The 94,430-nt window shown below is 64.9% G+C and carries 78 protein-coding genes, 1 tRNA gene and 1 pseudogene (1 of these 80 running past the window's edge); 49 read left to right on the forward strand and 31 right to left on the reverse strand.

The window, feature by feature from the left end; translation table 11 throughout:
- Positions 1-831, forward strand: partial view of an NAD(P)-dependent methylenetetrahydromethanopterin dehydrogenase gene (locus tag G5C50_RS04300; protein ID WP_165065447.1) — the 3' portion only. The gene continues 45 nt to the left of window position 1, outside the view; 831 of the gene's 876 nt are visible here — the last part of the coding sequence; the start codon falls outside the window, past its left edge; the stop codon is at positions 829-831.
- Positions 832-987: 156 nt separating this feature from the next.
- Here the strand turns inward: G5C50_RS04300 and G5C50_RS04305 are convergent, their stop codons facing one another.
- Both G5C50_RS04305 and G5C50_RS04310 read right to left on the reverse strand, forming a co-directional pair.
- Positions 988-2,043 carry an SMP-30/gluconolactonase/LRE family protein gene (locus tag G5C50_RS04305; protein ID WP_165065450.1) on the reverse strand — a complete coding sequence of 352 codons (1,056 nt, stop codon included), beginning with the start codon at positions 2,041-2,043 and terminating at the stop codon, positions 988-990.
- Between the two features lie 190 nt (positions 2,044-2,233).
- The gene (locus G5C50_RS04310) at positions 2,234-2,533 is read right to left on the reverse strand and encodes a hypothetical protein (protein ID WP_165065453.1); all 300 of its coding nucleotides are present in this window, start codon (positions 2,531-2,533) and stop codon (positions 2,234-2,236) included.
- A 165-nt stretch (positions 2,534-2,698) separates the two neighbouring features.
- Between G5C50_RS04310 and G5C50_RS04315 the strand changes: the two genes are divergently transcribed.
- The 4 genes from G5C50_RS04315 (at position 2,699) to G5C50_RS04330 (ending at position 7,591) form a co-directional block, all read left to right on the forward strand.
- Complete coding sequence (locus G5C50_RS04315; protein ID WP_165065456.1) at positions 2,699-3,103, forward strand: GatB/YqeY domain-containing protein; 405 nt, start codon at positions 2,699-2,701, stop codon at positions 3,101-3,103.
- 85 nt (positions 3,104-3,188) lie between these two features.
- Positions 3,189-5,369, forward strand: coding sequence for a PSD1 and planctomycete cytochrome C domain-containing protein (locus G5C50_RS04320; RefSeq protein ID WP_165065458.1), 2,181 nt, complete (start codon positions 3,189-3,191; stop codon positions 5,367-5,369).
- 11 nt (positions 5,370-5,380) lie between these two features.
- Complete coding sequence (locus G5C50_RS04325; protein WP_165065461.1) at positions 5,381-6,841, forward strand: DUF1501 domain-containing protein; 1,461 nt, start codon at positions 5,381-5,383, stop codon at positions 6,839-6,841.
- 21 nt (positions 6,842-6,862) lie between these two features.
- The gene (locus tag G5C50_RS04330; protein ID WP_165065464.1) at positions 6,863-7,591 is read left to right on the forward strand and encodes a carbohydrate-binding family 9-like protein; all 729 of its coding nucleotides are present in this window, start codon (positions 6,863-6,865) and stop codon (positions 7,589-7,591) included.
- A 9-nt stretch (positions 7,592-7,600) separates the two neighbouring features.
- Here G5C50_RS04330 and G5C50_RS04335 read toward each other — a convergent pair whose 3' ends face one another.
- From G5C50_RS04335 to G5C50_RS04345, 3 genes are all read right to left on the reverse strand, one after another.
- Positions 7,601-9,319 carry a DEAD/DEAH box helicase gene (locus G5C50_RS04335; protein ID WP_165065467.1) on the reverse strand — a complete coding sequence of 573 codons (1,719 nt, stop codon included), beginning with the start codon at positions 9,317-9,319 and terminating at the stop codon, positions 7,601-7,603.
- Between the two features lie 105 nt (positions 9,320-9,424).
- Positions 9,425-9,577: a hypothetical protein gene (locus G5C50_RS04340; protein ID WP_165065470.1), complete on the reverse strand. Its 153-nt coding sequence runs from the start codon at positions 9,575-9,577 to the stop codon at positions 9,425-9,427.
- Between the two features lie 262 nt (positions 9,578-9,839).
- Entirely contained in the window at positions 9,840-10,646 is an 807-nt protein-coding gene (locus G5C50_RS04345) for a TIM barrel protein (protein ID WP_165065472.1), read from the reverse strand.
- 328 nt (positions 10,647-10,974) lie between these two features.
- Here G5C50_RS04345 and G5C50_RS04350 point away from each other — a divergent pair, with 328 nt between their 5' ends.
- The 4 genes from G5C50_RS04350 to G5C50_RS04365 are packed head-to-tail and all read left to right on the forward strand — an operon-like array spanning position 10,975 to position 15,544.
- Positions 10,975-12,018, forward strand: a complete 1,044-nt coding sequence (locus tag G5C50_RS04350) for a nucleoside hydrolase (protein WP_165065475.1) — start codon at positions 10,975-10,977, stop codon at positions 12,016-12,018.
- The gene (locus G5C50_RS04355) at positions 12,015-12,983 is read left to right on the forward strand and encodes a sugar ABC transporter substrate-binding protein (RefSeq protein WP_165065478.1); all 969 of its coding nucleotides are present in this window, start codon (positions 12,015-12,017) and stop codon (positions 12,981-12,983) included. Before G5C50_RS04350 ends, G5C50_RS04355 begins: the two co-directional genes overlap by 4 nt.
- A gap of 1 nt (position 12,984) precedes the next feature.
- On the forward strand, positions 12,985-14,502 hold the full coding sequence (locus tag G5C50_RS04360; RefSeq protein WP_165065481.1) for a sugar ABC transporter ATP-binding protein: 1,518 nt from the start codon (positions 12,985-12,987) through the stop codon (positions 14,500-14,502).
- Position 14,503: 1 nt separating this feature from the next.
- A complete protein-coding gene (locus G5C50_RS04365; protein WP_165065484.1) occupies positions 14,504-15,544 on the forward strand; it encodes an ABC transporter permease in 1,041 nt (346 codons plus the stop codon).
- Here G5C50_RS04365 and G5C50_RS04370 read toward each other — a convergent pair.
- Entirely contained in the window at positions 15,516-16,682 is a 1,167-nt protein-coding gene (locus tag G5C50_RS04370; protein WP_206107577.1) for an MFS transporter, read from the reverse strand. The two genes, G5C50_RS04365 and G5C50_RS04370, sit on opposite strands and share 29 nt — an antisense overlap.
- Before the next feature lie 155 nt (positions 16,683-16,837).
- Between G5C50_RS04370 and G5C50_RS04375 the strand changes: the two genes are divergently transcribed.
- Positions 16,838-17,980 carry a sialidase family protein gene (locus tag G5C50_RS04375; RefSeq protein ID WP_165065488.1) on the forward strand — a complete coding sequence of 381 codons (1,143 nt, stop codon included), beginning with the start codon at positions 16,838-16,840 and terminating at the stop codon, positions 17,978-17,980.
- Between the two features lie 56 nt (positions 17,981-18,036).
- Here G5C50_RS04375 and G5C50_RS04380 read toward each other — a convergent pair whose 3' ends face one another.
- Both G5C50_RS04380 and der read right to left on the reverse strand, forming a co-directional pair.
- A complete protein-coding gene (locus G5C50_RS04380; RefSeq protein ID WP_165065491.1) occupies positions 18,037-18,939 on the reverse strand; it encodes a sugar phosphate isomerase/epimerase family protein in 903 nt (300 codons plus the stop codon).
- Positions 18,940-19,099: 160 nt separating this feature from the next.
- Positions 19,100-20,593, reverse strand: a complete 1,494-nt coding sequence (gene der / locus G5C50_RS04385) for a ribosome biogenesis GTPase Der (protein ID WP_165065494.1) — start codon at positions 20,591-20,593, stop codon at positions 19,100-19,102.
- Between the two features lie 235 nt (positions 20,594-20,828).
- Here der and G5C50_RS04390 point away from each other — a divergent pair, with 235 nt between their 5' ends.
- On the forward strand, positions 20,829-21,329 hold the full coding sequence (locus G5C50_RS04390; RefSeq protein WP_165065497.1) for a hypothetical protein: 501 nt from the start codon (positions 20,829-20,831) through the stop codon (positions 21,327-21,329).
- Positions 21,330-21,332: 3 nt separating this feature from the next.
- On the opposite strand, the gene G5C50_RS04395 is transcribed toward G5C50_RS04390, so the two are convergent.
- From G5C50_RS04395 to G5C50_RS04405, 3 genes are all read right to left on the reverse strand, one after another.
- On the reverse strand, positions 21,333-22,691 hold the full coding sequence (locus tag G5C50_RS04395; protein ID WP_165065499.1) for a glycoside hydrolase family 57 protein: 1,359 nt from the start codon (positions 22,689-22,691) through the stop codon (positions 21,333-21,335).
- A 42-nt stretch (positions 22,692-22,733) separates the two neighbouring features.
- On the reverse strand, positions 22,734-24,230 hold the full coding sequence (locus tag G5C50_RS04400) for a DUF4912 domain-containing protein (protein WP_165065502.1): 1,497 nt from the start codon (positions 24,228-24,230) through the stop codon (positions 22,734-22,736).
- Positions 24,231-25,025: 795 nt separating this feature from the next.
- Positions 25,026-26,909 (reverse strand): SurA N-terminal domain-containing protein, encoded by a 1,884-nt coding sequence (locus tag G5C50_RS04405; RefSeq protein ID WP_165065505.1) that lies wholly within the window; start codon positions 26,907-26,909, stop codon positions 25,026-25,028.
- 247 nt (positions 26,910-27,156) lie between these two features.
- On the opposite strand from G5C50_RS04405, the gene topA reads away from it, so the two are divergent.
- A complete protein-coding gene (topA, locus tag G5C50_RS04410; RefSeq protein WP_240906954.1) occupies positions 27,157-29,919 on the forward strand; it encodes a type I DNA topoisomerase in 2,763 nt (920 codons plus the stop codon).
- A gap of 13 nt (positions 29,920-29,932) precedes the next feature.
- Here topA and acpS read toward each other — a convergent pair whose 3' ends face one another.
- On the reverse strand, positions 29,933-30,340 hold the full coding sequence (gene acpS / locus G5C50_RS04415; RefSeq protein ID WP_165065508.1) for a holo-ACP synthase: 408 nt from the start codon (positions 30,338-30,340) through the stop codon (positions 29,933-29,935).
- 200 nt (positions 30,341-30,540) lie between these two features.
- Between acpS and G5C50_RS04420 the strand changes: the two genes are divergently transcribed.
- The 9 genes from G5C50_RS04420 to G5C50_RS04460 all read left to right on the forward strand — a co-directional run bounded on the left by G5C50_RS04420 (position 30,541) and on the right by G5C50_RS04460 (position 40,579).
- A complete protein-coding gene (locus G5C50_RS04420) occupies positions 30,541-32,835 on the forward strand; it encodes an ATP-dependent helicase (RefSeq protein WP_165065511.1) in 2,295 nt (764 codons plus the stop codon).
- A gap of 13 nt (positions 32,836-32,848) precedes the next feature.
- On the forward strand, positions 32,849-33,607 hold the full coding sequence (locus tag G5C50_RS04425; protein ID WP_165065514.1) for a pyridoxine 5'-phosphate synthase: 759 nt from the start codon (positions 32,849-32,851) through the stop codon (positions 33,605-33,607).
- A gap of 196 nt (positions 33,608-33,803) precedes the next feature.
- The gene (gene dapA / locus G5C50_RS04430; RefSeq protein ID WP_165065516.1) at positions 33,804-34,697 is read left to right on the forward strand and encodes a 4-hydroxy-tetrahydrodipicolinate synthase; all 894 of its coding nucleotides are present in this window, start codon (positions 33,804-33,806) and stop codon (positions 34,695-34,697) included.
- 347 nt (positions 34,698-35,044) lie between these two features.
- Entirely contained in the window at positions 35,045-35,458 is a 414-nt protein-coding gene (locus G5C50_RS04435) for an ArsR/SmtB family transcription factor (RefSeq protein ID WP_165065519.1), read from the forward strand.
- Positions 35,459-35,745: 287 nt separating this feature from the next.
- Complete coding sequence (locus tag G5C50_RS04440; RefSeq protein WP_165065522.1) at positions 35,746-36,507, forward strand: OmpH family outer membrane protein; 762 nt, start codon at positions 35,746-35,748, stop codon at positions 36,505-36,507.
- A gap of 168 nt (positions 36,508-36,675) precedes the next feature.
- Positions 36,676-38,022, forward strand: a complete 1,347-nt coding sequence (gene lpxC, locus G5C50_RS04445; protein ID WP_165065525.1) for a UDP-3-O-acyl-N-acetylglucosamine deacetylase — start codon at positions 36,676-36,678, stop codon at positions 38,020-38,022.
- Positions 38,023-38,094: 72 nt separating this feature from the next.
- Complete coding sequence (gene lpxA / locus G5C50_RS04450; protein ID WP_165065528.1) at positions 38,095-38,904, forward strand: acyl-ACP--UDP-N-acetylglucosamine O-acyltransferase; 810 nt, start codon at positions 38,095-38,097, stop codon at positions 38,902-38,904.
- 46 nt (positions 38,905-38,950) lie between these two features.
- A complete protein-coding gene (locus G5C50_RS04455; RefSeq protein WP_165065531.1) occupies positions 38,951-40,057 on the forward strand; it encodes a Gfo/Idh/MocA family protein in 1,107 nt (368 codons plus the stop codon).
- Positions 40,058-40,231: 174 nt separating this feature from the next.
- Positions 40,232-40,579, forward strand: a complete 348-nt coding sequence (locus G5C50_RS04460) for a hypothetical protein (protein ID WP_165065533.1) — start codon at positions 40,232-40,234, stop codon at positions 40,577-40,579.
- 86 nt (positions 40,580-40,665) lie between these two features.
- Here the strand turns inward: G5C50_RS04460 and G5C50_RS04465 are convergent, their stop codons facing one another.
- From G5C50_RS04465 to G5C50_RS04485, 5 genes are all read right to left on the reverse strand, one after another.
- Entirely contained in the window at positions 40,666-43,494 is a 2,829-nt protein-coding gene (locus tag G5C50_RS04465) for a tetratricopeptide repeat protein (protein WP_240906955.1), read from the reverse strand.
- Between the two features lie 128 nt (positions 43,495-43,622).
- Positions 43,623-44,087, reverse strand: a complete 465-nt coding sequence (locus tag G5C50_RS04470; RefSeq protein ID WP_165065536.1) for a hypothetical protein — start codon at positions 44,085-44,087, stop codon at positions 43,623-43,625.
- Between the two features lie 132 nt (positions 44,088-44,219).
- Positions 44,220-44,750: a helix-turn-helix domain-containing protein gene (locus tag G5C50_RS04475; protein WP_165065726.1), complete on the reverse strand. Its 531-nt coding sequence runs from the start codon at positions 44,748-44,750 to the stop codon at positions 44,220-44,222.
- 495 nt (positions 44,751-45,245) lie between these two features.
- Positions 45,246-45,506 carry a hypothetical protein gene (locus tag G5C50_RS04480; RefSeq protein ID WP_165065539.1) on the reverse strand — a complete coding sequence of 87 codons (261 nt, stop codon included), beginning with the start codon at positions 45,504-45,506 and terminating at the stop codon, positions 45,246-45,248.
- A 135-nt stretch (positions 45,507-45,641) separates the two neighbouring features.
- The gene (locus G5C50_RS04485; protein ID WP_165065542.1) at positions 45,642-47,255 is read right to left on the reverse strand and encodes a relaxase family protein; all 1,614 of its coding nucleotides are present in this window, start codon (positions 47,253-47,255) and stop codon (positions 45,642-45,644) included.
- A gap of 275 nt (positions 47,256-47,530) precedes the next feature.
- Here G5C50_RS04485 and G5C50_RS04490 point away from each other — a divergent pair, with 275 nt between their 5' ends.
- Complete coding sequence (locus G5C50_RS04490; RefSeq protein WP_165065545.1) at positions 47,531-48,460, forward strand: hypothetical protein; 930 nt, start codon at positions 47,531-47,533, stop codon at positions 48,458-48,460.
- Between the two features lie 318 nt (positions 48,461-48,778).
- On the opposite strand, the gene G5C50_RS04495 is transcribed toward G5C50_RS04490, so the two are convergent.
- Entirely contained in the window at positions 48,779-49,027 is a 249-nt protein-coding gene (locus G5C50_RS04495) for a BON domain-containing protein (protein WP_165065548.1), read from the reverse strand.
- Positions 49,028-49,254: 227 nt separating this feature from the next.
- Positions 49,255-50,265 carry a DNA polymerase III subunit delta gene (gene holA / locus G5C50_RS04500; RefSeq protein WP_165065551.1) on the reverse strand — a complete coding sequence of 337 codons (1,011 nt, stop codon included), beginning with the start codon at positions 50,263-50,265 and terminating at the stop codon, positions 49,255-49,257.
- Between the two features lie 195 nt (positions 50,266-50,460).
- Here holA and G5C50_RS04505 point away from each other — a divergent pair, with 195 nt between their 5' ends.
- From G5C50_RS04505 to G5C50_RS04520, 4 genes are read left to right on the forward strand one after another with little or no spacing between them, the layout of a single operon-like run.
- Positions 50,461-51,093, forward strand: coding sequence for a CerR family C-terminal domain-containing protein (locus tag G5C50_RS04505; protein ID WP_165065554.1), 633 nt, complete (start codon positions 50,461-50,463; stop codon positions 51,091-51,093).
- 10 nt (positions 51,094-51,103) lie between these two features.
- A complete protein-coding gene (locus G5C50_RS04510) occupies positions 51,104-52,543 on the forward strand; it encodes an ABC transporter permease (protein ID WP_240906956.1) in 1,440 nt (479 codons plus the stop codon).
- A 4-nt stretch (positions 52,544-52,547) separates the two neighbouring features.
- The gene (locus G5C50_RS04515; RefSeq protein ID WP_165065557.1) at positions 52,548-53,315 is read left to right on the forward strand and encodes an ABC transporter ATP-binding protein; all 768 of its coding nucleotides are present in this window, start codon (positions 52,548-52,550) and stop codon (positions 53,313-53,315) included.
- 13 nt (positions 53,316-53,328) lie between these two features.
- Positions 53,329-54,456 carry an HlyD family secretion protein gene (locus G5C50_RS04520; RefSeq protein WP_165065560.1) on the forward strand — a complete coding sequence of 376 codons (1,128 nt, stop codon included), beginning with the start codon at positions 53,329-53,331 and terminating at the stop codon, positions 54,454-54,456.
- A gap of 2 nt (positions 54,457-54,458) precedes the next feature.
- Here the strand turns inward: G5C50_RS04520 and G5C50_RS04525 are convergent, their stop codons facing one another.
- From G5C50_RS04525 to G5C50_RS04545, 5 genes are all read right to left on the reverse strand, one after another.
- Positions 54,459-54,992 (reverse strand): hypothetical protein, encoded by a 534-nt coding sequence (locus G5C50_RS04525; RefSeq protein ID WP_165065563.1) that lies wholly within the window; start codon positions 54,990-54,992, stop codon positions 54,459-54,461.
- Positions 54,993-55,078: 86 nt separating this feature from the next.
- Positions 55,079-57,082: a M13 family metallopeptidase gene (locus G5C50_RS04530; protein WP_407673485.1), complete on the reverse strand. Its 2,004-nt coding sequence runs from the start codon at positions 57,080-57,082 to the stop codon at positions 55,079-55,081.
- Positions 57,083-57,244: 162 nt separating this feature from the next.
- Positions 57,245-58,129 carry a ThuA domain-containing protein gene (locus G5C50_RS04535; RefSeq protein WP_165065569.1) on the reverse strand — a complete coding sequence of 295 codons (885 nt, stop codon included), beginning with the start codon at positions 58,127-58,129 and terminating at the stop codon, positions 57,245-57,247.
- A gap of 131 nt (positions 58,130-58,260) precedes the next feature.
- Entirely contained in the window at positions 58,261-59,526 is a 1,266-nt protein-coding gene (locus G5C50_RS04540) for a Gfo/Idh/MocA family protein (protein WP_165065572.1), read from the reverse strand.
- Positions 59,527-59,662: 136 nt separating this feature from the next.
- On the reverse strand, positions 59,663-60,718 hold the full coding sequence (locus tag G5C50_RS04545) for a formylglycine-generating enzyme family protein (RefSeq protein ID WP_240906958.1): 1,056 nt from the start codon (positions 60,716-60,718) through the stop codon (positions 59,663-59,665).
- Positions 60,719-60,796: 78 nt separating this feature from the next.
- Between G5C50_RS04545 and G5C50_RS04550 the strand changes: the two genes are divergently transcribed.
- Positions 60,797-61,837, forward strand: coding sequence for an FAD:protein FMN transferase (locus G5C50_RS04550; RefSeq protein ID WP_206107578.1), 1,041 nt, complete (start codon positions 60,797-60,799; stop codon positions 61,835-61,837).
- Here the strand turns inward: G5C50_RS04550 and mscL are convergent.
- A complete protein-coding gene (mscL, locus tag G5C50_RS04555; RefSeq protein ID WP_165065578.1) occupies positions 61,797-62,249 on the reverse strand; it encodes a large conductance mechanosensitive channel protein MscL in 453 nt (150 codons plus the stop codon). The genes G5C50_RS04550 and mscL overlap by 41 nt on opposite strands.
- A 141-nt stretch (positions 62,250-62,390) precedes the next feature.
- The gene (locus G5C50_RS04560; RefSeq protein ID WP_165065581.1) at positions 62,391-63,683 is read right to left on the reverse strand and encodes a citrate synthase; all 1,293 of its coding nucleotides are present in this window, start codon (positions 63,681-63,683) and stop codon (positions 62,391-62,393) included.
- A 258-nt stretch (positions 63,684-63,941) separates the two neighbouring features.
- Between G5C50_RS04560 and argB the strand changes: the two genes are divergently transcribed.
- The 7 genes from argB (at position 63,942) to G5C50_RS04595 (ending at position 70,596) form a co-directional block, all read left to right on the forward strand.
- The gene (gene argB, locus G5C50_RS04565; RefSeq protein WP_165065735.1) at positions 63,942-64,913 is read left to right on the forward strand and encodes an acetylglutamate kinase; all 972 of its coding nucleotides are present in this window, start codon (positions 63,942-63,944) and stop codon (positions 64,911-64,913) included.
- 108 nt (positions 64,914-65,021) lie between these two features.
- Positions 65,022-66,236, forward strand: a complete 1,215-nt coding sequence (locus G5C50_RS04570; protein ID WP_165065584.1) for an aspartate aminotransferase family protein — start codon at positions 65,022-65,024, stop codon at positions 66,234-66,236.
- Between the two features lie 38 nt (positions 66,237-66,274).
- Entirely contained in the window at positions 66,275-67,264 is a 990-nt protein-coding gene (gene argF, locus G5C50_RS04575) for an ornithine carbamoyltransferase (protein WP_165065587.1), read from the forward strand.
- A gap of 17 nt (positions 67,265-67,281) precedes the next feature.
- Positions 67,282-67,986, forward strand: coding sequence for a ribonuclease PH (gene rph, locus G5C50_RS04580; protein ID WP_165065590.1), 705 nt, complete (start codon positions 67,282-67,284; stop codon positions 67,984-67,986).
- 211 nt (positions 67,987-68,197) lie between these two features.
- On the forward strand, positions 68,198-69,247 hold the full coding sequence (locus tag G5C50_RS04585; protein ID WP_165065593.1) for a hypothetical protein: 1,050 nt from the start codon (positions 68,198-68,200) through the stop codon (positions 69,245-69,247).
- A 126-nt stretch (positions 69,248-69,373) separates the two neighbouring features.
- Entirely contained in the window at positions 69,374-70,018 is a 645-nt protein-coding gene (gene rdgB / locus G5C50_RS04590) for an RdgB/HAM1 family non-canonical purine NTP pyrophosphatase (RefSeq protein WP_165065596.1), read from the forward strand.
- 26 nt (positions 70,019-70,044) lie between these two features.
- A complete protein-coding gene (locus G5C50_RS04595; protein WP_165065599.1) occupies positions 70,045-70,596 on the forward strand; it encodes a GNAT family N-acetyltransferase in 552 nt (183 codons plus the stop codon).
- Positions 70,597-70,722: 126 nt separating this feature from the next.
- On the opposite strand, the gene G5C50_RS04600 is transcribed toward G5C50_RS04595, so the two are convergent.
- Complete coding sequence (locus G5C50_RS04600) at positions 70,723-72,993, reverse strand: hypothetical protein (RefSeq protein ID WP_165065602.1); 2,271 nt, start codon at positions 72,991-72,993, stop codon at positions 70,723-70,725.
- Positions 72,994-73,406: 413 nt separating this feature from the next.
- Here G5C50_RS04600 and argJ point away from each other — a divergent pair, with 413 nt between their 5' ends.
- Complete coding sequence (gene argJ, locus G5C50_RS04605) at positions 73,407-74,597, forward strand: bifunctional glutamate N-acetyltransferase/amino-acid acetyltransferase ArgJ (RefSeq protein WP_165065605.1); 1,191 nt, start codon at positions 73,407-73,409, stop codon at positions 74,595-74,597.
- Between the two features lie 16 nt (positions 74,598-74,613).
- Here argJ and G5C50_RS04610 read toward each other — a convergent pair whose 3' ends face one another.
- Positions 74,614-76,644, reverse strand: coding sequence for a CRTAC1 family protein (locus G5C50_RS04610; protein WP_240906960.1), 2,031 nt, complete (start codon positions 76,642-76,644; stop codon positions 74,614-74,616).
- A gap of 425 nt (positions 76,645-77,069) precedes the next feature.
- On the opposite strand from G5C50_RS04610, the gene G5C50_RS04615 reads away from it, so the two are divergent.
- Positions 77,070-79,301: a hypothetical protein gene (locus tag G5C50_RS04615; protein ID WP_165065610.1), complete on the forward strand. Its 2,232-nt coding sequence runs from the start codon at positions 77,070-77,072 to the stop codon at positions 79,299-79,301.
- Positions 79,302-79,384: 83 nt separating this feature from the next.
- On the opposite strand, the gene ltaE is transcribed toward G5C50_RS04615, so the two are convergent.
- Positions 79,385-80,449 carry a low-specificity L-threonine aldolase gene (gene ltaE / locus G5C50_RS04620; protein ID WP_165065613.1) on the reverse strand — a complete coding sequence of 355 codons (1,065 nt, stop codon included), beginning with the start codon at positions 80,447-80,449 and terminating at the stop codon, positions 79,385-79,387.
- Between the two features lie 234 nt (positions 80,450-80,683).
- Between ltaE and G5C50_RS04625 the strand changes: the two genes are divergently transcribed.
- The 9 genes from G5C50_RS04625 (at position 80,684) to G5C50_RS04665 (ending at position 89,574) form a co-directional block, all read left to right on the forward strand.
- Positions 80,684-82,513, forward strand: a complete 1,830-nt coding sequence (locus G5C50_RS04625) for a UbiD family decarboxylase (RefSeq protein WP_165065616.1) — start codon at positions 80,684-80,686, stop codon at positions 82,511-82,513.
- 912 nt (positions 82,514-83,425) lie between these two features.
- Positions 83,426-84,397 carry a 30S ribosomal protein S2 gene (gene rpsB, locus G5C50_RS04630; RefSeq protein ID WP_165065619.1) on the forward strand — a complete coding sequence of 324 codons (972 nt, stop codon included), beginning with the start codon at positions 83,426-83,428 and terminating at the stop codon, positions 84,395-84,397.
- 127 nt (positions 84,398-84,524) lie between these two features.
- Complete coding sequence (locus G5C50_RS04635; protein WP_165065622.1) at positions 84,525-85,121, forward strand: translation elongation factor Ts; 597 nt, start codon at positions 84,525-84,527, stop codon at positions 85,119-85,121.
- Between the two features lie 91 nt (positions 85,122-85,212).
- On the forward strand, positions 85,213-85,980 hold the full coding sequence (gene pyrH, locus G5C50_RS04640) for a UMP kinase (protein WP_165065625.1): 768 nt from the start codon (positions 85,213-85,215) through the stop codon (positions 85,978-85,980).
- A 126-nt stretch (positions 85,981-86,106) separates the two neighbouring features.
- Positions 86,107-86,667 carry a ribosome recycling factor gene (gene frr / locus G5C50_RS04645; protein WP_165065628.1) on the forward strand — a complete coding sequence of 187 codons (561 nt, stop codon included), beginning with the start codon at positions 86,107-86,109 and terminating at the stop codon, positions 86,665-86,667.
- Between the two features lie 114 nt (positions 86,668-86,781).
- Positions 86,782-86,855, forward strand: a tRNA-Val gene (locus G5C50_RS04650).
- Between the two features lie 98 nt (positions 86,856-86,953).
- Positions 86,954-88,141: a tyrosine-type recombinase/integrase gene (locus tag G5C50_RS04655; RefSeq protein ID WP_165065631.1), complete on the forward strand. Its 1,188-nt coding sequence runs from the start codon at positions 86,954-86,956 to the stop codon at positions 88,139-88,141.
- 141 nt (positions 88,142-88,282) lie between these two features.
- On the forward strand, positions 88,283-89,137 hold the full coding sequence (locus G5C50_RS04660) for a hypothetical protein (protein ID WP_165065634.1): 855 nt from the start codon (positions 88,283-88,285) through the stop codon (positions 89,135-89,137).
- A complete protein-coding gene (locus G5C50_RS04665) occupies positions 89,134-89,574 on the forward strand; it encodes a hypothetical protein (RefSeq protein WP_165065637.1) in 441 nt (146 codons plus the stop codon). Before G5C50_RS04660 ends, G5C50_RS04665 begins: the two co-directional genes overlap by 4 nt.
- 876 nt (positions 89,575-90,450) lie before the next feature.
- Here the strand turns inward: G5C50_RS04665 and G5C50_RS04670 are convergent.
- Together G5C50_RS04670 and G5C50_RS32500 are read right to left on the reverse strand one after the other, a co-directional pair.
- Complete coding sequence (locus tag G5C50_RS04670; protein ID WP_165065640.1) at positions 90,451-90,801, reverse strand: hypothetical protein; 351 nt, start codon at positions 90,799-90,801, stop codon at positions 90,451-90,453.
- 525 nt (positions 90,802-91,326) lie between these two features.
- A complete protein-coding gene (locus G5C50_RS32500) occupies positions 91,327-91,635 on the reverse strand; it encodes a hypothetical protein (RefSeq protein ID WP_240906961.1) in 309 nt (102 codons plus the stop codon).
- A gap of 96 nt (positions 91,636-91,731) precedes the next feature.
- Here G5C50_RS32500 and G5C50_RS32505 point away from each other — a divergent pair, with 96 nt between their 5' ends.
- The 4 genes and pseudogenes from G5C50_RS32505 to G5C50_RS04690 form a co-directional block, all read left to right on the forward strand.
- On the forward strand, positions 91,732-91,983 hold the full coding sequence (locus tag G5C50_RS32505; protein WP_240906962.1) for a helix-turn-helix domain-containing protein: 252 nt from the start codon (positions 91,732-91,734) through the stop codon (positions 91,981-91,983).
- 83 nt (positions 91,984-92,066) lie between these two features.
- On the forward strand, positions 92,067-92,759 hold the full coding sequence (locus G5C50_RS04680; RefSeq protein WP_165065646.1) for a hypothetical protein: 693 nt from the start codon (positions 92,067-92,069) through the stop codon (positions 92,757-92,759).
- 244 nt (positions 92,760-93,003) lie between these two features.
- Positions 93,004-93,333: a hypothetical protein gene (locus G5C50_RS04685; RefSeq protein ID WP_165065649.1), complete on the forward strand. Its 330-nt coding sequence runs from the start codon at positions 93,004-93,006 to the stop codon at positions 93,331-93,333.
- Between the two features lie 421 nt (positions 93,334-93,754).
- Positions 93,755-94,430 (forward strand): annotated as a pseudogene (locus tag G5C50_RS04690) (hypothetical protein); the annotation flags it as partial.

Below are 94,430 nucleotides of genomic sequence, written 5' to 3' on the forward strand. Positions count from 1 at the left end.
CCCCAACCCAGCGTGTTCGACGCCGTCGTCGCTGTGGATGCGAAGGTCGATCATCTCTTCCGGCACGGCGACGTCACGCCCGAGAACGTCAAGGATCTGGTCTACGGCGCTCTCTTCACGCGAGGCCCGGCCGACCTCCACCGCACGGCCCTCTTCGTCGGCGGCTCGGACGTCTCCAAGGCCGAGGCCGTGCTGGAATCGATCCGGAGCACCTTCTTCGGCCCCTTCCGCGTCTCCGTCCTTCTGGACGCCAACGGCGCGAACACGACGGCCGCCGCCGCCGTCCTTTCGGCCGAGAAGGGAATGGGCGGATCGCTCGAAGGCGTGAACGCGGCGGTCCTGGCCGCGACCGGGCCTGTCGGCCAGCGCGTCGCCCGGCTACTGGGGAGACTCGGCGCCAAGGTCGCCGTGGGCTCCCGCGACGAAAACCGCGCTGCGAAGCTCGCCGATCAGCTTCGCGAAGCCACCGGCTCGACGTACGTACCCTTCAGCAACGCCTCGCGAGACGCGATGCAACCAGCCCTGGAACAGGCCTCGTTGATCGTCTCCGCCGGCCCTGAAGGGGCGCGGCTGCTGCCGGCCTCCCAATGGCAGGGGCTGAAGGCGCTGAAGGTCGTCGTCGACCTCAACGCCGTCCCCCCTACCGGGATCGAAGGAATCGAGCCCAACGACAAGGGCGCCGACCGCAACGGCGTCCGCGCCTGGGGCGCGCTCGGAGTCGGCGGCCTCAAGATGAAGATCCACAAGCGGGCGATCCAGGAACTGTTCCGCTCCAACGATAAGATCCTGAACGCGGAAGAAGCGCTGGAGTTGGGTCGCGACCTCGGCTGAAGCCGCGCCCCTCGAATCGCCTTAGAGCGCTGATCGCTTGGGTTGCACACGGAGCGGAGGGGTAAACGGGGACTGGCTCCGCAGCGCAGCGGAGGTGCCTGTCCCCCTTTGCTCCCCCATTCTCCTCCGCTGGACGCAATCCAAACCGACGGCGCTCTACGGCAGAGGGATTCCGGGAATCCGGCCGACAGTCGTGGTCTGAATTCGGCCGATGTACATATCTGAGGCGATATAGAGGACGCTGCCGTTCTCGCCCCAGGCGCAATTGCCGCAGGCTTCGCCGGTCGCCAGCGTGCCCAGATGCTTGCCTTCGGGCGAGAAGACCAAGACGCCGCCCGGCCCGGTCGCGAAGACGTTCCCCGCAACGTCGACCTTCATCCCATCCGGCAGTCCCTTTCGCTTGCCGGCCAGCGGCGTGACGTCGGCGAAGACCTTGCCGGCGCCGAGGGTCCCGTCGGCCGCGACCGGGAAGGCCATCCAGATCGCGTGTTTCGGGTCGGAGTTCGCGACGTAGAGCGTCTTCTCGTCGGGAGAGAATGCGATGCCGTTGGGGAAGTCCAGCTCGCGCGTCAACAGCGTCATCGTTCCGTCGGTGGACAGCCGGTAGACGCCGCAGAAGGCCAGTTCCTTCCCCTGGTCGTGATGCTCGCCGAGCAGGCCGTAGGGCGGGTCGGTGAAGTAGTAATCGCCGTTCGATTTGAAGACGCCGTCGTTGGGGCTGTTGAAACGCTTCCCCTCGAAGCGATCGGCGAGCGTCTCGAAGCCCCCGTCGGCCTTGAGCCTACCGATGCGGCGGTCCCCGTGCTGGCAGAGTACCAGACGCCCCTGGGGGTCGAAGGTCAACCCGTTCGATCCCGGCTCGCCGCCCCGCGCGACCGTCCCCGTGTATCCGCTCGGCTTGAGGAAGTCGCCGGTCCCGCCGTCCTTCGTCCACTGGTGGACCACGTTCAAGGGAACGTCCGAGAACAAAAGCCGACGCCCAGCGGAATCCCAGACGGTCCCTTCTGACCAGTCGAAGCCCTCGGCGATCCGCTCCACTCGCGCGTTCGGGGCGATGAGCCGGTCGAAGGCTGGGTCATTCCGCTCGATGGTCCCAAGTGTCGGAGGCGACTGAGCGAAGGCGGCCCCCGTCGCCTGGAGGGTCGCGGTGACGAGCCATGCGGCGACGAACCGCTGGTGTTTTGAGATTTTCAAGCCTCGAAGCGAAGTCATCGTTCAGCGTCTCCCTGGGTCGGATCATTGGCGTCGCGGGAGGTCCCACGAACCGAGGCTATCCGACCACCTGGGCCGCCGCAACGATCGGCCAGCACCACGGGAACGCACCCTCCGCGCGCGCCGCCGCCCGGCCGCGAGAACTCGCGAGCCGGGCGGTGTCAATCCAATCGTCGAGCCGGAACTTAGCTCAGGCGACGGCCTTCACTTCGTCGTCGGCTTCGGCCTCGTAGACGAACAGGTTGGCGCGGTGGAACTCTTCGTGGGTGACCTCGAAGTTGGCGCCGGCGATGGCCCACATCCCCTCGATCACCTCACTGGGGTCGCCTTCGGGCTCGTCCCAGGTGGCGACCATCGTCTCCTCGCCGCGAACCAGAACCTCAAGCCCCTGGTCCACCAGGTAGCTTTCGATCTCCGCGCGGTGGGCGGGGTCGACGTTGAAGGTCCAGCGGATCAACTCGATGCTCAGGGTGGTTTCTTCGGCGCTCATGGCTCATCTCCCTCCGTGGATTGCATGATCCCGACGTCTCTTCTCCCATCGACCCCTTCACGACACGGCTTGAACCAACGCCCATCCACGTGACAAGATCAAGTAAGCGTTGATCCACTGGGCGAACCCCGTGGGGTCGCGCCGAGTGTCAGGAGCATGCAGGCTATGACGATTGTTCAGAAAATGCGGAGCGAACTCACCCCAGCGATGAAGGCTCGCGACAAGGCCAAGACCGATTTTCTTCGGTACTGGATCGCCCAACTTACACTGGGCACCGGCGAGGAAATGGCCGACGCCGACGCGATCAAGAAGATGCGCAGCGTCCTGAAGGAGGCGAGATCGGGCGTCACGACGTTCACCGCCGAGGAAGTGGCCCAACTCAGCCAGTGGGTTCCCGCCAGCCTGAGCCCTGAACAGATCCGGGAGGCGCTCGCGCCGGCGGCCGAACAGATTCGTTCGGCCCCCAAGGATGGAATGGCGCTGGGAATCGCCATGAAAACGCTGGCGGGAAAGCAGGTCGAGACGGAAGACGTCAAGGCGGCGGTGTCGGCCATTCGCAGCGAAGCTTGACCCTCCGGGAGCCGATTGTTTAACGTAAATGCCAGTCGGCTCCCGAGTCCGGCCCACGCCCCGCTGACCCTTGAGGCGGAACCGCATGCTCGTCCGTCCTACCCTCCGACTGGCTGGGGGCTTCGCGATGGCCCTGGCAGCCGTCGCGCCCGTCGGTGCGCAAGAGCCGAAGGACGTGGCCGCCAGGGCCCAGAACATCCTCACTTCGCGCTGTCTTAAATGCCACGGCGGCGAGAAAACCCGCGGCGGCCTGCGCGTGGATGGTCGCGAATCCCTGCTCAAGGGAGGCGAGCTCGGCCCGGCCGTCGACCCCGCGACCCCGGCCGAGAGCCTTCTCCTCAAGGCGGTTCGCTACGAGGACGGTCTGGAGATGCCCCCCTCGGGCAAGCTTCCGGAGGCCGAGGTCAAGACGCTGGCTGAGTGGGTCGCCGCCGGCGCTCCCTGGTCGGGAGAGACGACGCCCGCCCCCACATCCGCCGAACCGGCGAAGCCGGCCGTCGCCACGACCGCCTCCTGGCCCTACCGCCAGGTCGTCCGCCCGGTCGTCCCGACAGTCAACGGCCGCGACTGGTCTCGGAACCCGATCGACGCCTTCATTCTGGCCCAACTCGAGCCCGCCAAGCTCGCCCCTGCCCCCGAGGCCGATCGCCGGACGCTGATCCGTCGCGCCACCTTCGACCTGATCGGCCTGCCGCCGACTCCCGCCGAGGTCGAGGCCTTTGAGGCTGATCCCGCCCCGGACGCCTACGATCGGCTGGTCGACCGCCTACTCTCCTCGCCCCAGTACGGCGAGGCCTGGGGACGGCACTGGCTGGACCTGGTCCGCTACGCCGAGACCAACGGCTACGAGCGTGACGCCGGCAAGCCGTACATCTGGCGGTACCGCGATTACGTCATCAACGCCTTCAACAATGACAAGTCGTTCGACCGGTTCATCCTCGAACAGCTCGCTGGTGACGAGATCGCCCCGGACTCGGTCGAGGAGCAGGTCGCCACGGGCTTCTATCGGCTCGGCCTCTGGGACGACGAACCGGCCGACAAACCCCAGGCGCGTTACGACACGTTGGACGGCATCGTCTCGACGGTCGGCCAGGTCTTCCTGGGAATGACCGTCAACTGCGCCCGCTGCCACGACCACAAAAAAGACCCGATCCCTCAGTCCGACTACTACCGGTTGCTCGCCTTTTTCATCGACATGGGCGGGCAAGACGGGCTGGCGACCTCGAAAGTCGGACCGGAGGCCGTGGAGGTGATGGCGGCTCGCGAACGGGGACGCGCTGAGGCCCACGTCCTCCTGCGAGGCAACCCCAACCTCACGGGCCCCAAGGTCGAGCCGGGCGTCCCCGGCGTACTCGACAACGGCCAGGCGACTTTCGGGACGGGCTCCGGCAAGCGTCGGGCGCTCGCCGAATGGCTTGCCGACCGGCGAAACCCGATGACGGCCCGGGTGCTGGCCAATCGGCTCTGGCAGTACCACTTCGGCCGGGGCCTGGTCCCCTCCCCCAACGACTTCGGCAGTCTCGGCGAGCCTTCCACGCATCCGGAACTGCTCGACTGGCTGGCCTCGGAACTGGTCGACGGCGGTTGGAAGATCAAGCGCATGCATCGTTTGATCATGCTGTCGAGCGCCTACCGGATGTCGTCGCGGCCGTCGAAAGAGGCTCTCGCGAAAGATCCAGGCAATCAGAAGTTTCAGCACTTCCCCATGCGGCGGATGACGGCCGAGGAAGTCCGCGACTCCATGCTGGCCGTCGCCGGCGTGCTCAACCCCAAGGCCGCCGGCCCGGCCGTCTGCCCGCCGATCCCCGCCGAAGTGCTTGCGGGGCAGTCGCAACCCGGCAAGGGGTGGAAGGTCGCGTCCCCCGAGGAGTCGGCTCGCCGGAGCGTTTACGTCCACATCAAGCGTTCTCTCGCGCTGCCGATCCTGGCCACCCACGACGCGGCCGACACCGACTCCAGTTGCCCCGTCCGATACACGACGACCGTTCCCACCCAGGCGCTCGGCCTCCTGAACGGGTCGTTCTCCAACGAACAGGCGGAGAAGCTGGCCGACCGGCTGGCCGCCGGAAATCCGGGCGACCTTGCCGGGCAGGTTCGTCGTGCCGTCCTGCTGACGACGGGCCGCGAACCGACGGCCGACGAGACGAAGAGGGACGTCGCCTTCATCCTCTCGCTCCGGGAAGAGGCGGGTCTTTCCGAGCGAGCGGCGCTCGTTCAATACGCGTTGCTTTCGCTCAACGCCAACGCATTCCTTTATATCGACTGAGGACGACGCCCATGCAACGCCAAGGCGACTTCTGCGGCCGAACCCGCCGCGAGTTCCTCTGGGAAGCCGGCGGCGGCTTCACGGCCGCGGCGCTGGCCGGATTGCTCTCGCAGGACGGCTTCCTCGGTCGCCAGGCTCGCGCGGCCGACGGCGTGACGCCGTTCGTCAACCCGCTCGCCCCCAAGGCCCCGCCCAAGCTGGGGAAGGCCAAGAGCGTCATCTTCCTGTTCATGTACGGCGGCCCCAGCCACGTCGACACCTTTGACTACAAGCCCCAGCTTTACGGGCTCGACGGCAAGACGATCGAGGTGAAGACGTTCGGCCGCAGCGGCAAGAAGAACGAGGGCCGCGTCGTTGGGCCCAAGTGGCAGTTCCGCCCTTACGGCGAATCTGGCAAGATGATCTCCGACCTCTTCCCCAACCTGGGGACGTGCGTCGACGACATGGCCTTCATCCACTCCATGTACGCCGAGTCGCCGATCCACGGTTCGGCCATGCTCATGATGAACTCGGGCCGGATCCTCAGCGGCCATCCCTGCCTGGGCTCGTGGGTCACCTACGGTCTCGGGAGCGAGAACCAGGACCTCCCGGGCTTCGTCGTGATGCTCGACAAGACCGGCGGCCCGATCAGCGGCGCCAAGAACTGGTCGAGCGGCTACATGCCGGCCGTTTATCAGGGGACTGTCATCCGTGCGGATGGCATCCCGATCCACGACCTCGCCCCGCCCCCGGGCGTCGAGCGTTCACTCCAGCGCCGAGTTCTGGACCGACTCCGCGAGAAGAACGAGGAGCACCGAGCGCCCCGGACCGACAATTCCGAGCTGGCCGCGCGCATCGCTAGCTACGAGCTGGCCTTCCAGATGCAGCAGCATGCCCCCGAGGCCGTTGATTATGGCCAGGAGAGCGAGGAGACGAAGGCTCTTTACGGCATCGACCGCCCCGAGACGGCCGACTTCGGCCGCAAGTGCCTGCTGGCCCGCCGGCTCGTGGAGCGTGGCGTCCGGTTCATCCAGGTCTATTCGGGCGGCGCCCACAACGACGACAACTGGGACGCCCACGGCGACCTGGTCGCCAACCACACCCGCCACGCCGGCCGGACCGACAAGCCGATCGCAGGGCTCATCAAGGACCTCAAGCGCCGCGGGCTTCTCGACGAAACCCTGATCGTCTGGGGCGGCGAGTTCGGCCGTCAGCCAACCGCTGAATACGAGAAGGGGACCGGCCGCGACCATAACTCCTACGGCTTCACCGTCTGGATGGCCGGCGGCGGCATCAAGGGGGGCGTGAGCGTCGGCACGACCGACGAGATCGGCAGCCGCGCCGTCGACGACCGCTTCCACGTCAAGAACCTGCACGCGACGATCCTGAACCAGCTCGGCTTCAACCCGGACGCCCTTTCGTACTTCTACGGCGGGCTCGACCAGAAGCTGGTCGGCGTCGAGGGTGCGGAGCCGATCCACCAGCTCGTTTGAACCCAGCCGGAGTCTCTCTCCATGAAACGGCTGTCGACGCTCCCTGCGCTTTTCCTATTCCTCGTCGGCTCCGCCTTTGCGGAGCCTCCGACGACCAAAAACGCCGAGTGCCGACGAGCCGTCGAGCCGCCTAAGCTCGACGGCAAGCTCGACGACCGCTGCTGGCGCGACGCCAAACCGATCACGGAGTTCGCCGCCTTCTGGATCGGCGAATCTCGACCCGGCACAAAAGCCATGCTCGCCTGGGACGACGAGTTTCTCTACTACGCGGGCGAGATGTCCGACGCCGAGCTTCGCGCCTCGGGCCGGAATCGCAACGACCACCTCTGGGAGGGGGACGTCTTCGAGATGTTCTTCAAACCGCGCGACGATCAGCCCGCCTACTACGAGTTCCAGGCCAATCCGCTTGCCAGTGTCTTTGAGGTGGCTTTCCCGAAGCGTGGGCCGCTCGGGCACGCGTTCAACCAGGAGCCGGTGCTGGGGAACGAGGCGGTCGTGGCCCTGCAGGGGACGCTCGACCGACCGGGCGACATCGACGAAGGGTGGACGGTCGAGGGGCGAATCCCCTGGAAGGCCTTCACCCCCACGGGCGGGCGACCGAAGTCCGGCGACGCCTGGAAGTTCGCCATCTGTCGATACGATTACGGAGCGGAAGGGACCAAACCCACCACGATGAGTTCGGCCCCGCTCACCCTCCAGAGCTTCCACCGCTTCGAGGACTACGGCGTCCTGAAGTTCGTCGGACCCTGACCTGGGTCGTCAGTCTTTGCCACGCTCGCGTTCGCGGCGGACGGTGACGCTGCGGCCCTTGATCCGGGCCCCTCGGAGGGCGTCGATCACGGTGTCGGCGAGTTCGCTGGGGACCTCGACGAGCGAGAAGCGGTCGGCGATGTCGATATCGCCCACCTGGCGGCCAGTGAGGCCCGCCTCACCCGTGATGGCGCCAACGAGATCCTGCGGCCGGACGCCGGCCGCGCGGCCGGCCCCGACGAACAGCCGGGTCATATCGGCCCCCCGGCTCTCCCCACCCCCCGGTCGACGACGCTCGCGAGGGCCGCCCCGGCCAGCGCCGCCGCCTCGGCCGTCGCGGAACGGACGCTCGCGGAAGGGCTCGACGTCTGGAATCTCCTCCTCGTCTCCGTCTTCCGAGCCGATCGACTGATGGAGCAGCTTGGCGGCGGCCATTGCGACGTCCATGACGTCGAACTCGCCGGCTAGCGACTCGACGATGACCCGGTAGCGTTCCAGTTCGCCGTCGACGATCGCCTCGCGGATCGAGGCGCGGGTCAGCTCAAGCCGACGCGCCCGCAGGTCGGCGACGGTCGGGATCTTCTCGATGGCGATCTTCTGGCCGGTCGCCTGCTCGATCATCCGAAGCTGGCGATGCTCGCGAGGCTCCGCCAGCGTGATGGCGACCCCCTCACGGCCCGCCCGGCCGACGCGGCCGATCCGGTGGACGTAAGACTCGATCTCGACGGGGACGTCGAAGTTGATGACGTGCGAAAGGTGCTGGATGTCCAGCCCGCGAGCGGCGACGTCGGTGGCGATCAGCAGGTCGGCCGTCTCGCCCCGGAACTTCTTCATCACGCGGTTGCGCTGTTCTTGCGTCATCCCGCCGTGCAGACCTTCGACCCGGCAGCCACGGGCGCCGAGGGTCTCGACGAGTTCGTCGACCTCGTTGCGGCGGCGGCAGAAGACGATGGCCGCGCTGGGGTTCTCGATGTCGAGCACCCGGCCGAGGGTCGCCAGCTTGTGGCCGCGCGGGACGATGTAGGCGGTCTGCTTGACCAGCGGGACGGTCCCCGGCGCCGAAGGCTCGCGCTGGATCTGGACCTTCTGCGGCTCGGTCAGGTGCTTGCGGGCGATGGCGGCGATCCGCGGCGGCAGCGTCGCGGAGAAGAGGACGGTCTGACGCTCCTTGGGCGTGTCGGAGAGGATCGATTCGATGTCCTCGGCGAAGCCCATGTCGAGCATCTCGTCGGCCTCGTCCAGCACCACGATCCGGATGCCGTCGAGCCGGAGGCTCTTGCGCTTGATGAGGTCGAGGGCTCGTCCCGGCGTGGCGATGACGACGTCCGACCCACGCTCCAACGCCCGGATCTGAGGGCCGTAGGCCTGGCCGCCGTAGACGGGCAGGACGCTCGCTCCCAAAGGACGACCGTAGCGGTGAACGGCCTCGGCGACCTGCATCGCCAACTCGCGGGTGGGGACAAGAACCAGGGCGTAGGGGCGGATCCGCTTCTTGTCTTCCAGCGAGAGCCGGTGAAGCAGCGGCAAGGCGAAGGCCGCCGTCTTGCCCGTCCCCGTGGCCGCCTGGCCGATGAGGTCCTTCCCCGTCAGCAAGATGGGGATGGCCTCGCGCTGGATGGGCGAAGGCTCCTCATAGCCGAGGCCCGTCAGCGCCTCCTGCAGTCGCGGGTCCAGCCCCAACGCCGAGAACCCCGTATCCACCGCTTTCTTCGAGCCCTTCTCACCCATCCGCGATGACCTTCCCTTCCCACGCCGCCGCCTTCCGAAACAAACCAAGAGGGTAACAAATTCTCAATCCATCGTCCATCGTCCACTGATCTGGCATTGACGTTCTCAGCCTTCGCTCCCTTCAGCGGGAACGGGGGGCACAACTCCCAGCGAGGTAATGAGCGCCACGTCGATGAAATCCCAGGTTCCGTCAGGCGTCATGCAAACGACCGTGCGACGGGCGTCGACGTCCCAGGCGACCACATCCGGGTGCTTCACGACCAACTCGCGCCCGTCGGCGGTTCAAATCGTGAAAGGGAGGAAGGGGCGACGATCCTTGGCCTTCTTGAGATCCTCGATTCTCACGGGCGAACCTCTGGCTTCACGATAGGGCACGTCTTATCGGAAAGAAGCGCAGCGCCTCCTCGCAAACTATCGTAACGGTTCGCGACACCCTCGACGATGTGAGCGACGCCGCCGCGCCCTTGCATCGCGCGGCCGACGTCCAGCCGGCCGCACGATGCAAGGAGCCGCGAGTCGATCAAACGTCACACTGAGTCACAGCCTGCTTGAGCCCTTCCAGCGGGTCGCGGGTCGGGATGAACTCGTGGCCGACGTATCCCTGGTAGCCGATGTCCAGCAGCGCGTGCATGAGCGGCGGGAAGTAGATTTCCTGCTTCTCATCCATCTCGCCGCGCCCGGGGTTGCCGGCTGTGTGGATGTGGCCGATGTAGTCCTTGTGCTGGTGCAGCCGGCGGATGAGATCGCCGTCCTGGATCTGCACGTGGTAAAAGTCGAACAGAAGCTTGAGCCGAGGGGAACCGACCCGCTTGAGGATATCGATGCAATACTCGGTGTGATTCCCCTGGTAGCCGGGATGCCCCTTCATCGGGTGGTCGTCGGCGCGGGTGTTGAGCATCTCCAGGCACATCGTCACGCCCTTCTGCTCGGCGTAACCGACGACCTTCTTGAAGCCCTCCACGCAGTTGTCGGCCCCCTGCTCGGCTGTGAGCCCGTCCTCGTAGCCCGTGAAGCAGATGACGCTGGGGAAGCCGAACTCGGCGCACTCGTCGATCGACTTCTTCGTGGCGGCGATCACCTGGTCCCAGTGCTTGGGATTGTTGAAGCCGATCATGAACGGCGGGGTCTCGCCCAGGTCGATCTGGGCGATCGCGTTGGTGAGGCCGGCCGCCTTGAGCTTGGGATACATCGACGGCGGGGCCAGTTCGACGCTCTGGCAGCCGAGATCCTTCGTCATCCCGATGAACGCGTCATGGTCCTTCCAGTAGGGCTCGTAGCACCAGTGGACGAGCGACTGCTTGATCCGGCCGTTCTTGATCAGGGACATGGGCTTGGCCTTCGCGGTTCAGACGCGCCCGTCGGACCGATCGCCGTCGCGCCGGCTGAGGCCGGCGTCGGCTTCGTCGCGGGTGCGGTCGATGGGATCCAGAGGTTCGGGGAGGTCCCCCCAGGTACGCCCCGGCCGTTGAGCTCGCAAGAACGCGGGGCAGTGCCCGCCACGATACGTCAGCGGTCGCGCGTTTGCGAGGCTCGACCACGAAATCGCTCGCCTGAGCCGGGGCGTTGCCCGGCCCTCCCGGCTCCGTTAGAGTAGCCCCCGATCCGTCATGCACCATCGCCGCCTGGGTCGGGCCGGCTGTCACGAGGACCAATCGATGCGAGGCGTCTGTACGCGTCTGATCGCCGGGGCGATGTTGTTCGCCGCTTCAGTCACCCCGAGGGTTTCGGCCGCCGCCGACGCCCCCGTGGGCCTGATCTTCGATACCGACATTTGCGGCGACGTCGACGACGTCCTGGCCCTGGGCATGATCCACGCGATGGAATCCCGGGGCGCCTGCAAACTGCTGGCTGTCACGGTGAGCGTCGACAATCCCAAGACGGCCCCGTTCGTCGACCTGGTCAACACCTTCTACGGCCGTGGCGAGGTCCCCATCGGCGACGTCGGCGACGGCGGCGTGAAGCTGGAGGGGAAGTACCTGAAGATGGTCGACGCCGTCGACGACGGCAAGCCGCGATACCCCCACGACCTCTTGACCGCCCCACCCGCAACGGCCGTCCTCCGGAAGGCGCTCGCGTCCCAGCCCGACAAGTCGGTCGTCATCGCGCAGGTCGGCTTCTCGACCAACCTCGACCGTCTGCTCGAAACGAAGGGGGATGAGTACTCGCCCCTCTCGGGCGTCGAACTCGTGAAGGCGAAGGTGAAGTTCCTCTCGCTGATGGCCGGGTCGTTCACTCCGATCAACGGCAACAAGCATTACCTTGAATACAACGTGGTGAAGGACGTCCCGAGCTGCGCCCGGATGGTCGAGAAGTGGCCGACCGAACTGGTCTGGAGCGGCTTTGAGATCGGCATCGCACTCCCCTACCCCGCGACGAGCATCGAGCGCGACTACGGCTACGTGAAGCATCACCCGCTCGCCGAAGCCTACTACCTCTACAACCCCCCGCCGCACAACCGGCCGACCTGGGACCTGACGAGCGTCCTCTACGCCGTTCACCCCGACCGGGGGTATTTCGACCTCTCGCAGCCCGGCGACGTTACCGTCGAGAAAGACGGCTTCACGCGTTTCGACGCCGCGCCGAAGGGACGCAGCCGCTACCTGATTCTGCCGGACGAGGCCCGCAAGGCCCGCGTCCTGGAGGCCCTGGTCCAGCTTTCCAGCGAGCCGCCTCACAACCACGAAGGAGGCCGGCCGTGAGGATCTTCCGATCCATCGCCGCGACGATCCTGCTGGGAACGCTGGCCGGCTGCGGAGGCGAGCCCGCGGCTCCCTCCTCAGCGCCGGGGGCTGCTCCCACGCCGGCGACCCTGGGCAAGCCTCGCATCGCGCTCATCATGAAGTCGCTGGCCAACGAGTTCTTCGCCCAGATGGCGAAGGGGGCCGAGGCCTACCAGAAAGAGCACGCCGATCAGTTCGACCTGATCGTCAACGGCATCAAGGACGAGCGTGACATCGCCCGTCAGGTCGCCCTGATGGATGAGATGGTCGGCCAGAAGGTTTCCGCAATCGTCATCGCCCCGGCCGATTCCAAGGCCCTCGTCTCCGCCTGCCGCCAGGCGCAGGAGGCGGGTATCGTCGTGGTCAACATCGACAACAAGCTCGATGACGGCGTCCTCGCCGAGCAAGGAATCAAGGTCCCCTTCGTCGGCCCCGACAACCGCGCGGGAGCGAAGCTGGTGGGCGACTACCTGGCCGGCAAACTGAAGCCCGGCGACCCGGTCGGGATCGTCGAAGGGCTCCGCACGGCGTTCAACGGACAGCAACGCTTGCTCGGATTCCAGGACGCCGCCAAGGCCGCGAACCTCAAGGTCGTCGACTCGCAGAGCGCCCAGTGGGAGATCGCCCCGGCGAATCGTGTGGCCTCGGCGATGCTCAGCGAGCATCCCGAGATCAAGGCTCTGATGTGCGCCAACGACAGCATGGCGCTGGGCGCGTTCGCAGCCGTGAAGGCGGCGGGCCGCGGCGGCCAGGTCTTGATCGTCGGCTACGACGGCATCACGGCGGTCCGCTCGGCCATTGAGGCCGGCGACATCCTGGCGACCGTCGACCAGCACGCCGACCAACTGGCGGTCTTCGGGCTGCAATTCGCTCTCGACCAGGTCGCCAAGAAGGAAACGCCCGCCGACCGGACCACGCCCGTCGACCTTGTGACCAAGAAGTGACGTGATCGCGCCCCGACTGACGATCCGAAACCTGAGCAAGAGCTACGCCGCACCAGTCCTTCGCGCCGTTGACCTGGACCTGTTCTCGGGTGAGGTCGTGGCTCTGATGGGCGCCAACGGCGCGGGCAAGTCGACGCTCGCGCGGATCGTCGCGGGGCTCGGTCAACCCGACGCCGGCTCGATGCACCTCGACGGAGAACCCTACCGGCCCACGTCGCGACGCCGGGCCGAGGACTTCGGCGTCCAGATCGTCCAGCAAGAGTTAACGCTCATCCCCACGCTGACCGTGGCGGAGAACCTCTTCCTGGACCGGCTCCCAAGGCGCCTGGGATTGGTCCGCTTCGGCTCATTGCGGAAGGAAGCCGTCAAGGCCCTGGCGCTCGTGGGTCTGTCCTCGATCGACCCGGAGACACCCGTCTCGCGGCTGGGGGTCGGCGAACAGCAACTCGTCGAGATCGCCCGCAGCCTGGCGCGCGACTGCCGGATCCTGATCCTCGACGAGCCGACCGCCGCCCTGACCAGCCCACAGGTGGACGTTCTCTTCGAGAACATCGCGCGCCTCAAGCGGCAGGGAGCGTCGGTCGTCTACGTCAGCCACCGGCTGGACGAGGTGCGACGGATCGCCGACCGGATCAGCGTCCTCCGCGACGGCAAGCTCGTCGCCACGCGGCCGGCATCGGAAATGAGCCTTGATGAGGCCGTCCGCCTGATGGTCGGATCGAACCCGTCGCGCGACGAGGTCCGTCACGCGCGAACGCCCGGCGAGGTCGTGTTGAGCGTACGCAACCTCTCGCGCGGGGACCGAGTCAAGGACGTGAGCCTGGACGTTCGAGCGGGCGAAGTGGTGGGCGTTTCGGGGCTCGTCGGGTCGGGTCGTTCGGAACTCCTGCGGGCGATCTTCGGGGCTGATGAGGCCGAATCGGGGGGCGTCTCCATCGCGGGAGGACCGCCCAGACGGTTCCGCTCGCCCCGACAGGCGGTAGTCGCCGGACTCGGGATGGTGCCGGAAGATCGAAAGACCGAGGGCCTGCTCCTTCCACGTTCAATCCGCCTGAACCTGACCCTGGGCGATCTGAGGCGGCTCCGCAATCGAGTGGGCTTCGTTGACACGCGCCGGGAACGGGCCGACGCGGTCGCCATGACGGAGCGCGTTCACCTGGCCTACGCCTCCACCGAGCAGGCCGCCGAGCAGCTCAGCGGCGGCAACCAGCAGAAGGTGCTCGTCGGCCGCTGGCTCGCCCGCGAGCCGAAGGTGATGCTTTACGACGAGCCGACGCGGGGCGTCGACGTCGCGGCCAAGTTCGCGCTCTATCGCCTCATCGACGAGACGGCCGCGAAGGGAACGGGCGTACTCGTCGTGTCGAGCGAGGTTGAGGAGCTGATGTTGATCTGCGATCGGATCGTCGTGATCTCCGACGGTCGGCTGGTCGCGAATTTCAACCGCGGCGAATGGACCGAGGAAAAGCTCCTCGCCGCGGCCTTCCAGGAATACACGGACCGACCGGGGGCGCGCGGGTGACATGAACGATCCGGGCCAAGAATCGCGAACCGACCTCCGTGCTTCCTCGCTCGCCGCCTGGAGGAGCACCGGTGATGTCCTCGGCATGCTCGTCGTGCTGGCCGCGCTCTCGGCGGCCTTCGGTTTCTTCAGCGACCATTTCTGGTCGCCGCAGACGGTAAAGACGATCGTCAACCAGTCAACCGATCTCACGGCGCTCGCGGTGGGGATGACGCTCGTCCTGGTCATCGGCGGGATCGACCTCTCGGTCGGCTCCGTCGTCGCCCATTGCGGGGCGGTGCTGGCGATCGCGCTCGTCGACTGGAACGCGCCCTTCCCGGTCGCGCTGATCGCCTGCCTGGGGGCTGGGGCGCTCATCGGTCTCATCAACGGGCTCATCACCGTCCATCTGACGATCCCCTCGTTCATCGTCACGCTCGGGATGCTCGAATCGGCCCGAGGCGCGACCTACCTGCTGACGAACTCGGAAACGAAGTACGTCGGCCCCCGGATCGAGTGGCTGGCGCGGCCGATTCCTGGCCTCGGAGCCTCGACGAGCTTCCTGATCGCCCTTGGGCTGGTCGTGGCCGGCCAGATCCTACTCACCCGGACGGTCTTCGGCCGCTACGCGGTCGCGATCGGAACGAACCGCGAGGCGGTGCGGCTCTCGGGGATCGACCCTCGGCCGACCGAGTTGCTGACGTTCGTGCTCTCCGGCCTGTGCGCAGCGATCGCGTCAGTCTTTCAAGTGGCCCGAGTCTCTTCGGCTGATCCCAACGGCGGCGTGGGGATGGAGCTTGGAGCGATCGCCGCGGTGGTGATCGGCGGCACAAGCCTGATGGGCGGCCGGGGTTCCGTGCTCCGGAGCTTCCTCGGCGTCCTCATCATCGCCGTGCTCCAGACGGGCCTGGACCACGTCGGGGCCAGCGAACCGGCCAAACGACTCATCAGCGGCCTGGTGATCGTGCTGGCGGTCGTCGCCGACGTCCACCGCCGAAGGTGGACGGCGTTCGTCGCCCGCAGCTTCGGTCGCCTCAGACGGACTCCTCGACCTTCGACGTGACGAAGACCGGCCGGTCCCATTTCGTCGTTGCGAAGACAGTCAGCGCGGCGAGAAGAAAGACGATCCCGACCGCGCAGGCGCCGATCCATCCGTGACGCGGCCAGACCGCCGCCCCCACGGCGGAGCCCATCGACCCGCCCAGGAAGAACGCGACCATGTAGACGGTGTTCAACCGGCTCCGCGCCTCGGGTCTCAAGCCGTAAATCCGCGTCTGGTTCGAGATGTGGTTGCACTGAGCCCCCACGTCCAGCAGCAGCACCCCGACGACCAATCCGGTCATCGTCCATCCGAGGACGCCAAGAACCAGGTAAGCCGCCAGCATCATCAACAACCCAAGGCCGATCGACCAGCGCGAGCCTCGGCGATCGGCGAAGCTGCCCACCAATGGCGCAGCCGCCGCGCCGCCGGCTCCGACCAGCCCGAACAGGCCCACGACGTCACTGCCGTAATGAAACGGCGGCGTCGCCAGATGGAAGGCCAGCACCGTCCAGAAGACGCTGAAGGACGCGAAGGCCAGGCCACCGAAGAGGGCCGAAGTCCGAAGCGCGGGAAGCTCTCGAACCAGGCCGACGATCGAGCGCATCAAGGCCCCGTACGAGGTCCCGACCAGCGTCGGCGAGGATTTCGGCAGCCCACTGGCCATCACCCCCGCCAGTACGATCATCAGCCCGGAAGCCAGCCAGTAGACCGCCCGCCAGCCCAGATGCGAGCCGATGAAACCGCTCGCGGTCCGCGCCAGCAGGATGCCGATCAGAAGCCCGCTCATTACCGTCCCCACGACCTTCCCACGCTCGTTGGGCTCGGCGATCGCCGCGGCGAAAGGGACGATGATCTGAGGAGTCACCGTTGAGGCCCCGAGGATCAGGCTCGCGACCGCCAGCCAGGCGAAGCTCGGCGAGACGGCCACCGCCGCAAGCGCCAGCGCCGTCGCCAGCAGCAGGACCACGATCAGCCGCCGCCGCTCCAGCAGGTCGCCGAGCGGGGCCAGCAACAGCATCCCCGACGCATAACCGACCTGCGTGGCGGTCGAGACGATTCCCATTCGAGAGGCAGACGCGGAGAAGTGATCCCCCATGCGTTCCAGCAGCGGTTGGCTATAGTAGAGGTTCGCCACCGACAGCCCGCTGCCGATCGCCATGATCCAGACCGTCCTACGTTCAATCATCGTCTCGGCGGGAAGCTCGTTCGAGAGGTGGAAGCCCCGCAACGGCCGGGATCGGCGTCGCGAGAGGGCTTCGCGGGGTTTGAAGACATCTTAACCGTCGGGTCAACCGTCCGACACAGGAGTTCACGTTGAAGCGGGCTTTCCCACGCGTCATCCTCGCCCTGGCCGCCCTGTTCCTCGCCGTCGCGCCGCCGGCGGAAGCGCAACAGGCCTCGATCAAGTCGCTGGACCTCGCCGGCCAGACCGAACGTCAGGTGATCGTGGACCAGGAGTCGGGCCAGTATCTCGGGCATCCAACCACGGTCCTGCTCGAAGACGGCAAGACGATCGTGATCGTCTACCCCAAGGGACACGGCAAGGGTGCCATCGTCCTGAAGCGCAGCACCGACGGCGGCCTGACCTGGTCGGACCGGATGCCGACGCCTGAGAACTGGTCGACCTCGTTGGAGACGCCGACGATCCACCGCGTGATTGACAAGGACGGCAAGAAGCGACTGATCGTCTTCTCGGGGATGATGCCGATTCGATCGTCGCTCAGCGAAGACGACGGGATCACCTGGTCGCCGCTGAAGCCCATCGGCGACTTCGGCGGGATCGTGGCGATGGCGAGCGTCGACCGCCTGAAGGACGGGACTTACATGGCCCTCTTCCACGGCGACGGATCTCCGGCCGTCGCGGGGAAGTCGGAACCCCGGCGCTTTCGCGTCAAGAAGACTCTCTCGCATGACGGCGGACTGACCTGGAGCGAGCCGATCGTGATCGCCGAGTCAGACACGCTTCGCCTCTGCGAGCCCGGACTCGTTCGCTCACCCGACGGCCGTCAAATCGCGGTGATCCTTCGTGAGAACAGCCGCAAACACAACTCGTACCTCATCACGTCCGACGACGAGGGCGAGACGTGGACCAAACCCCGCGAGCTTCCACTCTCCCTCACCGGCGACCGCCACACCGCCAGGTACGCTCCCGACGGCCGCCTCTTCATCGCGTTTCGCGACATGGCCAAGGACAGCCCGACCCAGGGCGACTGGGTCGCCTGGGTCGGAACGTATGACGACATCGTCCAAGGTCGCGACGGCCAGTATCGCATCCGTCTGATGGACAACCACGCCAAATGGGACTGCGCGTATCCCGGCGTGGAAGTCCTCCCGGACGGCACGATCGTGACCACGACTTACGGCCACTGGAACCCGGACGAGAAGGTGAAGCCTTACATCGTCTCCGTCCGTCTGAAGCTGGGCGAACTCGACGTCATGGCCGCCCCGTCGCGCTGATCGCAGATCCCCGGCCGCGCTCGACTCGCGCGGCCGGGGCTGGCGGTCGTCTCGGATCAGAGCATGTCGCGGAGCTTCCTCGAATAGCGCGGCATGGCGAAACGGACGTCCTCGGCCGCTTCGTACTCGATCACGACATACCCCGCGTAAAGGGCCGCGACGAGGATGTCGACGATCCGCTGCAGGTCGGCCTCCTCGGTCGGCTTGCCCTTGGGGTGGATCTCGGTCTTCACCTGGACGTTCACCGCGTAGGGAGCCAGCCGGGCGAGGTCGCCGTAGGGGTCCTCGGTCCGGAAGTTCCCGGTGTCCAGGTTCACGCCGAAGTTCGGATGGTTGATCGCGTTCACGAACTTCAGGAGTTGATCGGCCGACGCCGTGATCCCGCCGTGGTTCTCCAGCGCCAGGACGATTCCCTTGGCCTCGGCGTAGGGGAGAACCTCGTTGAAGCACTCGATCACCCAGCCGAAGGCGACGTCCTCGGTCGAGTCCTTGGGGATCTGCCCGGCGAAGACGCGGATCACCGGCGCGCCCATCCAGGCGGCTCGATCGATCCATTTCTTGGCCAGGGCGATCTGCTCGACCCGCTTCTCGCCCGACGGAACGCAGAAATTGTTGCCGATCGAGGTTCCCGAAACGTCGAGCCCCTCCAGGAACGCCTGCCGCTTGAACCTGGAGAAATAAGCCTCGTCGGCGTCGGGCGGGAAGTAGTAAGAGGTCGGCTCAACGGCGTCGAAACCGAGGCTCGCCGCCAGATCGAGAAATCCGAACATGTCCATCTTCGGCGGTTTCGCTTGCAGCAACTGCCGATACGAATACGCGGCCACACTCAGCTTCAGGTGGCTGGGCCGCTTGCGAAGGATCGGAGGAATGGCGCGGACCGTCGCCTGACCTAGCAGCGAGGGAGCGGCGGCCGCCGCCAACAGCGAGCGGCGCAGGAAAGCGCGACGATTGTCGTTCATGGCGTGAGAACCTCAGTTTGACGGCGGTGAGCCGCGAGTGAGAAGTCGACGCGGCCAGCAGGCTGAGCCGCTTCATACCCTGAATTTACAGGGCGCGTCTGGTCGCTTCCACCGTCGACCGCCGTTCTGAAAAGTTCTCCGCCGCCCGAACGGCTCCCCTTTACGAATCGAGATCGGCGAGCAGTTCGTTGACCTCGCGATTGAGGAAGCGCACGTCCTCGGCCGGCTTCTCCTCGTGAGGCAGCGAGAATTCGTCGACCTCCGGCCACTCCTCGCCGCCGTCCTCGCGGGGGGGCTTGTCGCCAGGCTCGGCCTGCTTCCGCGACCTCATGTAGAGCTTGATGGGAACGTCGTGGAACGGGAGCTTCTCGCGGAAGACGTTCAACAGGTAGCGGAGGTAGGTCGCGTCGAACAGCCGGGGGCTGTTGACGAACAGGACGACGGTCGGCGGGGCCGAGCCGACCTGAGTGGCGTAGTAGATCTTCGCCGGACGATTCTCACGAACCGCCGGCGGGTGCGCGGCGACGGCTTCGCGAAGAACGCGGTTGAGCGTCCCGGTCCCCACGCGGCGGTTGGCCTGCTTGAAGAGCGACTGCGACAGGTTCAACAGAGCCTTCACGTTCTTCCCGGTCTTGGCCGTGATGAACGCCATCGGCATGTAGCTCATGTTGCGGAAGGAGTGCTGAACCGCGTGGGCGAAGCGGCTCATGCCCTTGGCGCCCTCGTTCTCGTCGCTGTTCAGCATGAGGTCCCACTTGTTCACGACGAACACGCAGGGCTTGTATTCCTTGGAGATGTAGTCGGCCAGTTGCTTGTCCAGCCGGGTGATCCCCTGCGTCGGGTCCATAAACAGGTAGACGACGTCCGCCCGGCGGATTGAGCGCTCGGCTCGGTGGATCGAGTAAAAGTCCAGGTCGTCGCGGATCTTCGCCTTGCGCTTCACGCCGGCGGTGTCGATCGCCATGAACGGCAGGCCGTCCAGCTCGAAGTGGACGTCGACCGAATCGCGGGTGGTTCCCGGCCGTTCCGAGACGATCATCCGCTCAGCCTGGGCGAGCGTGTTGATGAACGTGCTCTTGCCGGTGTTCGGCCGGCCGACGACGGCGATTTTCATCACGGCGTCGGCGGGGCGTTCGGTCTGCTCCCAGGGGAGGAGCTTCTCGATCAGCCGAAGAAGCTGCGCCTTGTTGCGATTCTGGTGCGTGGAGACGGCGATCGGCTTGCCGCGGCCAAGCTTGTAGAACTCGCCGCCGCGATCGTCGAAGATCGCGTCGTCAGCCTTGTTCATCACCAGGATGACGGGCGTCTTCATGTAGCGAAGACGCTGGGCGACCACCTCGTCGAGGGGCATCAGCTCCTCGCGGATGTCGACGACGAAGAGGATCAGGTCGGCCTCGTTCATGGCCGTGTCGATCTGGCGCTCGACGTCCTGGTCGAGGTCGTCGCGGTCGACGATGCCGACGCCGCCGGTGTCGATCAGCTCGAAGAACCGGGGATCGTCGTCGTCCCCGATCTGCACGAGCGTCCCAACCCGGTCCCGGGTGACGCCGGCCACGTCGTCGACGATCGCGATTTTCCGACCCGCCAGCCAGTTGAACAGCGACGACTTGCCGACGTTGGGCCGACCCACGATGACGACTTTGGGCAGAGCCATGACACGAACTCCCCGCAGAACCACGGTTCCGGAAACGGTCCGACGTGCGTGATGGCGGGGAGACCGACGTAGGAAGGCAGGTGCGAGGAAGGAAACCGACCCCGGATGCGCGCGCCGTCCGAATTCACCCGATGCTTGACGCGACCCGAACCACACTGAATCGCGATTATTATACGATCGCACGTACGGTTTCGGCAAATCGTACTCAAACAAGTCTTCCGAGTCCTCGCCCAGCATGACCGCAGGCACGCACGATTCGCGACTGACGACGGCCGATTTCATGGCGTTCACAATCGGGGCCGCCTTCGCCCTGCTGCACCTGAAACGAGCGTTGGGACCGGACGTCTCCACGCCGGGTCTGATCGTGGGTTCTCTGGCTTTCCTCTGGTTGACCGCCACCACCGCCGGGCCCTTCGTCGTGCTCTTCCGACGGATGGCCGGCGTTGAATCCGAGGGTCCAACGGTCGGCGACCGCCTGTGGCTGGTGCTTGGCGCGCCCTGGATCCTCAGTTCGCTGTTCGCCTGGTTGCAATCGGGATTCCCCGCGATCGTCCTGGCCGTGGGGGTGGCCGAAGCCTGCCTGCTGGCGATGATCGAAGTCTGGCGACGCTGGATCTCCGTCTCGGCGGAGGAGGCGAAGGTCGCCTTCAGCGGCGCCTGGACGAACCGCTTCGGAATGATCCTGGCGATCGCCTGGCCCGTCCAGATTGCGTTGTTGCTGATCGCGTCGACGTAGCGATCACGCTCGCGCGGCGGCATTCAGATCGACGTCCGGAAGGAACTCGGGCCCCTTCGGCGTCACAACTCGGTCGGGTCGACCCGACATCAGCGCGGCGGCCAGTTCATAGAACCGTGAGAGATGGGCCGAAGCCCGTCGCAGCCCCTCGTCGGGATCAATCGCTCCGTGCAGAGGGTACGACCAGTCGAGTTGCTGGGCGCGGAGAAGGCAACGGAGCATCTCGGCAGCGGTCTGCTTCTCCCTCTCCGACATGGAGCCGCGACGATCGAGGGCGAATGCGAGCAGGTCCGAAGCTGCGCGGCAACGGTCGAAGAGGTCGGAGCCAGCCGGACGGGCCGCGAGGAATCCGCCGGCCGTTGCGCCGGGGCGGCCCATCACGCCGACCGGGTTGCGGGCCAGATAGCGGTCGAGCGACGCTCCGCAGGCGGTATCGAGTCGCGACAGTTGATTCAGCAGGGTCGCCAGCCACAGGGCGCCCCCTCCGGCAGGCCAGGCCCTCGCCAGGTCGACGGCCGAGAAGGCGACGGCCGTCAGACGTTCGTCGGCGAACTCGGCGTCGTCCGGAACGGCGTAGCACTGCTCGATCCAGCGGTTCAGGAAGTGTTCCGCATGATCGCTGGCGGCTCGCGGGGCTAGCTTCGGATCGGCGTAGCGTGCGTCGAGCCCGTACCCGACGCCGGCGTCGAAGGCGTGAGCGGTAGGCTCGGTCGAGACGGCGAACGCCGCCACGCCGACCGGCGTGATCATGGGCGCGGCCGTCCGCAAGGGCGGCAGGACGGTCCCCCTGAGGAAAGCGTCGGCGGGAACCCCGAAGTATCGCAGGCCGTTCGCAGCCAGCGTTCCTTCGATTCCGGCCGCATAACTCAGCGAGGGGAGCCAGATCCCCGAGGGGCGCGTTTCCAAACGGCGGGCGTGATCCTCAACCGCCAGGCCGACCTGGGATTGAATCAGAATCCGCTCGGAGGCGAGGCTGGGAATCCACGTGTGAGTGGCCGTCGTCGGGATCACCTCGATCGCGCCCGAGCCGCTCCAACGACGGAGCAGGCTCAGCGCGTCGCCGCCTCCTGTGGAGGCGAAGAACCGATGGAGATCACGGTCGAGCCGACCGTCGCCGGCTCGTCGCGCCATCTCGCGCCTGACCATTTCACGAGCGGTCGCGTCGGCGGCCTGGGCCGTCCAGCTCGGGCTGACCGCCAGGGTGATCGAGGCGCCTCCGGAATGTTCGACGAAGTCGTTGACGGCGTGGAGAACCGGCCAGAAGACGCCCACGGCGGAGTCAGCCCAGTCCCGGCCGACGCCTCGGCCGGGAGCGGGGAGCGGGTGGTGGAGTTCCAGGACCAGGGCCAGGCAGGGCGTCACCGTTCTTGTTCCTCGGAGGCGTCGCGAGAGTCTTGAGGTCGTTCAGACGACGGGACGTCTGGGGGCGACCCTGAGCCGCCGCGGATGGATTGCGGGGGCATGCCCCTCGCGCGGGAGATGGCAGATCCGGGCGTGGGTCAGCGGATGGAAGTAGCCCCATCGCGACCGTACGCCCAGACAGGCTGCGATCGACCTTCCGTCGAACGGCAATGCGATCGTGCGATGCGTTTCGGACAGGCTCACGTCCACGTCCGACGTGTTGTGGGCGTTCAGCCCGTCGAAGGCCGTGTCGGTCACGTCGAAGAGCCGAATCGTCAATACGGCTCGCGGCGCCTCCGGTCCCAGCCACTCCAGCGCCGACCGCCAGTCGTCGGGGCGAACCGTCCAGGAGGCTTCCGCCTCACGGCTGGAAATCGGAGTCAGGGCCAACCGGGATCGAAGTTCCGGAAACGCGATCGGCGTTGAACCTGTCCCAGCCCGCCGAATCCGGCCGTCGCCGGCTTCGGGCCCGTTCCGCCGGGCGTCGATCAGCCGCATGTACGACCGGAGCCATTGCAGGGCGACGCCCTCGGGATCGCTCGAGCGAGCCTCCACGGCCGATGCGAGTCGGACGTCCTCCTCGCGACGGTCCCTATCGAAGAGGGCGTCGAGAATGTCGCGGGCCAGGGATTCGGGGGTCCGTCCCGCGACGCGAATTACAGGCGCGCCCAAAAGGCACGCCGCCCGAGCGACGGGGTCGTCGATCGCGTTCGTGGAGCCGACGCCGACGACGGCCGCCTCCGAGACGGCCGCGTTCCAACGTCCGATCGCCGGCAGTCGAGTTCCTCCCCATTCCGTCGAGAGGAGTCCCTCGCCCTTGAGCCGACGCCGCAGTCGATCCCAGCGCGGATCCGCACCGAAAACCGCTGCCACGAGCCCGGGGGACTTCTCCCGCGCCGACTTCACTCCATCCAGGATCGTTCGAGAGCAGCGCCGCGCGTCGTGAGACATGACGAAGACGGCGCAAGAGCCTTCCTCGGGAGCGTCTCGCGGACCTTCACGGTCGAGCCAATGTGCAAGGCCCTCCTGGGAGAGAACCGTGACGATGCGGCCTGCGTTCGGGCCGATTCGCGTCCGGAGCCGTTCGGCCCCCCAGGGGTGATCGCAGAACCAGGCGTCGGGCGCCGACAGCGGTCCGAATCCAGGGTTCTCCGCCTCCTCGCCCTCGGCCCGGTCCGAGGCGATGACGACCGCTCGGCCGCCGCCGCGCGTGGCCAGTTCGCCGGCCGCCGGCCTGGCCTTCGGGTCCAGGGCGTGGATCACGTCGAAGTCGTAGCTCAGGCCCGCGTTGCTCGCCGCCCGAACCACGCCGACGCCGAACGAGGTCGGCTCGTCGCCGCCGATCTCATGGGGGCAGCGCACTTCCAGCCAGCCGGGATGCGCCTCGCGCTCGGCCTCGTCTGGGAACCATCGGGTCAGGGCGACGAGGTCGACCCCCGGCCGGGCGATCGCGGAGACCGCCGCGCGGTCGAGGTCCCACCCGATCAGGGCGATCCGCATCAGCGACCTTCCTCCCCACGTGCTCATTCCCAGGTGCGCAAGGCCATCCCTCGATGACGCTCCATTTCACTGCGAACTATATCACGCGCGGGGGTCTGGCGAGCCTTTTCCCAAGCCGCACTCCATCCCGATCACGGAGAACGCGCCGGTTGAAACGATTGTGCGGGCTCTGAAATTCGACCTCGGAATTGGTCGTAAAATCTTGAATGAGAGGCTGTGCATTCTTTCTCAATTCGACGCGCATCGAAGTCAGGCGGACGTCGGAATCGACATCGACGTTCCGCGAAACCGACATTCCTCGCTCGTGTCCGGCATCCGCCTGAAGCCAGATCTGGCCTAACGGTTGGAATCAGGGACCAGGGACGCGCCTGCGGAGCCATACGATGGGCGACGGTTGCTCGGGCTCCCACACCGGTTCATGGCACTTAAGCGTGGCCATGGCACCCGGATGAGGCATCCTTCGCAAAGTATGGCGGAAATGCGGACGAACGAAGCCAAAGCCGGCGTCGTTAAAGCCAGCATGGATTGGGCTTTGCGCCGCCCGATGGCTCTGGCTTCCGTCGCAAACGAAGCCGCCGCGGCGGTTAACGCCCTGCTCGACCAGGTCTGTCTTCGGATCGCCCTGGCGGTCGGTGACCGGTGCGGTTCGATCCTGGCAGCCGAGGGGGATTCTCGCCGATCGAAGCCAAATCGCTGGCGTTCCCAAGTCGAACGCCCGCAGGACTTTAAAAACGAAACGGCGGGTTCGCTTCGATTGAAAACGAACCCGCCGTCGGTTGGTTTTGAGCCTCGGGATCAACCGTGGGCTTCTTCGTCCTTGCTCGCCTCATCGGGAGGCGTCCAGTCGGCGGGGAGGCCGGCTTCGCGACGGAGGCGATCCATCCAGTCCTGGTTCTGGCGGATCGAGGTCTGGATTCGGGTGAGAGCCTTGTAGCTCATCTCCTCGCCGACCGGGCCGTACAGGTTGTTGAAGTCGACGGGCTCGCGACGGTCCAGGGCGACGACGTAATACATCGTCCCAGGCTGGTTGGACGCGACGAGCGGCTCGCCTTCCTGGACGCTGAAGTACGCGTTGCGGAGGGCCTCACCGGGGTAGCTGATCCCCGGGATGGGGGTCTCGGTCGGCGGGGCGTAACCGAACGGGTTGTCGGCGAAGCCCGACTGCATGCTGGTGATCGGCGGAACCGAGGCGACGGTGTAGCCGTCGACCTGATCGGCCTCGATCTTCCCCTTCTTCTCCGCCTTCAGCTTGGACGCGATATCCTGAGCGGCCTTTTCAGCCAGGGGGCGGGCCTTTGCCAGTTTCCAGGCCCGGACGACATCGGCGCGGACTTCGTCCAGACTCGGGACGCGCGGGGCCTCGTCCTTCATCTTGCGGGCGAGATAGCGGTTGCCGATCAGGTCGATCAGTTCAACGGGCTCATAGAGGCCGACCTTGGGATCGAAGAACTCATCGACGAACCGCCGGCCGCCGCTGAGCCGGACGGATCCGACCTGGGCGTTGGCGATCATCCCGTAGCGTTCCGCCTGCTCTCGGGAAAGAAGCGGAGAGATCTCATAGGCCAGGCCGTCCTTCGCGGCGATCGCCTTGAGGTCGACGTCGACGGGGGCCTTCACGCTTGCGTTCGGGTCGGCGGCCTTTTCGTCGAGCATCGTCAAGTAGTCGTCCGCGAAGGGGATCAGTTCCTTGTCGCGGATCTCGCCGAAGACGTTGCCGACCTGCTCCTGGGCTTTCTCATCGGCGAGCCGTTCGGCCAGCAGAGCCTTGACCTGCGCGAACGGTTGGATCACCGGCGGCGTAAGTTCAGGAGCATCGGCGAAGAGGTCGTCGGGGAAATCGGAGGGAATCTTGTACTCGTTCTTGTGGTTCTCGTAGAAGGTCTGCAGCTCAGCCTCGGGGAGCTTGTCGCGGAGGGCGCGAGCCTTGCCTTCGGCGTCGATCGAGACGAACTCGACCTGAACCTTGCGGGGGACCTTGAAGCCAGGCGTCGGAGAGCCGGGGGTCGGGAGAACGTCCTTGTACTTGTCGAAGAGCGTCTGGACCTCGGTCGAGGACGGTTCCTCAACCTTGGCCAGGAAGTTCTCGACGGGAATCTCGACGATCTTGTCGGCGACCCGCTCGCCCTGATTGCGATAGGCCTGGTAGACGTCGTAGGGCGTGATCATCGGCCGACCGCCGATCAACCCGCGGACCTGCTGGATTCGGGCCTGGTTGGCGAGATCGGCCAGAAGCTGTTCGCGGCTGACCTCGTTGCTGAACCGGCTGTAGAGGATCTCGAAGTTCTCCCGGTTCAGCGGCAGCATGGAGTTGGCCTGGAGGAATTCCTTGCCGGCGGCGGAATCGGCGGGCATTCCCAGGCGGTCGGCTTCCTTCTCGAGGATCACAGCATCGATCAGGTCGCGCTGCTTGAGGCCGCCGAAGAACCCGTCACGGTCGAATCGCTGACTCACCGAGCCCATCAGGAGATTGGCGCGGTTGCGCTGGCTGGCCATGGCGTGCAGGTCGCTGAGCCGAACGGTTTTCCCGAACACCTTGGCGACCTCGACGTCGCCCCGGTTGCCGTAGCTCGAACTGAGCATACGGGGCAGGCTGTCGGCGAGGACGAAGGTGAACATCGCCAGGATGGCGAGAATGGCCAGCATCTTGCGCTGGTGGCGACGGAAGACCTCGAAAGGCATGGGGATCCTCAGATGCTTTCAGAGAGGCTCGGGGGGGCCTCCTCGGCGCCCCACCCCTTGACAGACCCCGTTACCCTAGCTATGCCCCTTATTGGGGAGGCAGCGGGATCGCGATCGACGGCCCAGGAAACCCCCATCGTAGCAATTCCGCCGCCCGGAGCAACCTCAAAGGGCCGGCGCTCGTAATCCGGCGGAACCCGGACGGATCGACTGATCTGATTTCTAGGAAAGACCATAGGACAACAACGTGCCGCCAAAGTCCTCTCCCAAGTCCGAATCCCCCGACGGCGACGCTCCCAAGCCCAAGGCGGCCAAGGCGAAAGCCGCCCCGAAGGCCAAGGCCGCTCCCAAGGCCAAGGCCGCTCCCAAGAAGGCTGCTGCGCCGAAGGGCTCGAAGTCTGCGACCGGCAAGGGTGCGAAGTCAAAGACCGCCGAGGTCGACTACGGGACGCCGGGGACCGGCCCCTCGCTGGTGATCGTCGAGAGCCCCAAGAAAGCGAAGTCGATCAACAAGTTCCTGGGCTCGCGATACCTCGTCAAAGCCAGCATGGGCCACGTCCGCGACCTCCCCAAGCGGAAGCTCGGGCTGGACGTCGCCAACGGCTACGCCCCGTCGTACGAGGTCGTCCCCGCCAAGACGGAGACCATCGGCACCCTGAAGCGAGACGCTTCCCGGGCCGACATCGTCTACCTGGCGACTGACCCTGACCGCGAGGGGGAAGCCATCGCCTGGCACCTCCAGCACGCCCTGGAACTCCCCGACGAGCGGGTCCGCCGCGTGACCTTCCATGAGATCACCGAGCGAGCCGTGCGCGACGCGTTCGGCAAGGTCGGCCCGATCAACATGGACATGGTCAACGCCCAGCAAGCGCGCCGGTTCCTCGACCGCTTCGTGGGCTATCAGCTCAGCCCCCTGCTCTGGAAGAAGGTGGCCCGGAACCTGTCCGCGGGCCGCGTCCAGTCGGTCGCCACCCGGTTGATCGTCGACCGTGAGCGGGAGATCCGGGCGTTCGTCCAGGAAGAGTTCTGGCGGATCACCGCTACCGTCTCCCCCGTCGGCTCGACGAAGGAGGACGAGAAGTTCGAGGCAGGACTCGTCGACTTCGACGGCAAGAAGTTCGAGGCCACGAACGAGGCCGACGCCCAGAAGGTCCGCGACGTCCTGGCCTCCGAGACCTACGTCGTCTCGAAGGTTGAGGAAGCCGAGAAGCTCGACCGCGCCGACGCCCCGTTCAAAACGAGCACCCTGCAACAGCAGGCGTCCGTCCGGCTGCGGTTCTCCGGCAAGAAGACGATGAAGATCGCCCAGGAGCTTTACGAGGGTATCGACGTCGACGGCTCCGGCCCGGTCGGTCTCATCACCTACATGAGAACGGACAGTCTGCGGGTCTCGGATGAAGCCCTCACCAGCGTCCGCGACCTGATCAAGCACAACTTCGGCGATCGTTACCTACCGGCCAAGCCCAACCGCTACGCCGCCGGCAAGAACGCCCAGGAGGCTCACGAGGCCATCCGGCCGACCGACCTGGCGTACTCGCCCGAGAAGATCGGTGCCCATCTCACCCACGACCAGCTTCGGTTGTACGAGATGATCTACCGCCGATTCGTCGCCAGCCAGATGACGCCGGCCGTGTTCACCGTGACGGATGTCGCCATCCAGGCTGGGCCGGGGCTCTTCAAGGCGCAGGGCAAGATCCTCCGGTTCGACGGCCACCGACGGATGTGGGCGTCGTCCGGCAAGCAGGAAGACGCGCTGCTGCCGCCGATCAACGTCGGCCAGACGCTCGACCTTCAGGACCTGGCCGCAACCCAGCACTTCACCCAGCCGCCGCCGCGATACAGCGAAGCGACGCTCATCAAGGCCCTGGAAAAAGAGAACATCGGCCGACCTTCGACCTACGCCCCGATCATCCAGACGATCCAGGATCGGAAGTACGTCGAGCATAAGGATCGCCGGTTTTTCGCGACCGAGCTGGGGATGGTGGTGACCGACGTCCTGGTCAAGCACTTCCCCAAGATCCTCGACCTGAAGTTCACCGGTCACATGGAGGACGAGCTCGACGACATCGCGACCGCCAAGGAGGACATGGTCAAGGTCCTGGACGAGTTCTACTACCCGTTCCAGGACGCCCTCAAGGCGGCCGAGACCCAGATGGAGCGGGTGCAGATCGCGACCGACGAGGTCTGCCACGTCTGCGGCGCCCCGATGGTCATGAAGTTCGGCCGCACCGGCGAGTTCCTCGGCTGCTCCAAGTACCCCGACTGCAAGGCGACCCGCCCCATCGGCGGCGCACCTCGCGCCGAGGCCGTCGAGAGCGGCCACGACTGCCCGAAGTGCGGCAAACCGCTGATGATCCGCGAAAACAAGAAGGGCGAGAAGTTCCTCTCGTGCTCGGGCTATCCCGAGTGCAAGGAGTCGTTCGACATCGACGACCAGGGGAACCCCGTCCGCAAGGTCGTGGAGACCGAGCACGTCTGCGAGAAGTGCGGCAAACCGATGGCGCTTCGGAACGGCCGTCGCGGCCCCTTCCTCGGCTGCACCGGCTATCCCAAGTGCCGCAACATCGTGGCCGTCGACGCTGAGGGAAACCCGCTGCCGACCATCAAGATCGACCTCAAGTGCGAGAAGTGCGGCAAGCCGCTGGCCGTCCGCCAGGGCAAGCGTGGGGCGTTCCTGGGCTGCACCGGCTACCCCAAGTGCCGGAACGCCGTCCCGGTTCCCGATGAGCTGAAGGACGAGGTCGCCAAGATGGCCCCGCCCCCGGCCGCGGCGGCCGCCAAGGGCCCCGACTTCAAGTCGCTTGAGATCGACGAGACCTGCGAGGATTGCGGCGGTCCGATGATTCCTCGCAAGGGTCGTCGCGGCTACTTCCTCGGTTGCGCCAAGTACCCCAAGTGCAAGGGGACCAAAGAGCCCAGCCCCGAGACGCTGGAGAAGATCAACGCCGCCGTGGCTGCCGCGGAATCGGCGGAGTCTTCGGAATCGGCAGAGGTCGCCGCGACGGAGTGATCCGCCGCGGCACTTACACGTCGGCGGCCGAGGGTTTCGGCCGACCGACGATCATCGCGTAAGCCGTTGCATAGGTCCGACAGTGGGCGATCGTCACCAGGACGTCGCCCACGTTCTTACGCCGGACGACCTCCTTCGCACGCCCCCCGACCAGCACTCGCACGCCGCCGCCGGAGGCGCTCCGGATCTCCAGATCAGTCCAGCCGAAGCTCTGTTCCGGCCTCTGGCCGAGGGCTTTGAAAACGGCCTGCTTCCCAGCCCACAAACCCGCGAAGTGCTCGATGACGTGCCGTTTCCCCTGGCACGCGCGAATCTCGCGCTCGGTGAAGACCCGCCCCAGGAACAACTCCCCGTGCCGCTCGATCATGCCGCCGATGCGGGGACACTCCACGATGTCTGTTCCAATCCCCAGGATCTCCATCCCCGCCGGCCTCCTGCATCTTGCTGATAGGTCAATCGCACCAGTCTAACGGGGCGAACCTCAAACGAGGAGGATGTGACCGATTGCAAGGCCTGCGCCCGCTTCCAGGCCTGAAATCCGATCGCTCGGAAGTGAAGGCTCCGGTATACTTGGAGATCGCCTCCCGACCCTGTTCCGCCCCTTCCGAAGCAAGGAACGCGATGGATCTGCTCGCCGACCTGACGCCGCCCCAGCGAGAGGCCGCGACGCACGTGAACGGCCCTCTCCTCGTCCTGGCCGGAGCCGGTTCGGGGAAGACCCGCGTCATCACTCGGCGGGTCGCCTACCTGCTGCGTCAGGGAATCCCCGCCCACAACATCCTCGCGCTCACGTTCACCAACAAAGCGGCCGGCGAGATGCGGGAACGCATCGAGGCCATCGTCCCCGGCGCGAAGGTCTGGGTCGGCACCTTCCACGGTTTCTGCGCCCGACTTCTCAGAACTCACGGCTCGCTTGTCGGCCTGGACGCCTCGTTCACGATCTACGATCAGGCCGATCGACTGCGCACCGTCCGAGACGTGCTCGACGCCATGGGCGTCGAGGAACCTCCGATCACCCCCGAGAAGATCGAGGCCGCCATCAGCCGGGCCAAGAACGACCTCGCGACGCCCAAGTCCCTGGCTCATCGCGCCCGGGACGACAGGGATCGTCTGGTCGCCAAGGTCTACGGCGCCTACGAGGAGCGGCTCAAGGCCGCCTCAGCCGTCGACTTCGACGATCTCCTCGTCCACGTCGTCAAGATCCTCAAGGAGCACCGCGACGTCCGCGCTGAGCTCGACGCCCGTTATCGCTACGTCCTGGTCGACGAGTATCAGGACACCAACATGGCCCAGTACGCCATCGTTCGCGCCCTGTCCGTCGACCATCCCAACCTCTGCGTGACCGGCGACCCTGACCAATCCATCTACGGCTGGCGCGGGGCGAACCTCTCGAACATCCTCGAATTCGAGAAGGACTACACGGCCGTCAAGGTTGTGAAGCTCGAACATAACTATCGAAGCACGAAGACCATCCTCGCGGTCGCCGACCACCTCATCCAGCACAACGTCAACCGCAAGCCCAAGGCTCTCATCACGGAGAACCCCAGCGGCGAGCCCGTCCAGGTCACCGTCTTCGCACGGGAGACCGAGGAGGCCGAGGGAGTCGCATCGAAGATCGCCTCTCTCGTCCGCGAAGGGACCTACAACTACTCGGACGTTGCCGTCTTCTGCCGGATCACCGCCCTGACGCGGACCTTCGAGCAGGCCTTCCGGTCAGCCCGCATTCCGTACCAGATCGTCGGCGGGGTCTCGTTCTACGAGCGGCAAGAAGTCAAGGACGTCGTCTCTTACCTGAATCTGATCAACAACCCCAAGGATGATTTGGCGTTCAGCCGCGTGGTCAACGTCCCCCCGCGAGGTCTTGGGAAAACCTCGTTCGAGCGACTCATCGCCTTCGCCCGCGACCACGAATTGAGCCTGCTCGACGCCTCCCGCCGGGCTCGGGAAGTCCCCGGCCTGAAGGAGAAGGCCATCCGCGCCTTCCTTGATTTCGTCGCTCTTTACGACGAGTTGGCTGCGCTTCGCGACCACCCGGCGGAGACGGTCATCCTCCAGACGATGGAGAAGACGGGTTACCGCCAGCACCTGAAGGAAGAATCGCGGGGAGAAGGCGAGGACCGGCTGGCGAACCTCGAAGAACTCATCACCGCTGCCCGTGAGTTCGATCAGGAACACCCCGGCGCGACGATCCAGGACTTCCTCGCCGAGATCACCCTCGCGTCACCCGTCGACCGCTGGGACCAGCAGACCGGCGCCGTCACCTTGATGACCCTGCACGCCGCCAAGGGGCTCGAATTCCCGGTCGTCTTCATCATCGGGCTTGAGGAAGGTCTGCTCCCGCACAGCCGGGCCTTCGAGAATCCCAACGAGCTTGAAGAGGAGCGCCGGCTCTTCTTCGTCGGAATCACGCGAGCCCGTCGCGAGCTCTACATCAGCCGCTGTCGCATCCGAACGTTTCGAGGCCAGCAGCAAGCCACGGCGCAGTCGCGGTTCCTCATGGAGTTGCCCGAAGACTTCCTGACCTTCGACGATCGGTCGGGCGTCGCTTCCGGCGATTCGCGCTGGAGCCGTCCCTCGCACAACGCCTATTCAAACTATCCACCCCGGCGCCCCCAGCCGCCTCGAGCCGCGACCCCCGCGCCGAGCGGGTTCCGGCTCACGACGGCCGCCCAACTCGCTGGTGGTCCGGCCGCCGCCGGAGGCGGGGCTGCGGCCGCTCCGGGAAACCTCGACGCCTTCCGTCCTGGAACGTCCGTCCTTCATCCGGAGTACGGCCTGGGTCGAATCGTCGCCATCGAAGGAGCCGGCCCGAACCGAAAGGGGCGGGTTGCGTTCACCGTGGCCGGCGAGCGGACGTTCGTGTTGGCCAAGTCGCCTCTGAAGGTCGTCGGCAAGACCGGCGGAAGCCCGCGGTGAGAAGCCGAATATCATGAGCAACTCCAAACCCGCGTCACATCATCGCCGGCCCCCTCGACTGGGTGTGAACATCGACCACGTCGCCACGCTTCGACAGGCGAGGCGAGGCATCGAGCCGGATCCGGTTTGGGCCGCCGTCGCCTGCGAGATCGGCGGCGCGGACGGGATCACCGTTCACCTTCGGGAAGACCGGCGGCACATCCAGGATCGCGACGTCCGAGTCCTTCGGGAAACCGTCCAGATCGACCTGAATCTCGAGCTCTCGATCGAGCCCGAGATGGTGGCGATCGCACTAGCGCTGCGACCCGATCAGGTGACTCTCGTCCCGGAAAGGCGCGAGGAGGTCACCACCGAAGGCGGTCTCGCGGTTTCGCCGCGGCTCAAGGTCGTCGGCGAAGCCGTCGCACGGCTCCGCGACGCTGGAATTCGCGTCTCAGCCTTCCTGGATCCAGACCCGTCGGAGATCGACGCCTCCGTCAAGCTCGGTGTGGAGGCGATCGAACTGCACACGGGACGATACGCTGAGGCCCGTGAGGGTCGCGACCGCGACGCCGAACTTGAAGCGCTCCGCAGCGCTGGGGTTCGCATAATTTCCGCGGGAGTCGGCCTGCACGCGGGCCACGGTTTAAACTACCGAAACGTGGGTGACGTGGCCGCGATTCCCGAGATGGCCGAGCTTAACATCGGCCACGCGATCGTCTGCCGAGCCGTCTTCGTCGGGCTTGAGAAGGCGGTGCGTGAGATGAAAGAATGCATCACAAGGGTCTGGTGAGCGGCCCGCTCATGTGTAACATCTTGTAAAGCAGGCTCGCGGCTCTTCCCTCAGGGGCGGCCGCAACCTAATATATTGATCACTGGGATGCGGCGCTGCATCCTTCGCATGGTGTCATGATTCCGCAAGAGATCGTCGCAGATGCTTATGTATAGGCGACGAGATCCAAGCCGACCGATGTCTGGGTGTTCCTCTCATGGCGAGTAAGGGAAACAAGTTCGCCGGCTGCACCGTGGCCCTGGCGACCCCGTTCAAGGATGGCGAGGTCGACGAGCCCGCACTGCGGGGCTGGGTCGAGTGGCAGATCGAGCAAGGAACGCCGATTCTCAGCCCTGTGGGGACGACCGGCGAGGCGCCGACGCTCTCTCATCTTGAGCACGAACGCGTCATCGCGATCGTGGTGGAGACGGCGGCCGGTCGCGCGAAGGTGATGGCCGGCACGGGATCGAACTCGACGGCTGAGGCGATCCGGTTGACCAAGTTCGCAGCTCGGGCCGGTGCCGACGGCGCCCTGATGGTCGCTCCCTACTATAACCGTCCCAGCCAGGAAGGGATGTATCGTCACTTCGCGACCGTCGCCGAGGCGGTTGATTTGCCGATCATCCTTTACAACATCCCTGCTCGGACCGGGCGAAACATGGAGCCTGAGACGATCGAACGGCTGGCGAGTCTCGACACGATCGTCGCGATCAAGGAAGCCGCCGGCTCGCTCGACCAGGTCAGCGACATCCTCGCTCGCACCAACCTCACCGTCCTCTCGGGGGATGACAGCCTGACGTTGCCGATGATGGCCGTCGGAGCCGAAGGGGTTGTGTCGGTGGCCGCCAACATCGTCCCCCGCGACGTCCGCGGGTTGATCGACGACTTCAACACCGGCGACGCCAAGGCTGCCCGCGAGCGACACGCTCGGTTGTTCCCGCTCTGTCGCGACCTTCTCGGACTGGCCCCGAATCCCGTTCCCCTGAAGTCGGCTCTGGCTCTGCTGGGCCGCGGCAACGGCGAGATCCGCCTGCCGCTCTGCCCGCTGAACGAAGTCGAGTCCGGAAAGCTCTCACGAGCTCTCGCCCGTTACGGCCTGATTCAAGCTTGAAGCCCAGCGCGAAGGATTGTTTCGCCTGCTCCCACGCTCCGCTCGTTTCGACGCAGAAAGATCGGATCCTCCTTGAGACGTTTCTGAAGATCTGATTCCCGTTCCCGCTCTTCCATCGACCGTCGCAGACCTTCCTGCTCCCGAAGCCTCGAATTCTCCTCGAGGCCTGACCTGCAAACTCATCAATAATTCGCACCCTAGACGCCGTGGCCTCCCGGACCTCCCCGGAAGGCCCCGGCGAGTTCCCTCGCTGTTCTTTGTCCGAATTCTTTAGTTGAAGAAGTCAGTCTAAGGCCGCTCGGCCCAGAGGACGCTTCTGAATCTCCCCCCTTCCTAAGGAAACTGGCATGGCCCGAAAGTCGACGGCGTCGAACGCCAATGGAACCGTGAAGGTCGAAGAGGCCGCTCCGGAGGTCTCCGATCAGTCCATCCGCGAGCTGGCTCAGGTCTTCAAGCTCTTGAGCGACGAGACCCGGCTGCGGATCCTCTTCTACCTGGCCCTCTCTGAGGACGGCGAGCTGCACGTCACCGAGCTTTGCAATCGGCTGGGTCAGAGCCAGCCGGCGGTCAGCCACCATCTCGCGCTGCTGCGGGTTTCGAGCCTGATCGAGTCTCGCCGCGAGGGGAAGCACAACTACTACAGCGTGCGGACCGAGCACTTCGGCGAGCTCTTGCTGAGCCTTTTCGCCGCCGCCGGCGAGACGCCCAAGAACAAGAAGTACCGGTTCCACGATTTCGTGCTGAACTACACCGGCGCCTGATCACGGAACGCCGCGCCGATCGTTCGGGGGGCGGCCTCTCCCGCCCCCGTCGAGCCGAGTTTCCCCCTCGGCCGGGTCGCATCGCCAGAGTCCCATCGAGAATCGGGACCTGCGCTGATGGTTCGCCTTGACCCCCTTCGACCTTCCGACCAAAATGCCGCGTCGGCTCGCTGGAAACGGCGGCGCCCGCGGGAGCGCGCGGGCCGATCCGTCCCGGATGGAGTATCCGGGCGAGCGAGCGGGGCGAAGACCCTCGACCACCAGCGATGCGAAAAAGGAGTTTCCCGATGGTTCTTTCTTCTCGTTGGGCTGCAGCGGTGGGACTGGGCATGATCGCGGGCGGCCTGCTGGTGGCCCCGATCCAGGGCCAGCAGGACGGAGCCGTCCGTAAGACCAACGGCGCACCGGCCGCCAGCGGCTGGGCCCCCGGCACTCCGCCGATCATCGGCACCATTGACCTCGACGCCGTCTTCAAGAACTACGAGAAGGTCAAGTACGCCAACGAGGAGTTCCAGAACTCCCTCCTCTCGCGCCGCAACGAGCTGATGAAGCAGCAGCAGGAGTTTTCGCAAGAGGCTGAAGTCCTCAGCCGGTTCGCTCCTGGTCAGGATGAGTACAAGAAGCAGGAAAACAAGCTCACCGAGCTGAAGGCCAAGCTGGAAGCCGGCAAGGAGCAGGCCGAGCGCGAGTTCCAGACCAAAGAGGCCGAGGCCATGGCCACCCTCTACAACGAGGTGACCGAGGTCTCCAAGAAGATCGCCGCCAAGCGCGGGATGACCTACGTGATGAAGGTCTCCAACCAGGCCCCCAACGGGTCGAACCCGAACTCGGTGATGGCCGCGATGGCCAATCCGATGATCACCTACGACCCGGCCAACGACATCACGCACGACGTCGTCCACAACCTGAACACCGTTTACAAGAACTCGGGCGGCCCCACGGCGAAGCGGACCGCCCCCGCCGCCGGAGCCGCTCCGGGCCTCGGTGCCCCCGCCGCCGGGACCGTGCCGCCGGCCTCCGCCGCGACCCCCAAGGCCGCTCCTCGCTGAGCAACTGATTTGAGAGACGGGGCGGGCCGACGAGCCCGCCCCAGTCTCCATCGCCGCCTCGCATTGCATCGAGACGCGTCCCGATCATGGATCGATCGGGCCATCACCAGCCCCGGCACCTCGGGCGCCGCATCGGCCGCCGCGCCGGGCGAAAGGACCAGGGAAGGCATGCTCGTCTCCAAGCGCCCCCAGCGCACTCTAGCCCGTGAAGCAACCGTCGACGGCGTCGGCTTCTTCCACGGATCCGACGTCCACATGCGGTTCTTCCCGGCCGAGCCCGACACCGGCGTTCGGTTCATCCGGTCCGACCTCCCCGACCGCCCAAGCGTCGCCGCCAGGATCGACCGCGTCGTCCCCACCCAGCGTCGGACGGCCGTTCAAGATGGCTCCGCCCGCGTCGAAATGATCGAGCACGTCATGGCGGCGCTGGCCGGCATGCAGGTCGACAACTGCACGATCGAAATCGACGCCCCGGAATGCCCCGGCCTCGACGGCTCCAGCCGAGCTTACGTCGAGATGTTCGACGCCGCGGGGGTCGTTGAGCAGGACCGCCCTCGTAAGGGCCTCGTGCTCGACCGCTCCTTCGTCGTCCGCGAAGGCGACGCCGTTCTGGCCGCTCACCCGAGCGCAGCGGACGGGCTCACCCTTTCGTATCACCTCGACTACGGCCAGGCCTCGCCGATCGGCAACCAGGGCGTTCTGTTCTCGATGACGCCCGAGACCTTCCGCGATCAGGTGTCGGCATGTCGAACCTTCCTCCTGGAGAAAGAAGCCCAGGCGCTTCGCTCGATGGGGATCGGCCTGAGGACCACCGAGGCGGACGTTCTCCTCTTCGGTGACTCCGGCGTCGTCGGCAACTCTCTGCGGTTCCCCGACGAATGCGCCCGCCACAAGGTCCTCGACATGGTGGGGGACTTCGCCCTGCTGGGGATGGACCTTCACGGCTTCGTCGTGGCTCACCGGTCGGGTCATCATACGAACGCGTCGCTCGTGCGGAAGTTGATCCACGCCGCGGAACGCGAGATCGAGGAGTCGGCTCGGCCCCGCCAGCCGCTGCCGCTCCGCGTCGACGGCACAATCGACGTCGCCGGCATTCTCGACATTCTCCCTCATCGTTACCCGATGCTCCTTCTCGACCGCGTCCTTGAGGTTCATGAGGGCCGTAGGGTGGTCGGGATCAAGAACGTCAGCGCCAACGAACCCTTCTTTCAAGGGCACTGGCCCGGCCGGCCGATCATGCCCGGGGTGCTGATTATTGAATCGATGGCTCAAGCCGCCGGCGTGTTGATCGCTTCGGGCGTCAACCGTTCCGGCAAGGCCGCGGTGATCGCCTCGATCGACAACGTCAAGCTGAGGCGTCCGGTGGTCCCCGGAGATCAGCTTCGGATCGAGGTCGACGCGGTGAAAATCAAGCCGGCCTACGCCAGCGTCACCGCCGTCGCCCGAGTGGACGACGCCGTCGCCGCTGAGGCGCGAATCCGTTTTGTGTTGATCGAAGCTCCGGCCGCGGCCTGAGCCGTCGAGGCCCCCAAAAGCGACGCAGCCACTTCCATCTCACGACCGACGATCGGCTGTAGGAACCCACTCATGGCCACCATGATCGCTGACACCGCTCATATCGACCCCCGCGCCGAGATCGCGGACGACGTCGAGATCGGCCCTTACTGCGTGGTCGGCCCCGACGCCAGAATCGGCCGAGGCACTCGACTCATCGCCCACGTTTGCATCCTGGGACACACCTCCCTGGGCGAGAACAACGTCATCCATCCGAATTCCGTGATCGGCGGCGAGCCCCAGGACTTCACCTACAAGGGCGAGCCGACCCAGTTGCTGATCGGCGACGACAACACGTTCCGTGAGGGCGTGACGATCCATCGCGGCAGCTGCAAGGAAGACGGCATCACGCGGATCGGCTCCAACAACTACTTCATGGCGAACGTCCACGTCGGCCATGACTGCATCCTGGGCGACCGGATCCTGATCGCCAACAACACGATGCTCGCCGGACACATCCACATGGAGTCGCACGCCACCGTCTCGGCCGGCGTTGGGCTTCACCAGTTCGTCCGAGTGGGCAACTACAGCTACATCGGCGCGCTGTCGCGGATCTACCACGACGTGCCGCCGTACATGCTCGTGGAGGGAAATCCCTCCAAGGTGCGCTGCATCAACATCGTCGGCCTGAAGCGGCACGGGATCTCCTCCGAGGCCATCACGGCGCTGCATGAGGCCCACCGCCTGATCTATCGGGCGCGGATGATCTCCAAGCAAGCTCATGAAGTCCTGGAGGCCCACGGGCAGGTCTGCCCCGAGGTCCGCCGGCTGCTCGATTTCATCGAATACCAGCAGCAGGGCCGCCACGGACGGGGTCGCGACCGGGCCCGAGCCTCCGCCTGAGGACGGGCGGACGCGATCGAAGATAGGACTACGGAGAGTCGGATCGATGAAACCGCTGCGCGTCGCCGTCGTCGGCGTCGGCCACCTGGGCCGACACCACGCCCGCATCCTGAACTCGCTTCCCGGCGTCGAACTCGTCGCTGTCGCCGACTCCCGTCCCGAACAGGCTGCGGCCGTCGCCGAGGGCCTGAAGACCCGCGCGGTGACGGATTATCACGAGTTGATCAACCTGGTGGACGCGGTTTCGATCGCCGTTCCGACCTTTCTCCATCGCGAGGTCGCCGGAGCCTTCCTCGAGGCTGGCGTGCCGGCGATGGTTGAAAAGCCGCTGGCCGGCAACCCCGTCGAGGCCGAGGAGCTGGTCGCACTGGCTCGGAAGGCCGGCGTCGTGCTTCAGGTCGGCCACATCGAGCGCTTCAACCCGGCGCTCGACGCTCTCCGCGAGTCGCCGATCCGGCCCAAGTTCCTGAGCGCGGAGCGGCTCTCGACTTACACGTTCCGGTCAACGGACGTGGGCGTCGTTCACGACCTGATGATCCACGACATCGACCTCGTCCTCAGCCTGATCGACGCTCCTGTGCGAGCGGTTTCGGCCGTCGGTGTGAGCCTCTTCGGTGAGCACGAGGACGTCGCCGAAGCCCGGATCGAATTCGAGAACGGCTCGGTAGCCTCGCTGACCGCAAGTCGGGCGAGCTACTCTGCCTCCCGGAAGATGCGGATCTGGGGAGCCGAAGGCTACGCGTCACTCGACTTCGCCGCCAAGCAGGCGACCGTGGTCCGCCCTTCCGACGAGTTCCTGGCCGGCGGCGTCGACCTGGAAGGCGTCGACCTGGCCCAGCCTGCGGCCGTCAAGGAGCACCTCTTCGGGAAGGTTCTGCGCGTCGACCATGTCGAACCGCCGACCTGCGATCAGCTCACCATGGAGCTTCAGGAGTTCGTCGCCTCGGTCAGGGGCGAGTCGGAACCCCGCGTCGACGGCGAGGCGGCGCTTGAAGCCGTCCGACTGGCCGATCGGATCGTCCGCAACCTCAACGCCCACCGTTGGGAGAGCGCGACGGCTCCCGCGGCCTCGATCCACGCCGGCTCCGTGCTTCGAGGTCCCCACGCCTGGCGTGGGGCCCGCTCCGAACGAAGCCAGCGGGCGAAGAGCTGACCGGCTGGTGCGCTTGCCAGCCGAGGCCGGATTGTATTAAACTGTTCCCGTCGATGCCTGCGCTCCGAGTCCGGCCGCTTCGTCCGGTCGAACCGCGCGGGATGCGTTGCGACCGCCGCCCGCCGGCGGTCTTTTTCTGTTTCTTCCGCGCGAAGTCGTTGCAGGATCCGTCCGATGTCCAACAAAGACGCCGACAAGGAAAAGAGCAAGAAGCCGGCCGCGAAGGCCGAAGCCCCGGCCAAGGAAAAGAAGCCCAAAGAGGCCAAGGTCGAAGCCGAGCCGGTCGCTGAGAAGAAGGTCGAGGCTCCTCGTCAGCCTGCCGACCCCCGTCTCAAGTACGTCAAGAAGTTCCACGGCAAGTTCCTGCCGCGCGGCCCTCTTCGCGACCGCCACACCGCCCTGTTCGCCCGCTGGAACAGCGGCGAAGACCGCGGCGGCGTCACCGTCGAGGAGCTGAAGTCGCTCCATGCCGACTGGATGGTCTCGCGTCAGAAGGGCCCCAAGAAGGCCGCCACCGCCTGAGCGGAAATCCGACCAAAAATCGAAAACCGGGGTCGGGAGAGCTAGCTCTTCCGACCCCGGTTTTCTTTTTTGGCTCGGGCCGAAGCTCAGTCGGCGAACCGCCGGACCGCCGCCGCGATTGCCTGCGCCGCGCTTCGGGCCGCGTCGTTCGCCGCGCAGTTTGCGGCGGCCGTCGCTTGTTGGAAGGCTTCTGGGGCTCGACCATCGTCCTGTTCGAGAACGGCCAGTCCGTAGTGCGCCTCGAAGAGATTCGGCTCCGCCTGGATCGCCCGGAGATACGCCTGGCGAGCCTCTGCATAGCGGCCTTCGACAAGGTCGCACACCGCCAGGCGAGCATCCCGCAGCGCCGGTCTGGGTGCGTCGGTGACGGCCTGAAGATGCTTACGGGCTCGCTCCGGTTCGCCGAGATGGAGGAGCAGAGTCGACAACCGATCGACGGCGTCCCAACTCGCCTTCCCAGGGGGATTCGCGCTCTCCAGAAGCCGGACGGCAGTCTCAATGCGTCCGTTCGTCAGTTCGTTATTCACGAGCCGATCGAGCTCGTCGAGGTTGTTCCAGGAGGTCGGAACGGGCGCCGACAACCGACGAACGAATTCCGGCATCAAGGTTTCAACCTCCTTGTAGAGCTTCTTCTGCTCCGGGTTGATCGGCGAGTGCGCGAGGATTCGTTCGAAGACAGGACGCAGCGGTTCGTACATTTCGCGATTCTCGTAGATCCCCTTCAGCAGGGCGAGCGTCAGAAAATCCCCCGGAGCGATCATCGCAGCACGCCGGACGGCGTAGGTCGCACGAAATGAGGAGAGGTCCATGACGGGATCGAACGGTGCCAGACAACGCGCCGAAGGAGCGTTGGCATCGCGAAGCAGCAGGCAGTAGCCGATCGACTTCCAACCCTCCAGCGAAGCGGGATCGTTCTCCACGACCCGGCGAGCGTAGTCGAACGCCAAGGACGTGAGCGTTCGCGAAAGGTCCAGCCGACCTGTATAGCCGAGGAAGGCGGCGTAGTTCCGAAGCCCCTTCGAAGCGGAGATCAGTGCCGCCGTACCTTGAGGTTCGACGCTGGGATCCGGGCGGAAATGACGGGCTGCGAAATCCACCTCGTGCGTCGCGACGACGTCTCGGTAGGACTCATGGACGAAGACGGCGGAGATGGCGTCGAAACGCACACATCGCCAGCGGCCGCTGCTAAGGATGTGTGCGCCGACCTCGCTGTTGAACTCGTGATCGGTGAGGATCGACGGCCTCCCCTGCCCGTCCAGTTCACGTTGCCAGCGGGGATCGTCCTTGGTGATCCAATCCTTGAGGTCGAGGTAGCGCCGATAGAGCTCCGCGCCGGTCACTTCCAGCCGGGCGTCGGTGAAGACGGTCTTGCCGGGTCCGCCAGGCTTTTCCGGGCTATGTTCGTAGATGAACAGCGATGCGTGCCCGTTGTGGAAGCTCACGAATCGATCGGGCATCCCAGCTTCGCCGGCGAACTTTGCCGACTCGTGCGGAAACCAGAGCGGCTGCTCGCCCCAGCCGATCACGCGGCCCTCGCCCATCCAGGCGTACATCGCCCCGCTCGCGACCGCGAAGATCAGTCCGATCAGGGCGACCAGGGTCAGAACCCGAGGACGTAGCCCTTCGTGCGGAGTGGCAGCCCCTTGCGCGTGGCGTTTTGCGGTTAAGGAACCGACCCACTCGGCGAAGTTCCAGGCCGTGACCGTTCCCACGACCGTGGCGAACTGGTGGCTGTTTCGTGTCGCTCGAAAGCTGAGCAGCGAGAAGGCCGCGAACAACAACAGCCGCAGGACGCTGATCCGCCAGCCTCCCTCCTCCGGCTCGTCGCCCGCGATCTCCGCGGCTTTCTTCCGGGATGAAGACGCCGGCTTTCCAGGTTTCCCCTTGGTTTTCTTCCCCCGCGCCGGCGGATCAAGAGCAAGACTGGCGTCGGCCTTCCCGGCCATTCCCCGGACGCGTGACGCACCGGCCGCCAGGATCGGTACCACGAAGCTGAGCGCCCCGATCAGGATCGTCGCGAAATGGATGTGGAGCGGGACGTTGGTGAATCCGGACTCGGCGATGAAGTCCGGGATCGACTTCAACTCGGCGATGGTCTTCGAGAAGTCTGGGCTGTTCATCGTCCCCGCGAGTTCCAGAGGGTAGATTGCGCCTCGGAAGCCGTAAGGATTGATCAGGCACGCCAACCCGGTCGCCGCCGCCGCCGCCGCCACGGTCGTCCACCACTTACGGCGAGCCGCCGTGAGAGCCCCGCGACGGAGAGCGGCGTCGATGAGCGCGAAGCCCAGGACGATCGGCCCCAGGATGAACAGCCCGTGGGAATTCACCCAGGCGACCTGCGTCGGGGGCAGAAGCCAGGCCAGTCCGGGACGCCGATCCAGTCGGCAAAGAACCGCCAGGAAGATTGAGAGGTAGAGCAGCGTGAGCGTCTCAGGCCGGATGTACATTCGGCCTGAGAGGACCAGAAGCGCTGGCAGCCAACCCAGGATCATGGCCCAGACAGGCCAGTTGGACCGCCTCGCGGTGATGAGAAGCAGGAGTGCGAGGCAGGTGATGATGCATTTCGCCAGGGTCAGGGCCGGCACGCCCCCATGCTCGAAAATCCAGGAGATGCCGACCTGGAAGATCCAGTGGAGGTCGATCCAGGGCGTCCCGGCGCGAGTGAAGGTGTAGAAGTCGACCCGAGGGATCTGGCCGAACCGCCGAATCAGATCGCCCGTGCGCAGGTGCCAGTAGAAATCGGTGTCCTTCAGCTCGAACACGCCGAGCAGGAACGCGAGCGTGAGGAAGAACCCGATCAGAACGACGTCGAAGAGGCCGAGCCCCCATCGCGAGGGTGCCGAGGATTCCTCCGCACCCGCCGTTTCCGCCGCCCGTCGACGAACCCCAGTGGAGGCAGCACGACCTTCCAGCATCAACCGACTCCCGATCCAGGCAAGGCAGCCGCCGACACGACGACGCCGAACCCCGGCCCCGTCCCGAACCCGAGTCTACCACTCTGCCGCGGACAGGGTCGAGGGACGGAGGGAGCCGGATCTTCTTATCAGTTCTGGTCGATCCATGTCGACCCGCTCGTCCATTGCGAGAGCGGCGGGCTCGTGCGCGGGGCGTAATAGTTGCTCCGCCGCGTTGGATAGGCAAAAGGTGAAAGCAACGGCAGGTTGGGCGTCGAGCTCGACGTGCCCTGGACCTGACGGACGACTCCGTCATACCCACGGCTGTAGGTCACCACCGGCGCGGACACCGAACGTAGCGACGCAACAGGGCCATTGAGTGAAAGCGAGGTGTCACCGTAAGTCCCAAGCGGCGAGTAACCGCCAGCGATCGGAGCCGCCCCGCCCACCAGAATGTAGGGTGTAGGCTCGAACGTCCCGAGCGTCCCCGCAGGCTCGCAGATCACCCTTGGGGCCTGGGCGAATGCGACTGAGCCGAGGACGAACGGGACGTACAGAACCGCTCCCGTCACGAACACGCGACGGAGCCTCTTCAAGAACGATGTGTAATTCATGGGTGCATTCTCAAGTGGCTTCAGTCGTGATCGACGTCGAAACAACGACGCAACGACTTGAGAAAATCTACCCTATAAATCGACGGCCGGGCGCTGATTCGATAGATCTAACGACTTCGACGTCGTTGGGGGTCAGATCGAATTGCGGGATCGAGGCAGAACTCCGTGGAGTTCGTCGATAACCTTCGCGACCGCCGTCCCCATCGAGGAATGCAGCAGGTCGTGGAGCTTGGACATCAGTTCGCCCTCGCGGTGGAGGATCACATCCGCGGTCGGCAGGGCGGAACGAGTGTGTGTCTCGGCGACGGGTCGGACAGGCTCGCGTCGGTCCTCGATCGGACTGCTCAGGCCTGGGTGTCCCGTCGAAGGAAGCGAAAGCGGGCCGCCCTCCGCGGGGAACCAGCGGTCAAGGCCGCGGGCGCGGAAGCCAGGAGCTTTCTCACCGGGAGTGGTCGGCGTGTCGTCCGTCTCGCCAAGCAGGGCGTCCATCGACACGTCTAGCGCGACCGCGATCCGCCGCAACGTCCCGGCGCGCGGCAGGCCGGTCTTACCGCTTTCGATCTGATAAAGCGCGGTACGCGAGATCTCGGCCCGATTCGCGAGTTCGTCGGGCCCCCATCCCTTCGCGTATCGGAAGTCTCGAACGCGTTGAGCCAATGTCATCATCGCTGCCCCAACCCTGGTAATCAGAATGGTGCGGATCAGTTCATGGGGAATACCATCGCCGCCAGAGGTTCCCCCCGCCTCCGGCAAGCATCGAGCACGACGACAATATTAGAGAGTTGCGAGAACCGAACTTGTACGAAAAGTGGCGTTCGTTGTCAAGAAAAACCCGTGGACACGCCATATTAACGAGGTGGTCGCTCGAAACCGAACGCACGAAAGACAATGATCCCAAGAGACTTGGGTTCGACGCCGACCTCGTATGGAACAGCGGTCCCTGTTAGCGTCTCGCACAGTATGTCGACGTGGCAGGCACGACCAAGTCGCCACGTCCTGCTTTCTTTTTACGAGGCATGGAATCGATTGGTGCGGTCCCCATCGCTCTCCATCGAGAATTGTAGGTGCCGAATCACCCAAAGGAGAACGGGGAATCTCTGATTTTAAGGGAATTCCTTCGGAGTCACCCGTCGCTGGGCCCGCCTTCCGATTCGCGCGTCACGGCTTTCCATCGAGTTCCTTGAGGATCCCGACGAGCAACTGCGGGTCGCGTTTGTCCATGAGGTGGACGATCCGGGACTCGGGGAATTCCAACTTACGTAGCGCTTCTTCCACGCGCTTCCAGAGCCGATCCTTCTGCTTCCCCTCGGCCAGGTAAAGTTCCGTGGTCAGTTCGGAGAGTTTCTGGAAGGCGATCGCGTCGAAGTTTCTGTAATAGCGATCGATGATCTTCTTCTGGTAGGGCGAGTAGTCGGCCATGGGGATCGTCGTTATTCCAGGGGTCGAGAGGGAGTTTCCGCAATCCTAGGCCGACGCCCAGCGTTCGCCAAGCCGGGCCTACGGGAGGTAAGCGTCCTCCCGAGGCCGGATGGTCATGCTTTTGGTTTGACTTCGTCAATGAGCGCCGCTCATGACGACGTCCTGGGACGAAGCGTTCTCCGTCGCAGTCTCGGCGGTCGTTACGCCGTCGAGGTATTCGTTCAGGCTCCGATGCAACCGGTTGGTCAGCTTCGAGCCGCTCACATTGGAACCGTCGAGCTTCACGACCTGCCGAGCCGAGGCGACCGGAGTCGTGGCCGACGCGTTGTAGTCGACCTTCACCGGGGTTGCCACTGCGGCGGTCGCGGTCCCCAGATCCACGGTGGTCGGCGTGGTCGCGGAGGCGACGGCCGTCGTCGCGCTTGAGCCGTGGTTGAAGATCGACCAGTCGAGGATGGCGTCGGGGTTGGTTCGGGCGAGTCGCTTGAGGGCGTTGTACTGGGTCTGGCCGGAGCGGTTCATCAGGAATTTGAGCCGGCCGGTGGCCGACGCCGAGTTCGTGATGTTCACGACCTGGTTCTGAGTGATGATCTGCTGGCCGTCGTAGGTCTCGGCCGTGAACGTCAGGGTCTGGAGACCCGGGTCGGCCTGGATGTCGCTCGCCTTGAAGACGAAGACCTGGGCCGCGTAGGGGCTCCTGGGGAAATGATGCACCTGGGTGGCCACGGGCTTCGCGCCGTTGAGGTCGACCGTCGAGGGGTCGATGGTCGACGGATCGAAGCCGGACGTCCCCTGGACGTAGACCCGCACCAGGTCGTCGTGGGCGTTGTCGATGATCCGGTGTTCGTGCGGGTTGATGAGAATCGGCGGCGAGATCGGCGGGCAGGTCTGGGGCGTCGGGGTCGCGGCGCTGATGAGGACCGGCTGCTCGGGGAAGAAGGCCTCGCTGATCGGGCCGTCCTGCGCGGAGCCGGCGAAAGCCCCCACGCCGACCACGGAGGTCGTCTGGATGTCGGAGCCGGTGATGGACTTGTACAGATCGTTAAAGTTGACGATCGACAGTTCCATACCCGGATGGTTGGGGTCGTTCTGGGTGTAGATGTTGCCTTGATATTGAGGCAACGCGGTCACGAACGTCGGCGCGACGTTCGGGCCAGCCTGGTTCGCGGTGGCCACCTGGAAAACCTTGGCCGCCTGCCCGCTTGGAACCGCCTGAGAGAACCCGGCGACGATCTGCGCCGTCCCCGTCCCCAGGAAGTCCAGATAGACCCCCATGTACTCGGTGCCGCCGAAATCACCGAGATCCTGGAATCCCGGCGAAGCCGTGCTGACAGCGGGGTTGACGGATCCCGAGTTTCCGTTATTGTCTGCATCGCCGGCAATCACCGGACGACCCGCCGAATCCAACGGATTCGTGGGCTGCTCGATACCGATGAACAGCGTTCCGCCGTCATCGGGGGAGTAGCTCACCCGCAGCCCCGAGATGTCAAAGCCAGACACGCCGATGAGCGGCTGGAGGCTGGCCGGGATCGACGGGTGCTGAACGTTCGAGTTGTCGGGTAGGACTACAACGCCTGGACTCTGTGTAGCGGGAAAATCGGTTGCGACGTTTCCCGTGAAGGCCACAGTGAGCATTTGCCGATGATCAAGCTGTTCCATCATGACGACGGGGTTGCGGACGGCCCGGACGCGACCGCTTCGGCGGCGCCACGAGCGAACAGCTTGCAGCAGTCTTTCGAATAGCGACATCGCGCCATCGTCCTTTCTTGCGAGATCCGAACTCCCGACGAGGGAGACGGTGGTGAGCCGATCGCGAGCGAATTCGGGCCTGAGCCCCGATCATTCCCGTCGGCTGGAAACATCGAATCGATCTTCAACTTGACCATCTGGCTGAGTCGTGGTTTGCTCGCCAGGCCCTGGTCGCATCAACGCCTGGCATGATCGTCCCGGCCGACGCGAGGAATGCGTCGCGCCCCACCCGGCTTCCGCGGGACGAAACGACCATACGTGGAAGGAGTCTCGTCATGGTTCACCGTCGCTTGGGGCTGTGGGGTCTTGCCCTCGGCTTGTTGGTCGGCCCGCTCGTCCCAGCCGGTTGGGCGGCCCCCGTGAATCTCACCGGGTATGTGGAGAAGGACTTCCCGCTGAACGGCGGGACCACCGGCACCGGCAAGGTCTTCACCCAGACCGTGACCACAAGCCCGACGACCATCGCGCAGTCGAGCTGGATCACGAACAACGGCTGGGTCTCGGGCTGGAACGTCAAGGACATCCGCTTCAGCTACTACCAGGACCCGACCGCCAGCAGCAACAACGTGCTGTACGTCGGCTTCAACACCTGGGCGAACAGCAGCGGCACGTACGCTCCGTTCGGCCAGGCCAACGGCGACCCCTCGGGTACGGCCACGTCCTACGATCCGGCCCACCTGGGCGCGGGGACGCCCACCAGCGACAAGTCGTTCGCCCTGGAGATCGCCAAGTACAACCCCGCCGATCCGACTAAGCCCGGCCAGGTCGTCGCCATCGCCGGCGTTCCCGCCGACAAGTCCCTGAACGGCCCCGGCATCGACGGCTACACTGTCTCCTCCGTGGACACCAGCCGTGAGTCGGGCGGTTTGGGTTACATGTTCGGCAAGACCATGCCCCAGTACATGGGCAACCTGGCTTACGACCCGTCTCCCTCGCACCCCCAGCTTGAGTTCTCGATCAAGAACATCAAGGATCTGGTGGGCCTCACCAGCACCACGGGGTTCTGGGTCCGGGCCTACGCCGGTTCCGGCCTCGACGGAGTGGCTGGCGAGACCTACATGGACTGGGTCTTCATCCCTGGCAAGGACATCGTCCCCCAGGTCGGCGTCCCCGAGCCAGCGACCTTGCTGAGCTGGACGCTCGTGGGGGCCGGACTGGCCTGGAAGGCGCGCAAGCGCAAGGCCCGAGGCAAAGTCGAAGCCTGATGTGAGTCGAGTCTCGGTCGAGGTCATAAAACGCATCCCTGCGCGAAGCGGCGGCCGTTCCGATGGTCGCCGCTTTTTTCATCGGCCTCCTCTCCGACTGGGATTCCTCCCTTTCGTTGCCTTGACTCGCCCTCTCTCCTCCCTCTTGCTATGGCTGCTTCGCCTTTCCCAGGCGACCAATTTTAGCTTGTCTCCGTGGTCGTCAATCTTTACCAGACGACACGCAGCGAGCCGATCCTGAAAACAGAAGGGGCGTCCTGCTTCAATCGAGCAGGACGCCCCTTGTTTGTTGGCTCGATCGTGTAGTTCAGACCACGCTCAGCGCGCCGTCATTCCCGCGCCGACGACCACGATCTGCTCGTGGATTCGATCTCCGGAGAGAAGTTCCAGGGCGGCCTGCAGGGCGAGCTGCTTCGAGTGCCACGTCCGTACCTCGCCACTGACGACGACCTTCCCTTTGCTCTCTTCCACCATCAGATTTCGGATGCGCCCGTAGGTGTAACGACGCACCTGATCCGCCACCTGCTCCGTCAGGGGGGTCGTTTCCGTGGTGTTGAGTGCGTCCATGAGACGGGCTCCACTTAAGTAAACACAGTTAATCACGTCCTGAGGGGTGTTCCCTCTTGTTTCTGCCAACATAGAACAAACTTGAGCTTGACGCGCGAAAAAGAAAACACAAGGAAAAACCTTGCGGATTCTCCCGATATTAACACCATGCAAGTGTTGAGCCGAATTGCACCAAAATCCTTCAGGGAAGGGACTTGTGGAGGATTCCGGAGACTGAGTTGGAGCGGTCAGTCCTGCCGAGGGGCGGCGAGGCGGATCAGAAGCCGCTCAAGAATGACGCGCGGATGGAGTTGGCTCCCGCCCTTGACGTCGAGGTCGGCCTGGAGAAGCTCGGCCGGAAGCTGGTCGACTCGGCGCGGGCCGAGATGGGAATGCTGGCGAGTGACCTGCTGGAGGAAGAAGGGCTGTGTTCGAATGCCAGCGGCCTCACAGGCCTCGGCCAGCGGGAGCCTGGCGGCGCGGAGGCGCCCGGCGTGGTGCAGCCGCATGAGACTCGAGGACATTCGGGCGAGCAGCCCAACCGGATGCTCACCCTTGGCGATCAGGTCGTCGAGCAGTTTGACGGCCTCCGAGCCTCGGCCTTCGGTCGCGGCGTTGACGACGTCCCAGATCTCCTCGATACGGCCGGCCTCGACGAACTTGGCAACGTCCTCGCGACGGATCTCGCCGATGTGGGCGGTGGCGATGGCCAGCTTGTCGATCTCCGCGGTGAGGAGACCGAGTTCCGGCCCCACCAGCTCCAGCAAGAGCTTCACGGCGTCCGGTCCGATCTTCGCTCCCTGTCCCTGGGCGTAGGACGGAAGCCACTTCAGGAGTTCGGCCTCGCTCGGCCCTGGGCACTCGATCGGCAGTCCAATCTTAGCGACCGATTTCGCCAGCCTGGTCGTGCTCGGCCAGGATTTGACGACGAGAATCAGGCTCCCTGAACGGCTCGGGGCCTCCACATAGTCCTCGAGTTCCTTCCGGTAGGCCGTGACGAACGGGTCTGCCTCATCGATCACCACGACGCGCCGCTTTGAGAAGAACGGCAGCGTCCGCAACTCGTCGATGACGTCCGCCAGCTTGGCCGACGATCCCTCGAACCGAGCCACGCCGACGTCCGCTTCCTCGCCCGGGATCTCTTCACGGATCGCGCGCCGGATTGACTCTCTGCGGAGGTATGGGTCGTCGCCGAAGACGACGTAAACCGGCCGCCCCCCCTGCCCCTCGGCCGCTTTTAACCAGTCAAGCCCACGCATCGCCCGCCCTCAGTCCTCAACGGCCGGCACCAGTTCTTCCTGGCATCGTCCCAAATCGCCCCCCTCTTGGGGAGCCCGATCACCGGGTCGACTCGACGCCAAAATCACCTTGACCGGATGACGCTTCCTCGTAGAATCGAATGAAACAGACGTTTGAAACACTCGTTTCAAGCCGTGGTGATCTCGATGTCGACGATGGATACGACGAAAGCCAGGCTGATTGAGGCCGCTGGGCGGGAGTTCGCCGCCAAGGGGTTCGACCAGGCGCGGATCCGGACGATCTGCGATGCGGCCGCGGCGAATCTGGCCGCTGTGAACTACCACTTCGGCGACAAGGAGCAGCTTTACCGGGCGGTCTTGCTGGAGGCCTACCGGCGTCGTAGCACGGTGATCACGCCTCAGATCGGCGAGGGCCTGCCGGCGGAGAGGCTACGGGCTTTCATTCGTTTCTTCTTCGACCAGGTCGTGGCGGGAGCGGATGAAGACACCTGGCAGTCTCAGCTCATCATGCGAGAGCTGTTTCACCCGAGCACGGCTCTGGACCACGTCGTCCGGGAATGGATCCAGCCTCGCTTCAACCTCCTGAAGTCGATCATGCGCGAGATCCGCCCAGGGGTCGATGAGGACCGGCTCAACGCCCTCTGCTTCAGCGTGGTCGGCCAGTGCCTGATGTACCGAATGACCCGCGAGGTCAGTGGAAGATTGATTGGGCCGGAGAACCTGAAACGGCTGGGCCATGCGTATCTCGCCGACCACGTGACGGAGTTCACGCTCGCCGCGCTGGGGTTGGGGCCTCCGGTTGCACTCGATTCCACCCCCGAGTCTTGAGGAACGGACCATGTCCTGGATCGCGATCAAGATGCTCGTGGGCGACCGGGCCAAGTTCCTGGGGATCGTCATCGGCCTGACCTTCGCCGCGGCGCTCATCACTCAGCAGGGGTCGATTTTCTGCGGCCTGATGCTCCGCACCTGCGCCATCATCACCGACGTCACGGGAGCCGACCTTTGGGTCATGGACCCAGGCGTCCGGTTCGTGGACGATGTCAAGCCGATGCTGGAGAGCAACCTCGACCGCGTCCGAGGCGTCGCGGGCGTGAAGTGGGCGGTCCCGCTCTACAAAGGGACTGCGCGAGCCAAGCTGAACTTCGTTCCCGACGACCTGAAGTCGAAAACCTACGCACCTGAAGTTCTGGCGAAAGAGAAGCAGGCTGAGGCGAAGTCGGCGGCTCCGTCGAACGTCTTCACCAAGATCCTCGACGTCTTCGCGCCGGCGTCCGGCGACTTCTCCACACCTCCACCGCGATGGTACGACCCGACCGAGGTCAATGTGGTCGAGTCGGTCAACCTGATCGGCGTCGACGACTCCTCGATGGTCGGCGCTCCCCCGCATGGGACGATGGTCGGGCCGGGGCCGAAGGGGAAGATGTGGGTGGGCTCGCTGGAAGACCTGCGGCGGCCGGACTCAATCATCGTCGATCGCGTCGGCCTCCGGAAGCTCTTCCCCGGCTGTCATCTGGAAGACCCGTTCGACGACCCGACGGAAACCGAGCAGGCGTACGTCGAGCGGCTCCGAGCCTTCATCCGGTCCGCTCCCGAAATCGAGATGAACGACCACAGGGCGGTGATCGTCGGCGTCTGCGAGGCGACGCGCACGTTTACGTCGAACCCGGTCGTTTACACGCTCTACAGTCGGGCGAAGCGATTCATGCCGATGGAGCGGAAGATGCTCACGTTCATCCTGGCCCAGGCGGGCGAGGACACGAACGGTCAGAAGCTCGCGCCGGCCGTCGTCGCCGAACGCATCCGCAGCCGGACAGGTCTGGGAGCCTGGAGCAGTCAGGCCTTCATGTACCGAACGATCAAGTATTACCTGATCTATACCGGTATTCCGATCAACTTCGGCATCACCGTGTTCCTCGGCTTCCTGGTCGGAACGGCGATCGCCGGTCAGACGTTCTACAACTTCACGATTGAGAATATCAAGCAGTTCGGGTCGCTGAAGGCGATGGGGGCGTCCAACGGTCGGATCGTGGGAATGATCCTCCTCCAGGCGGCCGTGGCGGGGACGCTTGGCTACGGGCTGGGCGTGGGACTCTCCTCGCTGTTCGGCTTCAAGACGCTGGACAGGTGGGGCAATCCGACAGAACTCGCCTATTTCACGCCGTGGCAGCTACTGCCGGTGACGGCCGCGGCGATCGTCTTCATCTGCGTCCTCGCGAGCCTGGTGAGCGTCCAGCGGGTCGTCCGCCTGGAGCCGGCCGTCGTCTTCCGGAGCTGATCGCATGTCCGTGGCAACGGAGACTTCGACCGAACTGAAAACGCAAGACGCCTCGATCGCCGTACGAATCCGCGGCCTGCGCAAGCATTTCGGGACCGGCGACCAGCAGGTCAAGGCGCTCGACGACGTCGACCTCGACCTGGAGGCCGGGAAGATGTCGTTGATCGTCGGGCCCTCGGGCTGCGGCAAGACGACCTTGCTTTCGGTCGTCGCGGGCATCCTCAACGCGGACGCGGGCGAGGTGTCGATCTTCGGCGAGGTCATCACCCGGATGGGCGACCGCGCCAAGACGCGATTCCGCGCCCGGGCGATCGGGTTCGTCTTCCAGCAGTACAACCTTCTGCCGGCGCTCACGGCCGCGGAGAACGCGGCGATTCCCCTGGTGATCGCCGGTTGGCGGAAGGCGCCCGCCGTCGCCAAGGCGGCCGAGGTGCTGACGTCGATCGGAATGGGAAAACGGATCAACAGCCTGCCGTCCCAGCTTTCGGGCGGCCAGATGCAGCGTGTGGCGATCGCGCGGGCGCTCGTCCACGATCCCGAGCTTCTGGTCTGCGACGAGCCTACCGCGGCACTCGACCACGAGACGGGTCTGACCGTGATGGGTCTGCTCAAGGAGTCGGCCGTGCGGCCCGACCGGGCCGTGGTGGTGGTCACGCACGACAACCGCGTCTTCCAGTTCGGCGACCGCATCGCCCACATGGACGACGGCCGCGTGATGAAGGTCGAGGATCGCGACCCGGAACATCCCGGCGCTGGAACGGTCAACCATTAACGACGAGTCGAACATGTTCATTCGATACGTTCTGCCGATCCTCGCCGTGCTGGGCGTCGCGCTCGCGGTCAAAAGCGTCCTCCCGTACAACGTCAGCCTTGAGTCGGGCCGACCTGTGCTCAAGAGCAAGACGCCCCCTCCCGCGACTCCCCTCTTACCTCCCCCAGAACGACCAAGCCGTTTCGCGGAGAGCATTCACGGCATGGGGCTCGTGGAATCCCAGCGTGAGAACATTCCCATCGGGACCGCGGTCCCTGGTCTGGTGATGGAAGTCTTCGTCGACGGCCGGCCCGGATACGATCCTCCGCACAAGTGGGTGGGCGACCGCGTCGCCCAGGGCGAGCCGCTCTTTCGGATCGACGGCCGGGATCTGGACGCCGAGCTGAAGTCGCGCGAGGCGACGCTCGCCGCCGCCGAGGCTCAGTTGCACCGTCTGGAAAATATGCCCCGCGTCGAGGACGTCCCCATCGCCCGAGCGGCCGTCGACGAGGCCGACGCGCGGCTGCTTGACGCTGAGGCCGCATACTCCCGCGACTCCAACCTCTATCAGCGGAACATGCTCTCGGCCAGCGACTACGACAAGACTCGCTTCACGAAGCTCGCCGCCAAGGCGGCCCTCGAAAAGGCCAAGGCCGACCTGGAGAAGCTGGAAGCCGGAGCCTGGAAGGAAGATATCGAGGTCCAGCGCGCCGCGGTGCTCCAGGCGCGAAGCATGGTTGAAAGCACCCGAATCATGATCGAGCGCCTGGTCGTCCGCGCGCCGGTGGCCGGCGAGGTGCTCCAGGTCAACGTGCGGCCGGGGCAGATCGCGACCCTCACGTGGAAGGAGCCGATGATCGTGCTCGGCGAAGTCGACCGCCTGCACGTCCGGGTCGACATCGACGAGAACGACCTCCCACGGTTCAAGCAGGGAGTTCCGGCTGTCGCGACGATGAAGGGAAAAACCGAGCCCGAATTCCCTCTGAAGTACGTCCGCATCGAGCCCTACGTGATCCCGAAGAAGTCGCTGACCGGCGACAACTCTGAGCGCGTCGACACCCGCGTCCTCCAGGTGATTTACGCCCTCCCCGAGAACCCGCCGGCGAAGATCTACGTCGGGCAGCAGATGGACGTTTTCCTGGATCTTGGGCCGAATTCCTGAGCTTACTCCGCCGATTTGGGGAGCTTTGCGGTCACGATACGGAACTTGACTGTGGCGGTTAGCTCGGTCTTCTTGTCGTCGTTCTCGTCCCGGAGGATCACGTCGTACTCGTAATCGCCCGGCGGCAGTCCCTTGAGGGCGAACGTGTTGCTCAGGTAGACCGAGCGCGGGGGCTTTTTGGCGACCCCCTCGTATTCGAGGATGTCGTCCTTCCTCCGGAGCACCTTCTTCGACCCGGCAGCACGGATCTGGGCGTCCTCGGTGAATCTGGCGGCGAACTGATCTCCCTTGGGGACGACTTTGTAATCGCGTGGGCGGAAGTAAACGAGGAGCTTCTCGTCGGCCGTCAGTTCAGCGTTCGGCAGTTCCTCGTAGTTCTCGAAACCGTCGATCCGTGAACAGACGACGGGCTGTTCGATGCGGAGCTTCGGTCCGGCGTCGTCGGACTTCTTGGCGTCCTGCGCTCCCGTTGTCGAGGCCGTTAGTACAAGACCGAGCGCTGTGACGAGGGATCGGCGAACGAGCATCCAGGACATCTCGGCCTCCGAATTACGAACGAGGATCAGACCGCCCCGGCCGGCTCTTGAACGAGCCGGCCGAGGCGTGGAATCTGAGGATCATGTCACCAGATGCGGACGCGATCCTGCGGCGGCAGCCAGAGCTTATCCCCTTCCTTCACGTCGAAGGCCGAGTAGAAGGCGGGGAGGTTGCGGAGAACGCCGTTGCAGCGGAACTCGGCCGGGGAGTGCGGGTCGACGGTCAGCCGGCGTGACAGCTCGGCGTCGCGGATCTTGCCGCGCCAGGCTTGCGCCCAGCCGATGAAGAACCGCTGGTCGCCGGTGAGGCCGTCGATCACCGGGGCCTCCTTGCCGTTCAGCGACATCTTGTACGCCTGGTAGGCGATCGTCAGGCCGCCGAGGTCGCCGATGTTCTCGCCGATCGTCAGCGCGCCGTTGACCTTCTGACCCGGCAGTTGAGCCGGCTCGAAGCCGTTGTACTGCTCGATGAGCTTCTGCGAACGGGCGTCGAATTCCTTGCGGTCGGCGTCGGTCCACCAGTTGACCATGTTGCCGTCGCCGTCGGACTTGGAGCCCTGGTCGTCGAATCCGTGGCCGATCTCATGGCCGATGACGGCCCCGATGGCCCCGTAATTCACGGCGTCGTCCGCCGCCAGGTCGAAGAACGGGGGCTGGAGGATGGCCGCGGGGAAGACGATCTCGTTGAGACTGGAGTTGTAATAGGCGTTGACCGTGTGAGGCGTCATTCCCCATTCGGTCCGGTCGATCGGCTTGCCGAGCTTGGAGAAGTCACGGTCGTTCTCGAATGCGGCGGCCCGTCGGATGTTCCCCAGCAGGTCGTCGGGCTTGGTCTCCAACTTCGAGTAATCGCGCCACTTGTCCGGGTAGCCGATCTTGGGGGTGAACTTGGCGAGCTTGTCCAGAGCCTTGGCGCGGGTCTCGGGGCTCATCCAGTCGAGCTTGGAGATGTCCTCGCGATAGGCGGCGATCAGGTTGTCGACCAGTTCCTTCATGCGAGTCTTAGCGGCCGGCGGGAAGTGCCGCTCGACGTAAAGCCGACCGACGGCCTCGCCCATCGCGCCCGAGACCACGCCGACTCCGCGCTTCCAGCGGGGCTCCTGCTCCGGGGTACCGGAAAGAGCCTTCCGGAAGAACGCAAAGTTCTCGTCGACGAACGGCTTGCTGAGGACTGGCGCGGCATCGTGGATCAGGTGCCAGCGCAGCCAGGTCTTCCAATCCTCGATCGGGACTTCGGTTATGAGCGTCGAGGCTGCGGAGAGGAAGTCGGGCTCGGCGATCACGACTTCTTCGAGATTGGGAGCCCCGAGATTCGCGAACCAGGTCTTCCAGTCGACGGCAGGGGCGAGGGTTTCCAGCTCAGCAAAGGACTTCTTGTTGTACGTGAGCGACCGATCGCGACGCTTGACGCGGTCCCAATGGTGCTTGGCGATCTTCGTTTCGAGTTCCAGGACTCGAGCCGCCTGGGCCTCGGCATCCGAGACGCCTGCCAGCTTGAACATCGCGGCGACGTGGGCGATGAACTTGTCGCGGACCTCCTGGTACTTCGGGTCGCGATAGTAGGACTCGTCGGGGAGACTGATACCCCCCTGCCCCATGTACGTGACGTACTGGTCGGACTTCTTCGCATCGACGCTCACCCCAGCGCCGAAGAGGCCGCCCGCCCCCTCCCGCTGCAGCGTTCCGAGCAACGCGACCAGGCCGGCCTTATCCGTCAGGACGTCGACCTTCGCCAGGTCGTCGGCGATCGGCTTGACGCCCAGGGCCTCAACACGGGCCTCGTCCATGAAGCTCTTGTAGAGGTCGCCGACCTTGCGTGCCTCGGAGCCGGCCGGGGCGTCGGTTCGCTGCGACTCTTCCACGATGGTGCGGATGGCGGCGTCGCTCTCGTCGATCAGCTTGTCGAAGGTCCCCCAGCGCGACTTGTCGGGCGGGATCTCGGTCTTCTGGATCCACGAGCCGTTGATGTACCGAAAGAAGTCGTCCTGAGGACGGACGGCCTTGTCTAAGCCGGACTTGTCGACTCCCGACCGGACCGGCGAGGCGTCGTCGGCGTGGGCGACGGGGGCGACGACGGCCGATGCGAGAATGAGTGCGAGGCGGAATCCTCTCGGATGGGTCACTCGTTGGTCCTTCCTTGATGATGTTCGAAATGCGAGACGCCCGGGCCGGGCGAGACCGGCGCCGGGCGCTAGGCCTGGCATTCCAGGTTCGGGGATGTCGCCTCCGAAATCAAGTCGGGTCGCGACCGGTCACTTCCCCTTGGGATCGAGATTGGCCTTCAACTCCTCGGCCGAAACGCTCGAAGCAACGCCTTCCGAGGGAACGTCCATGCCGGCCGTCCAGACGATCGCGTTGAGAGCCAGCTTGCGGAAGTTGGGGTCCCCCCAGTTGACGTGGGCGTGTCCTCCGGTGAACCCGAATCCTCGGCCGCCGTCGGGACGCTCGACGGCCCAGGCGAGAACCTCGGGTCGCCCCTTGGCTTCCTGGATGTGCTTGTAGGGGCCTGCCGGCGAGGTGCGGGGCGTGTCGCGCGTGGCGTCGTCAGGCTTGGCGACGAGGATGGGGGTCACGCCCTTCATTTCGGGGCGGAATCGGATGTTGTAATACCATTCGTCGACCACGCCGAACGGCTGGACGCCCCGGGTGATCGCGTGTTCGGGAAGGCTTTCGATGGCGGCCTTCCAGTGAGGGTTGGTGGAGAAGCCGGTCTCGTAGTAGCCGCCGATCCAGTCCTGAAACTTCGCGCCGGGCTCTCCCTTGGGGACCTCGACGGCGTAATGCATGAAGCCCAGGCCGACGCCCTTGTCGGCGAGCTTCTGAAGCTTGGCGAGATGATCGCCCTGGATGGCAGGATGGTTGCCGCCGCCGTCCATGAAGAAGATGAGGGCCTTGGCGCCGTCGAAGACGGATTCATCCTTGGGCCAGCCGCCGGCGACGACCACGGGCTCGACGCCCGGGACGCCCGCGAGGCACTTGGCCAGCAGTTTGCAGCCGGCGTTGAACTCATGCTGACCGGGGCCGTGGCTGGGCCGGCCGGCGAGCAGGACGATTTTCGTGGGCTCCGCGGCTGCGACGGTCGCGGCCGAGGCCGCGAGAATCAGGGCGGCGAGCCCGGAGAGTCGGAATCGGGTCATGGGGTCGTCCTCGGCTGGGATCGTCGGTGAAAAAAACGGGCGGGGCGTCGCGAGGGTCGCTCGCAAAGCCCCGCCCCTGAGCGGCGGTCGTCACGCGGTTCGGGGCGGCCGGGACCGCGCGGCGGCTCGGATCAGATCAGCTCGGTGACGCCCGGACGCGGGAATTCGGGCTCGGACATCGCGCCCTTCATGTCCAGGTTCTTGGGGAACGTATCGAGCTTGGAGTTGAGGGCCTGCTCCCACTCGACGCGCTGGCCGGTGTAAGCCGACATCCGACCCATGATCGCCGTCAGCGTGCTCTCGGCGACCTGACGCAGCTCGTTGATCGGCTGGCCGGAGACGATGCTTTCCAGCAGGTGCGTGTGTTCGTGAACGTAGGCGTTGCCGTCCTGGATGCGGAGGCGTTCCTTGTTGGAGCCGCTGAAGCGGTAGCCGCCGCTGCGGAACTGCCCCTTGCTGCCGACGATCGTCTCGGAAACGTTGGCGGCGGTGTTGGGGATCTGACGGCACATCGACATGACGTGAACGTCGTTGGGGTACTCGTAGTCGACCGCGAAGTGGTCGTAGCTCTGGCCGTTCTCGGGGCCGACGACGTTCTGGCGGCCGCCCATGCCGACGCAGGCGACCGGGTGCGCGCCGATGGCCCAGTTGGCGACGTCCAGGTTGTGGACGTGCTGCTCGACGATGTGGTCGCCGCAGAGCCAGACGAAGTGGTACCAGTTGCGGACCTGGTACTCGGTGTCGCTCCATTCGGGCTTGCGCTTGCGGGCCCAGATGGCGCCCTGGTTCCAGTAGACCTGACCGCCGACGACGTCGCCGATGACGCCGTCGTGGATCCGCTTCATGCTCTCAATGTAGCCCGGCTGGTGCCGACGCTGGGTGCCGGCGACGACCGACAGTTTCTTGGCCTTGGCTTCCTCGGCGGCGGCGAGCACCTTGCGGATGCCGGTGCCGTCGACGGCGACCGGCTTCTCGGTGAAGAGGTGCTTGCCGGCCTTGATGACGGCCTCGATGTGACCGGGGCGGAAGCCCGGCGGGGTCGCCAGGATCACCAGGTCGCAGCACTCGATGACCTTCTGGTAGCCGTCGAAGCCGACGAAGCAGCGCTCGTCGGCGACGTCGAACTTCTCCTTCGAGGTCGGGTCGTTGCGAAGCCGCTCGCGACAGTTCTTGAGGTTGTCCTCAAAAGCGTCGGCCATCGCGTGAAGCTTGATGTTGTATGTGGTGCCGGCGGCTTCGCAGATGTTGTCCGCCGCGCCGCTGCCGCGGCCGCCGCAACCCACGAGGCCGACCTTGATCACGTCGTTGCCGCGAGCGTGGGCGTTGCCCAGGAGTCCGAGACCGGCGAAGGCCGCGGACGAGGTCTGCAGGAAAGTTCGTCGATTGGGACCGGTCATGATTCAGCGACTCCCGGGGAAAGAGGAGGGCGGGACGGCGCGGGCCTCACGCGGCCGGCGGGCGTCGCCGCCCCGGACTAGCGATCAGCGACATCAAAGCGATCTAAACTCCAAAACACGAACGAGAAGGCAAACCTCAGCGGGTCCCCTTCCCCTTAACGACGAGCGACTTGATTCCCTTGAGGGACTCCTGCTCGTTCAGCGGGCGGATGACGCGGAAGCCAATAAAATGGGCGTCCGTGTGCCACCAGATGCTCTGCGGACGTTGCGGATCCTGCACGCTCCACTCAAGGTCGGACCCGCGACGGGCGGCGCTGCGGAGCTTCTCCGCATCGTCGTCCCACGAGCCGCCCCGGGCGACGTACGGGTATTCCTTGGCGGTGGGCGCCGCGAACGGCTCCAGCGTGACCTTGTCGCCCGCGAACTGCTTGTAGAAGTCGGGGACGTAGTGGTCCAGGCACCACTCAGCGACGTTGCCGTGGATGTCGTAGAGACCCCACGGGCTGGGCTTCTTCTTGCCGACCGGCTGGGGCTTCTCGGCGTTCTCAACGTACCAGGCGTACTCCTCAAGCCCCTCCGGGTCGTCCCCGAAGAAGTAGGCCGTCTTGGCGCCGGCGCGGCAGGCGTACTCCCACTCGGCCTCAGTCGGGAGGCGGTAGGTCAGGCCAGTCTTCTCGGAAAGCCACCGGCAGTATTCCATGGCCGAGTGGTGGGTGATGCAGATCGCGGGCTGACCGCGGTGGCCGTAGCCGAAGGTCATGTCGGCGTAAGGCGGGGTCGGCCGGGTGACGGCGTCGGCCTTCATCTCGGTATCAACCTGGCTCTTGAGGTCCACCCCCTCGCGCTGCTTCTTCTTGAGGTCCAGCGAGAAGCAGAAGAGGTCGTATTCGTCCCAGGTGACCTCTCGGGCGCCCATCCAGAAGGGGGCGATGGCGACCTTGTGCTGAGGCCCTTCGTCGTCGCCGCGCTTCGCCTCGGTGTTGGGGCTCCCCATGACGAACTCGCCGCCCGGGATGGGAACCAGGTCGAACTTCACGTCGACGCCGGGGATGGCCTGGGTGTAGGCCTTCATTTCGGCTTCAGTCTTCACAACGGGCGCCTGGCCCGCGGCCGACCCGGCATAGGCCAGGGCGACGGCGAGCGCCAGGCCGAAGGCGGAGGCGGCGCGGGGGGCATGCGTCGAGCGGCTCACTTTGATAGGCTCCAACAGGTCTAGGTCCGACCGAGAGGCGCGCTCGGACGGCGAAGAAGATCGTCAAGGGGGGATACCGTGGCTCCATCACCCATGAGCGTTCGCCTGAGCGCTTTGGTCCTGATTTCGATGTTCGTCGGCACCGGAACGGCGGGCGAGCCCATGCGTTTCGAGTTCGTCGAGACGCACATGGGGAGCTCGTTCAGAATTCTCTTATACTCCACGGATGAAGCCGCCGCCAGAAGCGCGTCCCGCGCCGCCTTCGATCGGATCGCTCGACTCGATACGGTCCTCAGTGATTACGACGTCGACAGCGAACTTTCGCGTCTCAGCGCGGCCGCCGGCGGCCCGGCGACGCGGGTTGGGCCGGAACTCCTCGATGTTCTGACGAAATTTCGATACTGGTACGAAAAGACCGAGGGACGGCTCGATCCGACGATCGCGCCGGTGGGTCGGCTTTGGAGGCGGGCGCGACGAGAGCGGATTCTCCCCGCCCCGGACAAGATCGCCGAGGCCCTCCCTCTGGTCGGCATGGATAAGTTGGTCATCGATCAGGCGGCCGAAACCGTCCAGCTCAAGAAACCGGGGATGAAGCTGGACGTCGGCGGCATCGCCAAGGGGTATGCCTCGCAAGCCGCGATCGACGTGCTGCGAGCCCGGGGGATCGACCGGGCTCTCGTCGCGGGTGCAGGCGACATCGTCGTCTCAGGGCCGCCGCCGGGGTCCGAAGGATGGACGATCGGCGTCGCCAGCCTTGAGCCGTCGAAGACCCCTCCGGACATCTACCTTTCGTTGAAGGACTGCGCCGTCTCGACCTCGGGCGACGCCGAACGGTTCGTGGTCATCGACGGCCGCCGATATTCCCACATCATCGATCCGAAGACCGGCCGGGCGATCGAGGATCGAGCGAGCGTCACGGTCGTCGCCCCTGACGGCACGACCGCGGACGTTCTGGAAACGACGGCCTACATGATGGGCCCCGAGAAGGGGCTGGCCTTCATCGATTCGATCTCCGGCGCAGCGGGTGTCTTCACCCGCGAAACGCCGGAGGGGATCAAGCGGTTCGAGTCCGCCCGGTTCAAGGATGTTCCCCGGGCGCAGCCTCAACCCGCTCCTTGAGCAGGTCGCGGATCTGTTCAAGGAGCATCTGGTCCTTCGTGAGCGGAGGAGTTGGGCTCGCCTCTTCTTCCCTGCGATTGCGCGTCAACCACCCCAAAAACTTAACGACGAAGAAGAACAGGGCCGCCGCGACAATCAGGAAATTCACAACCTCGGCCAGAAAGTGGCCGTAAGGAATGGACTTCCCGTGGATGGTCCACGCCCAGTTCTGATACCCCTGATTGGCCGGCAAGACGACGCTCAGCAAGGGCATGATGATGCTCTTCACGAGCGAGTCGACGATCTTCCCGAACGCTGTTCCGATCACCACGCCCACGGCCAGATCGACGACGTTGCCCTTGAATGCGAACTTCTTGAACTGTTCGAGGAGCGACCAGGCCTCTTTTGTAGGGTCGAAGTTCCTGTTCTCCATGTCGGCGCCTCCGGGTTGAGGATTCCAATATCCTCTCACCTTCGTGCAGACGACATGCCGGCCGGCGTTCTCGGGGCTCCGACCGGTGCTGGACTTGCCTCGGGAAAGGGGGAGGCTTCCGATCTCGGGAGACCGGCCCGATTACTTCCGTTTGTCGATGGGAACGTAATCGTGCTCGTTGGGGCCGGTGTAGATCTGCCGGGGGCGGGCGATGCGGGCCTTCGGATCGTCGGCCTGCTCCTTCCACTGGGCGATCCAACCGGGCATGCGGCCGATGGCGAAGATGACCGTGAACATATCGGTCGGGATGCCCATCGCCCGCATGATGATGCCGCTGTAGAAGTCGACGTTCGGGTACAGCTTGCGGTCGACGAAGTAAGTATCCTTGAGCGCCATCTCTTCGAGCTGGCGGGCGACGTCGAGCAGCGGGTCCTTGACGCCAAGCTGGCTGAGAACCTTGTCGGCGGCCTGCTTGAGGATCCGGGCGCGGGGGTCGAAGTTCTTGTAGACGCGGTGGCCGAAGCCCATCAGGCGGAAGCCGCTGGTGTGGTCCTTCGCCATCTTGATGGCGTCGGCCGCGCTGATGCCTCCCTTGTGGATCTTTTCGAGCATCTCCAGGACGGCCATGTTGGCGCCGCCGTGGAGCGGGCCCCAGAGAGCCCCCACGGCCGCAGCGCAGGACGCGTAGATGTTGGCCTGGCTGGAGCCGACGATCCGGACCGTCGACGTCGAGCAGTTCTGCTCGTGGTCGGCGTGGAGCAGCAGGATCAAATTGAGCGCGTCGACGACCTCGGGCGAGGCGATGTGCTGCTCGTAGGGCATCGAGAACATCATGTGGAGGAAGTTCGCGACGTACGGCAGCTTGAAGTCGGGATAGATGAAGGGGAGGCCCATCGACCGGCGGTAGGAGTAGGCCGCGATCGTCCGAACCTTGCTGATGAGCTGGGCGGCGTCCTCCATGAAGCGCTCTTCGGGGCTCTCTTCCTCGACGCCTGGGCGGGGGAAGCAGGCGATCGTGTTGACCATCGCCGAGAGGATGGCCATCGGCGGGGCGTCGACGAGGAAGCCTTCGAAGTGGTGCTTGAACGCCTCGTGGAGGGGGGCGTTGCGGACGAGTCGCTCGCGGAAGTCGTCAAGCTCGGCCTGGTCGGGAAGCCTGCCGAAGATGAGGAGCCAGGCCACCTCGACGAACGTCGAACTCTTGGCAAGCTGCTCGATCGGGATGCCGCGATAGCGGAGGATTCCCTTCTCGCCGTCGATGAAGGTGATCGCGCTGGTGCAAGCCCCCGTATTGCCGTAACCAGGGTCCAGGGTGATCAGGCCGGTGGAGGATCGCAGCTTGGCGACGTCCAGGCCCAGTTCCCCCTCAGTCCCCTCGACGACCGGCAGATCGATCGACTTGTCTTCGAACGTCAACTTCGCAGTCCGCGCCATCACCTGAACTCCCCACGCGGCCGCGTCCGAGAAGGGGCGGGCCGGCCTTCAAGAATACCGTCGTCGATAGATCGTCGATCTTCAGTATTCTACACGCGGTTTCGGCCCTGGGAAATGCTCCGCCGCCGCTGGTTCTTCCCCCGGCTCCGACCCGTTCGGCGGGTTTGAAGAAACCACCGATGATGGTCGTTTTGATCCGCGTCGATCGCTCTTTACAATCCGGATTCATCCGTGCAGAATGGCGATTTGCTCAGGCGGATGCGGAGCGACAAAGAGGTTGGGGGCCGTGCCGTGTATGAAGATGCGATCCAGAAAGCCGACGTCCTGATCGCGGCCCTCGGTTACATGCGCAAGTTTCACGGTCGGTTCACGGTGGTTAAGGTCGGCGGCTCGGTGATGGAGAATCCCGAGTCACTTCGCGCCCTTCTCGTCGATGTCGTGTTCATGCAGACAGTGGGCATGCGGCCGGTCGTGGTGCACGGCGGCGGCAAGGCCATCACGGTCGCCATGGAGAAGGCCGGACTCACCCCTCGCTGGGTGAAGGGACGTCGTTACACCGACGACTCCACCCTGGAGATCGTCGCGCGCGTCCTCGCCGAGGAGATCAACGCCGACATCGAGCGGCATATCAACAAGTTCGGCGGTCGCGCTTCGGGGTTGCATCACAAGACCCACCAGTGCCTGTACGGCCGCCGCCTGATGATGCCCGCCGACGACGGCGTCCCAACCGATCTGGGCCGCGTCGGCGAGGTGACCGAAGTCGACGTGCCGCCGATCGAGAACCTCTGCCTGGCCGGAGTCGTCCCCGTACTCCCGTCGCTGGCCGAGGACGAGGACGAGGAAGGCAAGCTGCTGAACGTCAACGCCGACACAGCCGCCGCGGCCGTCGCCCAGGCGCTTCGTGCCGACAAGCTCGTCTTCCTCACCGACACTCCGGGAATTCTTCGGGACCGCAACGATCCTTCCAGCCTGATCGGTGGTCTGAACCCGGACGAGTGCCGCGAGTTGATCCAGCAGGGCGTCATCGACAAGGGGATGATCCCAAAGGTCGAAGCCTGCCTGCACAGCCTTGAGGCGGGCGTCCGCAAGACGCACATCATTGACGGTCGGCTGAGGCACTCGCTGCTGCTGGAGATCTTCACCGAGAGCGGCGTCGGCACCGAGATCGCGCAGGACGAGCATATCGACCGCGCCAATCCCCAGGGCCGGAGGCCGGTCCTGGTCCGCTGACCCGTTCGCGAGACCGCCGCAGCCTTCCCCGATCGACCCGACTTCGCCCGCACGAGAGCGAGGAGAGGCGGCCCCATCGCCGCCCGACCTCTCCCGGAGTCCAATCCCTTGGCAAATGACACGACCGCCGCCCCGTCTTCGCAGGAGATCATCGCGGAGTTCGACCGTTACGTGGTGCCGAACTACCGCCGATACCCGGTCGCTCTCGTCCGCGGCGAGAATTCCTGGATCTGGGACGCGGAAGGCCATCGCTATCTCGACTTCTTCCCCGGCTGGGGCTGCAACTTGCTGGGGCATTGCCCGCCGCGCGTCGTCGAGGCCGTCCGCGATCAGGTCGGCCGCCTGATCCACGTCCCGAACACCTGGTACATGGAAGCTCAGGGCAAGTTCGCCGAGGCTCTTTCCGAGCGCAGCTTCGGCGGCCAGGCCTTCTTCTGCAACAGCGGCGCAGAGGCCAACGAGGCCGCCATCAAGTTGGCCAGGGCCTGGGGACACCCCCGCGGGAAGTACAAGATCGTCACGATGGAAGGGGGCTTTCACGGCCGGACCTTCGCCGCGCTGACGGCCACCGCCCAGCCGAAATACCACGAAGGCTTCGAGCCCATGGTGCCGGGCTTCGTCTACACGAAGTACGACGACCTCGAGGCCGTGACCGCCGCCATCGACGGCCAGACGGCCGCCGTCATGCTGGAGCCGATCCAGGGCGAAGGGGGCGTCAAGATCCCCTCCCCCGAGTTCCTCCCAGCTCTCCGCAAGCTCTGCGACGATCGCGGCGTGCTGCTGATCCTGGACGAGGTCCAGACGGGCATGGGTCGAACGGGGACCTGGTTCGCCTATCAGCACTTCGGCATCACCCCCGACGTCCTCACTTGCGCCAAGGCCCTGGCGGGTGGAATCGCCGCAGGCGTGATGCTCGCTCGGACGGAGGTCGCGGCGGTCCTCAAGCCGGGGATGCACGCCTCGACGTTCGGCGGCAATCCGATCGCCTGTCGCGCGGGCCTCGCCACGATGGAGACCATCGAGGACGAAGGCCTGCTCGAACGGGGAACCGAGATCGGAGAGCGGTTCCGCAAGCACTTCGAGGCCTTCCGCCGCGAGATGCCCGACAAGATCAGCGACATCCGAATCCAGGGCGTGATGATCGGCCTCGACCTGACGTTCGACGCGACGAAGATCGTGTCTGAATGCCTCTCCCAGCGGTTGCTCATCAACGCGACCCACGGACACGTTGTCCGGCTGCTGCCGGCCCTGACCATCAGCGACGAACAGATCGACCAGGGCTGCGCGATCCTGGCCGACGTCTTGCGGGAGGCCAAGCCCTGAAAAGCTCCAAGAAACAGGCGCCGAAGCCCCCCGGGGTCGTGAACCGTCGCAACGGCGCGGCCCCGTCCGCGGACGGCAGCCCTCGCCTTCAACACTTTCTCGACCTCCGCGGGCTCGACCCAGAATCCGCCCGTCGCCTGCTCGACCGCGCCTCCGAACTGAAGGACGGCCGCCTCGGACCGGGTTGGACTCCTCCCCTTCAGGGACGGAGCCTCGGCCTCGTGTTCGAGAAGCCCTCGCTGCGTACTCGCGTGAGCTTCGAGACGGCCTTCACCCGGCTGGGTGGGAACTCGATCTTCCTGCGCGGCAAGGACGTCGGCATGGGCGTCCGCGAGAGCGTGGCCGACTTCGCCCGCGTCATCAGCCAGTACGTGGACGCTCTGGCGGTCCGCACCTTCGCGCACTCGACCCTCGAAGAGCTGGCCGAGTACGCCACGATCCCCGTCGTCAACGCCCTCTCCGACGACGCCCACCCGTGCCAGGCCATGGCCGACATGCTCACCCTCCTTGAGTTGAAGGGGAAGCTGGAAGGCGTCCGACTGGCCTTCATCGGCGACGGCAACAACGTGGCGATGTCATTGGCTGAGGCCGCCGCGCTGCTGGGCGTGGAGTTCGTCCTGGCCTGTCCTGAAAACTACAAGTACCCCGATTCATTTCGATCGGTGTACTCCAAACGCTTCCCCGACGTCCCCCTGCTCGTGACTCACGACCCCCGTGAGGCCGCCGAAGGCGCCGACGCTCTCTATTCCGACGTCTGGGCCAGCATGGGGCAGGAATCCGAGGCCGACCAGCGGCGCGAGATCTTCGCCCCCTTCCAGGTCGACGAGGAGTTGATGGCGGCCGCTCACCCCGACGCCGTCTTCCTTCACTGTCTGCCGGCCCACCGCGGCGAAGAGGTGACCTCGGGCGTGCTCGACGGCCCTCAGAGCCACGTCTTCCAGCAGGCCGCGAACCGGATGTACTTCCAGATGGCGCTGCTCGAATGGTTGGTGCAGGACCGTTCGGCCCAGGATCGCCTCAACTTCTGAATCGACGGAGCCTCGCCATGCCGCGCCGAGACGGCCGAAACGACAACGACCTTCGGCCGGTGACGATCGCGCCGGGCTTCGCGACCAACGCCGCGGGGAGCGTCCTCTACACTTGCGGCGGCACGACCGTGCTCGTCACGGCGCAGGTCGCTGAGGGAGTTCCCCCCTTCCTCGAAGGCAAGGGCGTCGGCTGGCTGACGGCTGAGTACGCGATGCTGCCGGGGAGCACGCCGACGCGGATCTCGCGCCGCACCGACGGCCGCGCCACGGAGATTCAGCGTCTGATCGGCCGGAGCCTCCGCGCGATCGTCGACCGCCAGGCCCTCGGCCCGTGGACGGTCAACGTGGACTGCGACGTCGTGAACGCCGACGGCGGCACCCGCACGGCAGCCATCACCGGGGCCTACGTGGCCGTCGCGCTGGGGCTTCGCAAGCGGTTCGGCGTCGAGAAGGCGTCCGAGATCCTCAAGGATTCGGTGGCCGCCGTCAGCGTCGGGATCGTCGACGGCCGTCCCCTGCTCGACCTGGACTACTCCGAAGACTCGAAGGCCGAGGTCGACTCGAACGTCGTCCGGCTCGGCTCCGGCGGGTTGGTCGAAGTCCAGGGGACCGGCGAGGGGGGCGTCTTCTCGCGTTCCCAGCTCGATCAACTCCTCGATCTGGCCGAGGCCGGCATCGACCGCCTTGGCGCGATCCAGCGGGAAGTCCTCGAACGGGCCTGAACGCAGATCGAATTCGCCCGCTGATCGCTCTGGGCGTTGCTCGGTCTTTCTGCTAAAGTCCCGCGCGTGTCACGCCGGGGCCGTCATGAGGACGCGCCCTCGCGCGGGGACCTGTTCGAAACAAAAACCGTGTGAAGACGTAGCGACGGGCGAGCCGCAAGGCCGACGCTCGTCGAGTCCGCCGATGATCCGACAAGGAAGGGGATCGTCCATGAAGAAGCCTCTCGCCGCGATGGCACTCCTGGGAGCCCTGGCGGGCGGGCCCGCCTGGGGACAGTACATCCCTGACAAGCCGGTCGAACAGATTCCGGACCTGACGCCGGCCGACCAGCTCAAAAATCCGACCATGGCCCTGCCCGACGACCCGATCGAGCCCTACCTTCTCACGAAGGACAACGGCCCGTTCATGGTCATGGCCAAGACCTTCCGTGGGCCCGAATCCGATCGGTTGGCCCTGGCGCTGGCGAAGGAACTGCGGTCGGAGTACAACCTCCCGGCCTACGTCCTCCGCAAGAAGGACTGGCCCGGCGGCAGCAACATCCGAGGGATCCCGCCGCAGGCCGACCCCCAGGTCGCCCAGGCGAGGATCGCCGATCCCGAGAAGATCCGAACCTATGACGAGGCGACCGTCCTCGTCGGCGACGAGAAGACCCAGAAAGGGGCCGATGCCCTTCTTCACCAGGTGAAGAAGCTCAGCCCTAAATGCCTGGAGCACGTCTCCAGCATGATCCCCTGGCGCAAGGGTCTCAGCAACGCGATCCGAACGACCAACCCTTACGCCGCCGCTCAGAACCTCTATCCCTCCAAGACGGACCGCCTCGTCGTGGAGATGAATTCGGGCCAGGGAAGCATCGCCGAGTGCCCGGGTCGATTCACGATCCAGGTCGCCGAGTTCAGCGGTCGATCGACCTTCAACGAGAAGGATCCGGCCTTCCAGGGGATCTTGAACCTCCGGAAGAGCCCGCTGATCACCGCCGCCAGCGACGCTGAGAAGATGGCCAACGTCCTCCGCAACGACAAGGACGTGGCCAAGCTCGGACAGCCGATCTACGTCTATCACGATCGGACCTCCAGCCGCGTCTACGTCGGCGCCTTCCAGGACACGAACGATCCGCGGATCGTCGCCACTCGCGAAGGGCTCCTGAAGCTGGCGATGCCGTTGATGGACGGCAAGTCGCGATCGAAGACCCTCGACACGATGATCGCCCCGGCCGCGATGCTGACCGACATCACGGGGATCAAGAAGACTCTCCAGAAGTGATTTGAGCGGGAGAGGTCCTGCCGGCCTCTTCCCGCGCCGCCCAGCCGTGGCGACAATGAATCGCCGCCCCTCCTCGCGACGGGCGGCGATTTCGTTTTCAGACGACTGCAGGGATCAAGGCCCACCATGAGCAGCCCCATCCGCCTCGTCCTCGGCTCGCGGAACCGCAAGAAGTGCCAGGAGATGGCCGAACTCATCGCCCCTCCCTGGGAACGTCGGCCGTGGATGGACCTCATCGCCGTGGAGTCGATCGCCGCCTATCCCGACGTTCCGGACGTCGTCGAGGACGCCGACACCTTCGCCGGCAACGCCCGCAAGAAGGCGTCGGAGACGGCCAGGGCGCTGGGCGTCTGGGCGCTGGCCGACGACTCCGGGCTGGCCGTCGACGCGCTGGGAGGAGCGCCCGGAGTCTACTCGGCTCGGTACGCGGGTGAGCCCTGCGACGACGCCGCGAACTGCAGCAAGCTGTTTGAAGCCCTGAGCCATGTCCCCGACGACCGCCGGGGCGCGGCCTTCCGTTGCGTCCTGGCGCTGGCCGACCCCGAGGGGAACATCCGGCTTGAGGCTGAGGGGAGCGTTCGCGGCCGGATCATCCGCGAGATCCGCGGCGTGGGCGGATTCGGGTACGACCCGATGTTCCTGATCCCCGAATACCACAAGACGTTCGGCGAGCTTTCGGCTCTCGTGAAACACCAGTTGAGCCATCGGGCGCGGGCGTTCTCCCATCTCAGGCCAGGCCTGGAGAAGCTCGTCAGCGAGGCGGCTCGCTGACGCCGACCCATTCGAACGACCCAACAATGAGCACGCAAATCGATTCGCTCCGTACTGAGCGGCTGATCCTGCGCACCTGGCGAGACGCCGACCTGGAGCCGTTCTCCAGCCTGAACGCCGACCCGGCGGTGATGGAGTTCATGCCGCACCCGCTGGCTCGGCGTGAGAGCGACGATTTCGCGGCCCGCTGCCGCGCGCACTTCGCCGAGCACGGCTTTGGCCGATGGGCCGTCGAGATCCCCGGAGTCGCCCCGTTCATCGGCTTCGTGGGGCTCTCGAAAGTGTTCTTCGACGCCCCGTTCACCCCCTGCATCGAGGTCGCCTGGCGACTGGGTCGGGACTACTGGGGAAAGGGCTACGCCACTGAAGCCGCAAGAGCCTCGCTTCAGGACGGTTTTGGGCGGCTGGGCTTGGAGGAGGTGTGCTCCTTCACGGTTCCTGCGAACTCTCGGTCGAGAGCCGTGATGGAACGCCTTGGCATGACGAGAAACCCCGACGAGGACTTCGATCATCCGCTCCTCGCGCCGGGGCATCCGCTGCGTCGACATGTGCTCTATCGAATCCGCAGTTCGGCCTGAGCAGCCAACCAATGCGAAAACGCCCCCCGATGGTTTCCCACCGGGGGGCGTTCGCCGATCAGGGAGCGCCGAAAGGTCGACCTGAATCGGAGGGCTGGTTTGTTGCCGGAGGTCCGACCGCCGGGCTCAATGGAAGAGGCCGAAGCCCTTCTTGGCGAAGAACGGGTGCTTGGCGTCGCAGGCGTCGCAGGCCGGCAGGGTCGTGGTCGGCAGGTAGGTCGCCTGGGGCGAAGCCACCACGCTCTGCGAGGAGGGGAGAACCGCCGGCTCGCAGTACGAGACGACGGGGACCTTCACGCAGACCTCGACGGGAACCTGCTTGCAGACGGTCTTCGGCACGCAGACGTTCTTGACTTCGGTCACCTGCTTGCAGACGGTCACCGGGCAGTGGACGACCTTGGTGTCGACGACCTGACGGCAGGTCGTGTACGGCACCTGGCGAGTGCAGACCACCTGCTGCGTTTCGCAGACGGTGACCGGCACGCACTTCGTCCGCTGTTCGGTCACGGTCTCGCAGATGGTCTGGGGAACCTGCTTGACGCACTGTTCCTGAACCATCCGGCAGGTGGTCACCGGAACCTGGCAGCTGCGGGTCTCAGCGACCATCCGGCAGGTGGTCACCGGAACCTGACGGGAGCAGGTTTCCGTGACGACGCGGCAGGTGGTGTAGGGGACGCGCTTCACGCAGGTCTGGGGGACCATCTTGGTGATCGTGCACGGAACCTGCTTGGACCGGGTTTCGCGGACCATGCGGGTGTAGGTGTACGGCACCTGCTTGGTGAGCCGTTCGGGGACGTACGTCGTGACCTGGTAGGGGTCCTGACGATACTCGGTCTTCGCGCACATCTTGGTCACGCTGACCGGGACGCAGCGGGTCCGGGTCTGGGGGACCATCGAGCAGACCGTGTAGGGGACGGTCTTCGTGCAGGTTTCCTGGACGGTCTTGCAAACCGTGACGGGGACCTGCTTGACGACCTCCTGCGGGACGTACTCGCAGACGGTGTACGGGACCTGCTTCGTCTGGACTTCCTGGACGGTCTTGCAGACCGTGACGGGGACCTGCTTGACGACCTCTTCAGAGACCATCTGGCAGGTGGTCACGGGAATCTGCTCGGTGACGGTGGTCGGCACCTTCTTGCAGATGGTCACCGGGACCTGCTTGGTCACGGCCTGCGACTCGTACACGGTGCACTCGACGTTCTCGACGACCGTGCGGGGGCAGTAGACCGTCTTCTGGCACCAGGTGCCCGGCGTCTCGACCAGGCAGCCGTTGACGCAGACCTGCTTGCCGGGGACGTAGTACGACTGCACGACCGGTTCGCAGACCGTCTTGCTGACCTGCTTGACGACCGTCCGGGGGACGCAGACCGTCTCGCAGACGTCCTTCATGACGGTCTCGGTGACAGTCTGGCAGACCGTCTTGCAGACCGTCTTCATCGTGGTCGTCTGGACCGGCTTGCAGACGGTGTAGCGGCACTCCTTCATGACCGTCTCGCGGACGGGCTTGCAGACGGTGTAGGAGCAGGTCTTGTATTCCGTCCGCTGGACGGGGACCTGAACCGTGTACCGGCACTCCTTCATCACCGTTTCCTTCACCGGACGGCTGACCGTGTAGGCGACCTGCTTGTAGGCGGTCTGCTTCACGGGGACCATCTCAGTGTAGGGCTGCGACTGCATGACGGTCGTCTGGACCGGCACCTGAACCGTGTACGGCACGGTGCGGTAGCAGGTCTTCTGGACCGGCCTGCTGACGGTGTAGCAGACCGTCTTGTAGGCGGTCTCCTGCACCGGGGTGCAGATGACCTCGGGGACGGTCTTGAAGATCGTCTCCTGGACCGGCCTGCAGACGGTGTAGGTCACGTCCTTGTAGGCCGTCTCACGGATCTGACGATTGACGTTGTAGTACTGGGTCTGGAACGACGTCTCGCGAACGGGACGCTGGACCGTGTAGGTCTTCGTCTCGTAGTGAGTCTCGCGAACCGGTCGGCTGACCGTGTACGCCACGTCTTTCCAAACGGTCCGCGTCACGGGGCGCTGGACGGTGTAGTTCACCGTCTGGTTCACCGTGCGATAGACCGGCTTGTTGACCGTGTAAGACTCTTCGCGGACGTGGTTCTCGACCACGTTGCGGACCGTCTGGATCGTCTTGGGCTGCAAGACGGTCTCACTGACGTTCCGAACGCAGGGGACCTGCTGCGTTTCGTAGACAGTCTCCTGAACGTTCTTCAGGACCGTCTGACGCTGCAGCTGGTACTGGACATGCCCCCCGCAATCCTGAGGGGCCGGACAGCAGCGCGCAGACGCGCCGCCGCCGTAACTGGCCTGGGCCGGGTGCGCGGCAAACCCCAGTCCCAATCCTAGGACCGTCAGGGCGAGCCACGGAAGTTTTCTCGACATCGGACGCTCCACGGTACACTCCCGCCTGACATCGGCGCTCATACGGCCTTCGGGTCCGAGACTCCGCCTCAAGACCCTGGACCGCCAACCACTCTTACTGTTCGACTCACCTCCACTCCCCCCTTCAGGAAGTTTGCCCAAATCCCCCATCAACCCAAATTGCCCAAAACGCACTCTGCTTACAAACGTTGCCCAGAGAACGCACCCATCGCAATTTCCCCGCAACTTTTCGGGATCGGTAGAACCGGCAAACCCGTATGGGTCTACCCCTCCGGTGCAACCGAGCCGAATTCGAGTTAAGACGCCCCGGTGGTCGTGAACCTTGGCGGAGTGGGTCGAGTCGGGGTATTTTCGAGTGACGTGGGGCGGGGTCGCCCCCGCGTCCAGTCAGTCCGAATCCGAGGTCGAGGCTCATGGGTGAAGCGTCGTCGGTCATCGTTCCCCGAGGTTTCCGCGCATCGGCACTGAAGGCCGGGATCAAGCCGTCGGGGGGGCTCGACCTGGCGCTGCTGGCGGCCGACGTCCCCTGCTCCGCGGCCGGCACGTTCACGACCAACCGAGTCTGCGCCGCTCCCGTGCGATGGTGCCGTCAAATCATTCCGACGGACTCAGCGCGGGCTATCGTCGTCAATGCCGGCAACGCCAACGCGGCGACGGGAGCCCAGGGCGAGGCCAACGTCCGCCGCACCGCCGAGACCGCGGCCGAGTTGATCGGCTGCGATCCGAATCAGGTGCTCGTCGCTTCGACCGGCGTGATCGGCCATCAGCTTCCGATGGACCGACTCGAATCCGGACTCCGCGCGGCAGCCCCAGCGCTGTCCTCCAGCCCAGATTCGTTCCTCACGGCCGCGCAGGCGATTCTGACGACCGACACGCGGATCAAGGTCGTCTCAGAAACGCGAGGGGACTGGTCGCTCTTCGGCATGGCGAAGGGGGCGGCGATGATCGGGCCGCGGATGGCGACGATGCTCGCCTTCCTGACGACCGACGCCCGGATCAGCCAGTCGTCGCTCCAGTCGATCCTTTCCGAGGCCGTCGAGGAGAGCTTCAACTGCCTTTCGGTCGAGGGGCACACCAGCACCAACGACACAGTTCTTCTGCTGGCTTCGGGCCTCGCGCCGGGCGACGAGTTGAAAGGACACGCCCTCGACGTCTTCGAGAAGACCCTTCATGAATCCTGCCAGACGCTCGCTCAGGCGATGGCCGCCGACGGCGAAGGGTCGACCCACTTCATCACGATCGACGTCGAGGGCTGTACCGACCGCGAGGAGGCCCGGACCCTCGCGCGAGCCGTCGCAGACAGTCCGCTCGTCAAAACCGCGATCCACGGCGCCGACCCCAACTGGGGGCGGATCGTCTCGGCCGCCGGGTATGCGGGGATTCCCTTCGAGGAGACCGAGCTGTCCCTCTGGATCAATAACGTTTGCGTCTATGAGAAGGGGACGCCGACCGCCTTCAACGCCTCGGCCCTCTCCGCAAACCTCCGCGCCAATCGAGACGTCCACCTCCGTCTGCTCTTCGCCCGAGGCGGATCCTCGATCCGATTCTGGACGTGCGACCTGACCGCGGAGTACGTCCACCTCAACGCCGACTACACGACCTGAACCACGAGATCGGCGATCACGGCCGTGGCGTCCCTGGGGATGGCACGGCCTTCTTCTTGACCCGGTGCTGACCGTAGGGCATCGCGATCGTCCCATCAGCGGGCTCGACCAGATTGTGTTCGCGGTCCAGTTCGGGCTTCTCCAGAGTCGACACGATTCCCGAAGGCCAGACCAGCGTCAGCCGCTCGATCGGCCCTGCGCCTACGCCGATGATCAGCCGTGGGTCGTTGGCCGATTCCATGCTGACTCCCCCCTTGAGCTGGCGGTAGATCGTCCGTTTCGGGGTCTCGACGATCGCCAGCGAGCCCACGGCGTCTCGATTGCTCTTGGTCCCCTGAAGCTTCAGGCGGATCCAGTGGTTCTTGGTGGGGGTGTCGTTGCGGAGGATGGAGATCGGCCGGTCCTTGTCGTTGACCACGATGTCGACGTCGCCGTCGTTGTCGATGTCGCCGAACGCCGCGCCTCGGCCGACGTGCGTCTTCTCGAAGTACGGGCCGGCGTCTCGCGTGGCGAGCCGGAAGCGCTTGCCTTCCGCGTTCCGGAACAGCAGGGCAGGCTCCTCATAGTCGATCGGCTGGCCGAGGAGGCGGCGGTTGTCGTCCACGTGGCCGTTGGCGATGAAGCAGTCGGGCCAGCCGTCGGAGTCGAAATCGACCAGGGCCGTCCCCCAACTCACGAACGGGACGGTGTCGGACGCCAGGCCGAAGAACGACGTAACGTCCATGAACCCGCCCTTGCCGTAGTTCTGGTAGAGCGTGTCGTACTCGTTGGCGAAGTTGGTCACGAACAGGTCGGGAAGGCCGTCGCCGTCGACGTCCTCCGCATCGACGCCCATTCCCGACTGCGCTGAGCCGTTGATGTCGTAGGCCGCTCCGGATGACTCGGTGGCGTCGTCGAAGGTGCCGTCGCCGCGGTTGAGAAACAGGAAGTTCGGGTTCATGTCGTTGGCGACGTAGATGTCGATCAGGCCGTCGTCGTTCAGGTCGGCCGCGACGACCCCGAAGCCGTGGCCGTCGTCTCTTGGACGAGCAATCCGCTTCCTCTCGACGACGTCGACGACCTTCTTCGCCCCTGTCGAGGGGTCGACCTCCTCCTTCGTCCCGGTGACGACGTCAGTCTCAACGGTGATGGCCTGATCGAAGACGTCCGTGAATGTCATGTCGCCGTTGTTGCGGTAAAGCATGTGCTTGACCGTGGTAATCGTGCGCGGCGAGGAATACAGCCAGATCTTTTTCTCGGCGTCGCCGATGAGGATGTGATCCTCGGGGTAATTCCAGCGCCCGTAGTTCGCGACGTACACGTCGAGGTCGCCGTCGTTGTCATAGTCGAGCATCGCCCCGCCGGACGACCATGAGGGCCGATCGACCCCGGCCCTTGCGGAGACGTCCTCGAACGTGCCGTCGCCGTTGTTCCGATACAGCCGGTTCGGGCCGAGATTGCAGAGGAAGACGTCCGGGTCGCCGTCGTTGTCCAGATCTCCCACGATCACCCCGTGGGAGAAGCCGCGATAACCCAGCCCGGACTTCTCCGTAACATCCTCAAAGCGGCCGTCACCCAGGTTTCGGAAGAGGCGGTTGGGCCCTTTTTCGGCAGTCCCCAGTGGGAGCAAGGTCTGGGTGAGGAGATAGAGATCAAGCCGACCGTCGCCGTCGTAGTCGAAAATCCCCACCCCTGAGCCGTTGGCCGTCGGGAAGTGCTTCTCGCCGATCGTCCCCGAGAACTGAACGAAGTCGACGCCCCACTCGTGAGCGACCTCGGCGAATCGGAACGGGCTCGATTCGAGTTGTGCTGAGAGCTTCACCGGTCCCGTGATCAGTGAGACTCGGTCGCCGGCGATCGTCGAGACTGCCTGCGAAGGCTTCTTGAGCTTCTCAGCGGGCTTCGAGGTCGTCGGTTTCGTGGAGACCTTGGCCGAATCGCCGGTTGGAGTTGGAGCCGTGCTATCCGTTCCCCTCCCACAGCCGGCGGTCGCGATCGCCAGAACCGACGCGACGGCGAAGATTCGCCACCGGGAGGGACCATGCCCCCTCGGCTCGGATCGACTCACACTTCCCATGAATCGCCTGCTTTTCTGGTGGAGAGGACTCGACGGCGGACCTCGCCGACCGAGCGGATCGATCGTACCACGATCGCACTTGCCCTCGCGACCACCCCGACCGACGCCGCTGACCCGCGCTTTTCGAGAGACTGGAACGACGTTCGCATCCCCGGAACAACCGCGACTGCGGGCAAGGATCACCCATCCCCCCCAAAGGTCCATCGACGAGAATTCAAGAGTCTTACGCAACCGACACAGATTGTATATTTTACGGAGATCCCGATAGGTATGGCCCGCACATCCGTCGCGAAGCTCATGGTCGCTGCGGCCGACCCACGAAGTCGGAGGAAACCATGATCGCTTCGAGGATGCACGGCGATAGTACCTTTAATCGCCCTTTCGCGAGGACGCGACAACTACCTGGGAGTGAACACATGCCACGTCTTCTGTCGACCGCGGTCCTGGCGGCGACGGTCATCGTCGCGGGAGCGATTGCCACGCCGCAAGCGTCGGCTGCTCCGGCGCCTTCCACTTACGCGAACGTCGAGAAGGCGATCCGCGACATCAACGAGGGCTGGTCGCGTCCTGATGCGCCCAAGGACCCCAACGCGCCGGGCTGGGGGGTCTTCTTCGAGGCCATCCTTCTGCAGGCGAAAAAATACGACCAAGCTCAGAAGCCTGAAGATCGATTAACCGCGTTGAATCAGCTTTATCAGATGTCCGTGGCCCTGGAGCCCGTCGCCTGGCAGCCGGCTCAGGCGGTCCGCGAGGAGCTCCGCTCGTGGCTGCGGCCTCGCGTGCAGTTGGCCTGGGCTGAGCGTCGAATCGACGACCACATCAAGGGGCTGCCTCCGACCACCGACCCCTCCGTGCAGGCGAACCGCCAGGCCTGGGCCGACTTCGTCGGCAACGATCTGGGCAAGGCTCTGAGCAAGTACCACGGAGCCTCCAGCGTCGGCCAGCGGCAGGACGGGCTCAACGACATCCACCGTGCGCTCGCGGCGCTCAATCAGCGGAACGCCTCGCAGCCCTGGCAGCCTTCCGCCGAGCTTCAAAACGCGATCAACGGCCTGTTCAACCAGCCCAACCTGGACGTCACGGCTGACCTCTCGATCGTCCAGCCGATCTTCGACGCCCCGCTGGTCCAGACCGGCCCCGTCTACCGCAAAGGCTACTGGTCCCAGGTGACGGCCGGCCCCAAGACGGGCTTCGGTCTGCTCCCTAGCGACAACGGGATCGCCTTCTACAATCGCCAGCAGCTCCAGAGCTCAACGCCGATCACCGACTTCCAGAACCAGATCGCCGCCGACCCCCAGGGCCAGCGTGCGGCTCGGATGTACTACTTCTCGGCGACGACCTACGACTGGGCTGAGCAGACGATTGTCGCCCTGCTGAGCCCCTCGGGCCTCTCGCTGACTCCCCAGTCGACGCACAACATCAGCGCCCAGATCTGCTCCGCGCCTCAGGCCGGCGGCGGTCTGATGCGGGCGATCGCGGGGCTGGTCGGCTACTCGCAGGATCGGATCAACAACGAGGTCTATCAAAACGCCCTGCCCCGCTTCCAGCAGCAGATCCCGCAAGAGGCCCAGGAAGAGGCCGAGGAGCGGATCGCCGGCGAACTGGCCCAGCGCAACGGCCAGATTCGGCAGTACCTTCCCGGCAACAACCTGCTGGCGATTCAGGAGTTCCTGATCTCAGGCCTTACGATGCGATCGCGGCCTGACGCCGTCTACGTCGGCGGCCTGTTCCAGTCGAGCACCGGCGACCACCAGCGCGGGGCGGATTCGCCGCAGCCCGCCCGATTCGCCGCTCCCGACGCCGGGCTGACCGCCGACATCCACGTCGGCTCCGTCCTCACCAGTGCCGTTGATGGGCTCTTCCACCGCCCGGGCGTCCAGGAAGTCCAGAACTTCATGATCGTCACCCACGACGTCCCTCCGGGCACGCCTCCGGGCGAAGCCGTGACCGTGACGAAGAACGTCGACTTTCCGACCTACCTCAAGGCCGTCGACGAAGCGAAGAAGGCCAACAACCCCAAGGTGCAGGCGATCCGCGTGAAGCGGCCCTCGCAGGCCCCGACGTTCGCCGCCGACGCCCGCGGGTTCCTCGTGGCCGTGGTCAAGGACGTCGAGATCGAAGTCCCCGCCCCCGATCCCAACAGCCAGGCCGGGAAGGCTGTCGGAGTCGAGGCGAAGGTCCTGCGCATCAAGCTGCCGCAGGCGGAGATCGCCCTTTCCTACAAGGTCGATCCCAAGTCCGCCAACTCGTTCCACGTCTCCGGCAAGGTTGAGGACCTGACCGTCCCGCCGACCTCGGAGGTCGTCGCGATTCTGGACGACGAGAAGGCCCCTCACTCGCTCAACCGCTTTAGCGGGGCGCTGGTGATCACGGCGCTTCTCGGCAAGCTGCGGACGACGCCGCTCGACCTGAACCTCGACAACGTTCGTCTGCCGGGGCTCGCCATCACGTCGATCTCGCCCGTCGATCCCTCAGGCTGGGCCCGAGTGAACCTCGTCCGAACCAACGAGCCGATCGCCTCGCCGATGGTCCAGGCTCCTACAGAGCCGGCGCCGGTCGTCGAGGCCCAGCCTCAGCCGGCTTACGTCACCGTTCCCGTTCAGGTTCAGGTGCCGGTCCAGGCGGCCGTCGTAACCTACGAGCCGTGATCGAGAGCTGAGAGATCAACCTGTTCACGAGTACTTCGGCCGGGTGCCCGCGGAATACCGCGGAGCCCCGGCCGTCGTGCTTTTCAGTAGACGACGGTCTCAGCCGCGAGCATCTCCGGGTCGATGGCCCGAATGATCTCCGCGGCCTGCTCGGCGTCATCGCTGCTGACGTCCAGGTGAGTGCAAGCCCGTAACGTCTGATCGCCGAGGGCGGAAGCGAGAACGCCGTGCGACTTGAGATGCGCGACCACCTCCGCCGCCGTGGCGAGCGACGGATCCACGGTCACCCAGACGAGGTTCGTCTCGACCTGAGATTCGAGTTCGAGTCCTTCGACTTCCGAGAACGCCTCTGCGAGGATCAGCGCATTGGCATGATCCTCGGCGAGTCGCTCGACGTTGTTCTCGAGCGCATAAAGTGCGGCCGCCGCCAGAACGCCTGCCTGGCGCATCCCGCCGCCGAGCAACTTCCGCAGCCGCCGCGCCTGACGGATGGCCTGCGCCGAGCCGGCGACGGCCGAGCCGACAGGGGCACCCAGGCCCTTCGAGAAGCAGATCGCCATCGTGTCGAAGGACTTCCCCCATTCGTCGGCTGGTACGCCCGAGGCCACCACGGCGTTCATCAGCCGGGCGCCGTCGAGATGCATCGCCAGTCCCTCGCTCCGCGCCCATGAGGCGATCGCGCGGACGTCCTCGATCGGATGGACCCGACCGCCCCCACGGTTGTGCGTGTTCTCCAACGTGACCAGCCGCGTGCGGACGTGGTGCGGGTCGTCGGGGTGGATCGCGTCCTCGATCTCGTCGAGAGTCAGCAGGCCGGATTCGCCGAGAAAGGTCCGCGACGTGACTCCCCAGAGACGGGCGATTCCGCCGGCCTCCCACCAGTAGACGTGCGACGTTCCGGAGCAGAGCAACTCGTCCCCCGGACGCGTGTGCAGGCCAATGGCGATCTGGTTGGCCATCGTCCCCGACGGCGTGAAGAGCGCCGCTTCCTTGCCGAGTAGGGCGGCCGTGCGAGCTTCGAGGGCCTGGACCGTGGGGTCCTCGCCGTAAACGTCGTCCCCCACCGCCGCCTCGGCCATCGCCTTTCGCATCGCCGGCGAGGGCCTGGTCACGGTGTCGGACCGGAGGTCGATCGGCGGTCGGCTCATCGGCGGACGTCTCCTCGAAAAGGCGCTGGGGAAGTCGTTTCGACCGCAGATTGTCGGTCTCCACACACCGCTCGGTCAACCCAACGCCGGAGACTGTCGACGAGCAGGCGGTGGTGACGTATCCTGGTCGCTTTCACTCGCCCCCTCGTAGGCTGGGTCGAGACCTCGCCCTCGCGACCCTCGGCCTCGTCAAGCTGGGTCTCGACCCAGCCTACGGACAAAGGATTCGTCCGGATGGGCTATCGTTCGCTTGCCGAATGCGTCGCGGATCTCCGCAAAAACGACCGCCTCGTCGTGATCGAGGAGGAGGTCGACCCTTATCTGGAAGTTGGCGCAATCCAGCGCAGGGTCTATCAGGCGGGAGGTCCGGCCCTTCTTTTCCGTCGGGTGAAGGGGACGGCCTTCCCGATGGCCGGGAATCTGTTCGGGACCATCGAACGCGCCCGCTTCCTCTTCCGCGATACCCTCGACTCCGTCGCCCGCCTCGTCGAAATGAAGGTCGACCCGTCCGCTGCCATGAAGCGCCCCTGGCGGTTCCGGGGCGTCCCCTTCACCGGCCTGCACCTCCTGCCGAAGCGCGTTCATCGGGGTCCGATCCTGGCTCATCAAACCACGATCTCGAAACTCCCCGCCCTGACCTCGTGGCCCAAGGACGGCGGCCCGTTCGTCACCCTGCCGCTGGTTTACACCGAGGATCCCGACCGTCCCGGCCTGGCCCGGTCGAACCTGGGAATGTACCGGGTCCAGCTCTCCGGCAATGAGTACGAGACCGACCGCGAGGTGGGCCTGCACTACCAGATCCATCGCGGAATCGGCGTCCACCACGCGGCGGCCATCCGTCGCGGCGAGCCCCTCCGCGTGAACGTCGTGGTCGGCGGCCCCCCCGCGATGATGGTCGCGGCGGTGATGCCGCTCCCCGAGGGGCTGCCCGAGTTCGCCTTCGCCGGCGCCCTGGGGGGTCGAAGGGTGGCGATGGTCGCCCCCGAAGGCCGGCTGGCCATGCCGGCCGAAGCCGACTTCGTCATCTCGGGCTACATCGACCCGAACGTCCGCAAGCCCGAGGGTCCCTTCGGCGACCACCTCGGCTACTACAGCCTCGCGCACGACTTCCCCGTCCTGAAGGTCGAGCGCGTTTACCACCGTGAAGGAGCGATCTGGCCCTTCACGACGGTCGGACGGCCCCCGCAGGAAGACACGACCTTCGGCGAATTGATCCACGACCTCACCGGCCCGATCATCCCCACGGTGATCCACGGACTCCACGCCGTCCACGCTGTCGACGCCGCGGGCGTCCACCCCCTGCTCCTGGCGATCGCCTCCGAGCGATACGTCCCCTACGCCGAGGTCCGCCGCCCCCAGGAGATCCTGACGGTCGCCAACGCCGTGCTCGGTCAGGGCCAGTTGTCATTGGCGAAATACCTGCTAATCGTCGCCCGCGAGGATGATCCCGATCTCGATATCCACGACGTCGGCGCTTTCCTTCGCCACCTCCTGGAACGGATCGACTGGCGGTCTGACCTCCACTTCCAGACACGGACGACGATCGACACCCTCGACTATTCGGGACACGGTTTGAACCAGGGCTCGAAGGTCGTGATGGCCGCAGCAGGTCCCAAACGCCGGGACCTCCCGCGCGAGATTCCCTCGGAACTCCGCCTCCCCGACGGCTTCCGAGATCCGCAACTCGTGATGCCTGGCGTGCTCGCCGTCTCCGGACCGAAGTACGCGCTGGAGGCCACCCGGATCGACGCTTTTACCTCGTCGTTCGGCCCCAACGATCCGATTCGAGCCTTCCCGCTGATCGTGATCGTCGACGACGCCGAGTTCACGGCCCGGACCCTGAACAACTTCGTCTGGGTCGTCTTCACGCGTTCCAACCCCGCGGCCGACGTCCACGGCATCGACTCGTTCATCCACGACAAACACTGGGGATGTTCAGGCCCGCTCGTCATCGACGCACGAATCAAGCCCCACCATGCGCCCCCCCTGGAAGACGATCCCGAGGTCGAAAAGCGAGTCGATCGTCTCGCCGCGCCTGGCGGTCCGCTGCATGGGATCATCTGACCCCCACGACCCGAGAATCCGTCCCAAACCACCTAGCCGGCTCGAAAAGGCTTCGACGATCGCAATCGCGAGGAATGCCTGAGACCATCATCAAGATAAGAGGAGCCTTGTGGGATGGCCGAGCGAGGGAAGCGGCCGCCCCAGTAAGTCTCCTGAGTTGGAAGAGTGCGCCCGCCCGTGGAACAGCTCTCCCAAGTGAGGAGGGCTCCAACGCACCGCGACGAAACTGCCGAACGAAGCCAAGCCTGGCGCCAACGCTAGCGACGACCCGCCAGGACTTTACGACAAACCAACCGGACTTTCGTCATGCCAAACGAAGCCGCCTCGAAGCCAAACCGCGGCGAAGGGCCCATCCGGCCGGGCGGTCATCACGAGGGCTTCCTGCGCTGCGACTCAAACGAAGACACGGCATGTAAACACGACGATCGAAGCCAACCGATTTCGCGACGTATCATCCTTATCCTCAAGGCCTTAACTTCGGCCGGACACCCAACGATGGAACCCAATCGAAGCCGTCCGGGACAGGCCGAGTCAAGCCTCAGGTGTTTTTCGGGGATGCGTCGTCTCATGGTCTCGAATCGGATGCGACGAGGAAACTCGGTTCGTTCGGGTGGGTGCAGCGAGAGTCGGAAGCGACTCCACTCAAGAGGCGGCGTCGTCCGTGGATTTGACGACGGCCTTCTCAGCCGATACACTGAGTCTCCCCCAGAAGATAGGGGTGATGCGCGGACGAGTTGCGAGGTTCCCGCCGGGCTTGTGTTTCTTCGCCCCATCCAGGCGACGAGACCTAACGGGCCCCCAGCCCCGCCCGACGTCGCGCCTGAATTCGAACCGACTCTTGCAAGGCCGCCTCGGGCGATCCGTCCGAGGAGCGCGGCCGGATGGAAACCGTAAACCCAAGAGGTGAAAACCGTGTCACTGGTCGTTAAGGATCTGATCGACGCCGGCGTGCACTTCGGCCACCGGGCCAGCCGCTGGAACCCGAAGATGAAGCCGTACATCTACGGCAAGCGCAACCTGATTCACATCATCGACTTGAAGGAAACCGTCCGCGGCCTGCTCCGCGCCACGAAGTACTTCAACAAGGTGGCCTCGCAGAACGGCCTGATCCTGTTCGTCGGCACCAAGCGGCAGGCTTCCGAGACGATCGTCGAGGAGTGCACCCGCAGCGGCATGCCCTACGTCACCGAGCGTTGGCTGGGCGGCACGCTGACCAACTTCCGGACCATCCGCAGCCGGCTGGAGCGGCTTGAGGAGCTGGAGACGATCCTCGACGGCGAGCAGGCGTCCAGCTACTCCAAGAAGATGATCTCCACGCTCTCCCGCGAGCGCAAGAAGATCGAGCGGAACCTCAGCGGCATCCGGAACATGACCCGGCTCCCCGAGGCCCTGCTGGTCGTCGACCCGCGCCGCGAGCACATCGCCGTGGCCGAAGCCCGCAAGCTGGGCATCAAGGTCGTCGCTCTGCTTGACACCGACTGCGATCCCGACCTGATCGACCTGCCGATCCCCGGCAACGACGACAGCATGCGGTCGATCGAGCTGGTCATCAAGCGGCTGACCGACGCCATCATCGACGGCAAGGCCGCCGCCCCGGCCGAGCCCCCGCCGTCGGCCGACCGTGACGACCGCGACGACCGTCGCGGCGGCGACCGGCGCGACCGTGGCGATCGTCGCCGCGGCCCTGGCGGCCCCCGCGACGGCGGCATCCGGATGGGCGGCCCTCGGCCCCCGGCCCCGGCCCCGGTCGCCGAAGCTGCCGCTCCGGCCCCCGCTCCGGTCGAGTCCGCACCGGTCGAGCCTGCCCCGGCCTCCGAGCCCGCTCCGGTTGAGTCCACTCCGGCTCCCGCCTCCGAAGACGCTGCTCCGGCCGAAGGCGTCTGAGCTCGATCCGACCTGGACGGCCCCGGACCGCCTGACCTGGGCGGGCCCGGGGCCGTCGGCCGAAATCACATCGACATATTCAAGACATCACGAAATACGATCTAGAAAGCCAAGGGGGATTTTTCCGATGGCCGAGATCACGGCTCAGGCTGTGAACGAGTTCCGCAAGAAGACCGGGCTGGGCCTGATGGAGTGCAAGAAGCTCCTGACCGAGGCCGGCGGCGACCTGGCCAAGGCCGAGACCCTGGCCAAGGAGCGCGGGCTGAAGCAGGCCGAGCTCCGCTCCGGCCGCGCCGCCAAGGCCGGCCGCGTCGAGGCGTACATCCACCACGACAGCAAGTCGGGCGTCCTGCTCGAGCTGAACTGCGAGACCGACTTCGTCGCCCGCAACGACGAGTTCAAGCAGCTCGCCAAGGACCTCGCCCTGCACGTCATGGCCGTGAACCCGAAGTACGTCCGCCGCGAGGACGTGCCCGAAGAGGCCGTGGCCGAGCAGAAGCGCATCTTCATGAGCCAGGTCGCCGACAAGCCGGTCGCCATCCAAGAGAAGATCGCGACCGGCAAGATCGACGCCTGGTACGCCGAATCCGTCCTGATGGATCAGCCGTTCATCCGCGACGACTCGAAGAGCGTCAAGGACGTCATCATGGGCGTCAACGCCCGGACCGGCGAGAACATCTCGGTCGCCCGCTTCGCCCGCTTCATCGTCGGCGAAGAGCGCTGAGAAACCGATCCCGCACCCGCCGGCTGCGCCCCCGCGACGCAGCCGGCGCGATCCATTCGCGACTCGACCCGACCCCACCAAGGGACAGGACATGGACCCCAACGCGCCGACCGGGAAAGCCGCCTTCCGTCGCATTCTGCTGAAACTCTCCGGCGAGAGCTTCTGCCGCCCCGGCGAAGGGGGCATCAGCGTCGAGGAGGTCAGCCGGATCGCCCGCCAGATCTCGCGCATCGCGGCCCTCGGCGTCGAGGTCGGCGTCGTGGTCGGGGGCGGCAACATCCTCCGCGGCGCCCAACTCATCAGTCGCGGCGCAGACGTCATCAAGGAAGCCACGGCCCACTACATGGGCATGACCGCAACGGTCATCAACGGCCTGGCCCTTCAGGACGCCCTGGAGAGCATGGGTTGCGAAACCCGACTGATGACCACCATCCACATGAACGAGATCGCCGAGCCGTTCATCCGCCGCCGCGCCCTCTCGCACCTGAGCAAAGGCCGGATCATCGTCCTGTCGACGGGGACCGGCAGCCCGTTCGTCACCACCGACACCGCCGCCGCCCTCCGCGGCAAGGAGCTCGGCGTCGACGTCTTGATGAAGGCCACCCGGGTCGACGGCGTCTACTCGGCCGATCCAGAGAAGAATCCTCACGCCGTCCTCTACGAGTCGCTCAACTATGATCAGGTCCTTCGCGACGAGTTGAAGGTCATGGATATGACGGCCATCGGCATGTGCATGGAAAACCGCCTGCCGATCCTGGTGTTCAACTTCAAGAAAGAAGGGAACATCGAGCGCGTCGTTTGCGGAGAGCCGATCGGCACCTGGGTCGGCTCCGCGACTCGCCCGCGAGCCGGGCTCTGAGAACGAGTCGTCGCCCGCGTCAGTAGGCGGCCTGCGGCGACGCTGTTAAGATGATCGAGATCCCACCGCCCTTCCCCGACCCGTCCCATTCCCAAGCGATTCGCGCCGAGCCAGGGAGCCGTCCCGATGAGCATCGAAGAAATCGAACTCGAAGCCGAAGATCGGATGGAGAAGAGCGTCACGCTGCTGACCGACCAACTCCGCGGCATCCGCACCGGCCGCGCCAACGTCGGGCTCGTCGAGTCGGTCCGCGTCGAATACTACGGCTCCTCCACCCCGCTGAAGCAGCTCGCCAATCTGAGCACCCCTGAGCCTCAGCAGATCCTCATCCGTCCCTTCGACCCCTCGGTCGTCGGCGACATCATCAAGGCCATCCAGACCAGCGACCTGGGCCTGACTCCGAACTCCGACGGCAAGGCCGTCCGTCTCAATATCCCGCCTCTGTCGGTCGAGCAGCGTAAGAAGCTGGTCGGCCGCGTGAAGGACCTCGCCGAAGAGGCCCGCGTGTCGATCCGCAACATCCGCCGCGACGCCAACAAGCAGGCCGACGTCGAACAGGGCGAGAAGATCCTCACCGAGGACGACGTCACCACCTGCAAGGAACAGATCCAGTCCCTCACGAAGAAATTCGAGGGAAGGGTCAACGACCTCGCCGAAAAGAAGTCCGAAGAGATCCTTGAGTCCTGATCCTAACCTCGCTCCGGCGGGCGACTTACGAGAAGTCGCCCGCCACCCTCTTGACCCCAAACGCCTTGTACCCTATAGTGTGATTCCCCGGGGCGAGATGCTCCAAAACACCCCGGGCGATTAGCTCAGTTGGCTAGAGCGCATGCTCGACACGCATGAGGTCACAGGTTCGAATCCTGTATCGCCCACTCCGTAAGTCTCGCCGAAAGCTCACTTTAGAGCTTACCCGCCGTAGGACGGCGGAGCGGCCCAGGTCGGTAATACTACCGTTTCTGGAGTCGCTGTCATGCCGTCCCCCTCTTCTCGGACCCCGTCCTACCGTCTTCACAAGGGGTCTGGTCAGGCCGTCGTCACCATCGGCGGCCGAGACATCTATCTAGGCGTCTACGGGTCCGACGCAAGCCGTCGGGCCTACGACCGCCTCATCGCCGAATGGTTGGCTAACGGCCGTCGACTTCGCGGGGATCATCCCCCAACGGTCGCTGAAATTGTCGTAGCCTACCTGGGCTACGTAGATTCACGGTATCGCTCGAACGAGCCGACCAGCATCAGGACGGCCCTGAAGCCGTGCCGGGAACTCTATGGGACGGTAGAAGCGACCGCTTTCGGTCCCCTCGCCCTGAAGGCCGTTCGCCGTAGGCTACTGGATTCCGGCATCTGCCGATCCCTGGTCAACCGTCGAGTTCAGGCGATCGTCCGAATGTTCAAATGGGCGGTCGGCGAGGAACTCATCTCCTCCTCCACCTGGGAGGCCCTGCGTGCCGTCGAAGGGCTTCGGCGCGGCGAAGCTTCGACTCGTGAGACCGAACCCGTGAGACCGGTCGACGACCAGGTCGTCGCGGCGACGCTCCCTCACGTCCCTCGCCAGGTGGCGGCAATGATCCAGCTGCAGCGTCTGACCGGCGCTCGGCCTGGCGAGGTCGCTTCCATGCGCGGCTGCGACCTGGACGCGACCGGGAAGACATGGATCTATCGCCCGGCGAGCCACAAGACGGCACACCATGGCAAGGAGCGGACGATCTTTATCGGCCCAGCCGCCCAGGACGTTCTACTGCCCTTCCTTCGGGTCGATCCGACCGAACCCCTCTTCCAGCCCAAAGAGGCCGACCAGGATCGTGTAGCGGCCCTCAGAGCGTCCAGGAAGACGAAGGTCCAGCCATCCCAGGTCGACCGGAGTAAGCCGAACCCGAAGCGGAAGCCGGGGACCATGTACACCGCGGCGAGCTACCGCAGGGCGATCGCCCGGGGCGTCGAGAAGGCGAACGAGGCTCGCCGCGAGAAGGATCCGAAAGCGGCCCCTATCCCCGACTGGCATCCCCACCAACTGCGACATTCAGCCGCAACGGCACTGCGTCGTGAATTCGGTCTCGACGTCGCCCGCGCCGTGCTGGGCCATACCTCGCCCGTCGTGACGGAGATCTACGCTGAGATGGACCAGGCGAAGGCCCGCGAGGCGATGGAACGGGTGGGGTGAATCGCGATCGGCGGGGACACTTTGCGGGGCAATACAACGTCGTCCCCGCCGTGCTTGCTTGCACGGAGAAATTCTGTAATCTGTTCGGAGATCGCACTCCGGCGAGTGTCTGTCGTCGCGACGTGGCGGGAGCAAAGTACCGTGCGCCTACGCCTTTTCGATTCTGTCGATGAGAAGCGTGATTTTCTCTCAGGTTGTCAGACCTGGCTCCCTTTGGGAACCGCGGCCACCGTGGCGATTTCCGCGAACTCATCAGGTGCAGCAAAAGCGTGGGCCGTCCTGGCTACTCTTTGCCTTGTCGGCGCAACGTCGTTGTCGAGACATAAATGTGAACATATTGACAAGTCATTAAAGACCAAAAAGGACGACGAGGACAAGGTCAAGGACTCGAAATTACAGGCGGCAATGGAGGATGCTAAACGCGATGTTGAAAGAGCATCCAAGAAGGCAGTCGAAGCTCTAATCGAAGAGTTTCATGGGAGGTATTTTCGCCACGAGCAGCCGCTTTCCAGACACCATAACCGGACTACGCTGTTCAGGTGCGTCGAATACTGCGATGATCACGGATCACATTTGATGCTCACAATCTATAAACGAGTAGGCAAATACGAAGATTCCGATACGACCTGGCCGCTAGACAAGAATGAGCTTACGAAGTGTCGAGGTGTTGCGGCTGAGATCTGGTACCACAATACCGAAGTCTCTCGAACCGCGGAGTGCGACTGGCCAGAGATGGACGATGGTAGCCCTGAAGTTCAGGCTCAGAAGGAACTTTACGCATCTAGTCTCAAAATTACCTTGGCCGAAGCTGAGCGACTGAAGGTAAAATCGAGAGCGTTCACCGGACAACCGGTCTGGAGCGGCGGTAAGAAGTGGGGCGTACTCCTCTTGGATAGCCTCAAGGAAGATAGGATCTTCAACCGAACCAATCAGGGAAAGGATCTAGAAGCGTTCGCCATTCAGCTGGGCGCGGTCTTAGGGAGGCTCGATCCATGACCCGAGCTATCTTCATCGACCCGGCAAGAACCGAGAAGGATCGGCCAGCCGTTGGGGATCGGAAGAACGGATTCTCTATCTCTCCTTTCGAGATCCCCTACGAGATGCAGGTTTTTGGCGAATCGTCTCTCGACCACGTCTTGAGCATTCGATTCAGCTATCCGGGGGGGGAAACCGGTACAACGCGAAGTGACATCCCCTCTTTTGGGATCGAATCGGACGTCGACATCAGAATCAGATCTGGTCGATTATCCGGCAAGATCCTGGAAATGACATTCGGACGGCCAGTGAATGCGGACGAACTGGCTCAAGTTGCTGGCAGGCTGAAGGAAGCGTCAACCGCCACTTTGAGTCTGTCAACTAAATTCAACTATCAGATGATTTCGCGCATCCTGTCATCCTGGCGGGAGATTATCGAAGCGTCGGACATTTCCTAACGAAATCGACGCGCAAACCTCTGACTCGTCGCAAGCCTGAGAAGACACGAAGGGCCGTGCTTGCCCCCCCCTGGTAAGCCCGGCCGTTTCCATGCGCTATCGCACAGCCCCGACTGTGACCATAGACGCCTCCAAAGGGAACGAACGTCATTCCCCACGCTCCAGCGACCCCAGAGCCAAGACGCCTAATTTCGCGACAACGATATTTTTAAAGCCACGACCGCAGGATAGGATGAGGTCACGGCCGGGGGTCGTAGCCGGCACCCTTGGCGACGACGAATAGCCTGTCCTCGCCCCCTCGGATCGTACGAAGAACGCCATCGGGAACCTTCACCGGGGATCGATGGCGTTCCCGTGCGCGGGGATCTAAAGGGGGCTGAAGCCGCAAAAACCGGGCGGGCGGCGTCGATTCCCGCGGGAGGTTCACGACGACGCCCGCCCGCGTCGCAAGAGACCGACTGACGTCGACCGCATGCGACGGCACAGGTTGGCGGAAGAAGTGTACGCACGCGTCAAGGCGTGAATGGGATCGTCGGTGAAATCACTCTGACCTTTGAACTCAACCACTACCGGCTGGAAGCCGGTAGGTTCGGGGACATCGTGAACTCCGGACTGAAGTCCTCCGCTCACGATGAAGTCATCACAGACTCATCGCCACCGACGCTCTCCCCAAGCGATGAAGTCAACACGGAGTCATCGCCGCCGACGCTCTCGCCGAACAGGGTAAAACCTGAAGGAGTCGCCTGAAGGCGAGGGTTTCAGACCCATCGCAAGGACAATGACATCGGCCGAGCATTACCACCACCTGGTAAGCTCGGCCGTTTCCATGCGCGGAGCTATGCTGTTATGAGTTCTACCCACCGCTCCACTGGGGGACTAGTCGAGGGGCCCTGGTGAGTCGACGATGACAGGCGGCGTCTCATTCGGATCAGGTTCCGTCGGCTCGGGTGCCGGCTTCGTGGGTTTATTGGCTGGATGCTTGGCGACAGGGGGCTTAGCCTTACCTTTAGGGTCTACGACGGCCTCGACAAGCTTGGTCAAACGAAGCTGCACCTTCTGAAGAGTCACTGTATAATAATATGTCCTTGAGACCACTTTATAGCGACCGTGGTCGATCCATTCGATTACGTCCCCGACGCTGGGGACGACGATCGGCTCCCCGCTTTCGATGGGATTGACGATCTGCAGGCCGTCATGCTCATCAACGAACTCCAGTTTGTACTTCATCGCTCCTCCTACGACAAAGGTTAAACGAGGCGGGGTGACTTTGTCGGGGTTGGCAGGTTGACTCAAGTCCGTTCGGGTGGGGCATCGAAACCGATCGCCTTTGCATAGTGTGCGCAGGCGCGATCCAGGAACGCCGAAACACTTGATCGATCGTGAGAGGCGGCCCGTTCAAGCCATGCGGCGTAGCCGGCGCTTACACGAAATGCTACAGATTTCGCAGTGGTTGGGACCGGTGGCTTTCGTTCCGTCGCGGCTTTTCGCTTCGCCATGATCGCCTCTAGCACGGATGTTTTCTCCCGACCAGCATCGGCTATTCATCATACTGAGTACCGCCGTTTTAACCAGCTAATATACATAACGAGCAAAAATTCCGCATTACCCTATTGCTGTTCTGTACGTACACAGTAGTATGACTGCGTCGGGCGGAGGAAGCCCGGAAATAAAATCGGGGCGAGAGGGTGCTACCAACACCCGCCCGCCCCTTGTGCGACCCTGAATTCACCAGGAGAGGCACCAGTGGAGAGTCTACGACATCCCCATTCCGGGGACCAGGTCCCCGTACGTACCGACATCGCCGATGACGGCGTCGAGTTCCGAGAGATCAGCGGTCATCCGGGCTACTTCGCCGATTCCGACGGCCACATCTACTCGACGAAGGTCAAGATCCGCAAGCCCGACTGCCCGAGGGGGTGGTTTTTCAGGGAAGGAGGCGAATTTCAGATCCTCGAAGGAACGCGAGACAAGCGGGGATACCTTTGCGTGAGTCTGACGATCCCTGGCTCTTACAAGAAGAGGCCCGTTAGGATCCACCGTCTCGTCTGCGAGACGTTTCACGGACCATGTCCCTCCGGCATGGAATGTCGACACCTTGACGGCGTCAAAACGCACAATCAGCCGTGCAACCTCATGTGGGGTACACGGGCTGAGAACGTGGCTGACGCCGTGCGACACGGAACCCACGGCGCGCCTTTTGGCGAACGGCATGGCGCAGCCAAGCTGAAGCAGGCCGATATCCCCGAAATCCTGCGGATGCGCCGCGAAGGGATGTCGCTTCGCGCTATCGGGCGAAAGTTCGGGGTAGCCCATCCTGCTATCGGTCGAATCCTAGACGGCCGGTCGCGTTGGTTAACCGACTCCGAGCGGCAGGCGTTCGCGGATTCGATGCTGGAAGCCATGCGTTGAAGAAATGAGAGAGGGCGACCGGTCTCGAACACCGGACGCCCTCAGGATATTCCCCCAGTGTCCTGCATCAGGAGAACACATCAATGGTACGCCACGAATCGAACGAGAGCAACCGTCCCCTGTCGCTGGAAGCCTTCGCAGCCGCATACGACGAAGTCGAGCGGACCATGCTGGTTTCCGAGGAGATGCAGCTTGAAGGATGCCCTATTGAGCCCCATGTCACGGCGGTCGGAAGAGCCCTCCGGGTAGCGTGTCGGCTCGCATCCGGTCGCCCCGGATGGAAGCTGTTTACGAAGCCCTGCACAATCGATGCTGGCTCTTATCGGGTTACGTTGACCCCGAGCGACGGTGATTACTTCGAGGAGGAAGTACTCACCCTCCATCGTGTCGGTCGCCTTGCCGACCAGGTGGAGGACCCCGACGACGACCGACCGTTGGTCGCGAGCTACTACGAGCCCAGGAAGGCCCGGGAACTCGCCCGCTACATCGAGACGTCCCTACTGGACGGCTTCGGCCTGCGTTTGTCAGGGGGCGTCGTTCTCGACGGAGCGATTTTCACTGTCGAGCTTCAGGACGAAGTCGGCGCCACCACGATCGTCGTCATGCCCTCCGACAGCTGGCTGGCCATCCAGGATCGACGCGGCCGGGGTGACCAGACGCCGTGCTGGCTCGACGCCGAAGAGGTCGCCTTGATCGAAAGCCACCGTGCGGCCTCGCGGCCCCAGGGTGGGGCGTCCGGGGCGGTTGGTCCCCGATTCAACCCGGCGTCAAACTGAGACTCCCTGCCGCGACCAGAGTTCGCGTTCAAGTGTCGTATCGTCGTATGACTTATCGGCATAGTACGTCGAACCGAACCGAGACAGTGCTAGAGTTGACGTAAGACGGCGAACGCTGGTGTTCAACCAAGTTCGCAGCACCCGAGAGTCCGCACGCCACCTTTATGCGACGTCGCCGGCTCCCCATCGGCGTCGCATAGCGTCCGCAACACGAATCTTCACCCACGACCCAAGGGGCGACCCCATGGCTGTTGATAGCGCCGCTACGTACATCGACGACGAAATCCCGGCTCTCGACCAGCTTCGTCCGCTCGAAGAGATCGGCAAGCTGCTTGGTGTCGGACCGCAAGCCATCCACCGATGGCGATTGGATCCGTTGGTCCCCTTGCGGGCCTGGAAGGTCGGCCGTCGCTGGTGCTCCACGGTCGACGAGACCAGAGACTTCATCCGCCGACGGACGCTCGCCGCGTCTTCATCGTCCAACACTCCCGCGCCGCCCGCGCCGACCCATACCGCGAGACGTCGAAAGCAGATCGACGCGGCGGTCGCGAAGGCGAAAGCCATGGGCTGCTGAAAGGGGGCGACGATGGAATGGTTCGTCGACGCCCTGATCGCCTCGCACGCAGTCCGAACAAGCGTGCGTCTCGCTGAATCCACTTTGACCGACGTCTTGGCGGATGAAACCCGTACGCTGTCCCACCTCCAAACGTCGGCACGGTTCAACGAATACGTAGGTGCGATTTCGTTGCTCATCGTCGCCTCGCACCGGAACCGTGTGCTCCTCGCAACGGAGAACGTCCGGCCGGACGCGCCGCCGATTCGGTTCCGGATCGCGGCCGAAGCGCTTCGCTCGAGGGTCCAAGACTTCGCGGGGACTCGCGAGCCGGCGACGCCGGAAGTCGCTTTGGGCCAGAGATGACGTGGGCTGGAAAAGCGAAACGCCCCCGGCGGCAGTCCGGGGGCGTTTCATATCTCTCTGAAAGGGCAACTGGATTATGGCATCAGCAGCGATGAAAATCAACGAGCAGCCTCAGCAATCGCGATGGCTTCGGGTCGTGATGGCTGAGGGTTCCGAGCCTCCGGAGCACGCCGACGACTCGGACGAAGAGGATACGGTCGGCCTTCTCGACGACGTCCATCCCGAGTTGCGGGACTGGGACCAATGGATCTGCTGGAAGTCCGTGGGCGGGGTCAAGACGCCTCGGACGGTCGACGACCGCCGGAACGCTTCGACGGCTGACCGAACTACCTGGTCGGCCTTCCAGACCGCTGCTCGCGCCCTTCGGACCGCATCGCCCGGGACATTCGACGGCATAGGCTACATATTCGCGGCCGACGACCCGTACGTCGGATTCGACTTCGACAACTGCCTGGATGAGCACGGCCAGGCCGTCGAGTGGGCGGCTCCCTGGCTGGAACGATTCCGGGGATGCTACGCCGAGACTTCGCCCAGCGGTCGGGGGGTGAAGGTGTGGACTCGCGGCACCATCCCCAAAGGCGGCAAGGTGTGGGACGGCCCTGGGGAACACTGCGGAATCGAAGCGTACGACCGGGGCCGGTACTTCTGCGTCACCGGCCGGATCTGGGGAGGTTTCCCTGAGGAAGTCATCCCCGACCGCCAGGACGTCATCGACGACCTATTCGTCTGGGCTGCCGAGCAAGAGCCGACCG

This window comes from Paludisphaera rhizosphaerae, assembly GCF_011065895.1.
Classification (GTDB): domain Bacteria; phylum Planctomycetota; class Planctomycetia; order Isosphaerales; family Isosphaeraceae; genus Paludisphaera; species Paludisphaera rhizosphaerae.

Coding starts and splice junctions, on each gene's coding strand:
- G5C50_RS04305 (WP_165065450.1), bottom strand. CDS start 2,043: ATGACTTCGCTTCGAGGCTTGAAAATCTCAAAACACCAGCGGTTCGTC.
- G5C50_RS04310 (WP_165065453.1), bottom strand. CDS start 2,533: ATGAGCGCCGAAGAAACCACCCTGAGCATCGAGTTGATCCGCTGGACC.
- G5C50_RS04315 (WP_165065456.1), top strand. CDS start 2,699: ATGACGATTGTTCAGAAAATGCGGAGCGAACTCACCCCAGCGATGAAG.
- G5C50_RS04320 (WP_165065458.1), top strand. CDS start 3,189: ATGCTCGTCCGTCCTACCCTCCGACTGGCTGGGGGCTTCGCGATGGCC.
- G5C50_RS04325 (WP_165065461.1), top strand. CDS start 5,381: ATGCAACGCCAAGGCGACTTCTGCGGCCGAACCCGCCGCGAGTTCCTC.
- G5C50_RS04330 (WP_165065464.1), top strand. CDS start 6,863: ATGAAACGGCTGTCGACGCTCCCTGCGCTTTTCCTATTCCTCGTCGGC.
- G5C50_RS04335 (WP_165065467.1), bottom strand. CDS start 9,319: ATGGGTGAGAAGGGCTCGAAGAAAGCGGTGGATACGGGGTTCTCGGCG.
- G5C50_RS04345 (WP_165065472.1), bottom strand. CDS start 10,646: ATGTCCCTGATCAAGAACGGCCGGATCAAGCAGTCGCTCGTCCACTGG.
- G5C50_RS04350 (WP_165065475.1), top strand. CDS start 10,975: ATGCGAGGCGTCTGTACGCGTCTGATCGCCGGGGCGATGTTGTTCGCC.
- G5C50_RS04365 (WP_165065484.1), top strand. CDS start 14,504: ATGAACGATCCGGGCCAAGAATCGCGAACCGACCTCCGTGCTTCCTCG.
- G5C50_RS04370 (WP_206107577.1), bottom strand. CDS start 16,682: ATGGCGATCGGCAGCGGGCTGTCGGTGGCGAACCTCTACTATAGCCAA.
- G5C50_RS04380 (WP_165065491.1), bottom strand. CDS start 18,939: ATGAACGACAATCGTCGCGCTTTCCTGCGCCGCTCGCTGTTGGCGGCG.
- der (WP_165065494.1), bottom strand. CDS start 20,593: ATGGCTCTGCCCAAAGTCGTCATCGTGGGTCGGCCCAACGTCGGCAAG.
- G5C50_RS04390 (WP_165065497.1), top strand. CDS start 20,829: ATGACCGCAGGCACGCACGATTCGCGACTGACGACGGCCGATTTCATG.
- G5C50_RS04400 (WP_165065502.1), bottom strand. CDS start 24,230: ATGCGGATCGCCCTGATCGGGTGGGACCTCGACCGCGCGGCGGTCTCC.
- G5C50_RS04405 (WP_165065505.1), bottom strand. CDS start 26,909: ATGCCTTTCGAGGTCTTCCGTCGCCACCAGCGCAAGATGCTGGCCATT.
- acpS (WP_165065508.1), bottom strand. CDS start 30,340: ATGGAGATCCTGGGGATTGGAACAGACATCGTGGAGTGTCCCCGCATC.
- G5C50_RS04420 (WP_165065511.1), top strand. CDS start 30,541: ATGGATCTGCTCGCCGACCTGACGCCGCCCCAGCGAGAGGCCGCGACG.
- G5C50_RS04425 (WP_165065514.1), top strand. CDS start 32,849: ATGAGCAACTCCAAACCCGCGTCACATCATCGCCGGCCCCCTCGACTG.
- dapA (WP_165065516.1), top strand. CDS start 33,804: ATGGCGAGTAAGGGAAACAAGTTCGCCGGCTGCACCGTGGCCCTGGCG.
- G5C50_RS04435 (WP_165065519.1), top strand. CDS start 35,045: ATGGCCCGAAAGTCGACGGCGTCGAACGCCAATGGAACCGTGAAGGTC.
- G5C50_RS04440 (WP_165065522.1), top strand. CDS start 35,746: ATGGTTCTTTCTTCTCGTTGGGCTGCAGCGGTGGGACTGGGCATGATC.
- lpxC (WP_165065525.1), top strand. CDS start 36,676: ATGCTCGTCTCCAAGCGCCCCCAGCGCACTCTAGCCCGTGAAGCAACC.
- lpxA (WP_165065528.1), top strand. CDS start 38,095: ATGGCCACCATGATCGCTGACACCGCTCATATCGACCCCCGCGCCGAG.
- G5C50_RS04455 (WP_165065531.1), top strand. CDS start 38,951: ATGAAACCGCTGCGCGTCGCCGTCGTCGGCGTCGGCCACCTGGGCCGA.
- G5C50_RS04460 (WP_165065533.1), top strand. CDS start 40,232: ATGTCCAACAAAGACGCCGACAAGGAAAAGAGCAAGAAGCCGGCCGCG.
- G5C50_RS04465 (WP_240906955.1), bottom strand. CDS start 43,494: ATGCTGGAAGGTCGTGCTGCCTCCACTGGGGTTCGTCGACGGGCGGCG.
- G5C50_RS04470 (WP_165065536.1), bottom strand. CDS start 44,087: ATGAATTACACATCGTTCTTGAAGAGGCTCCGTCGCGTGTTCGTGACG.
- G5C50_RS04475 (WP_165065726.1), bottom strand. CDS start 44,750: ATGACATTGGCTCAACGCGTTCGAGACTTCCGATACGCGAAGGGATGG.
- G5C50_RS04480 (WP_165065539.1), bottom strand. CDS start 45,506: ATGGCCGACTACTCGCCCTACCAGAAGAAGATCATCGATCGCTATTAC.
- G5C50_RS04485 (WP_165065542.1), bottom strand. CDS start 47,255: ATGTCGCTATTCGAAAGACTGCTGCAAGCTGTTCGCTCGTGGCGCCGC.
- G5C50_RS04490 (WP_165065545.1), top strand. CDS start 47,531: ATGGTTCACCGTCGCTTGGGGCTGTGGGGTCTTGCCCTCGGCTTGTTG.
- G5C50_RS04495 (WP_165065548.1), bottom strand. CDS start 49,027: ATGGACGCACTCAACACCACGGAAACGACCCCCCTGACGGAGCAGGTG.
- holA (WP_165065551.1), bottom strand. CDS start 50,265: ATGCGTGGGCTTGACTGGTTAAAAGCGGCCGAGGGGCAGGGGGGGCGG.
- G5C50_RS04505 (WP_165065554.1), top strand. CDS start 50,461: ATGGATACGACGAAAGCCAGGCTGATTGAGGCCGCTGGGCGGGAGTTC.
- G5C50_RS04510 (WP_240906956.1), top strand. CDS start 51,104: ATGTCCTGGATCGCGATCAAGATGCTCGTGGGCGACCGGGCCAAGTTC.
- G5C50_RS04515 (WP_165065557.1), top strand. CDS start 52,548: ATGTCCGTGGCAACGGAGACTTCGACCGAACTGAAAACGCAAGACGCC.
- G5C50_RS04520 (WP_165065560.1), top strand. CDS start 53,329: ATGTTCATTCGATACGTTCTGCCGATCCTCGCCGTGCTGGGCGTCGCG.
- G5C50_RS04525 (WP_165065563.1), bottom strand. CDS start 54,992: ATGTCCTGGATGCTCGTTCGCCGATCCCTCGTCACAGCGCTCGGTCTT.
- G5C50_RS04535 (WP_165065569.1), bottom strand. CDS start 58,129: ATGACCCGATTCCGACTCTCCGGGCTCGCCGCCCTGATTCTCGCGGCC.
- G5C50_RS04540 (WP_165065572.1), bottom strand. CDS start 59,526: ATGACCGGTCCCAATCGACGAACTTTCCTGCAGACCTCGTCCGCGGCC.
- mscL (WP_165065578.1), bottom strand. CDS start 62,249: ATGGAGAACAGGAACTTCGACCCTACAAAAGAGGCCTGGTCGCTCCTC.
- G5C50_RS04560 (WP_165065581.1), bottom strand. CDS start 63,683: ATGGCGCGGACTGCGAAGTTGACGTTCGAAGACAAGTCGATCGATCTG.
- argB (WP_165065735.1), top strand. CDS start 63,942: ATGCGGAGCGACAAAGAGGTTGGGGGCCGTGCCGTGTATGAAGATGCG.
- rph (WP_165065590.1), top strand. CDS start 67,282: ATGCCGCGCCGAGACGGCCGAAACGACAACGACCTTCGGCCGGTGACG.
- G5C50_RS04585 (WP_165065593.1), top strand. CDS start 68,198: ATGAAGAAGCCTCTCGCCGCGATGGCACTCCTGGGAGCCCTGGCGGGC.
- rdgB (WP_165065596.1), top strand. CDS start 69,374: ATGAGCAGCCCCATCCGCCTCGTCCTCGGCTCGCGGAACCGCAAGAAG.
- G5C50_RS04595 (WP_165065599.1), top strand. CDS start 70,045: ATGAGCACGCAAATCGATTCGCTCCGTACTGAGCGGCTGATCCTGCGC.
- G5C50_RS04600 (WP_165065602.1), bottom strand. CDS start 72,993: ATGTCGAGAAAACTTCCGTGGCTCGCCCTGACGGTCCTAGGATTGGGA.
- argJ (WP_165065605.1), top strand. CDS start 73,407: ATGGGTGAAGCGTCGTCGGTCATCGTTCCCCGAGGTTTCCGCGCATCG.
- G5C50_RS04615 (WP_165065610.1), top strand. CDS start 77,070: ATGCCACGTCTTCTGTCGACCGCGGTCCTGGCGGCGACGGTCATCGTC.
- ltaE (WP_165065613.1), bottom strand. CDS start 80,449: ATGAGCCGACCGCCGATCGACCTCCGGTCCGACACCGTGACCAGGCCC.
- G5C50_RS04625 (WP_165065616.1), top strand. CDS start 80,684: ATGGGCTATCGTTCGCTTGCCGAATGCGTCGCGGATCTCCGCAAAAAC.
- G5C50_RS04635 (WP_165065622.1), top strand. CDS start 84,525: ATGGCCGAGATCACGGCTCAGGCTGTGAACGAGTTCCGCAAGAAGACC.
- pyrH (WP_165065625.1), top strand. CDS start 85,213: ATGGACCCCAACGCGCCGACCGGGAAAGCCGCCTTCCGTCGCATTCTG.
- frr (WP_165065628.1), top strand. CDS start 86,107: ATGAGCATCGAAGAAATCGAACTCGAAGCCGAAGATCGGATGGAGAAG.
- G5C50_RS04655 (WP_165065631.1), top strand. CDS start 86,954: ATGCCGTCCCCCTCTTCTCGGACCCCGTCCTACCGTCTTCACAAGGGG.
- G5C50_RS04665 (WP_165065637.1), top strand. CDS start 89,134: ATGACCCGAGCTATCTTCATCGACCCGGCAAGAACCGAGAAGGATCGG.
- G5C50_RS04670 (WP_165065640.1), bottom strand. CDS start 90,801: ATGAAGTACAAACTGGAGTTCGTTGATGAGCATGACGGCCTGCAGATC.
- G5C50_RS04680 (WP_165065646.1), top strand. CDS start 92,067: ATGGTACGCCACGAATCGAACGAGAGCAACCGTCCCCTGTCGCTGGAA.
- G5C50_RS04685 (WP_165065649.1), top strand. CDS start 93,004: ATGGCTGTTGATAGCGCCGCTACGTACATCGACGACGAAATCCCGGCT.